This window comes from Yeguia hominis (genome assembly GCF_014384705.1).
GTDB lineage: Bacteria > Bacillota > Clostridia > Oscillospirales > Acutalibacteraceae > Yeguia > Yeguia hominis.
The window spans coordinates 1-108414 of the sequence record NZ_JACRSN010000010.1 but is presented as its reverse complement, the minus strand read 5'-3'; the positions used below and the strand labels follow the sequence as shown (position 1 = coordinate 108414).

Annotated in this window: 93 protein-coding genes, 1 tRNA gene, 1 other RNA gene and 2 pseudogenes; 28 read left to right on the top strand and 69 right to left on the bottom strand. The window is 52.5% G+C overall.

The annotated features are described in order from the left end of the window. Positions 1-615 (top strand): IS3 family transposase (locus IAG03_RS08130; RefSeq protein WP_249319620.1); only part of this gene is annotated, 615 nt, incomplete at its 5' end. A gap of 152 nt (positions 616-767) precedes the next feature. On the opposite strand, the gene ftsH is transcribed toward IAG03_RS08130, so the two are convergent. Both ftsH and IAG03_RS08120 read right to left on the bottom strand, forming a co-directional pair. Next, positions 768-2606, bottom strand: coding sequence for an ATP-dependent zinc metalloprotease FtsH (ftsH, locus tag IAG03_RS08125; protein WP_249319619.1), 1839 nt, complete (start codon positions 2604-2606; stop codon positions 768-770). A gap of 15 nt (positions 2607-2621) precedes the next feature. Next, the gene (locus IAG03_RS08120) at positions 2622-3062 is read right to left on the bottom strand and encodes a MarR family winged helix-turn-helix transcriptional regulator (protein ID WP_249319618.1); all 441 of its coding nucleotides are present in this window, start codon (positions 3060-3062) and stop codon (positions 2622-2624) included. 1429 nt (positions 3063-4491) lie between these two features. Here IAG03_RS08120 and IAG03_RS08115 point away from each other — a divergent pair. The 6 genes from IAG03_RS08115 (at position 4492) to IAG03_RS08090 (ending at position 9253) form a co-directional block, all read left to right on the top strand. Further along, positions 4492-4794 carry a DUF1292 domain-containing protein gene (locus tag IAG03_RS08115; RefSeq protein WP_249319617.1) on the top strand — a complete coding sequence of 101 codons (303 nt, stop codon included), beginning with the start codon at positions 4492-4494 and terminating at the stop codon, positions 4792-4794. 13 nt (positions 4795-4807) lie between these two features. Beyond that, positions 4808-5000, top strand: a non-coding RNA gene (ssrS, locus tag IAG03_RS08110) — 6S RNA. Positions 5001-5215: 215 nt separating this feature from the next. After that, positions 5216-5581 (top strand): sulfite exporter TauE/SafE family protein, encoded by a 366-nt coding sequence (locus IAG03_RS08105; RefSeq protein WP_249319616.1) that lies wholly within the window; start codon positions 5216-5218, stop codon positions 5579-5581. Continuing rightward, positions 5491-5946 (top strand): TSUP family transporter, encoded by a 456-nt coding sequence (locus IAG03_RS08100; RefSeq protein WP_430472447.1) that lies wholly within the window; start codon positions 5491-5493, stop codon positions 5944-5946. Before IAG03_RS08105 ends, IAG03_RS08100 begins: the two co-directional genes overlap by 91 nt. Before the next feature lie 143 nt (positions 5947-6089). Beyond that, entirely contained in the window at positions 6090-6980 is an 891-nt protein-coding gene (locus IAG03_RS08095) for a DegV family protein (protein WP_249319614.1), read from the top strand. Positions 6981-7879: 899 nt separating this feature from the next. Beyond that, positions 7880-9253, top strand: coding sequence for a sodium-dependent transporter (locus IAG03_RS08090; RefSeq protein ID WP_249319613.1), 1374 nt, complete (start codon positions 7880-7882; stop codon positions 9251-9253). Positions 9254-9370: 117 nt separating this feature from the next. Here IAG03_RS08090 and IAG03_RS08085 read toward each other — a convergent pair whose 3' ends face one another. The 5 genes and pseudogenes from IAG03_RS08085 to IAG03_RS08065 all read right to left on the bottom strand — a co-directional run bounded on the left by IAG03_RS08085 (position 9371) and on the right by IAG03_RS08065 (position 13302). Further along, positions 9371-10222, bottom strand: coding sequence for an IS3 family transposase (locus tag IAG03_RS08085; RefSeq protein WP_249319612.1), 852 nt, complete (start codon positions 10220-10222; stop codon positions 9371-9373). Then, the gene (locus IAG03_RS08080; RefSeq protein WP_249319611.1) at positions 10219-10521 is read right to left on the bottom strand and encodes a hypothetical protein; all 303 of its coding nucleotides are present in this window, start codon (positions 10519-10521) and stop codon (positions 10219-10221) included. Before IAG03_RS08080 ends, IAG03_RS08085 begins: the two co-directional genes overlap by 4 nt. A 168-nt stretch (positions 10522-10689) precedes the next feature. Continuing rightward, on the bottom strand, positions 10690-12294 hold the full coding sequence (mutY, locus tag IAG03_RS08075) for an A/G-specific adenine glycosylase (protein WP_249319610.1): 1605 nt from the start codon (positions 12292-12294) through the stop codon (positions 10690-10692). Between the two features lie 250 nt (positions 12295-12544). Further along, positions 12545-13000: pseudogene (tnpA, locus tag IAG03_RS08070) on the bottom strand (IS200/IS605 family transposase). 228 nt (positions 13001-13228) lie between these two features. Then, positions 13229-13302: transfer RNA gene (locus tag IAG03_RS08065), tRNA-Gly, on the bottom strand. Between the two features lie 217 nt (positions 13303-13519). On the opposite strand from IAG03_RS08065, the gene IAG03_RS08060 reads away from it, so the two are divergent. After that, entirely contained in the window at positions 13520-14476 is a 957-nt protein-coding gene (locus IAG03_RS08060; RefSeq protein ID WP_249319609.1) for a DDE-type integrase/transposase/recombinase, read from the top strand. Here IAG03_RS08060 and IAG03_RS08055 read toward each other — a convergent pair. The 36 genes from IAG03_RS08055 to IAG03_RS07880 form a co-directional block, all read right to left on the bottom strand. After that, on the bottom strand, positions 14467-14685 hold the full coding sequence (locus IAG03_RS08055; protein WP_249319608.1) for a hypothetical protein: 219 nt from the start codon (positions 14683-14685) through the stop codon (positions 14467-14469). The two genes, IAG03_RS08060 and IAG03_RS08055, sit on opposite strands and share 10 nt — an antisense overlap. Positions 14686-14749: 64 nt before the next feature. Beyond that, positions 14750-15889: a sporulation protein gene (locus IAG03_RS08050; RefSeq protein WP_249319607.1), complete on the bottom strand. Its 1140-nt coding sequence runs from the start codon at positions 15887-15889 to the stop codon at positions 14750-14752. A 333-nt stretch (positions 15890-16222) separates the two neighbouring features. Beyond that, entirely contained in the window at positions 16223-17020 is a 798-nt protein-coding gene (locus IAG03_RS08045) for a GntR family transcriptional regulator (RefSeq protein WP_249319606.1), read from the bottom strand. A 122-nt stretch (positions 17021-17142) separates the two neighbouring features. Next, positions 17143-17658, bottom strand: coding sequence for a nitroreductase family protein (locus IAG03_RS08040; protein ID WP_249319605.1), 516 nt, complete (start codon positions 17656-17658; stop codon positions 17143-17145). A 326-nt stretch (positions 17659-17984) separates the two neighbouring features. Further along, a complete protein-coding gene (locus IAG03_RS08035; RefSeq protein ID WP_346726122.1) occupies positions 17985-18386 on the bottom strand; it encodes a DUF1294 domain-containing protein in 402 nt (133 codons plus the stop codon). 375 nt (positions 18387-18761) lie between these two features. Then, positions 18762-21950, bottom strand: coding sequence for a glycoside hydrolase family protein (locus IAG03_RS08030; RefSeq protein WP_249319604.1), 3189 nt, complete (start codon positions 21948-21950; stop codon positions 18762-18764). A gap of 248 nt (positions 21951-22198) precedes the next feature. Further along, positions 22199-23146 (bottom strand): nucleoside hydrolase, encoded by a 948-nt coding sequence (locus IAG03_RS08025; RefSeq protein WP_249319603.1) that lies wholly within the window; start codon positions 23144-23146, stop codon positions 22199-22201. Continuing rightward, the gene (locus tag IAG03_RS08020) at positions 23130-24926 is read right to left on the bottom strand and encodes a type 2 periplasmic-binding domain-containing protein (RefSeq protein ID WP_249319602.1); all 1797 of its coding nucleotides are present in this window, start codon (positions 24924-24926) and stop codon (positions 23130-23132) included. The genes IAG03_RS08025 and IAG03_RS08020 overlap by 17 nt, the downstream gene beginning before the upstream one ends. 41 nt (positions 24927-24967) lie before the next feature. Then, positions 24968-25885, bottom strand: coding sequence for a carbohydrate ABC transporter permease (locus IAG03_RS08015; protein WP_249319601.1), 918 nt, complete (start codon positions 25883-25885; stop codon positions 24968-24970). 2 nt (positions 25886-25887) lie between these two features. Further along, complete coding sequence (locus IAG03_RS08010) at positions 25888-26652, bottom strand: ABC transporter permease (RefSeq protein WP_249319600.1); 765 nt, start codon at positions 26650-26652, stop codon at positions 25888-25890. A 167-nt stretch (positions 26653-26819) separates the two neighbouring features. Then, a complete protein-coding gene (locus IAG03_RS08005; protein ID WP_249319599.1) occupies positions 26820-27791 on the bottom strand; it encodes a sugar phosphate isomerase/epimerase family protein in 972 nt (323 codons plus the stop codon). A 90-nt stretch (positions 27792-27881) separates the two neighbouring features. Next, positions 27882-28892: a substrate-binding domain-containing protein gene (locus tag IAG03_RS08000; protein ID WP_249319598.1), complete on the bottom strand. Its 1011-nt coding sequence runs from the start codon at positions 28890-28892 to the stop codon at positions 27882-27884. 1202 nt (positions 28893-30094) lie between these two features. After that, positions 30095-31267, bottom strand: coding sequence for a SpoIIE family protein phosphatase (locus IAG03_RS07995; protein WP_249319597.1), 1173 nt, complete (start codon positions 31265-31267; stop codon positions 30095-30097). 53 nt (positions 31268-31320) lie between these two features. After that, the gene (locus tag IAG03_RS07990) at positions 31321-31566 is read right to left on the bottom strand and encodes a (2Fe-2S) ferredoxin domain-containing protein (protein ID WP_249319596.1); all 246 of its coding nucleotides are present in this window, start codon (positions 31564-31566) and stop codon (positions 31321-31323) included. A gap of 22 nt (positions 31567-31588) precedes the next feature. Beyond that, the gene (locus IAG03_RS07985) at positions 31589-32203 is read right to left on the bottom strand and encodes a redox-sensing transcriptional repressor Rex (RefSeq protein WP_249319595.1); all 615 of its coding nucleotides are present in this window, start codon (positions 32201-32203) and stop codon (positions 31589-31591) included. 43 nt (positions 32204-32246) lie between these two features. Next, the gene (locus IAG03_RS07980) at positions 32247-33509 is read right to left on the bottom strand and encodes an aspartate-alanine antiporter-like transporter (protein ID WP_249319594.1); all 1263 of its coding nucleotides are present in this window, start codon (positions 33507-33509) and stop codon (positions 32247-32249) included. A gap of 16 nt (positions 33510-33525) precedes the next feature. Beyond that, positions 33526-35136: an FAD-dependent oxidoreductase gene (locus tag IAG03_RS07975; RefSeq protein ID WP_249319593.1), complete on the bottom strand. Its 1611-nt coding sequence runs from the start codon at positions 35134-35136 to the stop codon at positions 33526-33528. Between the two features lie 14 nt (positions 35137-35150). Then, the gene (locus tag IAG03_RS07970) at positions 35151-35825 is read right to left on the bottom strand and encodes a 4Fe-4S dicluster domain-containing protein (RefSeq protein WP_249319592.1); all 675 of its coding nucleotides are present in this window, start codon (positions 35823-35825) and stop codon (positions 35151-35153) included. Between the two features lie 16 nt (positions 35826-35841). Then, a complete protein-coding gene (locus tag IAG03_RS07965) occupies positions 35842-36675 on the bottom strand; it encodes an FAD/NAD(P)-binding protein (protein WP_249319591.1) in 834 nt (277 codons plus the stop codon). Then, positions 36668-37693 (bottom strand): 4Fe-4S dicluster domain-containing protein, encoded by a 1026-nt coding sequence (locus IAG03_RS07960; RefSeq protein WP_249319590.1) that lies wholly within the window; start codon positions 37691-37693, stop codon positions 36668-36670. Before IAG03_RS07960 ends, IAG03_RS07965 begins: the two co-directional genes overlap by 8 nt. Next, positions 37686-38678: a 4Fe-4S dicluster domain-containing protein gene (locus tag IAG03_RS07955; protein WP_249319589.1), complete on the bottom strand. Its 993-nt coding sequence runs from the start codon at positions 38676-38678 to the stop codon at positions 37686-37688. Before IAG03_RS07955 ends, IAG03_RS07960 begins: the two co-directional genes overlap by 8 nt. Continuing rightward, entirely contained in the window at positions 38666-39100 is a 435-nt protein-coding gene (locus IAG03_RS07950) for a hydrogenase iron-sulfur subunit (RefSeq protein WP_249319588.1), read from the bottom strand. The genes IAG03_RS07955 and IAG03_RS07950 overlap by 13 nt, the downstream gene beginning before the upstream one ends. After that, positions 39091-41085, bottom strand: coding sequence for a CoB--CoM heterodisulfide reductase iron-sulfur subunit A family protein (locus tag IAG03_RS07945; protein WP_249319587.1), 1995 nt, complete (start codon positions 41083-41085; stop codon positions 39091-39093). Before IAG03_RS07945 ends, IAG03_RS07950 begins: the two co-directional genes overlap by 10 nt. A gap of 17 nt (positions 41086-41102) precedes the next feature. Further along, on the bottom strand, positions 41103-41495 hold the full coding sequence (locus IAG03_RS07940) for a 4Fe-4S dicluster domain-containing protein (RefSeq protein WP_249319586.1): 393 nt from the start codon (positions 41493-41495) through the stop codon (positions 41103-41105). Beyond that, positions 41489-42295, bottom strand: coding sequence for a CoB--CoM heterodisulfide reductase iron-sulfur subunit B family protein (locus IAG03_RS07935; protein ID WP_249319585.1), 807 nt, complete (start codon positions 42293-42295; stop codon positions 41489-41491). The genes IAG03_RS07940 and IAG03_RS07935 overlap by 7 nt, the downstream gene beginning before the upstream one ends. 127 nt (positions 42296-42422) lie before the next feature. Further along, positions 42423-43799 (bottom strand): class II fumarate hydratase, encoded by a 1377-nt coding sequence (gene fumC / locus IAG03_RS07930; RefSeq protein WP_249319584.1) that lies wholly within the window; start codon positions 43797-43799, stop codon positions 42423-42425. 38 nt (positions 43800-43837) lie between these two features. Then, positions 43838-44782, bottom strand: coding sequence for an L-lactate dehydrogenase (locus IAG03_RS07925; protein WP_249319583.1), 945 nt, complete (start codon positions 44780-44782; stop codon positions 43838-43840). A gap of 335 nt (positions 44783-45117) precedes the next feature. Then, the gene (locus IAG03_RS07920; protein WP_249319582.1) at positions 45118-45369 is read right to left on the bottom strand and encodes a (2Fe-2S) ferredoxin domain-containing protein; all 252 of its coding nucleotides are present in this window, start codon (positions 45367-45369) and stop codon (positions 45118-45120) included. Between the two features lie 17 nt (positions 45370-45386). Then, complete coding sequence (locus IAG03_RS07915; protein WP_249319581.1) at positions 45387-47081, bottom strand: [FeFe] hydrogenase, group A; 1695 nt, start codon at positions 47079-47081, stop codon at positions 45387-45389. Positions 47082-47084: 3 nt separating this feature from the next. Beyond that, positions 47085-48956, bottom strand: a complete 1872-nt coding sequence (locus IAG03_RS07910) for an NADH-quinone oxidoreductase subunit NuoF (RefSeq protein WP_249319580.1) — start codon at positions 48954-48956, stop codon at positions 47085-47087. After that, complete coding sequence (locus IAG03_RS07905) at positions 48949-49434, bottom strand: complex I 24 kDa subunit family protein (RefSeq protein ID WP_249319579.1); 486 nt, start codon at positions 49432-49434, stop codon at positions 48949-48951. Before IAG03_RS07905 ends, IAG03_RS07910 begins: the two co-directional genes overlap by 8 nt. Positions 49435-49791: 357 nt before the next feature. Continuing rightward, positions 49792-51201 carry an NADPH-dependent glutamate synthase gene (gltA, locus tag IAG03_RS07900; protein WP_249319578.1) on the bottom strand — a complete coding sequence of 470 codons (1410 nt, stop codon included), beginning with the start codon at positions 51199-51201 and terminating at the stop codon, positions 49792-49794. A 13-nt stretch (positions 51202-51214) separates the two neighbouring features. Beyond that, the gene (locus IAG03_RS07895; protein ID WP_249319577.1) at positions 51215-52063 is read right to left on the bottom strand and encodes a sulfide/dihydroorotate dehydrogenase-like FAD/NAD-binding protein; all 849 of its coding nucleotides are present in this window, start codon (positions 52061-52063) and stop codon (positions 51215-51217) included. A gap of 408 nt (positions 52064-52471) precedes the next feature. Next, positions 52472-53689, bottom strand: coding sequence for an iron-containing alcohol dehydrogenase (locus IAG03_RS07890; RefSeq protein WP_249319576.1), 1218 nt, complete (start codon positions 53687-53689; stop codon positions 52472-52474). Positions 53690-53848: 159 nt separating this feature from the next. Next, on the bottom strand, positions 53849-54523 hold the full coding sequence (locus IAG03_RS07885; protein WP_249319575.1) for a response regulator: 675 nt from the start codon (positions 54521-54523) through the stop codon (positions 53849-53851). Further along, a complete protein-coding gene (locus IAG03_RS07880) occupies positions 54516-56138 on the bottom strand; it encodes an ATP-binding protein (protein ID WP_249319574.1) in 1623 nt (540 codons plus the stop codon). Before IAG03_RS07880 ends, IAG03_RS07885 begins: the two co-directional genes overlap by 8 nt. A 311-nt stretch (positions 56139-56449) precedes the next feature. Here IAG03_RS07880 and IAG03_RS07875 point away from each other — a divergent pair, with 311 nt between their 5' ends. Together IAG03_RS07875 and IAG03_RS07870 are read left to right on the top strand one after the other, a co-directional pair. Next, a complete protein-coding gene (locus tag IAG03_RS07875; RefSeq protein ID WP_249319573.1) occupies positions 56450-56842 on the top strand; it encodes a hypothetical protein in 393 nt (130 codons plus the stop codon). Positions 56843-56912: 70 nt separating this feature from the next. Next, complete coding sequence (locus IAG03_RS07870) at positions 56913-57479, top strand: SGNH/GDSL hydrolase family protein (protein ID WP_249319572.1); 567 nt, start codon at positions 56913-56915, stop codon at positions 57477-57479. 217 nt (positions 57480-57696) lie between these two features. On the opposite strand, the gene IAG03_RS07865 is transcribed toward IAG03_RS07870, so the two are convergent. From IAG03_RS07865 to queA, 6 genes are all read right to left on the bottom strand, one after another. Continuing rightward, positions 57697-58455, bottom strand: a complete 759-nt coding sequence (locus tag IAG03_RS07865) for an aminoglycoside phosphotransferase family protein (protein ID WP_249319571.1) — start codon at positions 58453-58455, stop codon at positions 57697-57699. A gap of 10 nt (positions 58456-58465) precedes the next feature. Beyond that, complete coding sequence (gene yfcE / locus IAG03_RS07860) at positions 58466-59032, bottom strand: phosphodiesterase (protein WP_249319570.1); 567 nt, start codon at positions 59030-59032, stop codon at positions 58466-58468. Further along, positions 59029-59976: a LysR family transcriptional regulator gene (locus IAG03_RS07855; RefSeq protein WP_249319569.1), complete on the bottom strand. Its 948-nt coding sequence runs from the start codon at positions 59974-59976 to the stop codon at positions 59029-59031. Before IAG03_RS07855 ends, yfcE begins: the two co-directional genes overlap by 4 nt. 157 nt (positions 59977-60133) lie before the next feature. Continuing rightward, complete coding sequence (locus tag IAG03_RS07850; RefSeq protein WP_249319568.1) at positions 60134-60331, bottom strand: hypothetical protein; 198 nt, start codon at positions 60329-60331, stop codon at positions 60134-60136. 75 nt (positions 60332-60406) lie between these two features. Further along, positions 60407-61138 (bottom strand): DUF5710 domain-containing protein, encoded by a 732-nt coding sequence (locus IAG03_RS07845; protein ID WP_249319567.1) that lies wholly within the window; start codon positions 61136-61138, stop codon positions 60407-60409. A gap of 327 nt (positions 61139-61465) precedes the next feature. Beyond that, positions 61466-62491 (bottom strand): tRNA preQ1(34) S-adenosylmethionine ribosyltransferase-isomerase QueA, encoded by a 1026-nt coding sequence (queA, locus tag IAG03_RS07840; protein ID WP_249319621.1) that lies wholly within the window; start codon positions 62489-62491, stop codon positions 61466-61468. 461 nt (positions 62492-62952) lie between these two features. On the opposite strand from queA, the gene asd reads away from it, so the two are divergent. The 4 genes from asd to IAG03_RS07820 all read left to right on the top strand — a co-directional run bounded on the left by asd (position 62953) and on the right by IAG03_RS07820 (position 66284). Then, entirely contained in the window at positions 62953-64032 is a 1080-nt protein-coding gene (asd, locus tag IAG03_RS07835) for an aspartate-semialdehyde dehydrogenase (protein ID WP_249319566.1), read from the top strand. A 53-nt stretch (positions 64033-64085) separates the two neighbouring features. Further along, positions 64086-64979: a 4-hydroxy-tetrahydrodipicolinate synthase gene (gene dapA, locus IAG03_RS07830; protein ID WP_249319565.1), complete on the top strand. Its 894-nt coding sequence runs from the start codon at positions 64086-64088 to the stop codon at positions 64977-64979. Between the two features lie 61 nt (positions 64980-65040). After that, a complete protein-coding gene (gene dapB / locus IAG03_RS07825) occupies positions 65041-65811 on the top strand; it encodes a 4-hydroxy-tetrahydrodipicolinate reductase (RefSeq protein WP_249319564.1) in 771 nt (256 codons plus the stop codon). Between the two features lie 14 nt (positions 65812-65825). After that, the gene (locus tag IAG03_RS07820; protein ID WP_249319563.1) at positions 65826-66284 is read left to right on the top strand and encodes an ACT domain-containing protein; all 459 of its coding nucleotides are present in this window, start codon (positions 65826-65828) and stop codon (positions 66282-66284) included. 512 nt (positions 66285-66796) lie between these two features. Here the strand turns inward: IAG03_RS07820 and IAG03_RS14260 are convergent. Next, a complete protein-coding gene (locus IAG03_RS14260; protein ID WP_283243066.1) occupies positions 66797-66919 on the bottom strand; it encodes a hypothetical protein in 123 nt (40 codons plus the stop codon). Positions 66920-67471: 552 nt separating this feature from the next. Here IAG03_RS14260 and IAG03_RS07815 point away from each other — a divergent pair. Further along, a pseudogene (locus IAG03_RS07815) lies at positions 67472-67693 on the top strand (IS3 family transposase); the annotation flags it as partial. 89 nt (positions 67694-67782) lie between these two features. Here IAG03_RS07815 and IAG03_RS07810 read toward each other — a convergent pair. After that, entirely contained in the window at positions 67783-68481 is a 699-nt protein-coding gene (locus IAG03_RS07810; protein WP_249319562.1) for a YjjG family noncanonical pyrimidine nucleotidase, read from the bottom strand. Between the two features lie 479 nt (positions 68482-68960). On the opposite strand from IAG03_RS07810, the gene IAG03_RS07805 reads away from it, so the two are divergent. Beyond that, positions 68961-69947 carry a diaminopimelate dehydrogenase gene (locus tag IAG03_RS07805; RefSeq protein ID WP_249319561.1) on the top strand — a complete coding sequence of 329 codons (987 nt, stop codon included), beginning with the start codon at positions 68961-68963 and terminating at the stop codon, positions 69945-69947. A gap of 468 nt (positions 69948-70415) precedes the next feature. Here IAG03_RS07805 and IAG03_RS07800 read toward each other — a convergent pair whose 3' ends face one another. The 5 genes from IAG03_RS07800 to IAG03_RS07780 form a co-directional block, all read right to left on the bottom strand. Continuing rightward, positions 70416-71768, bottom strand: coding sequence for an MATE family efflux transporter (locus IAG03_RS07800; protein WP_249319560.1), 1353 nt, complete (start codon positions 71766-71768; stop codon positions 70416-70418). After that, positions 71719-72099: a hypothetical protein gene (locus tag IAG03_RS07795; protein WP_249319559.1), complete on the bottom strand. Its 381-nt coding sequence runs from the start codon at positions 72097-72099 to the stop codon at positions 71719-71721. The genes IAG03_RS07800 and IAG03_RS07795 overlap by 50 nt, the downstream gene beginning before the upstream one ends. Positions 72100-72121: 22 nt before the next feature. Beyond that, positions 72122-72805, bottom strand: a complete 684-nt coding sequence (locus tag IAG03_RS07790) for a PHP domain-containing protein (RefSeq protein WP_249319558.1) — start codon at positions 72803-72805, stop codon at positions 72122-72124. Between the two features lie 268 nt (positions 72806-73073). Further along, positions 73074-74423 carry a GH1 family beta-glucosidase gene (locus IAG03_RS07785; protein ID WP_249319557.1) on the bottom strand — a complete coding sequence of 450 codons (1350 nt, stop codon included), beginning with the start codon at positions 74421-74423 and terminating at the stop codon, positions 73074-73076. Positions 74424-74677: 254 nt separating this feature from the next. Then, a complete protein-coding gene (locus IAG03_RS07780) occupies positions 74678-75460 on the bottom strand; it encodes an SDR family oxidoreductase (protein ID WP_249319556.1) in 783 nt (260 codons plus the stop codon). A gap of 142 nt (positions 75461-75602) precedes the next feature. On the opposite strand from IAG03_RS07780, the gene IAG03_RS07775 reads away from it, so the two are divergent. Then, the gene (locus IAG03_RS07775; RefSeq protein ID WP_249319555.1) at positions 75603-75848 is read left to right on the top strand and encodes a helix-turn-helix domain-containing protein; all 246 of its coding nucleotides are present in this window, start codon (positions 75603-75605) and stop codon (positions 75846-75848) included. Between the two features lie 13 nt (positions 75849-75861). Here IAG03_RS07775 and IAG03_RS07770 read toward each other — a convergent pair whose 3' ends face one another. Genes IAG03_RS07770 through IAG03_RS07760 form a run of 3 tightly spaced genes read right to left on the bottom strand, consistent with a single transcriptional unit; the run spans position 75862 to position 77647 of the window. Further along, positions 75862-76242, bottom strand: a complete 381-nt coding sequence (locus IAG03_RS07770) for a VOC family protein (RefSeq protein ID WP_249319554.1) — start codon at positions 76240-76242, stop codon at positions 75862-75864. Positions 76243-76268: 26 nt separating this feature from the next. Beyond that, positions 76269-76922, bottom strand: coding sequence for an HAD family hydrolase (locus tag IAG03_RS07765; RefSeq protein WP_249319553.1), 654 nt, complete (start codon positions 76920-76922; stop codon positions 76269-76271). Continuing rightward, complete coding sequence (locus tag IAG03_RS07760; protein WP_249319552.1) at positions 76919-77647, bottom strand: MBL fold metallo-hydrolase; 729 nt, start codon at positions 77645-77647, stop codon at positions 76919-76921. The genes IAG03_RS07765 and IAG03_RS07760 overlap by 4 nt, the downstream gene beginning before the upstream one ends. 297 nt (positions 77648-77944) lie before the next feature. Between IAG03_RS07760 and IAG03_RS07755 the strand changes: the two genes are divergently transcribed. Further along, positions 77945-78706 (top strand): DUF5131 family protein, encoded by a 762-nt coding sequence (locus tag IAG03_RS07755; protein WP_249319551.1) that lies wholly within the window; start codon positions 77945-77947, stop codon positions 78704-78706. Positions 78707-78805: 99 nt separating this feature from the next. Then, positions 78806-79324 (top strand): cob(I)yrinic acid a,c-diamide adenosyltransferase, encoded by a 519-nt coding sequence (locus IAG03_RS07750; protein ID WP_249319550.1) that lies wholly within the window; start codon positions 78806-78808, stop codon positions 79322-79324. 326 nt (positions 79325-79650) lie between these two features. Here the strand turns inward: IAG03_RS07750 and IAG03_RS07745 are convergent, their stop codons facing one another. From IAG03_RS07745 to IAG03_RS07735, 3 genes are all read right to left on the bottom strand, one after another. Continuing rightward, positions 79651-80877 carry an O-antigen ligase family protein gene (locus tag IAG03_RS07745; protein ID WP_249319549.1) on the bottom strand — a complete coding sequence of 409 codons (1227 nt, stop codon included), beginning with the start codon at positions 80875-80877 and terminating at the stop codon, positions 79651-79653. Between the two features lie 371 nt (positions 80878-81248). Further along, positions 81249-82364: an Ldh family oxidoreductase gene (locus tag IAG03_RS07740; RefSeq protein ID WP_249319548.1), complete on the bottom strand. Its 1116-nt coding sequence runs from the start codon at positions 82362-82364 to the stop codon at positions 81249-81251. Positions 82365-82547: 183 nt separating this feature from the next. Further along, complete coding sequence (locus IAG03_RS07735) at positions 82548-83891, bottom strand: DNA recombination protein RmuC (RefSeq protein ID WP_249319547.1); 1344 nt, start codon at positions 83889-83891, stop codon at positions 82548-82550. Between the two features lie 225 nt (positions 83892-84116). On the opposite strand from IAG03_RS07735, the gene IAG03_RS07730 reads away from it, so the two are divergent. The 3 genes from IAG03_RS07730 (at position 84117) to IAG03_RS07720 (ending at position 91284) form a co-directional block, all read left to right on the top strand. Then, positions 84117-85322, top strand: a complete 1206-nt coding sequence (locus IAG03_RS07730) for a zinc ribbon domain-containing protein (RefSeq protein ID WP_249319546.1) — start codon at positions 84117-84119, stop codon at positions 85320-85322. 413 nt (positions 85323-85735) lie between these two features. Beyond that, entirely contained in the window at positions 85736-86464 is a 729-nt protein-coding gene (locus IAG03_RS07725) for a TetR/AcrR family transcriptional regulator (RefSeq protein WP_249319545.1), read from the top strand. A gap of 137 nt (positions 86465-86601) precedes the next feature. After that, positions 86602-91284 carry an InlB B-repeat-containing protein gene (locus IAG03_RS07720; protein ID WP_249319544.1) on the top strand — a complete coding sequence of 1561 codons (4683 nt, stop codon included), beginning with the start codon at positions 86602-86604 and terminating at the stop codon, positions 91282-91284. A 255-nt stretch (positions 91285-91539) separates the two neighbouring features. On the opposite strand, the gene IAG03_RS07715 is transcribed toward IAG03_RS07720, so the two are convergent. From IAG03_RS07715 to IAG03_RS07695, 5 genes are all read right to left on the bottom strand, one after another. Continuing rightward, positions 91540-91890 (bottom strand): hypothetical protein, encoded by a 351-nt coding sequence (locus tag IAG03_RS07715; protein WP_249319543.1) that lies wholly within the window; start codon positions 91888-91890, stop codon positions 91540-91542. 371 nt (positions 91891-92261) lie between these two features. Then, positions 92262-92852, bottom strand: a complete 591-nt coding sequence (locus IAG03_RS07710) for a zinc ribbon domain-containing protein (protein WP_249319542.1) — start codon at positions 92850-92852, stop codon at positions 92262-92264. A 258-nt stretch (positions 92853-93110) separates the two neighbouring features. After that, complete coding sequence (locus IAG03_RS07705) at positions 93111-94904, bottom strand: hypothetical protein (protein ID WP_249319541.1); 1794 nt, start codon at positions 94902-94904, stop codon at positions 93111-93113. Positions 94905-94920: 16 nt separating this feature from the next. After that, the gene (locus IAG03_RS07700) at positions 94921-96795 is read right to left on the bottom strand and encodes a hypothetical protein (RefSeq protein WP_249319540.1); all 1875 of its coding nucleotides are present in this window, start codon (positions 96793-96795) and stop codon (positions 94921-94923) included. A gap of 109 nt (positions 96796-96904) precedes the next feature. Next, the gene (locus IAG03_RS07695; protein ID WP_249319539.1) at positions 96905-97357 is read right to left on the bottom strand and encodes a hypothetical protein; all 453 of its coding nucleotides are present in this window, start codon (positions 97355-97357) and stop codon (positions 96905-96907) included. Positions 97358-97693: 336 nt separating this feature from the next. Here IAG03_RS07695 and IAG03_RS07690 point away from each other — a divergent pair, with 336 nt between their 5' ends. Next, entirely contained in the window at positions 97694-99496 is a 1803-nt protein-coding gene (locus IAG03_RS07690; protein ID WP_249319538.1) for a hypothetical protein, read from the top strand. Positions 99497-99957: 461 nt separating this feature from the next. Here the strand turns inward: IAG03_RS07690 and IAG03_RS07685 are convergent, their stop codons facing one another. Further along, positions 99958-100644, bottom strand: coding sequence for a TetR/AcrR family transcriptional regulator (locus IAG03_RS07685; protein WP_249319537.1), 687 nt, complete (start codon positions 100642-100644; stop codon positions 99958-99960). A gap of 234 nt (positions 100645-100878) precedes the next feature. Next, entirely contained in the window at positions 100879-102477 is a 1599-nt protein-coding gene (locus IAG03_RS07680) for an ASKHA domain-containing protein (RefSeq protein WP_249319536.1), read from the bottom strand. Positions 102478-103056: 579 nt separating this feature from the next. Here IAG03_RS07680 and IAG03_RS07675 point away from each other — a divergent pair. The 5 genes from IAG03_RS07675 to IAG03_RS07655 all read left to right on the top strand — a co-directional run bounded on the left by IAG03_RS07675 (position 103057) and on the right by IAG03_RS07655 (position 108107). Next, a complete protein-coding gene (locus IAG03_RS07675; protein ID WP_249319535.1) occupies positions 103057-104238 on the top strand; it encodes an ABC transporter substrate-binding protein in 1182 nt (393 codons plus the stop codon). A 286-nt stretch (positions 104239-104524) separates the two neighbouring features. Then, positions 104525-105406, top strand: a complete 882-nt coding sequence (locus IAG03_RS07670) for a branched-chain amino acid ABC transporter permease (RefSeq protein WP_249319534.1) — start codon at positions 104525-104527, stop codon at positions 105404-105406. 10 nt (positions 105407-105416) lie between these two features. Continuing rightward, complete coding sequence (locus IAG03_RS07665; RefSeq protein ID WP_249319533.1) at positions 105417-106613, top strand: branched-chain amino acid ABC transporter permease; 1197 nt, start codon at positions 105417-105419, stop codon at positions 106611-106613. Between the two features lie 5 nt (positions 106614-106618). After that, positions 106619-107377, top strand: coding sequence for an ABC transporter ATP-binding protein (locus IAG03_RS07660; RefSeq protein WP_249319532.1), 759 nt, complete (start codon positions 106619-106621; stop codon positions 107375-107377). 25 nt (positions 107378-107402) lie between these two features. Beyond that, positions 107403-108107, top strand: a complete 705-nt coding sequence (locus IAG03_RS07655) for an ABC transporter ATP-binding protein (protein WP_346726124.1) — start codon at positions 107403-107405, stop codon at positions 108105-108107. Positions 108108-108414: the final 307 nt, after the last annotated feature.

Sequence of the window (108414 nt, the reverse complement as noted above, 5' to 3'; positions counted from 1 at the left end):
CGAATCATGAATCAGCTTGGACTGTTTGGCAAACGTCCCAAGGAGAAGTACCATTCTTACAAAGGCGATGCAGGCAAGGTCGCTGATAACATTATCAACCGAGATTTCAGTACCGAGAAACCGCTGCAAAAGTGGACAACAGATGTATCACAGTTCAACCTGTCTTGGGGCAAGTGCTATATTTCTCCGATTCTTGACATGAATACCAATGAGATTATTTCCTACAGTCTCTCTACCAGTCCGAACATGGAACAAATTAAAGATATGCTGACGAAAGCGTTTGAACGATTTCCGTCAACCCAAGGGCTGATTATGCACGCAGATCAAGGCTGGCAGTACCAGCACGTATTCTACCGCAATGAACTTCAGAAGCACGGAATCATTCAATCCATGTCCAGAAAAGGCAACTGCTATGACAACTGCATTATGGAGACCTTCTTCGGTAGACTAAAAAATGAAATGTTCTATGGATTAGAGAAGGATTATCCTTCCTTTGAATCCTTCTCTAAGGCGATTGCCGAGTATATTGATTATTACAATAACACCAGAATCCAAGCTAAAACAAAATGGATGCCTCCCTCTAAATTCAGGGAAGCATCCATGATGGAAAGTTAATTATTCATTTTTAAGCCGGTGTCCAGAAAACCGGGTACATATCATGATGCACTGCACCATGTGACTCTTTTTTTATTTGAGGAAAATCATCCTTGCATCCGGGCAAACCGATTTGTCCGGATGCAATTTCATATAAAATACGATTTCAGGCGTTACTTGGAAAGAATCTCCATAAACTCCTCGCCGGTAATGGATTCTTTTTCCAAAAGGTACTTTGCAAGCTCGTGGAGCTTCGGTTCATTCTCCTGCAGAATCGCAGTGGCCTTGGCATGTGCCGCCTTGATCATGTCGACAACCATCGTGTCGATTTTTCCGGCCGTTTCTGCCGAACAGGCAAGAGAAGCGTCTCCGCCGAGGTACTGATTCGAGACGGTTTCCAGCGCCACCATATCAAAGTCCGCACACATTCCGTACCGGGTAATCATCGCACGCGCAAGCTTTGTGGCCTGTTCAATATCGTTTGAAGCACCCGTTGTAATCGAATGGAAAATGAGTTCTTCCGCCGCGCGTCCACCCGTCAACGTTGCGATCTTGTTTTCGAGTTCCTCACGGCTCATCAGGAACCGCTCGCCGCTATCAACCTGCATGGTGTAGCCAAGCGCGCCCGAGGTTCGCGGCACAATGGTAATCTTTGCAACCGGTGCAGAGTTGCTCTGCTTTGCCGCCACGAGGGCATGTCCGACTTCGTGATATGCAACAATCTTCTTTTCTTCCGGAGACAACACCGCATTTTTACGCTGATATCCTGCAATTACGGTCTCCACGCTCTCCTGCAGGTCTTCCTGTATCACGGTATCGCGTCCCATGCGTACCGCGCGCAGGGCAGCCTCATTCACAATATTGGCAAGTTCTGCACCGGAAGCGCCGGAGGTTGCGCGCGCAATTGCGTTCCAGTCGATTTTGCTGTCCATGCGGATGTCCTTTGCATGAACCCGCAAAACGGCCTCCCGTCCGGCAAGATCTGGCAGTTCCACGGGAATCCGGCGATCAAAGCGACCCGGCCGCAAAAGGGCTGGATCCAACGTTTCCGGACGGTTCGTCGCAGCAAGAATCACCACGCCTTTTCGTCCGTCAAAGCCGTCCATTTCCGTCAAAAGCTGGTTGAGCGTCTGTTCGCGCTCATCGTTTCCGCCAATTGCGCCTGCGCCGTCGCGCTTTTTCCCGATGGTATCAATTTCATCAATAAAGACAATGCAGGGCGCTTTTTCGTTTGCCTGTTTAAAGAGGTCACGCACTTTTGCGGCGCCCATTCCGACAAACATTTCGACAAATTCTGATCCGGAAATCGAGAAAAACGGAACCTTTGCCTCGCCGGCCACGGCTTTGGCAAGCAACGTCTTACCGGTTCCCGGAGGTCCCACCAGCAGAGCGCCCTTCGGCAGCTTTGCGCCGATTTCCGTATATTTGCCCGGATTGTGCAAAAAGTCCACGATTTCCGTCAGCGCTTCTTTCGCTTCATCCTCACCGGCAACATCCGCAAAGGTAACCCCGGTTTCCTTTTCTGCATAAATCTTTGCATTCGCCTTGCCAAACGTCATGGCATTTCCGGCTCCGCCCATCCGTTTCATCATCATCCGGGAAAGAATCTGTCCGATGATGACAAACAGAACAATCGGGAAAATCCAGGTCAGGATAAAATTGAGCAGCGGTGAATTCTGCTGCGGAATTTCGGCCGTAAATTTGACACCGGCTTTCTCCAGGCGTTGCGTCAATGTGGAATCATCCGGCCAGATTCCCGTTTTATAATAACTCTCTTTTCCGTTTTCATCTTTCGCTGTGAACACAATTTCCGTATCATCGCGCGCAACTTCCTCGACCTTGCCGTCATCGACCATGGATAGAAATTCATTATAGCCGACCTCTGTCACGCTGGTCTGCAGCAGCGCCGGAAATAGAAGCGCGTTGAGAAGCATCAGCACCAGCATCGCAATCAAATAGTAAAAAATGAGTGGTTTTTTCGGAGTTTTGTTTTGAGAATCCATATCAACCATTTTTTCTTCGCCTCCTTATGATAGTTGCTGAAAGTATGCTTCCAGCCGATCCATGCTCTCGCTCATCGCACGCTGTTCTTCCGGGGTCATCCGGGAAAGCACTGCCTCCTGCCGCTCAGACAGCAACCGGTAAATCCGTTTCAGTGCCGCTTTTCCTTTCGGCGCGATCGCGACCCGGACAACACGTTCATCTTCCTGCGCGCGTGTCCGCAATAACAGTCCGCGGCTCTCCATCCGTTTGCACGCCGAGGAACAATTTCCAGTATTCATCCCCAGGCGTACGCCAAGTTCGCCGACTGGAAGCCCCTCTGTCAGATCCAGCTCGGAAAGAATCCGCAGCTGAATGGCCGTAATCCCTTCGTTTGCAAGCGCCGCAGAAATTGCCGACTCCATTTTGACATATAAGGATCGGTAAAACTGGTAAATCCGCTTTTCAAAGTCCGTTTGCGCTTCCATATGGTCCCCCCTTCCGCACCGCTATTAGTTTTAGCTTAAAACTATTTTGATTTAAATTTATTTCAAAAAAATTGGTTTATTATGAACAAATTTTAAAATCTTGCTTTTTCCTCTTATGGAAGCGCAGAAAAGCCTCCGATGAAGATCATCGGAGGCTTGGTTTGTTTTCGGATTTCGGATTTCTGACACCGGATTTCGCACCCGGCAGACAAACGCATAGTCTTTCTTTTGCACGATGCACAGCAATTGCTTCCGCACCGGCACTTTTTCCGCCAGAATCCGGAAATCACCTGATCCCTATTCTACGGACATAACAATCTATATCAATATCATAAGGGTTTGAACAAGCCACTGTGTCCGGAAAACACTGTAGTTCAGCGCAGCCTTTCACCCTGCGCATGATTCTCTCTTGTCAGCGTCGATACAACGCTGCTGTGCACCGCAATAGTTCTCCAAATCACAGCTTCTATTTTTGTGTGTTTCGGATCCGGATATCAAACAGCATGCACTTCTTTCTCGTATACCCGCATTTTTCTTACTCAAATTGCTGTAGAAACATTCATTCCCGCAACAAAACCTGCTTTTCAAAAAAGCCAAAACAGCGGTAGTTGTCAGAAACAGTCGCATTCTTCACTGTCGGATATTCTCCGGAAACATCTCCGGGTCCTTACTCTTCCGCCCGAAAGACATCGCCCGATACAAGTTCTTCCGGCCAAGCGTTTCGATCACACAACATCTTTTATGCATGGAGAGCAGTTGAATTACATTCTTCTGTACTGCACAAACATTTAAAACGCCAGACCAATTTCCGCACTGTCAGGCTCTCCTTCCGGGGTTATCAAAGAGGGAGATTTATGACAATTTCGGGGAGATTGCGCTTGAATCAGCGAGCCAGCCCAACGGACCGGCCGCTGAAAAAAGAAGATTCTTCCTGAACCATTGGACCCACCCCTTTCTCTTTTCGTAAAATCCGTCCCATCCCGCCTGAATTTCCAGATTTCATTCAAAATCTGCGAATTCATCTGGAGAACAGAAACCTGCTTTTTCTGTTTCACTTTCCCCACACAACACTGCAGATGAAAACGAAACAGATCAGCGCATCCGCTTTACCGGCCAGATCTTGTAAATCTGCTTTCATACGAAACTGCACTGCAATAAAGCAGTTTCTTTGCGACTTGCTCAGAGGCACTCCCAATCCAAATCGCACACTTTTGGGACTCTGTTCTGAAATCAATCTCTGAACCTGTCATTATTATATATTATAATTATTTAACTGTCAATATCTTTTTTAATTATTTTTACTATATTTTAAAAATTCACAAATCTTTCTTCAAATTTGCTGCCTGGTATTGACTTCTGACGCGCAGACATGTAAAATAGAGTACGCGGTTCTCGGTAACAGAGAATTTCGGAAAGGAGCTTACCAGCTATGAGCGATGAATACAGCGCAGATCTGATTACGTTAATTGATGATGACGGCGAAGAACATGAGTTTGAAATTTTAGACGAAATTGAAAATGAAGACGGCGTGTTCTATGCCCTTCTTCCGACCTTTGCAACACCGGAAGAATCTCTCGAAGCAGACACCTACTATATCTTCGAGGTTGTCGAAGAAGACGGTGAAGAACAGCTCGCCGAAGTAGAAGATGAAGAGCTGCTCGACCGGTTGGCTGAAATCTTCGAAAGCCGTTTCGAAGAAATGTATGAAGACGGAGACGACGAGGAAGAATAATTCCCGTCTTTCTGATTTCCTGCCCGGTGCGCGAATCGTTGCACAATAACCCTACAACGCATTAAAAGGGAGCCCGGCTCCAGCGGCGGATTGCAGACCTCCCGGCTTTGGCCGGAAGAAGGGAGCGTGAACCCGTTGGGAGGACACCCACCTGCTTAACTGGTAGGCAGGTTATTATCGCACCGTTACGGCCGGGCGGGGCCAAAAAAGAAAAAACAGGAAAGCGCTAAAGCTTTCCTGTTTTTTTATGTCCCGGTTTTTATGCCTGATCCTGCATAAAGAATCTGCAGCGCTTTGCGCATCGTGACAGGTTCGCTGAAATGATTTTCGTAGACGGCCGGAAGCTTTTCATTTTGCGCATTTTTTGCCGGTGCCGTGAAAGACTAACCGTATATCTGATGTGTGCAGGAAGGAGCCGTCTATGAAAACTGCCAAACAAAAAAAGTGGTGGACTGCGCTCGGCGGGCTTTTCGCCGGCTTTTTAAACGGTCTGTTCGGCGCCGGCGGCGGAATGGTTGTCGTCCCGATGCTTGAACGTGCGGGATATGAAGAAGTTAAGAGCCACGCGATGTCTGTCTCGATCATTCTGCCGATCTGCGTGCTGAGCGCCGGAATCTATCTCTGGAACGGGCACGTCGCCCTGCAGGATGCGCTCCCCTACCTGCCCTGGATGCTCGGTGGCTCTCTGCTCGGCGCTTGGCTGCTGCCGCGATGCAAACCGCGGTTTCTGCATATTGTATTTGGCCTTCTGATTCTCTGGGCCGCAGTGCGGATGGTGTTCGGATGAGCGCGGTCTGGCTTGCAGTCGCCGGGATTCTCGCGGGCATGCTCGGCGCAATGGGAATGGGCGGCGGAGGCGTTCTGATTATCTATCTGACGCTGGTACAGGGCATCGCGCAGCACACCGCCCAGGGAATCAATCTCCTGCTTTTTATTCCATGTGCCTGCCTGGCGCTTGTTTCCTATTTTCGAAAAAAATTGATCGATGTAAAAAGTGCACTGCCGGCGATTCTCTGCGGGCTTGCCGGCGCAGCTGCTGGCAGTCTTGTTTCCTCTCTCCTTTCTGTCGACTGGCTGCGGCGCGGATTTGGAGTTTTCCTGTTTTTAATCGGATTACGGGAAATTTTCCAAAAACCGAAATCAAAATCCTAGCTTCTTTTGAAATTTACTGGACACAGCCGCCCTTCATTTGTTATAATGAAAAAAATACTGCGTTTTTTGACCGGTTTTTCCGGCTCTCTCTTTTCCGTTTGCACACCAAACGGAAAGGCGCAATGACAAACGAGGTGGCTATTATGGCAAAAAATAAAATCATTCCTTCCTTTGCCCTGTTTTCGGATTCCACAACCGATATCACAGCCAAAATGGCAGAAGAACTCGAGATTACCATTCTTCCGCTGATGTTTACCATAGAAGGAAAAGACTATCGCAACTATCTGGATGGACGCGATATGGACAATAAAACGTTCTATGCCCGAATCCGGGAAGGCGCAGTTTCTGTCACGACGCAGCTCAACGCTTCGCAGCTGGTCGACACATTGGAACCGACGCTCAAAAAAGGACTTGACGTTTATTATATGGCCTTTTCTTCCGGACTGAGCGGAACCTATCACAGCGCCTGCATGGCCCGCGACGAATTACAAGAAAAGTATCCGGATCGCAAGATTTATGTGACCGATACCCGCTGCGCTTCCATGGGAGAGGGGCTGCTGGTCTATCACGCCGCACAGAAACGCCTTGCCGGACAATCTGTTGACGAGGTTTTTCATTGGGTAGAGGACAACAAGCTGGGGCTCTGCCACTGGTTCACGGTGGATGACCTCAATCACCTCAAGCGCGGCGGCCGGATCTCCGCAGCGGCTGCCATGGTCGGCACCATGCTGGGGATCAAACCGGTTCTGCATGTGGATGACGAAGGCCATCTTGTACCGGTAGAAAAGGTGCGCGGACGCCGGAAATCTCTCGACGCACTGGTTTCCCATATGGAAAATACCGCGATGCTCCCCGCCGATCAAACCATTTTCATCAGCCACGGAGACTGCAGGGAAGATGCCGAATATGTGGCGCAGCGGGTACGCGAAAAGATGAAAGTCAAAACCATTTTTATCAACTACATCGGACCGGTCATCGGTTCCCACTCCGGCCCCGGTACCGTTGCACTGTTCTTCCTTGGAACCAAACGCTGAATTAGCTGCCAATACAAACTCTCTCCCATACTGTGTGTGGACCACGCCCCAACGAACAGACAAGAAAAAAAGCGCCAGTCGTAGAATAACGGCGAATTACACGGCCTTGCTCCGGATTGGATCGTTCCCCGTTTAACAGACAAATAAAAAATCACTCTGTCGCAGAATAGCGACGAATTACACGGCCTTGCTCCGGATTTTAAACGGAGTGAGGCCGTTTTTTTGCGGACGACCCAGCATGCGGGAGGGTTTTTAGCGTCTATACAATAAACTGTATTTCTTTCCATAATTTTTCCATAATAAAGAAAAAAGCGTTTCGCCTGCCGATTTTTCCCAACACAAGGTTCCTATGCGCACCGATGGTTAATAAATCATTACTTTTCGTTCGGCAGCTCATCTTTTTCAGCGGGAACTGCTTCAAGCTCGGCGGCGAGTTGTTTCCAACACCAACCGGTTATATCCGCTTTCGTAAGAAATTTCGATCTACCAGGCTCTGCGGGCGGCGTCCCTTTTTACATACCATAATACCATACGCAGTATCGGCGATTTCCGAATCCGTGTCATCCGGAAATTCGAGATTTCCCTGTCTGTTTAAGATTTCTCTTTCGTTCTGCTGTTTCATCTTGCACAGCCATGTTTTATGTCTTTCGGTCGCATGGTTCAAAGTGAGATTGCTCCGTTTGGCAGAGCAGCCGCGCAAATTTTTTATTCGCCGACAAGCCGCCACAGTTTCCATAATGCCGGGAACAAATTTGTCAAATTTTGCTCCCTCAAATTTTACAAATTCCACAAAGATGTTGTTTCTCAAAAAATTTTTTCATTTTTCGTTACAACACTCTGAAAACATGGTAAAATGGTAAAGTTCATTTTCTTAAAAACAAGATAAGGGGTATGGAGACATGAAAGAACGCGAAAAATTTGGGTCACGCCTGGGATTTATTCTAATCTCAGCCGGTTGCGCAATCGGCCTTGGAAACGTCTATCGTTTTCCGATCACAACCGGCAGCTACGGCGGCGCGGCTTTTGTCCTGATTTACATTGCCTTTCTCATTCTCTTGGGCATTCCGATTATGACGGCAGAGCTTGCAGTCGGCCGCGGCAGCCAGCGCAGCATTGCCTCGTCATTTGATGTCTTGGAAAAGAAAGGGCAAAAATGGCACTGGATGAAGGGGCTCGGGTTTGCCGGCAACTATCTTCTGATGATGTTTTACACCACCATCTCCGGTTGGATGCTGATTTATTTCTTCAAGTATCTGACCGGTGAAATGGAATCGGTTTCCGGCGCAGAAGCGCTGGGCGGTGTTTTCGGCGATATGGTCAGCAATACAGGACTGATGATCGGTTCCACCTTTGCGGTTATTCTCATCTGCTTTGCGGTCTGTTCGTTTGGGCTGCAAAAAGGCGTGGAGCGCATCACAAAAGGCATGATGCTGGCGCTCTTTATTCTGATGATCGGTCTCGCCGTCTATTCGTGCACGCTTCCGAAAGCCGCAGAAGGCCTGCGTTTTTATCTGGTGCCTTCTGTTGAACATATCCGCGAGGCCGGACTTTGGACCGTCATCTCCTCCGCAATGGGACAGGCCTTCTTCACCTTGAGCATCGGCATCGGTTCGATCGCCATTTTCGGCAGCTATATCGGAAAAGACCGCCGTCTGCTCGGAGAATCTCTGACCATCGTCAGCCTGGACACGCTGGTCGCGCTTTGCTCCGGTCTGATTATCTTCCCCGCCTGCTTTACTTACAACGACGGTGTGACTGCCGACGCCGGAACCGTCGGCGCCGGATTCCTGTTCACGACACTCTCCTCGATTTTCAATGCGATGCCGGGCGGACGAATTGTAGGAACCCTGTTCTTCCTCTTCATGATTTTCGCCGCGTTCTCTACAGTCATCGCGGTTTTTGAAAATATCATGTCATTCTGGCTGGAGCTGACGCACCTGAATCGCCGGACAATCGCCATTATCAACATTCTTCTGATGCTCGTGCTGTCGCTGCCCTGCATTTTCAGCCTGAACATCTGGTCGGATATCACGGTTTTCGGCAAAAGCTTTATGGACCTTGAGGACTATATTGTCTCGAACCTCCTGCTTCCGATCGGCAGCCTGATCTATGTTCTCTTCTGCACCACGCGATATGGTTGGGGATGGAAAAATTACTATGAGGAAGTCAACAGCGGTGAAAAGGGCATCAAAGTTCCCCGCTGGATTCGTCCGTACATGACGTTTATTCTTCCGCTGATTATCCTAATTGTTCTGGTCATGTCGCTGACTTGACCGCATAGCGGATGATATCTTTAAAAAGGACTTTCTAAAAGGACCCGGTACAGCAAATGGACTGTTTCCCAGCGAACAGACAAAGAAAAAAGCGCCCAGTCGCAGAATAGCGGCGAATTACACGGCCTCACTCCGGGTTTCAAACGGAGTGAGGCCGTTCTTCAGGTTGATCCGCTCATAGTTGTAGAATCGCACATACTCCGCCACCGCCTGTTCGACTTCGGCCCGGCACGAAAATTTTCTCCGATACAGGCACTCTGTTTTCAGCGTCCCGAAAAAATTTTCCATTGCCGCATTGTCATAAAGGCATCCGGGGCTGGACATCGACGGCTGAATGTGGGATTCTTGGCTTAGGTCAAAGTATGCTTGGGATGTGTATTGTGACCCTTGGCCGCTGTGGAGGATTCGTCCATCAGCGTCCCTCTCTTTTTTACAGGCATCCCGAACGGTATCCGTCACCAGCGAAGCGGTCATATCACCGCCGATCCGGTACGCCAGCACCATTTTTCCGCACAGATCCAGTACGGTACACAGATACACCATTCCCTTAGCTGCGGGAATATAGGTGATATCGGTTGCCCAAAAACGATTGGGGAATGGTTGGGCAAACGCACGCTGCAGCAGATTTGGATATTTGTGAACGGCCTGCTGATAGTTCCGATACGGCTTGCGGCGGCGTACCTGTGAGAGCAGATCGAGCTTGCGCATTATGCGCAAAATGGCTTTGATGCTGACTTTTCTGCCATGCTGTCGTTCCAGCCAGCGGCGAACGCGGCGGCAGCCGCAGGTCTGTTTGCTGCGCTGTTGGCAGTCGATGATCAGATCGGCAAGCCACTGATCTTTTTCGGGCTTGCCTTGCCGTTTTCGCCAGGCATAGCAGCCGCTGCGGGAGACTTCAAACATACGGCACATGGAGCCGATCGGATATTTCCCGCGAAAACGCTCGATCACCCGGTATTTCAGCTTCACCTCCTCCCAGCTTCGAACAGAAAATTTCGCAGCAGCTCCATCTGCATCCGCAGCTCGATCAGTTCGTTATTTCGCTTTCGTTCTTCGCTGATCGAAGCTTTGCACGGCCGGCCTTTCGGCTGCGGAACATAGCCGTTGGCAATCAGTCGCTGTTTGCGATTTTGGCGATTGACAAGTCCTTTGACTTGTGCCTTGCGCAGTCCGAAATGGACACCGATCTCTCGGTTCGTTTCTCCTGCGGCCTTTCGCCGGAACACTTCTTCGCTGAGCGCCTCTACTTTCATATATCCTCTCGACATGACTGCACCTCCTGTTGTAGCTTCTATTCTACAACAGGAGCTGCTTTTTTTCACTGTCCGTTTTCTTGGGTACAGTCCAAAAAACCGTCCGGGTCTTTTCATTATATATATTGTATATCGTTGTATATCGCGTTTTGTTTTTTTAATTCAGACCTGAATCGGAAAATTCTACAGGTCCGAAAGGAACATCCGAAATGCCGTCGGCAGGGCAATTTCTTCCTGCAGCTCTGCTTTTGTTACCCAGCGGAAGCAATCACTCTCTGCTTTGCAGGAAAAGAAATAGGCGACCATCTCCCATTCCATATGGGTGAAGATATGTTTTTTCTGCAAAGCACGGTCAAGGGAAACCGGATAAACACCATCTTCCCCGGCAGCAGCTGCGGCTTCCTGTTCGGAAAGCCAGCCGGTACAGTTTGGAAGTTCCCAGCAGCCTGCAAGCAATCCGCGCGCCTTTCTGCGCCGAACAGCCAATTTTCCTTCACAGAAATAGACAAATACCGTCCGCTGTTCCGTTCTGCGCGGCTTTTTCGGCTGTTTTGCCGGCAAAAGGCCGACGGTGCCATGCTGAAATGCCCTGCAAAAGGATCCTGCTGGGCAAAGCGCACATTTGGGCGCGCCGTTCGGCGTACAGACCGTTGCGCCGAGTTCCATCAGACTCTGCGTAAAATTGCCGCAATTTCCAATCGGGTAAACGGCTTCCAGCGACGCAGCCAGGCGCTTTTTCAGCGCAGGCGATCCGCTCGGATCAAAGCGTTCCAAAATCCGTGAAAGCACACGGATCACGTTCCCGTCCACCGCAGCAATCGGAAGCTCCAGGCAAATCGAAGCAATTGCGCCTGCCGTATAATCGCCGACACCGGGCAGCGCCCGGATTCCGTCATACGAATCCGGAAATCGCCCGCCATAACGCGTCACAATTTCCCGCGCCGCCTTTTGCAAATTCCGGGCGCGGCTATAGTATCCGAGGCCTTCCCAAAGCTTGAGCAGCTTTTCTTCTTCAACATCCGCAAGCGCTTCCACAGTGGGAAGCACCGCTAAAAATCGCGCATAATACCCTTTTACTGCTTCCACACGAGTCTGTTGCAGCATAATTTCCGAAACCCACACATGGTATGGCTCCCGGTCCTGCCGCCAGGGCAGATTCCGCGCATGTTCCTTATACCAGGGAAGCAAGGCGCCCGGTAAGCGTGCATAGAGCGTCGCCCGTTCAGCATTGATGGCCTGCATCCGCGCCCAGATCTTACGATAGACAGGAAGCATCTTCTTTTCCTGACAGTTTTCTTCCAGCATGGATTCTGCGATCCACTCAACCGCACTGTTTTCATCGGATTTTACAGTGAGCGTCTGGTTTTTGGGGGCAATCAGCCCATAAGCCACCGAATAATGTACATGCGCTTTTACAGCACGGCCGTGCTTTTGATGCGCCGGAACCCAAAAGCGGTCGATCGAGAGAATCTGCCCGCTGAGCGGCCAAATTTCCGTCACGCCGGTTTCCTCCTTTGCTTCCCGCAATGCGACAGAAAGCAGGTCCGTTTCCCCGTCTGCATGGCCGCCGGTCCAGGAAAACGACTGATAGATCAAATGATAGACCATCAGTGTCTCGCGCATTTCCGGATCCAAAATAAAGCCGGATGCCGTCAGATGCGCATCCTCCTGCGTGCGTAAAAAGAGGCCCTCGCCATAGCGCGCAAGATCCGCAAGCAGCGCTGCCTTATTTTCGCGCTCGCAAGCATCCTGCGGTACAAAATTCCGAATCGCCTGCTGTATGTCCATAGCATTTTCTCCGTTTCCCAGCCCAGTGTTTTTCCGAAACAAAAAAGGCCCGAAAAAATCCGGACCCCCTGTAAACGATTGTCTTCCCTATTTTTCAGTTCTACGTGAACCAAAACCACCGGTTGAACCGGTGGTTTACTCCACCCCCTATAAGGGGTGATTACTGGCTTGACCCCTAAAAGGGGTTTCGAAAGTTTAGCACCGCATTACATTCTCCGGCAACCGCTCACGTGCGGTTGTCTTTTTTTGCCTACTTTCTCTTGTCACACGTAAACGGGTCCGTAATTTCTTTTATACTAATCTGGCCTGCTGCATAATCTTCTTCTAACTGATTCCTTATGTATTCCGCTATAACTTTTTTATTTCGACCGACTGTATCTACATAATATCCTCTACACCAAAAATTTCTTGAGCCGTATTTGTATTTTAATTTTGCATGCCTGTCGAAAATCATTAAGCTGCTCTTCCCCTTGAGATATCCCATGAATTGTGCTATACTTAATGTGCGGTGGGATACTCACCAGCATATGTATATGGTCGGGACATGCTTCTGCTTCTATTTTTTCTACTCCCTTTTGATTCCATAATTTCCTAAGTATTGCTCCTATATCCTTTTTCATCTTGCCATATATTTCTTTTCTCCTATGCTTTGGAGCAAAAACTATATGTACTGACACCTATATTTGCTGTGGGCTATGCTTTTTATCTCATTCTTTCATTTGAAAAACCTCCTGTTTTTTAGTAATGCGGTCGCCAAACCACTACTTTTTTACAAGAGGTTCTTCTTTTTTCAAGGTCTTTCCGCTCGCACCAAGCTCGCCTTGTTTTTTTGTCGCTCCGCTCTTTTTTCTTCCCTCGGTAGTACCGAGGGTTTATTTCCACGTCTAAAGACAACAATTAAATCGGCAAACCTCTATCGAAGTTTGCCGATTGTTGGAGCAGGTGAAGGGAATCGAACCCTCGTGTTCAGCTTGGGAAGCTGACATTCTGCCATTGAACTACACCTGCACAGATTCCGGACAATAAAAGCCCGGAGTAAAACTGTGAGAAAAATTATACCACAAAACCGATTCTGGCGCAAGTAGTATTTAAAAAATTACAGCTGAAAATTTGTAGGACTACAATACATATTGGACAATTGAATAAAAAGGTATGAGAGATAGGATCTCATGTGCTAAAGTTAAGTTGTTACACACCAACTAGACGAAAGGAGACCATATCCCTCATGAGAAAGAGTATAACACAAGACATGGCATGTCGGCAATTCCTAATGAAGTACGCGGAGAAATACGGCGTCAGCCGCGCCAGCCGGAAGTACAACAAGAGCCGGTCGTACATCTACTTCTGGAAGCAGTGCTGGGACGGAAGTGTGGCGTCCCTGGCCTGCCAGTCTAGGCGGCCGCACAGTCATCCGAATCAGCACACGGAGGCCGAACGGAAGCTCATCCGCGACATGCGCCGCAGGAACCCGACCCTGGGCATGATCGAGCTTTGGCACCGTCTGCGGCAGCGCGGCTATACACGCTGTCCGGAAAGCCTGTTCCGAGTTATGCGCAAAATGGGCCTGTTTCCCGCCGAAAAGACCAAAAAGACATACAAGCCCAAGCCGTATGAGCAGATGACCTATCCCGGCGAGCGTGTTCAGGTCGACGTAAAGGTCGTGCCGCGCAGCTGTATCGCAGATCCGAACCTTCGGCTGTTCCAGTACACCGCCATTGACGAGTTCACGCGCCTGCGTTTCCTCGCCGCCTATCCGGAGCAGTCTACCTATTCCTCGGCGGATTTCCTGCGCAAACTGACAGTGTGGTGTGTGCGCCGCGGCATCAAGGTGGAGTGTGTTCAGAAGGACAACGGCTTTGAGTTTACGAACCGTTTTTCAAACAGCAAACGTGATTTACCGACGCTGTTTGAAAAGACTGCCGCTGAGCTGGGCGTTCGCCACAAGCGCATTCGCCCGTATACCCCGCGCCACAACGGCAAGGTCGAGCGCAGCCGCCGCGAGGATCAGAAACGTTTTTACTCCTGCCACACTTTCTATTCTCTGGATGATTTCGCAAAGCAGCTTGCCGTTCACAATCGCCGCTCTAACAACTTACCCATGAGACCACTCCGCTGGTTCTCTCCTCCGAGTTCGCTGTCCAATTTGTTTGACAAACCTACATATTTAAAAAATTACAGCTGAAAATCTTCCGGCTTAAAATCGAACACTTTCATGTCGTATTCCGGATTCGGCGTCCGTTTGAGTGGATCATAGAAGAATTTCGGACAGCTGCCATCGATATCCAAAAACAAATGCAGCGTGCATTCCGGACGCGTTTCGCCGTCTCCATATGCGCAATAACTGCAATTGGGAGAAATATGGTTTCCAAACCACTGTTTTTTCTTCGCCATGATCTCGATCCCACCTTTTGCACGTCGATCTTTTGCGGACTGTTCATTCCGGATTTCCTGTTTATTATAGCACCCTTTTTCGACAAATGCCACTCCCATTTGCAGAAAAAAGGAAAAATGCCGATAGTGCAAGCAACGCAACCGTACCGGGCAAAGAAGACGCAAACGCAGCCGATGTGGGGACAGTCACCGCCGAAAAGGCCGGAATTTCTATAGGCAGCATCCGCTGTCCCAATCGGACGAAAAATGCGGAACAGATGCCGTGTAAAAATCGGAAGGCAAAAAAGCGCAGCTTGGAAAACGGCAGGTTTCCGATCATTGCAAAAATCTGGAAATGAATGCAGAGCCCTCCCCAACCAAGTACAAAAGCGAAGAACGGCAAACCGACGCTGGATGCTGCACACGCTGTGCAGCCGCCGACAACCTCCAGAAGCGCTGGAAGCAGCACCTGGGAAGCGTCAGGCGAAACGCCGCACCGGCAAAGCGTCCGTGCGAAAAAAGTCAGAAAGCCGGAGGCCCCGAGCAGCGCCTCAAATGTATGAAACAAAATCACAAATGCACACATGATGAAAGTTGCGCGGGAAGCATCGGTCGTAGCGGAAACCAGCGCCGAAACGCCCGTCTGCGGCGCTTTCTCTACAGGAATTTCTGGCGCGTTCCCGAAATCGCCGCCTTTGATCCGTGCAAAAACACCGAGCACCACACCGAACAAAATCGGCGGCAGCATGAGGCAAATCAAAAGCAGCACGCCGGATTTTACGCTCCCGAGCATTCCGCAGCCGACGGCTGTTATCACAAATGCAGGGCCGGAGTTTACACAAAAGCAGAGCATCCGATCGGCCTGTTTTTCGGTAAGTACCCCTTTTTTCCAAAGCGCGGCAATGCTTTTTGCACCCACCGGATAGCCGCCGATCAGGCTCATCAGGATAACCGCGCCGGCAGAGCCGGGCAAATAAAATATTCCATGCACCGCTTTTTGAAAGAACGCGCCGATTTTTTCTGCAGCGCCGGAAAGCACCATCAGAGAAGAAAGCGTCATAAACGGAAAAAGTGACGGCACCAAAATATGGACACTGTACGCAACGCCGTGCCCGGCGCCGTTTGCTGCCTGTGCAGGAAAAAGAAGGATACCGATCATGCAGAAAAGAATCGATATGCCCCAAAAAATGGTGGATTTTCCCGTTTTCCGGTTCTGCTTTTGCATGTTTTTCCGCCTCCGCAACACTTGTTTTGATAGTACCATCCGTTAACAAAAAGAGACAAGGTTTTGACGAGCAGAGCCGTACGGTACGCCTAGAAATACGAACAGAATTCCCTGCGTGTTTTTCTTTGTCTGTGCGCATTGCTGCTCCGATAAAACGGTTTCACACCTGTGATGCTGTATTTTCGAGTGATTTTCGTCTTTTGCGCCGCAGGTGCGCTGGCATCCGCCGAGGTCAAGGGGCAAAAAGCACCGAAAAGCCGCGTCGGCAGGCGTGTTTGCTCTTGTCAACCGATGCTCGTGTCTCAAGAGATACCTATGCGGAAAAAGGCGGAATTATCCGTCTGTTTTCGGCTCAATCCATGGATGTGAAACCCGTACGCCGCCGGGCTGAAATGTCAGAGAAAGCTTATTTTTTCCTGCCGGTGCAACCATTCGGCTGACCTCAAAAACTGCTCCGTGTTGCTCCCTTGAAACCCGCTGAATCTGGAATGCCGCAGAGCCGGCCGGACACTGCAAAAGCGCTGCCTGTTTTTCGCTGAGCAGCGCCGCATCATAGGTTTCGACCGCTTCCATAGGCTGGATTTCGGATCCGGAAAAAAGTAACTGCCAAAGCGTGTCGCTGCACACTTCCGCGCTGCAATCCGGAAAATAACATGCCGGAATACAGGTGGCCTCCAAAAAGACCGGTTCCTGATCCAGCAAAAACAGCCGGTCCATTTTGACAACCGGATGTTCCTGTGCTGTTTCCAGCAGCTTAGCAAGAACCGGAGACGGGTACGATTTTCGGATCGAGAGTACCCGAATTTCCGGAAGACGCCCAGCCTTCCGGAGTTCCTGCGAAAAACGATATAGACTCTGCAGCGTCGTCCGCGGCTGCGGAGTCGCCACAAAACTGCCCTTCCCCTTTTTTCGCACCACAAACCCCTCTTCTTCCAGCAGCTGGAACGCGCGCCGCACCGTTGTCCGGCAAACTGAAAGCGCTTGGCTGAGTTCCAATTCTCCGGGAAGCAATGCGCCCGGCAAAAGCGTTTCTTCCTGAATTTTTCGTTTTAACTGCCGGTAAATCTGCTGATAGGCAGGCACCGCACCCGCAGCCTGTAAAAAATCCGGATGCATCCAAGAGGTGTCCATGTTGATTCTCCTTTTTATATGTATTCAATGTTGTATACATTTATTTTATTTCAAAAAAACGGACGAAAAATTCGCCCGTTTTTGAACTGTTCCGCCAGAATAACCGAAACGTTGGACGTTCTTTAAAACGCCCATTGATCGTCCTGCGCAACCAGCTCTTCGATCGGTTTCCGCGGTCTCTGTTTCGGCTCCGACACCGGATATCCCAGCGGTGTTACTGCCACAACGCGATACTGCTCCGGGATGTGCAGAATTTCACGCACCGCATCCTCATAAAATGACCCCAGCCAACAGGTGCCAAGTCCCAACTCCGCCGCCTGCAGCATCATAAACGACAGCGCAATGGAGCAGTCCACGGTGTCGACCGGCTGACCGCAGCGCATCAGGTCATGGTCATCGGAGCAGATTGCCAAAAACGCCGGTGCTTCCCCAACAAACTTCTGGTCGCAGCACGCAGGTACCAGTTTTTCAATCAGTGCTTTGTCCTGCACAACGACAAATTTCCAATCCTGCCCGTTTCTAGCGGATGGCGCCAAGCGGCCGGCCTCCAGCACGAGCGCTAGCTTCTCATTTTCAACCGGCTTCGATTGATACGCACGGACGCTCCGCCGTAATTCGATTAATTTCAGCAATTCCATCTCGATGCATCCTTTCGAAATCATTTTATATATAGCCAACGTACAGCGCTGGCCGTAGACACGTTTAATCTTTGCGGAGTTTTATTACCAAGACGCCTGTTCCGGAAAAATCAAGGTATTTCTCTGCGCATCCCACCTGGATGTTCTGCCCGATTTTAACGTGCAGAAAAACGGCGGTCTCCGCGCGCTATAACATACTGTGCATCTGCCCTTGTGTCCCCGCAACCGTGCTTCTCCTGGTACATAAACTGATCGTCAATATAGTTTTTATTATACTCGAATCGACCCAAAGAAGCAAGATATTTCCAGCAGAAAAGCACCCCGCATCAGCCAAACCGCAGCCAGAGAACGACCGCCAACGCGATCTGCAAACCGAGGATTACCGGAACACCCACAAAAAATTTCGGATGCCGCGTTTTATGATGAAACAGCCGCATGCCCAAAAGCGCGCCGATAGAGCCTCCAAGCGCCGCAAAACCGAGAAGCGTTGCCTCTGGAATTCGCCACTGCTGCCTGCGCGCCCGTCGCTTGTCGACGCCGAACAGCACAAAAACAATCCCATTGATGAGAACCAGATATCCAGCTCCTATAAATCGCCAGTCGAGCATCATCTCTTGCACAATCCCCCTCCCTATTGTACCACGAAACATATCCCCCTGCGGTTTTGCAACCGCAAATTGCAGCAGAAGTCTGCGCGTGCCAAGCGAACGGTTTGGAAATCTATCCAAACACAACGCTCCATTGGTGAATCCAGGCAAAACGGTCCGCGCACAGGTCTGCCGGTAATATCGGATGCCGTTCCGACGGAAGCTTTGCGGAGTCACCGCGTGATGCACTATTCTGATGCACAATTCTAGCTTGTATCCTGCCGGATCCGAAGTTGATCCTTGCTCTGCTCGATGTTCGGATTACAAATCACTCCCATTTTACCAAATGCGGACGCTTTTTTCTATATCGAACAGACGCAAATTTTGCAGAAAAATGAAAGGATCCGAATTCATTCTCCCTCGCCCTCTGGAAAAGAACAGGCGGCAAATGCTTCTGGGCTCTTCAAAGTCCGGAATCATTCACCGCTACTGTTCCTGATTGCGGTAACGCTTATTTTATGAAACGACCAAAGAATGAATGCGGTACGTCCAGCTTGAGTCCGGAAACGGCCCCATAAATCCGCAGGAAAAAGCGACTTCCACCGTTTCCTGGTGCAGCATCCAACCATATTGATCTGTCACAAGACCGGTATTATGATTCCGCGGAAACCCTGTGTCCGACGGCCCGATTGTTTTTAAAGTCGACCAGGTGTGATTGTTTGGCGTCTGAAAGACGTCTCCCGGCAAGAAGCCTAGTGCCGCATTGTCAAAATCCGATAGATATGTAACTCGAAAATGGGAGGAAATGAACACCGGCTCCGCGACTCTGGGATTCGGATGGCAATCACTGACCGAAACAAATCGATTGTTTACGGGGTCGTAGCCAAAATCTCCATTATTCATAAAATCATTTTCTGTTCCTTCCAGATCGACAAGCCCCTGTGTCGGAAGCTCCGATGAAAATTCCCGCACCGGATTTTCTAAATTCGAAAAATTCCACCGTTCCACTTTGGTTGACGGATCTCCAATATTTCCCGAAGAATAGAACAGGAGTACCGTCCCGCTTTTATCCGCACTCACCAAACTTGGCTGACCATATCCCCACTGGAATTCATTGTCGTACGCCGGATTGCGGCAAAACGGCAGGAATGCATCGCCTCCGCCGATCCGAACCCATGGGCCAAGGGGGCTCTTCGCAGCTGCAAGACCAACCTCATTGTTTTGGCTGTCCGGACTTACCGATCCGGTATAGGCCATCAAGTATGAATACGTCTCGTTTTGATAGGCAAATTCACCTGCGACTACAGCCGGATCGCAGACATGCAGGGCATCAAATCCATCTTCCGACGGTGCAAGCGCAATTTGTTTTTCTCCCCACGTCCAATTTCCATCCGGCGTGCGGTCACCTTTTCGCACCGCAATATAATCCACGATTTCCCCGGAATTCATATTGCTGCAATAATATACATACCGCGTACTGGCATCTGTCTGGATGACAACCGGACAATAATTATAGATTTGGCCCGCATCGCCAAACCATTCCTCCGAAGCCGCAAACGGATAGGATTTCAGATAAATCCGATAGGACCAATTGGACTCCGGAACCGTTCCAAGCAGTCCCCGCGTAAAGACCACCTCGACATCGTCAGGCGACAGCATCCATCCATATGCATCCGTTACCAGGCCGGCATTATGGTTCCGCGGAAATCCGGTATCAGCGGAGCTTATGATCTTCATGGTGGACCAGGCGTTTGCCGTATTTTCCTCAAATACATCTCCCGGTTCAAAACCCGCTGTGCTCGCCGGCAAATCGGAGAGATACACGACCCGCAAGTGCGAAGAAAGAAACGTCGGCTCTGCATCTGTCGGGTTTGGATGACAGTCACTGACCGCAAAAAACCGGTTATGGGTCGGATCATACCCAAAATCCGCATTATTCATAAAATCATTCGGTGTTCCTGCCAAATTCGTAAGTCCCTGGCGCGGAAGTTCTTCAGAAAACGCCCGTGTTGGTGACGACAAGTCCGAAAAATCCCACCGTTCCACTTTTGTGGTTGTTCCGGTCGCCGTTCCCACGCTATAAAACAGCAAAACGGTTCCTTCTTTGTCTACGCTGACCAGACTCGGCTGGCCGCATCCCCACTGAAATGACTCTGCATGGGTATCATCCCGGGTAAACGGCACGATCGGATTGGAACTGAGCCGAATCCATGGGCCAAGCGGATTTTTCGCCACCGCCAACCCCACTGCATTGTTTTGACCGGTATTATCTGCGCAGCCCGTATATGCCATCAGATACGCATAATGGTCATTTTCATATGCGAAGGTTCCCGCAATGACAGAAGGATCCCCCACCTGCAAGGCGTCAAATCCGCTGGCAGCAGATGTCAGTGCGATTTGCTTTTCCTCCCAATTCCATTCTCCGGCTTCGGAACGCGTTCCTTTTCGCACCACAATCTGATTGACACCGCTGTACGCGCTCGCATTGCTGTTATAGTACACAAATCTTGTGTTTGCATCTGTTTGGATCACGGTTGCTCCATAATTATAGATTCCTTTGGCATCCTGAAATTGGATTCCGGAATCCGGAGCGAAAAAGTAAGATTTTGAACCGATCCGATAAGACCAATTCGAGTCGGGAAAGGCGCCCAATAAGCCGCGTGTAAATACAACTTCTACATCAAGATCAGAGAGCATCCATCCATATGCATCCGTGACGATTCCGGCATTGTGATTGCGGGGAAATCCCGTGTCAGACGGCTTTATGGTTTTCATGGTAGACCAGGCGTTTGCCGTATTTGCCTCAAATACGTCTCCCGGTTCAAAACCCGCTGTGCTCACCGGTAAATCGGAGAGATACACGACCCGCAAGTGCGAGGAAAGAAACGTCGGCTCTGCATCTGTCGGATTCGGATGACAGTCACTGACCGCAAAAAACCGGTTATAAATCGGATCATACCCAAAATCTGCATTGTTCATAAAATCACTCGGTGATTTTTCCAGATCCAGAAGCCCTTTTCTGGGAAGCTCTCTCGAGAATTCCCGCGCCGGGCTTGCAAGGTTTGAAAGATCCCAGCGTTCTACAATCGTCGTGGTTCCGCTGGCGCTTCCGACAGAATAAAACAACATCACTTTGCCAGCCTGATTGACGCTGACCAGACTCGGCTGACCATATCCCCACTGCGCCGTCTCCTCCTGGGCTTGAGTAAATGCAATCCAAGGGGTTCCCGCATTCACCCGTACCCACGGTCCCATAGGACTTTTCGATACCGCCATTCCAATCTGATGATTCTGTCCATCTGCACTGTTTGAAGCAGTATACGCCATCACATAGGAATACGCTTCGTTTTGGTAGGAAAATGTACCCGCAACAACAGAAGGATCGCTTACCTGCAAAGAATCAAACCCGCTCTCCGAAGGGGTCAGCATCGTCTGTTGGGCACCCCAAGTCCATTCTCCGGATTCTGAGCAGGTTCCCACTCGCGCTACGATCTGATTGGTACCGCCGTATACGCTTTCGTTGCGATTATAATAGACATATCGCGTAGTTTCATTTGTCTGGATTACGCAGGGACCGTAATTATAAAATCCTGCGTCGTCATCAAACCACATTTCTGAACTTACACTTTCTGAAAAAACGAACTGATATCCCGAAAACAAAACTGCAAAAAGGATCCCCAAGCTTAAGCACCGCATTCTTTTCATGTACCGCAACCTCCATGACGTCCGTCGTTTTTTGTCGGAATCAAGCAAAAAAGGTCAGAGAAATTCTCTGACCTTTTTTACTCCCCTAGCATGGTGTCCCAAACCAATGGATGAAACAGCCTGAGGCAGAAGCCCGTTCAGGAAGCCCCGATAAAAGCATGTTGGGTTCTTCCGCCTCATGCTGCAATCATCCCTTTCATACATTGCATCCACTGCGTCTGGCGTCTGTTTTTGAAGACTGCATATCGCTAATGTCCCGCTAACTTTTGATACAGGTCTTTATAAATCCTGTGTCTGTCTAAAAAGGTGGCCATGAACACCGAGTGGCGCGACGCATCCCATGCAAAGTCTCCCGCATTTGTAAGAATCGGACTGGATATCTGTTTGGTGCGGAACCAATTTTGATCGATCAAATAGGCCACTGCGCCAATGTCCCATATTTCTTTGCTCCAAGCCGGGTCAATTGGCATTTCCACAATTTTCTCATTGGGATCGACAGAAGGTCGATGTATCTGAAAGTCCTTCACGCGTTGAATGAGAAAATCGCAAAGTGCGCCACTTCCGCCCAAATTTGTTTCCAGATCGGCCATCGTTGTCAGCAAGTGCGATGTAACGCCGAATGCCGGAATGATCATGAGTTTCACGCCGCTGTCTAAAAGCGCCCTGCTTGCAGAGACATCAGACCACATATTAAACTCAATTGCCGGCTTTTCCAGCCAATATCCATGTCCCCCAAGCCAAATGACTGTGATTCGATCCCGAATCTCCGGGTACAGCTCTAACGCTGTCGCCACATTGGTCGGTGCGCCAATCGCAATTACAAACAGCTCTCGCGGATCTTCTGCTTTTGCACGGCGAACCAAATCCAGTACAGCCGGATTCGGCGCCGGCTTTAAGCCGGAGGACAAAAAGCTGGTCGCGCCGCGGAACACCATCTCTTCCCGCGGATCGTGCATAAGCCGCATGATATGAAGAATTTCCTGATAACTTTTCTCCATTCCATCTCCGGGACTCTCTGCACGATTGTTATAAAACGGCGCAGCATAAACGGCCTCTACGTCAAAGCGTTCCTGCGATAAAAGCAAGTAGGCCAGCGCAATTTGATCGTCAACTTCGTTATACGTATCCGTATCGAGAATGACACGAAGTTTTCCTTCCGGCACGCAAAAGTCGTTTTTCTTATCCATTTTCAGCATACCGATTATAGAGATCCTGATAAACCTTCAGCATATCCTGCAAATGCAGTTCATTCATTTGCGCTTCATAGCTGTCCCAATCATCAAAGCTCCACGCGCCGGAAATCAAATTCGCAAACAATTCAGACATATACGTATTCAATTCCGTTGAATACTTTGCAATCAGTTCCGTCTCTTCCGGTGTAGCCATCGCGACCGAAATTGCAAAGTCCGCATTCATGCCGTAGCGATCATTGGTTTCCAAATAGCCAAGCGCGGTATTGAGGTTCTCCCAGCCTGTCAAATTGTTTGCCTTTTCCAGATCTTCTTTCATGAATTCCGTAAAGTAAGCACCCGTTTGGAAGGATTTCGGTGAGTCATAGCTCAAGGATTCTCCCTTATATGTCAGGTAGCTTGCATTCATGCGCACGAACGGGAAAATGGTCTGGCTGACCAGGTTTTCGCCTTTGACCTTACCGTGTGTCTCTCTGGCATAGTCCGCTGTATAAGTGTAATTCAGAACCGGCACGCCGGCATCGTTAAAGTCATACGTTACGCCTTCCACACCATATTCGTGCCAATAATGATACCATTCGCTCCACAATACATCCATAACCGCTGCGGCCGCATCCAGATCCGCTGAACTGGAGAATCCCCACGGAGCGGTGATTTCCTGGCTGTATGCACACATGATCGCCGGATTGACGTCCTTCGAGCCTTCGATCTGACCCATGGTGACATATTTTGCCTCATTGTCAATCCCCGTCAAGAAGGTATTGGCATCCTTCGGATAATACGTATAAATTCCAACGGTGTTCTGCGGAATCGTCGAAGCAATATTCGTCCAGTATCCGTCATCCGAAAGATAAATAACGCCTGCTTCTACGCCTTTCTTTACAAATTCCACATAATCGCGGAAGCCGGGCTGGAAGAACGGAAGCACAGCTTCACCCGTATCTTCATCGATCTGGAACATATACGGTGCAAGACCGAACCACTGGGCAATACCATTTTTAAAATAGTCCGTACCGAAATCTACAAACATTCTCTCGTCCGGAATGCCATTTCCATTGACGTCATTTTCCTGGAACGCCTTCAAAACCTCAATAACCTCATCGGTCGTGGTCGGCATCGGCATATTGACCTTGTCGAGCCAGTCCTGCCGAATCAGAGGGACCCAGTTTTCGGATGCATTCCAATTGCGGAAATCGCCTCCAAAAGAGGGCGCGTTGTCCGCCAACCCGCGAATAAAGTAATCTTTGCCGTCGACATAGGTATCCAATTTTCTTAAATAGCTGGCTGCGCCGCCTTCGCCCCATGTCTTTTTGGCTGTTCCGTCTCCGTGATCCACCAACGTGTCCACATCATACAGTTTGCCGTCATCGATCAGATTGATCAGGGTAGAAGCGTCTACTAAGTACAGCAGTGTCAGATCCGCCAAATCGCTTGAGGCGATTCTTGTCTGTATGGTTGACTGCCACTGTTCAGAGCCGATCACTTCAAACTCAAGCTTGACGCCGTACTCCGCCATCTTGTCATTTAAGTAACCGATCATCTCATAGTCTTCCACATGATCGACGTTCCAATCGGTATATCCCGGCAGCTGCATGGATAAAACCGAAAACGGCTTGAGCTGTCCTTCTTCTCCAGAAGACAATTCCGACGAAGCAGCTTCGGACGCAGCAGAAGAAGAGGAAACCTGCGATGAATTTGTCGTGCCTGCATTACAACCGGAAACAACGAGAAGCAGCATACAGATCGCGATTACGAGTGAACACATTCTTTTTGTTTGATTTTTCATGCAATTCATCCTTTCAGCTTTTTACAGGTTACAGGAAACGCTCATTCTTTCAGAGATCCCAACATCACTCCTTTGACAAAAAACTTTTGGAAAAAGGGATATAAGATCATCATAGGAATCATGGAAACAAAGATCACCGTATACTTTAGCTGAGAATTGACCAGAAGCTCCTTTTGCGCGGCAAGTCTTTCGGCCTCTGTCAGCAGGGTATCCGCAAGTTTTACGGAATTTTCGACTAAGATACGCCGTAAATACAATTGCAGCGGCTGCCATTCCACTTTTGTCAGATACAGGAACGCGCTGAACCACCCATTCCATACGCCGACGATGGTATACAGTGCAATGACCGCCAAAATAGGCTTTGACGCGGGTAAATAAATGGACAATAAGATTTTCCAGTGGTTTGCGCCGTCCATCTTTGCCGCTTCCCGCAGAGATTCCGGAATGGTGCTGAAATATGATTTTACTAAGATGATGTACCAAATGCTAAAGGATCCCGTTAAAATCAGGGCAAACGGTGTATTATATAATCCAAGATTCAGGACCAGCAAATATGAAGGGATAATTCCACCGCTAAAGTACATCGGAATCAGTAAATAAGTGGTCAGGATCTTCCGCCCTTTCAAGCCTTTTACCGTAAGCGGATAGGCCGTTAACGTGCAGGTAATCAGCATGAGCACCAGCTGAGAGACGACATACAAAACGGTATTCCGAAACGAAAACCAGAACTGCGTATCTTTGAGCACACGGGCATACCCGTCCAAATAGAAGCCCTTTGGCCACCAATACACACGCATGGTCACTGCATACTCTGGACTGCTGAGCGATAAAATCAGTACGTAATAAACCGGGTAAATGGTTATAAACGCAATGCATGCTGCAAAAAAGTATATCAGGATCGTCGCAAAGAGATTTCCTTCCCGGATCCCTTTCTTTTTATCAATTCGTTTTTTCATCATGATTACCACAACCCATATCCAGCAAATTTATTACTTACCTTGTTTGCGACAAACGTAAGTCCAAAGCCGATGATCGATAAGAATAAACCAACTGCCGTTGAATAGCTGTATTTTCCCTGCTCGATGCCCATCCGGTAGACAAACGTACCGATGACATCACTCGTTTCATAGGTCGCCGACCGGTACAATAACAAGGCAAGTTCCGTATTGGACGTCAGCAGCGCTCCTAATTGCAGAATCAGCGTAATCGCAATGATGTTCCGCAGGCCCGGCAACGTGATGTAGAGCATCTGTTTCCAGCGATTGGCTCCATCGATCTTTGCAGATTCATATAAGGTCGGATCAATCGACGCCATCGTTGAAAAATAGAGCACACTCGAAAAGCCAAAATTTTTCCATACATTCGTAACCGTATAAATGGTTGGATAAGCCTTCGGCTGTACAATCCACTCTGTCGGCTGAACGCCAAACATTGCTAAAATATTATTCACCAATCCGTTTGGCTCCAAAAACGACAGAACCAGCCCGGCAACGACAACTGTGGAAATAAAGTAAGGCAAATAGCTGACGGTCTGCACGAATTTTTTAAAATGCAGATTTTTTACTTCATTCAGCAACAGTGCAAACAGAATCGGAATGGTAAACCCGAACAACAGATTCAGCAGGCTTAAACGGATTGTGTTCCAAATCAGCCTCGAAAAGAAAATACTGTTAATAAATGCAGTAAAATGTTCGAACCCGACCCAATTTGCATTTGCCAAAGACAAAAACTGTCTTCCGGGCACATAATCCTGAAACGCAATAATCAGTCCATACATGGGGATGTAGCAAAAGATAAAAATCAAAATAACCGTTGGCGCAAGCATGGTATATAGTTCTGCATTCTCGCGCCAAGATAAGCCACCCCTTTTTTTTACGCGCTTTCTCACAGCGTTCACGCCCCCAGCAGAATTTCACGGATATATCGTGTAGAAGCAACCGCATCCTGGTCCTTCAAAATTGCATCCATTTTTTCCGGATCGATTCGAGATGCTGTACGCTCCAGCATCGTCATCCAGTCCAGACTCTGCTGTGCTGCCTGCAGCGAATCCTCGCGATACGGATACTGGTCGATCGATAAGTACCCTTGATACCCTATTTTTTGCAGCCAGTAGAACAGCTCTAAGTATTCAATCGTATGGACAGAACCCGTGATCAAATCATCATCCCACATGCGGAAATTATCATTGATATGGATATGTGCCAGCCGATGGTGTTTCTGTGCCACACAGATTGCATCGGAAACATTCTCTCCTGCCAGAAGCGAATGCCCAAAATCGACCGTTACCCCAACATTCGGCAAGCCCGTCTTTTCTGCAAGATACAGCGCGCTGTATACGTTTGGAATTGAGCAATGATTGCGCGGCTCTTTCGGTTTATATTCCAGCGCAAACATGAGATCGGGTTCCCGGGAAGCAAGTGCATACAACCCTTGAATTAAGTACTCGTTTAGAGCGGCATAATCCGCCTGCAAAGGGTAATCAAATCCATCCTGCCCGTTCCAAATGCTGATTACCGGACAGGAAAGCGCATGTGCGGTCTCGCAGATCCGCAATGTACTGTCAATCGCTTCCTGCCTTACAGCAGCATCCGGTGCGGTAAAGGCGCCTTTTCCCCAATACTTTGTTCCAAAATGATCCGGAATAATTGATACCACCGGAAGACCGACCTCTTCGAGCATGCTTTTGATTTCCTGCGTATTGTTCGGGCGAATATGCCAGGTACCAACCAGTTCGACGCCGTCCACGCCTTTTAGTTTTTTTAGTTGCTGGAATAATTCTTTCAGCGAAACGGGAGCGTCATACCCTTCGGTCACATATCGGTCCGAACAAGATCCCAAATTGCTTAAAATGATCGAACGTTTCATTTCACCAAACTCCTTTATTTATGTAAATTTTAAAACGTTTTAAATTATTACAAAAAATTTTTGGATTCCCGATATTTTGCATTTCCACCTTTATTTTCCTTCCGTGGAAGCGCGTTTCACAATGTGTGTTGGAATCAAAATTTCTGTATTTGCGCTTGTCTGATTGGAGATGCGATCCATAAGCAGATCCACACTGCCCTCTGCAATTTTTTTGACGTCCTGTACAACGGTCGTCAGCGTGACAACCGAAATCTGCGCAAATAAGGAATCATCAAATCCGGTCACTGCAACATCTTCCGGAACCTTGATTCCCTGGCGCATTAAGGTGTTGATGACGCCAATTGCCATCGTGTCGTTGACACACATGATGACATCGATCTTTTTTTTCTGCTGCAAATACTGGTGAATCGTTTCCGAGGCTGTATCATAGTCCACAGCCTGCACACGAACAATTTCATTCGATACATCCTTTTCGTTTTTCAGCGCACGCAAAAATCCGTTTTCACGCAAACGCAGAGTCAAAACGTTTTCCGGACCAGTCAGCAATAAGAAGGAACGGTACCCCTTCTCTGCCAGCAAATAGCGCGTAAGACTATACATTCCCGTCTCTAAATCGCACATCACATAAGGCGCCGATACATCTTCATATCTGCTCGAAGAAAACACAAACGGAATCGAATTTGTTTTAAAATACCGCAAATAGTCCGGATTGAAATTGGAGACGTTAACCGGTGCGATCACGACACCTTCTGCACAGTTCTCAATCATCGCCAGGACATTTTCTTTTTCTTTATGGACATTATTGTTCGAGATGGATACAAATAGCCGGTATCCAACCTTTTGACAATACCGATTGATATGTTTGACCAGCTCCGAATAATACACATTCTCAATATCCGGAATAATCAGCCCGAGCATCCCGCTCTTTTTTCGCACCAAGCTTCTTGCAAGCGAATTGGGAATATACCCCATCTCATCCGCCATTTTCTGTACGCGGATGCGCGTTTCCGCTTTTACAATTTTATTTCCATTTAACGCCAGAGATACCGTCGCTTCCGATAAACCTAACCGTTCAGCGATATCTTTCAGACCAACACTCACATGAAACCCGCCTATTTAAAACGATTTAAATTTTTCTTTACCCATATTGTAATTTCAAAGCCTGCATTTGTCAATAGTTTTATTTAATGTTTTTTATCATTATATATAAAATTTATAAATTTTGCAGAACATTTTTGGTTTTCAGACTTTTTGCGATCGGAACAAACACGCCTTCCCATTTTTTCTTCCGCTGCGCTTTTCGGCATTTCGATCCGTCCCGTACTGGAAGCCTACTTTTTTCAAACCGCCTCATCGATAGCAGACCGCAAAAACGGGCAAAAAAATCGCGGAAAATCCAAAGACTTCCGCGATGATGCATACTGCAGAAAACCAGTTCATATGTCCAGAACGCAAAACTGCTGCGCCCAAAAGACAACGCTGCAAGGGCGCATTGTGCATCAAAACATGCACAACAATATTCCGGCGTAAAAACAACGCAAAGACAAGGCAATCGATTTTCTATTCCTGAGAACTTGCCAGAATGGATTATGAAAAAGCAAAGCAACGCATAAAAACACCGCCCTGCCGATTGGCGGGCGGTTATTCAGAATCTGGATATTGGTTTAGAATTTCCTGAAAATCTCTCGCAAGCAGCTATTCTTCCGGAACTTTGCCGTCGAAAAGCTCGCATTCTTCGTCGTAAGAATGATCAATTGGATGTTTTTTTAAACTTCCTCATCCTTTTGCGATCTTGTGGTGTAATAGTTGAGTCCACAATCGCCAATCTCCATTAAAAGATCTTGTATACAATCCACATATCGCTCTGGCTCACTTAAAAAGTATGGGTGTTTTAACTTTACCTTTTCCCAAAGTCGGTAAAACTCTATAACAGAAAAACTTTTTGTTTTTTCCACCGCATACACCGCGCCGCTATTTCCAAGCACTGTTAGCATAATTATGTTGGGCGATTTTGCAAACACCAGCAAATCCGCGCGCGTAAACGTTCCACCTGTCGGATGGGTATGCGCCGCAATATACCAGAACGGCTATTTGGAAATTTTGACGCTTGCCGATGCGGCTTTTCCTGCCGCGATATCCAATCTGTCCGCAAAAAAATCTGTGCAACAGCTGCGCACGGGCACGGGTTGGAAGTCACAGGGCATGCTGTCGGCCGTTTTTGCGCCGAAATGACAAAAACAGACCTGTAAAAAAGTAGACCGGCCGAAACGCTGTTCTGCGTTCGCCGCGTCTGTGGTTTCGTCTTAAAAATAACTGACCTTCAGGTTTTTGCCCATCTGTTTTAAGCAGGAGGAAAGTTCTTCAACAAGATTCATCTTAATATTAAAGTGGATTGGCAGATCCGGGTTTTGATGCGCCGGATTGATCGCTCTGCCGACATAGAAATTGATATCCGTTGCTTCTTCAAACAGCAGCCGGCAAATTTGCGACGCACCGTCTTTTCCGGTGCTCCATTCCTGGAATTTCTCGTTTGTGTCCAGAAAATCCTTGGCGTATTCGATCACTCTGCTGATGGTGATAACGCCCTCCGTCACAAGATCCACGCCCTCAATCGCCGCAGTCGGCGGAACATCGCTCCGCTCATAGACAAGGCTCGCCTGTATCGGTTTGTTCAAATACGATGCAACGATCGAAGAGGTTGTGCCGCCGCAGACAATGTGCTTGCCTTCTTTTGAGAAAAACAGCGACATCATTCGTCCGCAGTCGTCACGGTTTCTCGGCGGGCCAAACAGGATATTGACCGGATTGCGTTCACGGATCCGCACCACACATGCCGTCGCGTCGTCTCCGGGCCGGTGGCCGTATAGGCGGTCACATTCATTGACAAGAAGCGTCGCCAGCGTCTTGGCGTGGTGCCCTGCCGGCACGAACTGCTTCATGAATTCTGCGATGTCCTCGTGCTTCCAGCCGAAATTATAGGCCATTCCGATTCCTGCATGCGGACATCCGTCGCTCATTGCAACAAAGACGTCCCCCTCCTGCAGCTTAATTGACGACATAAAAATACTCTTGCCGCCAATCGTCCGCTCCGTTTTCGGATAATCGTAGATTTCGCCTTCACGGATCATAATCACCTGCGGATTGTCATACTGGATGAGCTCCGCGGTCGAATTCTCTACCAGATGGATAATGGTAAACGTCGAGTATGCAACACCGCGCACCGAACAGATCGGCAGCGTCGCGGCAATTGTCGAGACGCACGCCTCAACCGGCATGCCTTCCGCCATCATCGTCGAGATAATCTTGGAAGTCAGCGTCGAGAGGATGCTTGCTTTCACACCGCTGCCGAGACCGTCCGCCAGAACAATCACAGTGGAATCTTCATTCTGGGAGACGATATCCACATGGTCCCCGCAAAGCTGTTCGCCCTCATGATTGATGCTTTTCCATCCAATGTCCGCACACAAATGATTCATGCCGATTGACTCCTTTGCCTAAATCCGTACCGTTCTGCGATTTGAAGCTGCGATTACGCGCTGAGTTTCGGCAGGATTTCCGTTTTGAAAAAGCTGTCGACAGAATCCGGCGACACAGAGTGGAACACACCGTCTACCGTTACGCAGACGCCCTGCTGACATTTTCCCACACAAAAGCTTCCTGCAAGTTCCACCTGATCTGTCAGATTGTGTGCTGCAAGCAGCTGCTGGAGTCGTTCGACCACCTGGCGGGAACCTTTAATGTGACAGGAAGAGCCGATACAGATTGTAATTTTCATGGTGTGTTCCTTTCCAAACAATTTAAATCTTTTTCTTTAAATATGCAAGCGAGAGCCCCATATTCTCATACTGAACCGGAATTTCTTCCGGAACAGAAAGCGTACAGGGCGCAAAACACCAGATGGCACGAATTCCATTTGCAACCATTCGGTCGCAAACTTCCTGCGCATTGGGGGCCGGAACGGTAATGACCCCAATGCGCACGGCATGCGACTGACAGAAGGCAGCAAAGGAATCCATGGCATAAATCGGTTTGCCGGTCTTGCTGTACGCCGTTTCGGACACCGCAATGTCAAAGGCCGCGACAATCTGAAGGCCATATTCCGCAAATCCGCTATAGTCAAGCAACGCCCTGCCGAGCTTTCCGGCGCCGACGATCACAACACTGCTGTTCTCGTCGTTCGTCAGAAATTTCTCCAGCGCCGCAATCAGCTCCTGAATCTGATACCCGGTTTTGGGTCTGCCGGCGCCGCTTACCGCGCCAAGATCCTTACGGACCTGTACTTCGCCAAGCCCAAGTGCTCTGGCAAGCGCAGTCGCAGAAATATTTTCGGCATGATGATTCGTTTCCTTCAAATATTTCAGATAGATCGGAATGCGGCCCATTGTCGCACGTGAAACTTCCATTTGCTTCATGAATTCCACCTCCTGTTCAGAATAAAATCTAGTTTTTAACAGACTAACCGAAGATCACAATCAGGAACTGCGAAACCAAAACGACCGCAAGCAGCGCGATCGGATACGTTGCAGCATAGGCGGCCGCCACATCTTCGGTGCCGGCAACGTTAATGAGCGTGCCGAGCGCAGGCGTAGAGGTCATGCCGCCCGTAATGGAGCCCAGATTGTTGAGCAGGCTGAGTTTTAAGATGTACTTTGCAATCAGGTAACCGACAATCATCGGAACCAGCGTCATAATCGCGCCATAGAGGAAGTAAACCGGCTTAAAGTACTTGACAAAGTTTGCACCGCCCGCAACACCTGCGCCGATCAGGAAGAGCATGAGGCCGAGTTCGCGCAGATTTTCGAGTGTTTTCTTCGGCGGCATAATGTTGACGCGTCCGATTCTCGAAAAATGTCCGAATACGAGCGCCGTAACCAGCGCGCCGCCGGTCGTGGTCAGAGAGAAGCAAGTCCCGGAAAGCCCCTGCGAAGAAAGCGGAATGCGGATATTGCCGATTACAAGGCCGATCAGCGCCGCCAGGCCGAATGCACCAAGTCCCATCGGATCGATGTCGATCAGCTTGCCGGAATAGGTCTTTGCTGTGCCCATATCCACGCTCGCAAGTTTCTTGCGCTCCTCTTCCATATTGGCTTTGGTGAATTTTGGAATCAGCTGGACAAACAGCACGACGCCGACCACACCGAACAGATACGCGATGCCATGTCCGACGGTGACAGCCGCTTCGCACGCTGCCGACATTTCCGGATCATTGACATACAGGTTCTTTACCGTTTCTTTTGCGGCAGAGAAGCCCGGTGTTGTCGTCAGAGAGCCGGAAAGCAGACCGTCGAGCATCGCAATAAACTCGCTGGAATTACTCTCGCTGCCTCTGCCGATATAATAGCAGGCTACACAGGTCAGGCCGCCTGCAAGAATAATCGATACGCCGAGCAAAATGTAGGATTTAAAATTCTTCTTGAGGTTTTTGAAGAATTTCGGTCCGGCAATAAACCCGACGGAAGTCACGAAAAACACGAGGCCCGTGTTTTCGACAATTTTTAAGCCGTTCGACGTCACTTCTGCGGATTTGAGTGCCGTCGAAAGGTCTTCATAAAAAAGCGCGCCAAAAAGCAGTGCAACGATAAACACACCTGCTGTACCGAGCGACACGCCCTTTATGGTGATGCGCCCGAGCAAATATCCGAGCGCGACAATCACCATAATAGAAAACATTAAAAAGGAAATCCCCGAGACGTTAATTACGCCGCCAAATAGACTCATTACCCCCGTACCCCTTTCACTTAATACCGTTTTTCTTATTGCGATAATCCGGTAACAGCTTCGGAGATACTGTGTCGGTTTCGATGCCGGCCGCTTCGCGCTCTGCGTCGAATTTCGCGATATGCGCAAGGGTCAGCTTGCCAACTTTCACATCTTTTGCCTTTGCGGAGGCGTTCTGTCCGGCGTTGCGTCCGAATACAATCACGTCGAGCAGCGAGTTGCCCATCAGACGGTTGCGTCCGTGGATTCCGCCGACAGCCTCGCCGGCTACAAAGAGATTTTCGACATTTGTCGTCATACCGTTTACGTTGATATCGAGTCCGCCGTTCTGATAGTGAAGCGTCGGATAGACAAGGATCGGTTCCTTGCGGATATCGATGCCATAGGTTGCGAACATCCGCATCATGGCCGGAATGCGCTTTTCAATCGTGCCTTCGCCGCCGATTGCTTCGATCATCGGCGTATCGAGCCAAACAGCTTCTCCGCTTCCGGTATCAACGCCTTCTGCACGGTCGGAGCACTCGCGGATGATGGAAGCTGCCGCAACGTCACGCGTCTCCAAAGGATGCATAAAGACTTTGCCGTCCCGGTTGACGAGCTTTGCGCCGAGGGAACGAACTTTTTCCGTAACCAGTGCACCGAAAATCTGCTGCGGATAAGCGGCGCCTGTCGGATGATACTGCAACGTATCCGCATAGAGCAGCTTTGCGCCGACACGATAGCCAAGCACCAGACCGTCCGCCGTTGCACCGTAGTGGTTCGACGTCGGGAAGCCCTGATAATGCATCCGTCCTGCACCGCCGGTTGCGATGATTACGGTCTTTGCACGCGCAACCATAAGCTCATGTGTTTCCATATTCATCAGCACTGCACCTGCCGCTTTGCCGTCCTCGTCGAGGATCAGTTCAATGGCAGCGGTGAAATCGACGATTTCAATGCCGCGGTTGATCACTTCATCACGCAGTGTCCGCATGATTTCTGCACCGGAATAGTCCTTCGCCGCGTGCATACGCTTACGGGATGTTCCGCCGCCGTGGGTGGTAATCATTGTGCCGTCCGGCGCCTTGTCGAACTCGACGCCGAGATCGTTGAGCCACTGAATCGCTTCCGGCGCATCGCAGACGAGTTTCGCAAGCAGATCGCGCTTTGCCGCATAGTGACCGCCGCCGAAGGCATCAACAAAGTGAATTGCCGGAGAATCGTTCGGCTTATCCGCAGCCTGGATACCGCCCTCCGCCATCATGGTATTGGCGTCGCCGATCCGAAGCTTCGTGACGATCATCGTCTTCGCGCCGGCCTCGTCCGCCTCGATTGCCGCGGAAGCACCTGCGCCGCCGCCGCCGATGATCAGGACGTCGACATCATATTTGATATCGTCGAGATCAATGTCCGCTGCGCTGATCCGGCTGTGGGCCTGCAGCATCTCGCACAGCTCGTGCGGAACCTTCTCCCCTTTATTCGGGCCGATCTGCAGCGTAGAAAACTCACTCTTTTTATAGTCCGGATGGTATGCTGCGAGAAGATCATCCTTCTCCTGCGCCGTCATTCGGACCGGTTCGTAGGCAATGTTTGCTGCTCTTGCAGCCTCCACCGCTGCCAGGGACTCCTGAAATTCTTTCGAATACATGGATCTTCTCCTCCTTACTTCTCAATCTCCCGGTTGTTGTAAAGCTCCTTGATCTCGTCAACCGGCTTCTGCATCAACGCCTCGATCAGCTCCGTGAAGGTGCCGTCGTGAATTTCCTTGACGCGGTTCGCAAGATGTTCGGTCTTCGGAGCAAGATATTTCCCGTTCAGGCGGCGCGCCAGCATGGCGACCTGCGGATGGGAAATTCCGGCCGGGCAGCGGGAGGAACATACGCCGCACATGACGCAGTCAAAGGATTCCTCGGCGCATTTGTCGAATTCACCGCGCTGCGCATAAGCGATGTACTGCATGACATTGAGGTCCTGCGTGCAGCTCTTCGTGCAGGCATTGCAGCCGACGCAAGCATAAATTTCCGGATAAAGCTGCATCATGATCTGCTCGGTGGGTTTGATTTTCTCGATATCGTAGACCTGTTTGACCAGCGGGAAAAACGGAAGCGTTGCGACATACATGTCGTTTTCAACCTTTGTCTGGCACGCAAGGCAGGTTTTCAGTTCGCGATCGCCTTTGATGCGGTAGATTGTCGCACACGCACCGCAGAACCCATTCCGGCAGCCGCATCCGCGGACAAGCTGGTAGCCTGCGTATTCCATTGCGCGCATGATTGTCAGATTGTCGGGTACGCTGTACTGCTTACCGAACAGGTAAATGTTCGCCATCTTTTCCATGTTCCAATTCTCCTTATCAATATTCATCCGGAAGTTCGTCGATTTCATCGCAGCGGAACACCGGGCCGTCCTTGCAGACATATTTTGAGCCGATATTGCAGCGGCCGCATTTTCCAATGCCGCATTTCATGCGAAGTTCCATCGTGGTATACACCTGCGTTTTGTCAAAGCCGATTTCCTGCAGGCCGGCAAGGGTAAATTTGATCATGATCGGCGGTCCGCAGAGCACAGCGATTTTATCGGTGGAAAACCCGAGTTCTTTGACATAATTCGGTACGAACCCGACATGTCCGTCCCATTCCGGCTGTTCGCGGTCAATCGTCAGGTGGACGTTCACGCCGCTGTCCTTCGACCATTCGTCGATGATTTCGCGGTAATCGACGAGATCCTGCATGCTGCGGGATCCGTATACGATGTCAATCTTGCCGTAACGGTCGCGGTAGTGGCGGCAGTAGTTGATGACGGAGCGCAGCGGCGCCAGGCCGATACCGCCGGCGATAAAGAGCATGTCATGTCCGGCAAAAGCAGTATCGACCGGAAATGCATTGCCGTACGGTCCGCGGATTGTAATCTGCTGGCCGACCTCCATCGAGTGCAGCCACTGGGTCACGCATCCGCATTTTTTAATGGAAAACTCCATAAATTCGGTGTTTGTCGGCGAAGAAGTGATCGAAAACATCGCCTCGCCGACGCCCGGAACCGACAGCATCGCGCACTGGCCGGGCTTGTGTTCGAACGCCTTTTTTCCGTCAGGCGTCACAACACGGAAGGTCTTGACGTCCGGGGTATCGATGCGGATATCGGTGACGACGCCTACCACGGGGATCAACGGCTCTTTCCGATTAAGCATGTTCACAACCTCCTAACGCTTTCATGACCTTGACAATATTCATCTGGATCGGACATTTTGCAAGACACCGGCCACAGCCGACGCAGGAAAACAGTCCGTCGTTGTTGGTGGGATAATACACGAGTTTGTGCATGAACCGCTGGCGGAAACGCTCAAGCTGCGTCAGACGGGGCTGTCCGGCCGACATTTTGGTAAAGTCGGAGTACATGCAGGAATCCCAGCAGCGGAAACGCTTGACACCGTGTCCGGTATCGAAATCCTTGATGTCGTAGCACTGGCAGGTCGGGCAGACAAACGTGCAGGTTCCGCATCCGAGGCAGGACTGCGAGAGCGCCTTCCATTCCGGTGCGTCAAAGAATTCCGCGGTCTTTCCGGCGCCGAAAGCCTGTGCAGAAAGCGATGCAAGCGGCAGCTTTTTCATGCGCTCGCCGATCAGCTCCTTCTGTGCGGCAACGGCATCGCCGTCTGCTTCTTCCGTCACATCGGAAAGCTTCTCAAGAATCGCTTTGCCCTTCTCCGTCTTGGCGTCGAGGTAAATCGCGTCATCAGTCTTATAGCAGACAACATCGCCCTCCGGGTTTGCCGCATCAATGCCAAAGGTACCGCAGAAGCAGGTTTCCACCGGCTTTGTGCAGGCCATGGAGAAGATCGCGCCGTGTTCCCGGCGGTTCTGGTAATAGGTATCGACAGGATCCGCAAGGAATACCCGGTCGAGAATTTCAAAGCTCTTTACATCGCAGGCACGCACGCCGAAGAGGACAAAATCCTCGCACTCTTTGCGCGTATCGATGATTTCGATGGTTTTGCCTTCCACTTTAAAGTCCATGAGGTTTTCCGTCTGCGGAAAGAAGAAATCTTTCGCGCTTCTGACGGTGTTGAGCGCATTCGAAAGCGTTTTTCCGCTCTCCCACGGCTCAAATTTTGCACCGGCTTCGGTGTCGACCGGCAGATAAAGCTTCTGTCCGGCTGCGATTGCGGAAAAGAAGGCATCTAATTTTTCAAGTGCTACTTTACGCATTCTCGTCACCTCTTTCTACCGCTTCGCTCGGCTCCAGATCGTCGGTCGTGTAATTCACGATCGGCGCACGGCTGCCAACCTCGGCGCCCGCCTGGTATTCCCCATAGAACGCATCGATGTCTTTTATGAATTTCCGGTTGAGCAGATGCAGCGGAATGTGCTGCGGACATACTCTCGAACATTCCCCACAGTCGGTGCAGCGTCCGGCCACATGGAATGCGCGGATGATATGGAACATCTGCTCCTCAAAAGAGGTTGCAGGCGCTTTGTTTTCCACGCCGGAATTCGGGTTGTCAAATACGCATCTCTCGCAGGTGCAGGCCGGACAAATATCACGGCAGGCATTGCAGCGGATGCAGCGGGAAAGCTCGTTCTGCCAGAATGCAAAGCGCTCATCCGGCGTCATTTTTTCGATTTTATCGACTTCGTCAAACCGCTTGCTGTCGAGGATCTCGCCGTCTTCGCCGAGCAGCTCATCATAAGCCACATGCTGTTTCGATTTGCAGTTTGTGCAGCGATCCGGCAGCATCGCGCTGCGGTCGAGTGCCAACGTGCCGTCGTAGAGCGTATCGACCAGAACCTGTTCCCCATCGACCCGAATCGCAGCGATGCCTTCTGCCTGCTCCTTGATTCGGCCGGCATCCAGCATTCCGCTGCAGGGTACGCCGACGACGTACACTTTTTCGCGGTTAAAGCGGTGTTCTGTCAGGAGCTGGTTGAAGCTGTAGGTATCACAGGGCTTTAAAAACACCAGAATCTTCTGTTCGCTCTTTCCGGTCTCTTTTACAAGATACTTCGAAAAGTTTGCGCCGCAAAAATCATTCCAGACAAAGCTTTCGGCGAGTTCTTCCGCCGTATGGAAAACTGCGGGCGTTACATCGTAGTCGAATTCTCCGGCCTTCCATCCGAGGACACGGTCAACCGTACCGTTTTCCAGCATCTCGGAAGCCTTGGATACGAGAATTTCGCGTGTTATTTCTTGCATCGCAAATCCTCCAATCTTTTGTTTTCGCCGAGAGCTGCAACCTTCTCTACGAAATCATTCATCGTTGCGGCAAATTTCGCGCCTTCCGCCGCGCTGACCCATTCAACGCGGGTCCGTTCGCGTTCAATGCCCAGATAGTCGAGCATCGAGAATAAGAGCGCCATCCGGCGGCGTGTGTAGTAGTTGCCGGACGTGTAGTGGCAGTCTCCGGGATGGCATCCGCAAAGGATGACCCCGTCAGCACCGCGTTGGAACGCACGCAGAATGAACATGGGATTCACCCGGCAAGAGCAGGGCACGCGGATGATCTTGACGTCCGCAGGGTAATTGAGACGGTTGTTTCCTGCCAGATCGGCGCCGGCATAGGAGCACCAATTACAGCAGAATGCCACAATAAGCGGCTTATATCCATTTACTTGCATATTGCGTCTACCTCCGCCATAATTTGTTTATTCATGAACCCGCGCAGATCCATCGCGCCGGACATACAGGCAACCGTGCAGGCGCCGCAGCCCTGGCACACAGCCTCGTTGACAACGGCGATCCGGCGGACCTTCGTCGTACGGTCAGGCATACGGAATTCTTTCTCCTGATAGGTAATGGCGCCGTACGGGCAAACCTTTTCACAGGTGGAGCAGCCGTTGCACATCCACTCGTCCGAGTGCGCAACGCAGGGGTTGCCGGTCAGCTTATCCTTGCAGAGCAGGCCGATGACCTTCGAAGCGGCGGCGCCTGCCTGGGAAACGGTCTCCGGAATGTCCTTCGGGCCCTGGCAGGTTCCGGAAAGGAACACACCGGCTGTCGGGCTTTCGACCGGGCGAAGCTTCGGATGCGCTTCGGTGAAGAAGTCGTTGGTATCCATGCTGGCGGTGAGCATCGTTGCGAGCGGTCTTGCGGATTTATCCGGCTCAATCGCCGCAGCAAGCACGACGAGGTCAGCGTCGATATGCAGCTGTTTGCCGTCGAGCAGATCGGATGCCTGCACCTTGAGGACTTTGCCCTCCGGAGAAACCTTTCCGACCATACCCTTGATGTAGTGCACGCCGTATTCCTCGACCGCGCGGCGGTAGAATTCGTCGAAGTTTTTGCCCGGGGTACGCACGTCAATGTAGAAGACATAGACATCGGTATCCGGATATTTATCGCGGATGAGCATCGCGTGTTTTGCGGTGTACATGCAGCAGATCTTCGAGCAGTATTCCTTGCCCTTTTCCGCGCAGGCCTCGCAGCGCGAACCGACGCACTGGACAAAGACGATCGTATGCGGATGTTCTCCATCAGACGGGCGCAGGAGCGTGCCGCCTGTCGGGCCTGCCGCATTCATCAGACGTTCGAGTTCCAGAGAGGTGATGACGTCTTTCGACTGGGAATACGCGAATTCGTCAAATTTCTCCATAGAGATCGGATTAAAGCCGGTCGCAACGACAATCGCGCCGTACTTTTCTTCGATCATCTCATCTTTTGCGGTATAATCAATGGCGCCTGCGGTGCAAACCTTGGAACATACGCCGCATTTGCCGGTTTTGAGTTTCGTGCAGTAGTTCGGGTCGATGGTGGCAACCTTCGGGACAGCCTGCGCAAACGGGATATAGATTGCACGGCGGTTGTCCATACCGAGGTTGAATTCATTCGGCACCTTTTTCTGCGGACATTTTTCGGTGCAAAGGCCGCAGCCGGTACAGATTTCTTCCTTGACGTATCTTGCCTTGCGCTTGATCGTCACATCGAAATTGCCGACAAAGCCTTTAACATCGGTCACTTCCGAATACGAGAAAATGCGGATTTTCTCATTCTGCGCAACGTCCACCATCTTCGGGGTCAGAATACAGGCAGCACAGTCAAGCGTCGGGAACGTCTTATCGAGCTGCGCCATCTTTCCGCCGATCGTCGGTTTGGTTTCCACGATATCGACCGGGAAGCCTGCGTCGGCGATGTCAAGTGCGGTCTGGATGCCGGCGATTCCGCCGCCGATGACCAGCGCGCGCTTGGTGACCGGGCTTTCGCCAGGCGTCAGCGGCGTGTTGAGATTGACTTTTGCAACGGCTGCTTTGCCGAGGATGATTGCCTTTTCGGTGCCGATTGGCATTTCCTTATGTACCCAGGAGCACTGCTCACGGATATTGGCGATCTCCACCATATAGGGGTTCAGTCCTGCGGCAGCCGCCGTTTTGCGGAAGGTCGCCTCGTGCATCCGGGGTGAGCAGGAACAGACAACGATGCCGGTCAGATGATGTTCCGCGACTGCATCCTTAATCAGGTTTTGTCCCGCCTGTGAGCACATGTACTGATAATCGGTGGAGAAAACGACACCCGGCTCGTTTTCCAAAGCCTTTGCAACGGCTTTGACGTCTACCGTACCGGCAATGTTGGTGCCGCAGTGGCAGACAAATACTCCAATTCTCTGCATGGTCCGTTTCTCCTTTCTTATTTCGAATATTTCCGCAGGGCGCTCATAATCGCCTGCTGCGGCATCTCGTCGTCGAGAAGGCCGGGGATATCATCCGGTTTGAGGTGGTTTGCGCCTTTTTCCCGGATCACGGTAAGCCGAATGGCTTCGACAAGCTTTGCAGGCTCGACGCCTCTCGGGCAGCGGTCAACACACGCAAAGCAGGAAAGACATTTATAGAGGGAATCGGACTGCATCAGCGCTTCCAGATCGCCGTTTTCCACCATGTAAACAAACTGGTGCGGATGGTATTCCATCTCGTCGTAAGAAGGACATGTTCCGGAGCATTTTCCGCAGCGCATGCATTTTTTCGGGTTGACGCCGCTCATGCGGAGAATCTGTTCCTTTTGACGTTCCGTTTTATTCAGCATGAGGGTTCCTCCTCCTTTACGCCAAGCGCTTCGGCAAGAAGCTCCGTAAAGTACACGACCGGAAGCGTGCTGCCGTTCTTGACAAGATTGTATTTACATAGCGGACATGCCGTCACAATCCGCTCTGCGTCGTGGCTCTTCGCGCTGCTGACAACGGCATTCGACTTCTTTTTGGCCGACGCCGCATCTTCCAGCGCGACATATCCGCCGCAGCACTCGTTGCGCATCGGATACACAACCGGCTCTGCGCCGACCGCACGGATGAAATCTTCCATCAGCTGGGGATTTTCGACATCGTCAAACTGCATGACTTTGCCCGGACGGAGCAGCATGCAGCCGTAATAGGCGGCAATTTTCTGACCGGTCAGCGGATTTTTGACCGCCTCGCGAATTTTGTCGAACCCGACGACGTCGCGGAGGAGCTCAAGATAATGATAGACCTTCGTCTCGCCCTGATACGGCTCGGAAGGCGTCTTATCCTGCGACATATAAGTATTGACCTTGTTTGCAAAGTCTTCGTCTGTCTGCATCGCGTGGTTCGTTTGTTTGATTACATTATGGCAGGCTGAACATACCGTAACGAGTGGTTCATCGGCGTCTCTGGCACTGACAAGTGCGCGAACGCTGGGGAGCTTGCTCGCAATTTCATCCTTGGCACTGACGAACACGCCGCCGCAGCATTGCCAATCCTGAATTTCGCAAAGCTCGACGCCGAGGATCTCTGCACATTTGCGTGCATACCGATCCAGCTCTTTCGCCTTGGTGCGGAGGGTACAGCCCGGAAAATAACTGACTTTCATTGTTTACCTCCAATTGCATTCGGCATGATATGAGAACCCGGACCACAAAAAGGCCCGGCGCAAGGGGCGCATGCAGCTTTGCACGGGCAGCCACGCCGCCCGTGCAAAGCAGATCGTTTCGTTCCGTTTAGACCATCTGTTCCGGATGGAAAACTTCGTCGAACCGTTCCGCCGTTAGGAAGCCCAGTTCCACGCAGGCTTCTTTCAGCGAAATATTATCTTTAAATGCTTTTTTCGCCGTTTTGGCAGCATTTTCGTAGCCGATGTACGGATTGAGCGCCGTGACGAGCATCAGGGAATTGTGCAGATTGTGATCCATCTTTTCGCGGTTTGCGGTGATGCCGACCGCGCAGTTGTTGTTGAAGGAAACAATTGCTTCCGCCAGAAGGCGCGCGGACTGCAGGAAATTGTAGATGGCAACCGGCATAAAGACGTTGAGCTCGAAGTTGCCCTGGGAGGCGGCCATTCCAACCGCCACATCGTTGCCCATGACCTGAACCGCAACCATCGTCACGGCTTCGCACTGCGTCGGATTGACCTTACCGGGCATAATGGAAGAACCCGGCTCATTTTCCGGAATGTGAATTTCACCGAGACCGTCGCGCGGACCGCTTGCCAGCCAGCGGACGTCGTTCGCAATCTTCATCATATCGCAGGCAGCCGCCTTGATTGCGCCGTGTGCGAAAACCAGTTCATCCTTAGAAGTCAGCGCATGGAATTTATTGCCCGCTGTCACGAAGGGTTTTCCCGTCAGCATGGCAACCTTTGCTGCAACCAGCTCGGAGAATCCGGCCGGTGCGTTGAGGCCTGTTCCGACGGCTGTACCGCCGAGCGCCAGTTCGTGAAGCGGCTTTACCGCCAATTTCAGAAGCTCGACGTCTCTTTCAAGGCTGCTTCTCCAGCCGGAAATTTCCTGGCTGAATTTGATCGGCGTTGCATCCTGCAGGTGCGTCCGGCCGGATTTGACAATGCCCTCATTTTCTGCTTCAAGACGCTTGAAAGTTGCAATCAGCAGTTCCATTGCCGGAAGCAGTTTGTCTTCAATCGCAATCACTGCGGAAATATGCATCGCCGTCGGGAACGTATCGTTCGAGGACTGGCTCATATTGATATCGTCATTCGGATGGCAAAGCTTCTGGCCCGCAATCTGGTTTGCACGGTTCGCAATGACCTCGTTTGCGTTCATGTTCGACTGTGTGCCGGAACCGGTCTGCCAGACAACCAGCGGAAAATGACCGTTGAGCTGTCCGGAAATCACCTCGTCACAGGCTGCGCTGATCGCCGAAAGCTTTTCTGCGGTCATTTTTTCCGGTTTGAGCTCCGCGTTGGCAAGCGCCGCCGCTTTTTTCAGGATTCCAAACGCATGTGTGATTTCGCGCGGCATCGTTTCGATACCCACACCGATCTTAAAGTTCTCGTGGCTTCTCTGCGTCTGTGCAGCCCAAAGCCGATCCGCAGGAACTTTCATCTCGCCCATAGAATCATGTTCAATCCGATACTCCAATTTTCTTCACCTTTCCCCATTTAAATTCTATCTAAATTTTAGATATCCAAGTTTTTGAGCACAGCCTTTAAGGTGTCTGCGCTGTGGCGGAGCTTTGCAGTTTCCTCGTCCGTCAGCGAAATGTTGACCTTGTTGCGCACGCCGCCGTGTCCAACCGCATTAAGGGTGCTCAGGCAGACGTCGTCGATTCCGTATTCGCCATGCATCATGGTCGAAACCGTCATCGTAGTGTCGATTCCGCTCAAAACGCATTTGCAGATATGGCAAACCGACATCGAAACCGCATAGAAGGTCGCGCCTTTGCGTGCAATCACGCGCGCGCCGGATTTGCGGACATAATCCTCGATTTCTTTCAAATCGAGTTCCGGATTCGCAATCTTGTTGTTGGCAAATACCTTGGGACATTCCGCAATCGGGACATTCGAGATATTCGCCACAGACCACGGAATAAAGGAAGAATCACCGTGCTCACCAAAGACATAAGCGTGAATGTTGTTCTGGCTGATGTTGTAGTATTCCGAAAGTCTGGAACGCAGACGCGCCGTATCCAGAATCGTGCCGGAACCGATAATCCGGTTTTCCGGCAGACCGGAAAACTTGTGGAACGTATAGGTCAGGATATCGACCGGATTCGAAACGATGACATACGTTGCATCCGGGGCATATTTTGTGATTTCCGGAATGATCATCTTTGTGATATTGACGTTTGACTGCGCAAGCTCAAGACGAGACTGGCCGGGCTTTCTGGGAAGTCCGGACGTCAGAACAACGATATTGGAGCCTGCTGCATCCGGATAATCGCCCGCATAGATCGAACATGGCGTGCAAAACGGCGTGCCCTGGCGAATATCCAAAGCCTCGCCGAGTGCCTTTTCCCGGTTGATATCGATCATCACAATTTCAGCCGCGAACCCCATTATGGCGATAGAATATGCGATTGTGGAGCCAACGCTCCCGGTTCCGATTACGGAGATCTTGTTCATGTTACACCATCCTGATTTTAATTGACAAAAATTTAACTAGCATTAGTATAGCAGAAGATTCAGCAAAGCGGTATTGCTATTTCTACATATCAGCATTGCCTATATCGATATAGGACTAATCCATCAAAAGTGCAAATACTGTTCGGGAATTTCTGTCGGGAACGTCAAAAACCGTTCTGACGTTCCTGACAGATGCCTTATTTTTTCCGCTAGAAAAGAGGAGATCCTATTTTCTACGCATTTTTTGTGTTTGCCAGCTTATTTTCCAACGGATTTTTTAAAAATTCAAACCCATTTTGAAAAACAATTTGCGTACACGTTCCGATCAAAGACACTCAGATCTCTGCAAGCGGTAAGATCTGCTCTTTAAAAAACGATCTTGCGTTTTCCGCTTCAATCCGATACTGTTCGCCGTTGAGCGAAACCGAGACGCCGGTTTTGGAGCACTTTCCCATACAGAATGCCGCTTCAAATTTAATTTGATCGTGAAGATTATATTCCTCAATCAAATGCTGAAACGTTGCAATTACATTGTGCGCACCATGCAGATGGCACGCGCTGCCGATACAGACGCGAAGTTCAATCATGCCAAATTCTCCTTATGTTATGCCTTATGCTGGGTATAATCCACATGCAGAAGCTCGTGGACTTTGCCTTTGATGATGTCCTGATACACGGTCGTGACCAACGGATTTTCTTCGGAACGACGGATGCTCAAGAGCCGGTCCGCTTTATAAATGCCCTTCGAGCGCGCCTGTTGGTCGCTCACTGTGGCATAAGGCTGACCGCCGCCGCAGACGCAGCCGCCCGGGCAGGCCATCACTTCGATAAAGTCAAAATGCTCCCCTGCCGCAACGCGTGCAAGCACCTCTTCCGCATGCCGCAAACCGCTGACCACTGCGATACGCAGCGCCCGGTCGCCGTACGGTACTTCAAATTCCTTAAGACCGTCTGTGCCGCGCTGTCCGGCGTTTGCAATCGAGAGAAGTTCCGAACGGGATTTATTCGAAACAACCCGGCGCAACACAGCCTCGGTCACGCCGCCCGTCACGCCGAAGATCACACCGGCGCCGGAAACCATTCCGAACGGCATGTCAATCGCTTCCGGCTCCAGTTCGCTGAACATGATGCCGGACTCTTTGAGCATCCGGATGAGCTCCTGCGTGGTGAGCACGGCGTCCACATTCGGGATGCCGTCCTGCGCGAACTCTTCGCGCGCTGCTTCAAACTTTTTGCCGGTGCAGGGCATAATCGCGACATGGAACATTTTTCTCGAGGACTTTGCGCTCTGATCTTTCAAAATCGAAGCCATCATCTGCATCGGAGAACGGCAGGTGGAAACGTTCTTTAAAAATTCCGGATGCTTTTTCTCGCAATACTGCACCCAACCCGGGCAGCAGGAGGTCAAAAGCGGCAAGTCACGGTTTTCTTCGAGACGTGCAAGGAACTCTTCCGTCTCTTCAATGACCGTAAGGTCTGCGCCGAGCGCAGTATCATAGATCTCGTCAAATCCCATGCGGCGCAATGCGGCAACAATTTTGCCCATCACATTCTCTCCGTCCTTGACGCCGAGCTCCCGTCCGAGCGCAACCCGGACAGCAGGCGCAATCTGCACGGTGGTTTTGACTTCGGGATCTTCAATGGCTTTCCAAACCGGTTTGATGTTGTTCTTTACCACAATTGCGCCGGTCGGACACACGACGGAACACTGTCCGCAGCCAACACAAGGAGATTCGGCAAGCGGCTTGCCAAACGCGGTGCTGATGACCATTTTCGACCCGCGGAATGCAAAGTCGATCGCGCCGACATTCTGGATTTCGTTGCACATCCGCACGCAGTCGCCGCAGAGAATACACTTGCCGGCATCGCGCGTAATGCAGAGCGAGGAAGGATCTTCATCCTTTGTGGAGTGCGCGTTATTCGGGAAGCGCACGCCCTCAATGTTAAAGCGCATCGCCAGATCCTGCAGTTTGCAGTTGCTGTTGTTTTCACAGGTCGTGCAGTCCCGGCAATGGTTTGCAAGAATCAGCTCAAGAATATTCTTGCGGTACCGGCGCAGGCGTTCGGTATTGGTTTTGATCTTCATACCGGCCTTCGGCGGTGTTGAACAGGCAGCGTCCAGACCGCCCCACTCGTTTTCCACCATGCACATCCGGCAGGCACCGTAAATGGAAAGATCGGAATGATAGCAGAAAGTAGGCAGCTTGATGCCGACTTTGTGCAGCACTTCGAGGATGTTCTTCTCCCCTTCTATTTCAACGGGAATTCCGTCAACTGTCATATACTGTTTTTCCGTCATTGGTTAACCCTCCTTAATCGCGTGGAACGGGCAGGCGCCGACACAGCTACCGCAGCGAATACATTTGGAAAGATCGATCACGAACGGCTGTTTCACCTTTCCGCTGATCGCATTGACAGGACACTGACGGGCACATTTGGAGCAGCCTTTGCACAGTTCCGGATCAATGGTGATCTGTTTGAGCTTCTGGCAGGCTCCGGCCGGACAGCGCTTGTCATAGATATGCGCTTCGTATTCTTCCCGGAAGTTTTTGATCGTGCTGACAACCGGCGACGGCGCCGATTTGCCGAGTCCGCACAATGCGGTCGAGGAGATGGTGTCGGCAAGCTCGAGGAGCAGCTCGATGTCGCCGTCTCTGCCCTCTCCGGCAACAATGCGTTCGAGGATTTCCAGCATCCGTTTGGTGCCTTCGCGGCACGGGACACATTTTCCGCAGGACTCGTTCTGCGTAAAGTTCATGAAGAAGCGCGCGACTTCGACCATACAGGTGTTGGAATCCATGACAACCAGTCCGCCCGAACCGATCATCGCGCCGACCTTTTTGAGTGTGTCGAAATCAAGCGGCAGATCCAGATGTTCTTTGGTCAGACACGCGCCGGAAGGTCCGCCGATCTGAACCGCTTTGAATTCGCCGCCGCGCATACCGCCGCCGATATCGAAGATGATCTTGCGCAGCGTGGTGCCCATCGGAACTTCGATAAGGCCGGTGTTGTTGATGTTGCCGGTCAGCGCAAAGGCCTTTGTTCCGGGGCTTTTCTCTGTGCCGTAGCTGAGGTACCAGTCCGCACCGTTGTTGATGATCGACGCGACGTTTGCGTAGGTTTCCACGTTATTGAGAACCGTCGGCTTGTCAAACAGGCCGTGTTCTACGGTTCTCGGCGGTTTGACGCGCGGGAATCCGCGTTTGCCTTCAATAGAAGCAGTCAGCGCGCTGCCTTCGCCGCAAACGAACGCACCGGCGCCGCGGTTGATATGCATATGGAAAGAAAAGTCTGTGCCAAGGATATGGTCCCCGAGAAGGCCGAGCGCCTCCGCCTGTTCGATGGCGCCGCGCAGACGCTGCACCGCCAGCGGATATTCGGCACGCACATAGATGTATCCGGCGTTTGCGCCGCAGGCGATAGCTGCAATCATCATTCCTTCGAGCATCCGGTGCGGATCGCCTTCCATGATGCTGCGGTCCATAAACGCGCCGGGGTCGCCCTCATCGCCGTTGCAGACGACGTATTTCTGCGCTTCCTTCTGGCGTTTTACCTGCGCCCATTTCCGGCCGGCCGGGAATCCGCCGCCGCCGCGTCCGCGGAGCGCAGATTTTGTGATCTCGTCGACGATCTCGTCTCCGGTCATCTCAAAGAGCGCCTTTTCCAGGGCGCGATATCCGCCGATGGCAATATATTCCCGGATGGAATCCGCGTCGATCCGGCCGCAGTGTTCCAAAACGATTCGGGTTTGCTGTTTGTAGAACGGAATTTCTTCCTGCTGCTTGTAGATGCAGCCCTCGCGGCAATAAGCAAGGCGGTCAATGTACTCGCCGTTTTTGACGGTCTTTTCTATAATCTCTTCGCAGTCCTCTACATGGACCTTCGTATAGAGCCAGCCCTGCGGATCCACACGGAGCAGCGGTCCCATTTCGCAGAAGCCGTGACATCCGCTCTTTTTCAGGCCGATCCCGTTCTCGTGCGGTTCTTCTTCGAGCGTCACCTCAACCGGAAGATGTTCGGCTTTCATGAGTTCTTTCAGGCGGTCGTAAACCTTGAGGGAGCCGCCTGCGACGCAGCCTGTACCGGCGCAGATGATGAGCTTTTGCGTCTGTGCCGCATAAGACGCTTGGGCAGCTTCACGGTATGCAGCGAGATCCTGTCTGTTTTTAAGCATGGGTTTCCGCCTCCTTCAGTTCCTTGAGAAGCGCCGACGCCTTGTCCGGCGTCATGGCAGGATGGACTTCGTCATTGACCGTCAGTACCGGAGCAAGTCCGCAAGCGCCCAGGCAGGAAACGGTCTCGACAGTAAACAGAAGGTCATCTGTCGTTTTTTTCTGGTCGGAAAGGCCGAGCTCTCCGCGCAGACGCTCCAAAATCGGGATGGACTTCCGGACATGACATGCCGTTCCGTCACAGATTTTGAGCACATATTTCCCCTTCGGTTCCAGAGAAAAGTTCTCATAAAAAGTCGCGACACTGTAGATTCGCGCTTCGCTCATATGTAAATTCTCCGCCAGATACGGGAATACTTCTCGCGGCAGGTAGTGATAGTGCTCCTGAATTTCCTGCAAAATCGCAATAATTGCCCGTTCCTGGCAATCATGTGCGGCGAGGATCTGGTCGACTACGGTAAAATCAAACGATCCGTTCATTTTCTTGCTCCTCTCTGTTTCTCCGTGTTTCTAAAAAAACAGCACAATGCGCTGTGCAAGGGTTTCTGAATTTATATGGAAAGCTGGCCAGGTTTTCAGCACCCAGCCGGCTTATTTGTCAGATTGATCGCCCGGAAAGGCTTTTTGGTTAAGCCGCTGCAACTTGCAGACAGAAAAACAAAAGTTTCAAATTCGATTGACATCCAATTTTTTCCATCGATACCGAAAAAGGCGCGGAATCCACCGATGCATCGCGGGGGCTCTTTCCCGGTGCAAAAACTTGTCCGTTCGGGAATCCGGCGGGTTTGCCGGGTTCCCGAACAGCAAGCGGCTTCTTCCGTGCGTTTCTTACGAGGATTATTTTTTACTTAAATACTCGTCGATTGCCTTTGCAGCTGTTTTGCCCGCGCCCATTGCGAGAATGACCGTTGCAGCGCCGGTAACAGCGTCGCCGCCGGCATAAATGCCTTCGCGCGAAGTCAGGCCGGTATCCTCTTCGACGATGATGCCGCCCCATTTCTGGGTTTCGAGGCCTTCTGTCGTATTCTTGATCAGCGGGTTCGGCGAGGTACCCAGCGCCATGATGACGCAGTCAACATCCATGATAAACTCGCTGCCAGGCACCGGCACCGGACGGCGGCGGCCCTTTTCATCCGGCTCGCCGAGTTCCATACGGATGCACTCGATTGCCTTGACACAGCCGTTCTTCGGATCACGCGGATCATCCGGATTCTGATAGCCGAGAATCCGCACCGGGTTATTGAGCAGCTTAAAGTCGATGCCCTCTTCCATTGCATGCTCTACTTCTTCACGACGTGCAGGCAGCTCTTCCATCGAACGACGGTAAACAATGCTGACTTCCGCACCGAGACGCAACGCCGTACGCGCAGCATCCATTGCCACGTTGCCGCCGCCGACAACGACGACACGGCCGCCCTTCATGATCGGCGTGGCGGAATCTTCGCGGTAAGCTTTCATCAGGTTGCTTCTTGTTAAGAATTCATTTGCAGAATAGACGCCCTTGAGGCCTTCGCCCTCGATGCCCATAAACTTCGGCAGGCCGGCGCCGGAGCCAATAAAGACCGCCTCATAGCCGTCTTCAAAGAGCTCGTCGATCGTAAGCGTTTTGCCGATTACGACGTTCGTTTCCATATCAACGCCGAGCGCCTTGAGGGACTCGACTTCTTTTGCAACAATTGCTTTCGGGAGACGGAACTCCGGGATTCCGTAAACCAGCACGCCGCCCGCCGTATGGAGCGCTTCAAACACGGTGACCTGATAGCCCTTTTTGGCAAGATCACCGGCGCAGGTCAGGCCGGAAGGACCGGATCCGACAACCGCGACCTTATGTCCGTTGGATTCCGGCTTCTGCGGCAGCTCTTCTGCATGGTCGTTGTGCCAGTCAGCCACAAACCGTTCCAGACGGCCAATGCCGACCGGTTCAAATTTGATGCCGAGGGTACATTTGCTTTCGCACTGGGATTCCTGCGGGCAAACCCGTCCGCAAACAGCAGGCAGAGAGGAATCCTTCGCGATGACCTGATAGGCGCCCTCAAAGTCGCCCTGTTTAATATGCGTAATGAAATCCGGGATTTCAATATTCACCGGACATCCCTTGATGCAGGGCTTATTCTTGCAGTTGAGGCAGCGTTTGGCTTCTTCCACCGCAATTTCGGCCGTATATCCAAGCGCAACTTCGCTGAAATTATGCGCTCTTACCTTCGCGTCCTGCGCAGGCATTTCATGTTTTTTCGGATTGATCGCCATTGCTCATTCCTCCTTACGCATTCTGAAAGAGATTGCAGACCTTTTCGTGTGCACGACGTTCAAAGTCGAAGTACATCCGGCCTCTGGACATGGCCTCGTCGAAATCGACCTCGTAGCCGTTAAAGTCCGGACCATCCACACAGGCAAACTTCGTGACGCGTTTGCCGTCCTGGTGGAGCGTCAGGCGGCAGCCGCCGCACATTCCGGTGCCATCGATCATGATCGGGTTCATCGAAACCGTAACCGGCACGCCATAGGGCTTCGCCGTTGCAACGACAAATTTCATCATAATCAGCGGACCGATTGCAATGATCATATCAAAGGTTTCGCCGGCCTCCAAGAATTCCTTGAGCGGCACGGTGACATTGCCGTGGCGGCCGTAGGAGCCGTCATCGGTCATGAGCACCATCCGGTCGGAATACGCTTTAAATTCGTCTTCCAAAATCACGATATCCTTGCTGCGGAATCCGATGATGCTCGTCACCTCTGCGCCGAGTTTGTGGAATTCCTCTGCGATCGGCATTGCGATGGCACATCCGACGCCGCCGCCGATGATGCAGACCTTTTTCAGGCCCTCGGTGTGCGTCTCCGTGCCGAGCGGTCCGACGAAATCCTCAATGAATTCGCCCTCCGCTTTATGGTTGAGTTCCTCGGTCGTCGCGCCGACGATCTGGAAAATAATCTTTACGGTTCCCTCTTCCGGATTACAGCCTGCAACTGTCAGAGGAATTCGCTCACCCTCACTGTCCACGCGCAGAATAATAAATTGACCGGGCTTTGCTTTTTTTGCAACCAGCGGCGCTTCAATTTCCATCTGGGTAACAGTCGGGTTCAGGTTCCGTTTCCGAACAATCTTATACATACCACACACTCCTTTTGAGATTTATTCTGTCAGGAAAAATGCATACGATACAGCAGGCAGACCGTTTCGTGCTAAAATCAATATGCAATATATCGATTTCCTTCTACAGGATCCTGTTTATTGTAACACGCGGCGACTTTCTTGGCAATTCCCAAAACTTCATATGGGTTATATCCTTATCGATATATCGTGGTTTGATCCCGCAATTCTACAGGATTTTGTCCCATAATACCGGATCTTCTTGCTGCAGGTCATACAATTCTTATAACACAATTTTAATATTTTTGACGCATTTTGAAATTTTTTAAATTTCAAAAAACGGCCGCCGGAAAGATCCGGCAGCCGTTTTGTTGCAGTTCCCGCAGTCCTGGCTCTTTGAAAAGCCGACTGCCGATCCGGGGGATTGATTTAGAAATCAACTTCCGTATCGTAGTAGCAGCATTTGAGCAGTTTTTCCATTTCTTCCACGCTGGGCTGACGCGGGTTAGAACCTGTGCAGGCATCGCCCAGAGCATTCACTGCGATGTCATGCAGACGGGCAAGGAACACGTCCTCCGGAACAAAGCCGTTCTCGGTCGGATAGCTGTCTGCACCGTAGTGTTTGATGCAGTGCGGGATATTCAGTTCGTCGTTCATCTTGCGCAGCGCTTCGATGAGGAGTTTAACCTTCTCTTCGACGGTCTCGCCGCCAAGTCCCATATAGTCTGCGATGGTCGCATAGCGTTTTGCAGCGGTTTCGTCCTTTGCGTTGAACGCGATGACCTTCGGCAGATACATGGCGTTTGCAGCGCCGTGAATGATGTGCGCGCCGTAATCTGCGAACGCAGCGCCGGTCTTATGCGCCATGGAGTGTACGATACCGAGCAGTGCGTTCGAGAACGCCATACCGGCCAGGCACTGTGCATTGTGCATCGTGTCGCGCTTTGCCATATCGCCGTTATAGGACGGAATCAGATCGTTCTGGATCATCTTAATCGCATAGAGCGCCAGCGGATCGGTGTAATCGCAGTTTGCTGTGGAGACATAAGCTTCGATTGCATGCGTCATAGCGTCCATACCGGTGTGTGCAACCAGTTTCTTCGGCATGGTCTCTGCCAGATCCGGGTCAACGATTGCGACATCCGGCGTGATCTCAAAGTCCGCGATCGGATATTTGATGCCTTTTGCATAGTCGGTGATGATGGAGAATGCGGTAACCTCGGTTGCGGTACCGGATGTAGAGGAAATTGCGCAGAAGTGTGCTTTTTTGCGGAGCTTCGGCAGACCGAAGACCTTGCACATATCTTCAAAGGTGGTCTCAGGATATTCATATTTGATCCACATGGCTTTTGCAGCGTCGATCGGGGAACCGCCGCCCATTGCGATGATCCAATCCGGCTGGAACTTCAGCATAGCGTCTGCGCCGCGCATGACGGTCTCAACAGAAGGATCCGACTCGATGCCTTCGAAAAGCTCGACTTCCATGCCCGCTTCTTTCAAATAAGCAACTGCTTTATCCAGGAAGCCGAAGCGCTTCATGGAGCCGCCGCCTACGCAAATCATTGCTCTTTTGCCTTCAAAAGTTTTCAGTGCTTCCAAAGAACCTTTTCCATGATATAAATCACGCGGTAATGTGAAACGTGCCATAAATGATTCCTCCTTGTTTTTTTCTGACAACAGAATATCACGTTTTTCGCACCTTGGGAATTGCCAGTTTTTCATATGTGGTATGTACGTATCGATATAAGGCAGAGAGATACCCTGCTTTTTTATTTTTAATTTAAAAAGCACAGACCCGCTTCCCTGTCAGCGGTTCCACCGGTACAGCATACACGGACGGCCGCCGGTTTCGTAATTCATCTGGCTCGATATCGCATTTTCTTCGGAAAGATAATTTAAGTACCGGCGCACTGTCACGCGCGACAAGCCGACCTGATCGGCGATTGCCTCTCCGGGAAAGGCCTGCGCCGGATGCTCCTGCAAAAACCGGCAGATCGTCGAAAGCGTCTGATCCTGGATGCCCTTCGGCAGCTCAGAGGCGCTTTTTTCGGGCATCGGCGCAATGAGCGAGTCGATCTGCTGCTGGTCAAGCGCCGACAAATCGTGAAAGGCATCCTGCCGCCTGAGAAAGGTTCCCAGCGCCTGCTGAAAACGCGAACCGTTAAAGGGTTTGACGAGGTAATCCACCACGCCAAGCCGGAGCGCCTCTTCGACGGAAAGCGCATCGTTCGCCGCCGTTACCATAATCGCGGACACCGGAATCTGCCGCTCACGGATCTGCCGCAGAAGCGTAAGGCCGTCGGTCCGCGGCATATACAAATCGAGGATCAGAAGATGCACCGGCGTCTTTTCGAGAAAGGCAAGCGCAGAAGCGCCGTCCCGGCAAACGCCCGCAACGTGAAAATGCGGATTTTCTGTGACATACTGTTTGTTAATCATGGCGACCATCGGGTCGTCCTCCACAATCAGGACCTCATACATGGGCGCTGCCTCCTTCATCTGTCAGCGTAATGGTAAACGAGGTTCCAAATCCCGGTTCCGATTCCAGAGAGATGGAGCCGTTATAGTTTTCTACAAGCCGTTTGACCACAAAAAGCCCTGTCCCCCGACCAGTGCCCTTCGAAGAAACGCCGTCTTCAAACACCGCTGTCTGCCGGTCTTCGGGAATTCCAAGCCCGGTATCGTCCACGCTGATGAGCATCGCGTGCGGCTGGGTGAAGATTCCGACAGAGAGCTCTTTGGGCAAATCTGCTTTTTCGTTCATGGAATCCATCGCATTGTCGAGCAGGTTTCCAATGATCGTCACAAGGTCGCCCGACGGGATAAAAATGTCGTCGCGCGACAGCCGGCTGCCGCTCTTCATCTTAAACTGAATATTCAGCTCTGCTGCACGGGCATATTTTCCGATGAGCAGCGCAGCAACCGACGGATCTTCGATATTCTTGACGACATTCTGGATCACGCTCTGCTGGATGGTGGCAATCCGGGAAATGTACTCGCTTGCCTCTGCGGTATTCCCCATCTGAATCAAGCCGAGAATGACATGCAGCTTGTTCGTAAAATCGTGATTGTTGGCGCGCATGGATTCCACCATATACCGCACGCCGGAGAGATCCTCCATGATTTTGGTGTATTCGGTGCGGTCGCGCAGGATACAGATGAGCCCCGCCGTCTTTCCCTGTTCCAGAACCGGAATCTGATCGACCAGAATATCGGCGCCGTTTTTCAGATGCACCGAAACGCCCAGCTGCTTTTTGCCGGAGGAAAGCGTATGCGCAATCGAGATGGAAGAGAGAAACGCTTCCGTCTGGTTCTCCGGCGAATCCGGCGTGGAGAGCATCGATTTCGCCGCCGCATTCTGATAGAGAAGGGTTTTGCTGCTGTCGAGCGCCAGGACGCCTTCCTCAAGCGACTCAAGAATCGTATTGCGGATGCTGAACATGGCGCTGAAGGTATCCGGCTCATATCCGTGTAAAAGGCGCTTGATCCGGCCGGAAAGCTTGCGCGAAAGCAGCACGGAAAGCAAGATCACAAGGCCCGCGCACAAAAGATGGATCCATACGGTTTCGAGCACCATCCGGTCGATGTTCCGATCCAGCATGCTCACCAACACAAAACCGATGTACGCACCGGAATCGTCCCGAATTTCCGTATAGGCCCGGCGCTGAGAGCCGGACGGACCGATATCGCTCGTGACATAGGAGCCTTCCGGATGATCGGAAAACGCGGGCAGCGTGCCGTCGTAGGTTGTTCCGATCAGCTCCGGATTGGTGTGATAGACCCGGACCTGATCCGCACGGACGACCGAAATGACGTCGATATTGGAAAGGGTTTCCTTTAAGGAATCGAGATACAGATGCGCAACCGATCCGGAATCAGCCTCTGTCTGCGTCATTTCTTTCCGGATAATTTCAGACTGCGCAACAGCGCGGCCGACGTTCTGCAGGTTCTGGTCAATGCTCCGACGTTCGGAATGGACATTGACAAAAAAACTGATGACTGAAATCAGCCCTGTCATGATAATGACAAGCACCAGCATCGTCTGAAGGATTTCCTTCTGGATTTTTTTGACCGGCCGGATTTTTCTGCGGCGCATCAGAATCGCTCCATTCTATCATAAGTTTTATTTTAAGAAAGCGCATTTAAAGCGCATTTTCGAAAGCAAGCCGTTTCATTCCGATTTGCGCCGGCGTCCGCTTCGGAACAGCGCATTTTTCCGTATCAAACGGCGATTTTTTCGATTTTCTTTATTATAAATCCAAACTCTTTCGAACAGGGCTTTTGTAAGTAATGAACACGCATTTTCCGAATCTGCGTTCAATACTTACGGATGGATTGCGCCTTGTCGAATTCCGGAATATAATGCAGGTGTTCCAAAAAACAGTGGACAAAAAGGAGTCGAGTCACATGGACACATTTGCAAGCATTATGGAAACCCTGATGGTGGTTTGTTTCGGAATTTCCTGGCCGCTCAACATCGTAAAAGCCTGGAAATCGCACAGTGCAAAAGGCATCAGCCTTCCGTTTTATTCGATGATCTGGATCGGATACGTCTTCGCGCTGGTCGGAAAATTCGTAATGATTGCGAATAACGCGCCGCTGCCCTGGTATGAAACCGTGCACTGGTATGTGATGTTCTTCTATATCGTCAATATCCTGATGGTTACCGCCGGTATTCTCATCTACTTCCGCAACAAGCACCTCGACAAGCTGCCGAAGGAAGAAGAAGTGATTACAGTCGAAACCGTCGAAAGAACCGTCAACATTTCCGAAGCAGGACTTGCCCGCGTCGCCAGATAACCGGTTCTCTGTTTTCCAAAGTAAATTTAACACAACATATAACAATAAAATTAAAAGGAGCGAATCCGTCATGACCGTATATGAAAGAGAAGTAAAGAATTTCCGCGAACTCAATCAAGTTGCAAAACAGCATGGAGTTGTTCTCTTTGGTTCTACATTCGCAAAAGGAATTCCGGTCTGCGAATTGCGTCAGGCGTTTGACCTCGACTGCGACATTTACAACCGCAGCATTTCGGATCTTTCGGTTTTTGACGCGAAGAATGTGCTCGCAGATTGCGTCAACGCGCTGCATCCGTCCAAGATTCTGCTGCAGCTCGGCGAAACCGATCTCGAACGCGGATATCGGACGATTCCGGAAATTGTCAGCGCTTATGAAGAGGTCATCCGTGAACTGCAAAAGCAAAACAAAAACACGGACATCGTGCTCGTCTCCGTCTGTGAAAATAAAAACGGCATCTATCCGGCAGAACTGAACAAACAGCTGGAAGCGCTCGCCAAAAAAGAACACTGCCGCTACGCAGACATCGGCGACGCCCTGTCGGATGCCTCTCCGGAAGTCAAGACCTTCCACCTGCTTGAGCGGTTCATCCGCAACAAGTTTACCTTTAACGACGTTGCAAACCTGCTTTATGCTTAAATTAAACTACACTTAAAAGGAAATCCTCAAATAGATTTGTTTCCCCACGAAAAAACAGGCCGTTCTGCGGATGGCCTGTTTTTTTGCATTTGTTTGAGAGCATTCATTTCCGACGGCCTTTTTCTCGGTCTTTTTCTGAGCCGGTCTTTCAGCGGCTTTTTTTCTAACGCTTTCTAACGCGGATAGCTGTGTATTCTTAAAACAGCGATTCGGCGTCTTAATCCGCCTGTGCGTCCATCTCTGAAAGGATCCGCGCACGAAGCTGTCCGCGCTGCTCCAGATTTTTGGTTCTTACATATAACAGCGCTGCTGCCAGCGTGGAAAGCTGCAGAACGGATGCGCGCATGGCATCGTCTGTTCCGCACAGCAGCGTCAAATACTGCGCCGCAAGGCCGGGAGTTTTCCATAAAAAATTCTGATACGTGATGGCGGCGTCAAACGCCGGAATTCCCGCCATGGCGCACGGACAGTCGAGGATATAGCTCTTCCCCTCCGGCGTAACAATCACATTGGTTGGATTAAAGTCGCCGTGGCAGATGCGGTCTCCGTCCGGCAGACGTTCCGCTTCGGCGTAAAGGCGCGCCCGGTATGGCTCGGGCAGATCGTGTTCGGAAAGGCCCTCGAGCAAAACAGATTTCAGCCGAAAAAAGGCCGGCGCAGATTTTGCATGAATCTCACGCTGCAGGCGCACAAACAGGGTTAAGAGCGCACCGCTCTGCTCCGGCGTTTCGCGCATCAGCCGCTCCAGCGTTTTCCCGCGGATATATTCGGAGACAATCGCCGGTTTGCCCTCGATTTCCGTCACCTCAAAAATTTTGGGCACACGGAGCCCCGCTTCCAAAAAGATGGACCGGTTCATCGCTTCCCGATAAATCGCGGACTGCGGATACGGGCCGATAAACACCTTGACGCACCGATCGCCGTCCCGGTAGACGGTCTTATTGTTTCTGACCGCAATAATTCTGTCCAGATTCATGCCGTTCTCCCTATTTGTCTTTCGTTCGTGGCGATAAAAGCCGATACTCCCGGTAAATCTCTCCCGCAAGTGTTTTCCAGAGGAACACCCCGTTTTCCAGCGTCATATAACTGTGCGGGCTGTTTTCTTTCGGGATCGACACCGAACCGGGATTCATACAGACATACGTTTCGTGTTCCGTGCATTTCGGAATATGAGTGTGTCCGTGTAAAAGAATATCCCCCGTCTTGAGCGGCGGCAAATTCGCTTCGTTGTAGCGGTGTCCATGCGTGGCGTATAGAAGGCTTTCGCCAAGATCCAACACCGCATAGTCGGCAAGAATCGGGAACAAAAGGACCATCTGGTCGACTTCGGTATCGCAGTTTCCCCGCACACAGAGGATTTCGTCACGGTGCGCATTGAGCGCCGCCAGCACCTTTTTGGGCGCATAGCCTTTTGGCAGATCATTGCGCGGTCCATGGTAAAGCAGATCGCCAAGCAGCAAAAGCCGGTCCGCTTTTTCGCACGCATATTGTCTGAGCAGTTCTTCGCAATAATCCGCACTGCCGTGCAGATCAGAGGCGATCATCCATTTCATCCTTCTTGCCCCACTTCCGTCTTGAGTGTTTCCCGCTTCGCGCGGATCAGCTGTTCCAGAAACAGGTTGTCCAGCTTTTTAAGCGTATAGTCCTTTCGGTGGATCAGAACATCCTTATAGACGCGCCGATTTCCGCCGCATTCGCGCTGCACCAGCCCGTACCGGCGGAGCATCTCCTCGGAAATCGGGGAAACCCACATAAAGGTCCTCGGGTTGAGCGACAATAAATCAAACTGGCTGCTGCGTTCGAACACAAAAATTTTCCGGTGAATGTTATCCGGAAGCTCCGATTTTTTGACTTCGGAAAGCGGAAGCGACGGTCCGTAGGGATCGGCGTGTGAAATTTCGATATAGTCTGTCAAATCGTCAAACGTAATGGTCTCTTTTTTTGCCAGCGGACATTCCGCATGCATCACCAATACATACCTGAACTCGGCGATCATCTCATAGTCAAGCCGTTTCTCGTCCAATATCGCCTTGTAATACCGGTCGTGGTTCTCGGCATACCGGATAATGCCCAACCGGTAGTCTTCCTGTAAAATATGGTTGATTACACTCGAAGCGTTCGTTTCCCGATAAAACAGTTCCACGTCCGGTTCTTCTTCCAGAAACGTCGAAAACCGGGCGAACGCCTCCGAAATATAGCTGGCGCGCGGCACGGAAATCGAAAACCGCTTGCGCACGGAAATGCCCTTTTTAAAGGTTTCTTCGACGGCATCAACCTGTTTTAAAATGCTTTTGGCATACTGCAGAAAGGTCTCGCCTTCCGGCGTCAGGGTCATGCCTTTGGCGCTGCGTTCAAAAATTTTAATATCGAGTGAAGCTTCCAGCTCTTTGACGGCACGACTGAGGTTCGGCTGGCCGATGAGGAGTTTTTCCGCGGCCTTGTTGATCGAGCCCGCTTCTGCAACCTCGACGACGTATTTCATGTGCAATAAATTCATTCTGTTCCCCCTTTTGGAACGGCTCTGCTGTCAGAACAGCCACGATGTATCCGCAGAACCAGAAAATCCAGGGTGTTCTTTCGCAGTATGCCCCGGATTCATTTCATTTAAAAAGTACCGCTTCTTCCCCAATATTCGGCACAGAAAAAATGTAATTCTATTGTATCATAGAAACCCTTTGAACGCAACGTTCCAAAACGGCGGGATTGGTAAATTCTTCCGCATACCGCACGCGACCGTACCAATCGAAACGCTGCGCCTGTACGGCATGATTTCCTAAAAAATACAAACCGTGCAGGAAGAGCACCTGCACCGCAGAATTTTGGAAATCGGGTTCATCAAACGCCGTGATCATAAAGACGCAGGCTTCTTTTCTCGCCGGCGCGCAGAGCCGTACGGTTTTCCAGCCGGATTTTCCAATTTTTTGAATTTAAAGATCATAAAGGTCCGCATAAGAATGATATTCATCTGTACTCGGCGGCAAAAGCAGAGGTTCGACCGGACAGTACCGAAGATAATGCTCGTCCTGATCGCCCATGCCGAAGCTCCAGTCTAAAACAAGGCTGTCCTCGATTCCGATGCTGTAAATTTTAAGCTTTGCAAGCTTCGCTCTCAGCGCCGGGCCGTCCGGCATCAAGGCGGTAAGCGGACTGTCTTCCTCAAAGAACAGTCCCCAGTTGCCCTGCAGCGCGCCGCAATGCTCGCAGTGATTGGCAAAGCATCGCCCCGCCGTTTTGGAAACATCCATCCGCACCGGATAGTGCCGTTTGAGATACCGCAAAAGCGCCGGCGGAATTTGCGTCTCCTCATCTACCCACGAAAGGAACAGCGGCTCATAGCCCTCCTCGTCTTCTACGGTTTCCTCTATAAAACCGCCGCCGTCGTTTCGGTATAACCGGGTGTGTTCTCCGATTCCAAGACCAATCACGCGCGTCGGCTTTCCGCAGCGGCAACAGGCGGTTTTGCCCTCCACGAGATACAGGAACTCATGCGCAAGGATGGTTTCCTCGCGGTTGCCCGCAATCCAGCGCGCAAACTGCACATAGTTGCTTACCGGACCTTCATAATACCACTTTTTCAGCGCAGGATCCCACCGTGCGCCCAGGCGCTTGGCGTGTTCTTTTTCTGCATAGGGGACTTCCAAATAGACCTTTCCGTACACAAGGGTTCCCTGCCTTTCTCTTGTTTGCGATTTCCGGACTGGATTTTGACGGCTGGATTTTGACGCCGGCGCTGCAGAATTTCGCCGTCACCGGCCATTAAAAAATTTCGGTTTCGATGCGCGCCCTGCATAGAAAGCATCCCGCCAACCCATTCTGTTTGTATCCGGATCATTTTTTCGTTTCTGCAAACGGAGGCCGCTTCGCCGTTTTTTTGCAATAAAGCAGCTTTGGCGCCGAAAAACAACCGCCGGGAAATCCTGCGTTTTTGGGAAACGGAAGCCGCATTCTAAAACATGCTTCTGCGCCATTTACGCAGGCTGCTGCTGTTACAGAATCAGCATCGCGTCGCCGAAGCTGAAGAACCGGTACCGAAGATCGACGGCAGTCCGGTAGGCGTTTAAAATCGATTCTCTTCCCGCAAATGCGGAAACCAGCATCACGAGCGTGCTTTCGGGCAGGTGGAAATTTGTGATCAGGCCGTCGAGCACCCGGAAGGAAAACCCGGGATAGATGAAAATATCCGTCCAGCCGCTGCTTTCACAGACTTCTCCCTCTTTGGCCGCTACCGATTCGAGCGTCCGGCAGCTGGTTGTTCCGACCGCGATTACCCGGCCGCCGTTTTGTTTGACGCGCCGGATGGTTTCCGCCGTCTCTGCCGGCAGATAATAATGCTCCGAATGCATTTTATGCTCTGAAATTTTGTCTACGCTGACCGGGCGGAAGGTTCCAAGCCCGACATGCAGCGTCACAAATGCGATTTCCACACCCTTTTGCCGAACCTTTTCCAGCAGTTCCGGCGTGAAGTGCAGCCCGGCAGTCGGCGCAGCCGCGCTGCCGCGTTCGCGCGCATAAACGGTCTGATACTGGCTTTTGTCGTCGAGATGCTCCGTAATGTAATGCGGAAGCGGCATCTCGCCGATCTGATCGAGAATCGTGTAAAAATCTCCGGTATATGTAAATTTGGCCAGACGGTTGCCGCCTTCGATAATCTCCAGCACCTCCGCCTTCAAGAGGCCGTCGCCAAAGGTAAACACGCTGCCGGGTTTGGCGCGCTTGCCCGGTCCGGTCAAAACCTCCCAGACATCGTTTCCTCTCGCGGTGAGCAGAAGGAACTCCACATGTGCGCCGGTGCCCTCCTTGACGCCGTAAAGCCGCGCGGGCAAAACTTTGGAATCATTCAGCACAAGACAATCTCCGGGATTTAAATACTCCAGAACATCATAAAAATGCCGATGCTGCATTGCGCCGGTCTTCCGGTCAAGCACCAAAAGCCGGGCGGAATCCCGCGGAGAAGCCGGCGTTTGGGCAATCAGCTCCTGCGGAAGGTCATACGAAAAGTCGGTCCGGTTCATGTCATTTTCCACAATTACCATCCTCCAATGTCTGAAACAATTCTAAAGCCGCCGTTTCTGTGAAATATTGACAACATGCGGCGTCACATGATATCATAAGAATACTAATATATAATAAGCGGTACCATGTGGATCTCTGTTCCCTGCGGGCGAATCCATTCCTATATTATAGGGGATTGCCGGCCGGTTTTCAACCGGCTTTTTACACCGGATCGGACTTCGGTCTGTCCGAAAACCGGTTTGACCGTTCTTTTTTTGCAGCTTTGCCGGAAAACTTTGCAGCACACGTCCTGCGTTTCAGACGCCTTCTGGATTGCCTTGTTTTCCGGCTTTCGTACGGGTTCGCTTTGCAGCAGGTAAACGCTGCGCCGGATCCGGCGGTTCTGTAAGATAAGGAACCGCACAGCAAAAGCGGCAGGATCCCGGTTTCTATGGTTTATCACAAAGGAGGCAATTTGAACATGAAGAAGTATAAAGTCGGCGTAATCGGCGCAACCGGCATGGTTGGCCAGCGCTTTCTGACGCTGCTTGAAAACCATCCCTGGTTTGAACTCACCGCGCTGGCGGCAAGCGCGCGTTCCGCCGGGCGTCCCTATTCCGAAGCAATTGAAGGCCGCTGGATGATGTCTACACCGATTCCCGCAGCCGCTCTGCAGATGCCGGTTTACGACGCCTCCGCCGACGTGGAAAAAATCGCGTCGATGGTCGATTTTGTATTCTGTGCGGTCAACATGAAGAAGGATGAAATCCGCGCGCTCGAAGAAGCCTATGCCAAAGCAGAGTGCCCGGTCATGTCCAACAACAGCGCACACCGCGCAACAGCAGACGTTCCGATGATCATTCCGGAAATCAACGCCTGCCACGACGCGGTCATCCCCTTCCAGCGCAAGCGCCTTGGCACCAAACGCGGATTTATTTCCGTCAAGTCGAACTGCTCGCTGCAGAGTTATGTGCCCGCCATTCATCCGCTGATGGATCTCGGCGTCACGAAGGTGCTCGCCTGTACCTATCAGGCAATTTCCGGCGCAGGAAAAACGTTCCAGACATTCCCTGAAATTCTCGACAACGTCATTCCCTACATCGGCGGCGAGGAAGAAAAGTCCGAACAGGAGCCGATGAAAATCTGGGGCCACGTGGAAAACGGCGAGATCGTCCGCGCACAGACTCCCTCCATCACCGCACAGTGCCTGCGCGTACCGGTTTCGGACGGCCACACTGCCGCTGTCTTTGCGTCCTTTGAAAAGAAAATTGAACTTGAAGAAATCATCTCCCGTTGGGAGTCCTACCGCGGCGTTCCGCAGGAACTCGGCCTGCCCAGCGCACCGAAGCAGTTTTTGCACTATTTCCGCGAAGATAACCGTCCGCAGGCTACGCTCGACCGCAACCTGGAGCACGGAATGGCTGTTTCGATCGGCCGGCTGCGCCCTGACACGCAGTACGACATCAAATTTGTCTGCCTTTCTCACAACACGCTGCGCGGTGCAGCAGGCGGCGCTGTCCTGATGGCAGAGCTGCTCTGCGCCAGAGGCTGGCTTGACTGACCGCTTGTTTTCGATGATCCAGTTTAGTTCATTTTGATGGGAGGCTTTTTGCAATGCAAAAGAAACTCGTTTTTAAAGGCTCCGGCGTCGCAATCGTCACGCCGATGCATCCGGATGGAAGCGTCAACTATGCAGAATTTGCCAAACTGATTGACTTCCAGATCGATCAGGGCACCGATGCCATCATCGTCTGCGGCACCACCGGCGAATCCGCTACGCTCTCTTATGAAGAACACGAAGACGTCGTCCGCTACTGCGTAGAGCATACGGCGGGCAGGGTTCCGGTCGTTGCCGGAGCCGGCAGCAACGACACTGCTGCTGCAATTCATCTGGCGAAACACGCCAAAGCAGTCGGCGCGGATTCCATCCTCGTCGTTACCCCCTACTACAACAAAACCTCCCAAAAAGGTCTGATCGAACACTACAACGCAGTGGCAGACGCAACGGATCTGCCCCTCGTTCTCTACAATGTTCCTTCCCGCACCTCGTGCAATATTCTCCCGGAAACCTACGCGGAACTCGCAAAACACCCGAATATTGTCGCGGTCAAGGAAGCTAACGGTAATTTTTCCGCCATGATGAAAATGCGCGCACTCTGCGGAGACAGTCTTGCGCTCTATTCCGGCAATGATGAACAGACCGTGCCGATCATCTCCATGGGCGGTGTGGGCGTCATCTCGGTTGCGGCGAATGTCTGTCCGGCCGACATGCATAAGCTCTCGATGCTGGCGCTTGAAGGCAACTATCAAAAGGCAATGGAGATGAACCTTTCCTACATGGATCTGATGGACGCCATGTTTGTGGACGTCAATCCGATTCCGGTCAAGGAAGCGCTCAATCTGATGGGCTTTTCCTGCGGCCGGTGCCGTCTCCCCCTCTCGACACTCAGCGAGGCAAACCGCGCGCTGCTTGCCGATGTCATGAAAAAGCACGGGCTGATCGCATAACCAGTTCGCGGACGATTTTTATCAAGGACGTTTTACATTCCGATCATCGGAGGATGTTTCTATGGAACCAATTCAAATTGTACTTTGCGGCTGCTCCGGCCATATGGGGCACGTTGTTGCGGATTGCGTCCGCACGCGGAATGACGCGCAGATCTGCGCGGGAATCGATCTGACCGATACGGTCGGCGGCGCGTTTCCGGTCTTTCAGAAACCTGAAGACGTCACCTGTCATGCGGATGTGCTGATTGATTTTTCGCATCCCTCTGTTTTAACGTCTTTGCTTGCGTATGCAGTCAAGCACCGGGTGCCCGCCGTTCTCTGCTCCACCGGATATTCCGAAGCGCAGCTTGCACAAATCCGGCAGGCATCGCAGGAAATTCCCATTTTTAAATCCGGGAACATGTCTCTCGGCGTCAATCTGCTCATTGAGCTTGCCAAGCGCGCCGCCAGCGTGCTCGGCGAACCGTTTGACATTGAAATCATTGAAAAACATCATAACCGCAAGCTTGACGCGCCAAGCGGCACCGCGCTGATGATCGCGGACGGCGTTTCGGAAGTACTGCCGGACCCGATGACCTACACCTATGACCGGCACTCCAGAAGAATGCCGCGCAGCAAATCGGAAATCGGGATTCACTCTGTACGCGGCGGAACAATTGTCGGGGAACATGAAATTTTGTTTGCCGGCCCGCAGGAGACCATTTCCATCACGCATACAGCGCAGTCCCGGGAAATTTTTGCGCTCGGCGCAGTCAATGCGGCTGCTTTCATGGCCGGAAAACAGGAACCCGGACTCTATGATATGACCGATCTTTTGAAATCGACGCAATAACAGGAGGGAATCCGATGGACACAACGTATACCTTATCAACTGTCAGCGAGATTACCCTCGTCACCTTGCAGGGTTGTTCGTCCGATGTCACCTATCTCTCCAAAATTTTACAGATGATCGCAGAAAAAGGCGTGAATGTCGATATGATCTCGCTCTCGCCCTCACAGGGTACGAGCGCCGCAATTTCCATCACCATTGCGGATGCCGATCTCGGCGCGCTGCTTCCCCTCATTCCCGTGATCAATAAACAGCCCGGCATTAACACGATCATCAGCAGCGGCAACTGTAAAATTTCCGTCTATGATCCCCGGATGAAAGACACCCCCGGCGTCGCAGCAAAGATCTTTCAGGCTGCTGCGTCGGTCAACACGGATATTCGGATCGTCAACACCTCAGAGGTGGAAGTTTCGATTCTGGTCACCCAGGCGGACGCCATCGATGCCGCACAAAGTATCGAAGCTGCGCTTGCCTGAACCGACAGCTCTTGCGGCTTACCCCTATTATCTTCAGGAAATCTGTTCAGAATCTGTTCAGAACCATGATTCAGAAAACCCGGATTTGCTTCCGGGTTTTTCTTTTTTTGCAGAAATTTGTTTGCAGAAATTTGCGGTTCTTTTGCGGCTCGTCTCCGGAACACTGATTCTGACGTGCAGATTCTGGTATGCGGATTCGCGGCGCGCGGGGTTTCCATGTGCAGGTTTGGGGTACTGGGTCCGGTGCGCAGAGTTCCGCATGTGATTTTAGTGCGAGGTGCGGCGCGCAGCAGTTCGCCTGCGATTCGGCGCGCGGGTCGTGGGGTGCTCGGGTTGTGGCGTATGCGTTTCAGTACATGAATTCCGGTTCGCGGACGCGGTATGTGATTCTCGGTGTGCGGGGTTTCCATGTGCAGGTTTTGGGCGCGGGGTTTGGTTTGTGCCTTTCCATGTGCGGGCTGCGGCATACAGATTTCGCGGTATATCCGCCCGGCACAAAAACAACAATGGTGTCAGAGATCATAGACCGAAGGCAGCGCCGCAATGGAAATGCTCTGTTTCAGGCGAAGCCGGATTTCAAAAACGCCCCGAATTTCCAGACACGGCAGCCATACAGCCGAAACCGTGCGGAACATTCGGGGTGCTTTCGAATTCTCATTTTTATGGATATTTGTCTGCGGAAGCCGAAAAGGTTCGCTTGCAGCGCAAAACAGGGCAAGTTTTTTTCGAACCGGCAGATCGCTCACTGTTTGAAAAGTTCGGAAGTTTTAGGTGCATTTAAGATCTATTCCCGGATGAATCGCCCATCCGCCTTTATACACAAGCGCTTTTCTGCGGTGCGGTTTTTCTGTTCTTTTCATCCCTTGCACAATACGCTCTTCAAAAAAAGCAGCAGAAGGGCGGTCTTTTGGGGAAAGATTTCCATTCGGTTGCAGTCAAAAAACAGAATGCATCGAAACTGAAATGGTGTTTTCACAAGCGCTTCGTGTAAAGCAAATTTACTTGTTATAATTTTCTTTGGCTTTCTTGTGCAAAACTGGCGACTGCTTTCTTCCTATACAACACCTCACGTGAGTTATTTGTAAATAGATTCACTTTACAAGTACGGAACCTTTCTGAATTTTGTAATCCGTCGGTTCTTGCGATTCTTCCGCAAAAACCGTCTTTCACAGGCCAACCGGTCTTGCATCCGGCAAAGCATGCGCCGCAAAGGAAACTACAACGCTGTGATAGAAAACTCCTTTGGGCTTCTCAAAAGTGAGCTGCTATATTTGCAGGAGTTCCACTCCACGGAACATTTCAAGGAGGAAGTGATCGAATATCTGGATTCCTACAACAATCGCAGGATCAAGGCAAAGCTGAAGGGCTTGCCCCCTGCATCACAGGCAGCAAGTTCTTTCGTAACTTGAACAACTTTTTGCTTCGCTTTTTGTCTAACTTTTGGGGCCATTTCATTCCCGCGAAATTCTGAAAGCTCCGGTTTCCTGAAACTTAAAACTTATTTAGCAAGCAACGGCAGTAATTCGCGCAGCGATCGGATTTCGACATCAATCTGAACCGGTTCCGTACAAGGCAGTCCTTTCGGGTTATACCAGCAGGTTTTGATTCCTGCATTGTTGCCGCCGCGGATATCGGAGGTCAAGGAATCGCCGATGATCATTACCCGCTGACGGTCGGGGTTTCCGATTTGGGCAAGACAGGCGTCAAAAAATGCCCGCTGCGGCTTCTGACAGCCGATTTCCTCGGAAATAAAGATCCCGTCCATGTACCGGTCAATTTCAGAATCATGCAGCCGCTGATGCTGCGATTTTGCAACGCCGTTGGTCACAATATACATCCTGCAGCGCCCATAAAGCGCGGCAAGCGTCTCCAGCGTACCGGGAATCAGGCAGTGTTCCTTTGCCAGCGCGTCGACATAATCCTCTTCAAAAGAAACGACATCGATGCCGGACAGCTGATACTGCCGAAACAGATCCTCAAACCGGGAATAGAGCACTGTTTCGCGGCTGATCTCCCCCTTTTCGTACTGTTTCCAAAGCGCCAAATTCCGGGCATGGTACCAGGGGTGCATCTCTTCGCGGAACGGAAGCTCATTTTTCTCGAGCGTACCGCGCAGCGCATTGCGTTCACAGACCGGAAAATCCAAAAGCGTCTCGTCGACGTCCCAAAAAAGTGTATCGATCCGTGTATCTGTCATGGAAATTCTCCTATTCTATCACATGTATTTCTGTTGTACAGGATACCATATTTCCTTAAAAAGAACAAGCAGGCGGCCAACGTACGCAAATCAGGGTGCTGCGCCGGCGCCAAGAGCCAGCTATCGGGGATCCAAGCTTTTGCGGCAATGTTTTGCCAGATTGCCGGCAAGATTTCGGATAAACCCGGTTTTTGGAATGTTGTCCGCTAATTGTTGCAACTGTGAGGGATTTTTCTACGGCGTTCTGCGCATTTTTCTGCGCAAGGGGTATCTCCTTTCACAGAATTGTGCTATAATAGCGCATAGGAAACGCTGTGTTTCTGCAGGACGTGAGATATATCCCTGCACAAAAGGTGAAAAATTCCGGACAAGTTTTGTGTTTTTGCAGGTTTCAGTGCAGAGCGCTCCGTTTTTGGGGTTCAGCGGGGATATTCTCCATTAGATAGTCCCTTAAAAGGAAGTTTTGAGAGGTGGAAAAAATGAGCATCAGAATTGGTATTTTCGGATACGGAAATCTTGGACGCGGCGTAGAAGCAACCATCCGGCAGAACCCGGATCTTTCGCTCGCCGCAGTTTTTACGCGCCGGGATCCGGCTTCGGTGCAGATTCTCACAGAACAAATACCGGTTGTCGCTGCAAAGGACGTTTTGCTCTGGAAAGACAAAATTGACGTCATGATTCTCTGCGGCGGCAGCGCAACCGATCTGCCCGAGCAGACGCCGGCGCTTGCGGCGCATTTCAACGTCATTGACAGTTTTGACACACACGCCAGAATTCCAGAACATTTTGCAGATGTGGATGCCGCCGCCAAACAGGCCGGTACCATCGGCATCATTTCCGTTGGCTGGGATCCCGGTCTGTTTTCTCTCAACCGGATGTATGCGGGCGCCATTCTGCCAAACGGAAAAGACTATACATTTTGGGGCAAAGGGGTCAGCCAGGGGCATTCCGATGCAATCCGCCGGATTCCCGGCGTAAAAGACGCCAGACAATATACGGTTCCGGTTCCGGAAGCCATGGATGCTGCACGCAGCGGCAAAAATCCCGCGCTGTCTACCCGTGAAAAACACACGCGCGAATGCTATGTCGCCGCAGAGCCGGGCGCCGATCAAAACGCGATCGAACAAGCAATCGTGACCATGCCGAATTACTTTGCCGACTACGACACAACTGTCCACTTTATTTCCGAAGAAGAACTTCGCGAAAAGCACAGCGGCATTCCGCACGGCGGTTTTGTAATCCGCACCGGCAAAAGCGGCTGGGACAATGGATGCAATCATGTGATCGAGTACAGCCTCAAGCTGGAATCCAACCCGGAATTTACGGCCTGTGTTCTCGCCGCTTATGCGCGCGCAGCATATCGTCTCCATCAGGAAGGCCGCTGCGGCTGCCTCACGGTGCTCGACGTTGCACCCGCCTATCTCTCTGCGCAATCGCCGGAAGAACTGCGCAGCCAGCTTTTGTAAGGCGGTTTGATCCCCTTAAGAGGAACCAGAATCCCTCCTGTGTATTGCAGGAGGGATTTTTGCAGATCAATTAAATTATATGAGAAGCTGTATCGACCCCTGCCGCCGCGCCTGAAACGCCGTTTTTTTGCGCATTGCGCCGAAAGGGACGCTTCGGCATATCGGAACCCAAACGTTCCGGCGACTCGTCGCAAGGTGCGCTTTGCGGCCGTACGGCAGCGATGCGCCCCAGCACTAAAACGCGGCGAACGCCGCTATAGGTTCGCCGCCGCAGGCACAACGAACGAAACGTGTCTTTTGCTGCGATTTTTTTGGGTTGATTTCTGCAAGACAAAGAACCGGACATGTAAAGGTAAACCCTTTGCATGTCCGGTTCTTTTCTTTTTCAAAGAAAGCATATTGCTTTGTCAGGCATATATGAATACAGCTGACAAGTTATACACTTTACGCCGTGAATCAATTTCAACTCTACCGAATAACCCGGATGGTCTCCCATTTCCCCCGCTTATACCGGATCAGGAAAAAGATCCCGCGTACAAACCAATCGATAATCATCGCGGCCCAAATTCCGACCAGACCCAAATTAAGCCACAAACCGAGCACATAGGAGAAGCCAACACGCCAAATCCACATGGAAAGCAGCGAAATGATCATCGTATATTTGACATCACCCGCTGCACGCAGGGTATTGGGAAGCGTGAAGGAGATCGGCCAGATAACGACGCTGCAGATTCCGTGCAGCAAGATCACCTGCCGGGCAAGCGCGCCTGTTTCCGGCGAGAGCTGATACAGCTTTAAAAATAGCGGAAGCAAAAAATAGAACAGCACATTGCTGGCCAAGACCAGTCCGTAAGCATAAAGCATCAGCTTGCGGTTATAATACCGCGCCTGTTCATAATCGCCAGCGCCGACACAGCGCGCAATCACCGTAAGAATTGCAAGGCCGATCGCCATTCCGGGCAAGACCTGAAATGCAGCAAGCGAGTTTGCCACCGCATTGGCCGCAATAGAGGTGGTTCCGAACACGGCAACAAGATTGAGTACGAGAATTTTTCCGAGCTGGAACACGCTGTTTTCAAGGCCGTTGGGAATGCCAAGACGCAGAATCTGCTGAATGAGTTTTAAGTCCGGTTTCGGCCGGAAGGGTTTTGTCAGATGGACGGTCAGGTGCTGGTTATACAGCAGGAAGGTGATCAGCACCGCAGCGACGATTCGCGAAAACAGCGTTGGAATGGCCGCGCCCACGACACCCATCTTGAATTCATAAATCAAAATTGCGTTTCCGACAATATTGACGGCGTTCATGATGAGCGAAGTCAGCATGGAGACTTTGGAATTCCCCATCGAGCGAAACACCGCCGCACCGGAATTATAGATTGCGATAAATGGAATCGACGCAGCGGTAATCAGCAAATAGATGTCCGCCTGCGACCGGACGTCCTCTTCAATTTTTCCGAATACATGATACAAAATGAACGGCTTGCACAGGTACAGGGCAGCCATAATTACAATCGAAAATGCCGTTACAAAAATATAGAGCTGATCGGTTGCGCGGCAAGCCTGCCAGCGGTCCTCCCGCCCCAGATACTGCCCGATGATCACCGCGCCGCCTGTTGCCAGCGCGGCAAATACGTTGATCAGCAAAATTCCGATATTATCCACCAGCGAAACCGCCGAAACGGCGGATTCCCCGGCGCTTGACACCATCACGGTATCTGCCATTCCGACTAAAATCGCCAAAATCTGCTCGATTACCAGCGGGATAATCAGTTTAATCAGATCCCGATTGGAAAATAGACTCTTGGATTGCTGCTCTTGCATGATGGCACGCCTTTCTCTTTTTTTCCATTCCGAACTGTTCTTTCTCTCTTTGACGGGCATCGCCAAACCATCCTGTTTTTCCAGGAGCGTTTCGGGAACCCGAACTGGCGGTATCCGACAGTACAGCTTGCACCCAGCCCGTCTTTTCCGGACAGTTTTCCGTCCTGTTTTCGCTTTCCATAAATGCTTTTGCATGCCTGATGGATGCAAAAAATGCAAATGATCCCCAAAGGCCGCTGTGCGGATCGAAGGTACTCTTATTTAACAGACCCACTTTTGAATGTAAGCAAAATTCTGCACATTGCAGACAGAACGCCAAATTGTGTTCCATCACAAAAGCGCTTCGCGCCCGGTTACACCGCGTCTGTTTCGGTGAAAATCGCCGCGGTTCCGGCCTGCAGCGCTTCCATCAGCATGCCGGACGAACGAAGCTTCTTTTCCGTACAAAGTCCTGCCCGCTGCGTAAGCGGCCGATGGATATCGCTTCCCGCTGTTTTAAGCAGCGCATAGCGCGACGCATACCAGTCGGCATTCTCATTTTCAAAGGCTGTTCGACAGGCGTTGACGACCTCGACGGCATCAACATCCCGCGGAGACAGACGGATCGTCTCGATATACCAGTCCTCACGGAACGGATGCGCCTGCACGAGAAAGCCGCCGCTCTCGTGCACAAGTGCGCTGTATTCCGGAACCCGCAGGGTGTGGCAGTCCGGATGGCGTAAAAGCCACGCCTTATCGAGCCCATATGTCAAGAAATCGGTCCCGGCATGGGAAAATTCCCAGCCGAAAAAGACCGAAAGCCCCAGCTTGGCGCCCGCCTCCGCCGCACGCTCATAGCCCGCGCAAAACTGGTCGATCCGGCTTTCCCAGGAGCCGCAGGACGGCACGGTGGTGTTGCCGTTGAGAAAATGGTCGGTAATACAAAGGCCGGTATATCCGCGCGCTGCATAGTAGCGGACGAGCGCCTCCGCCGGCATTTGGGAACACCGGCTTCCTTCGCTGGTATGGGCATGGGTTTCATATCGATACGGCTGCAAAATGGAATTCCTCCCCGCAAAAAAACGCCCAGGCATGCAGCCCAGCGTTTTTGTTTCTATGTTTATTGTAGCACGCCGGCCATTTTTCCGCAAGAAGAACCGGCGCTTTTCTCTGCAGAGGAAAGCGCCGGTTGATGGGTTTGGGTTTATGGAGCCGTTTCTGTGCATGAGAATCCGCCGTACGGACACGCAGCTGAATTCACAGCCGCAAACGGCGCCCAAGCCCGTTTCCTGCTGTTTATCGGGTCAAGCATTTTTCGGGGAAGTTTTAGAACCCGTTATTCTCGATAGTTTTCGCGTACCAGTAAGCGCTCTCTTTCGGAATGCGCTGCTGGGTCTTGTAATCGACATATACGATCCCGAAGCGGATGCTCAAGCCGCGCGCCCACTCAAAGTTATCGCAGAAGCACCAGATGTAATAGCCCATTACCGGGACGCCGTCCTGGATCGCATGATGCACTTCCGCGAGATACCGGCGCAGATAGTCGATACGGTTGACGTCCTCGACCTTGCCGTCCACATTGACCCAGTCACGGGATGCGGTGCCGTTCTCGGTGATGATGATCTTTTTCGGCGCATAGCGGTCGTTGATCCATTTGAGGATATCATACATGCCCTGCGGATGTACTTCCCAGCCGCAATCCGTCAGCGGTTTTCCTGTCTTGACCGGTACCCCGGCAAGCGGCCAGACGCTGTCGTCCGCCTTGATGTAATCCGGGTAGTAGGTGTTCAAGCCGAAGAAATCAAGCGGCTGGCAGCAAAGTTCCATGTCGCCCTCGTGGATTTCCGGCAGAACAACGCCGCGGGACTCGAGATAATCGAAGAATTCCTGCGGATAGGTGCCCTTCATGACCGGATCGCCGAAGATGCAGTTGCCCTGCATGGTAGCCATTTTCGCAGCGAAGACGTCGTCTGCGTTGTCCGGACGGTATGGGTAGAACATCTGCATATTGAGCGTGATGCCGATTTCGGCTTTCAAATCCGTCTCACGATAGGCTTTGACCGCCGCGCCGTGCGACATCATCAGATGATGCACCGCCTGCAGCGCCATGCCGTAGTCATGATAGCCCGGTGCATGTTCGCCGATCCAGTAGCCGAGCATCGACGTGCAGAACGGCTCGTTGAGCGTGATCCAGTAGTCAACCAGATCGCCGAGCTCTTTGTAGAGCACCTTGGCATATTCGGTGAACCAGCCGACGATCTCACGGTTCGCCCAGCCGCCGCGATCCTGCAGTTTCTGCGGGAGATCCCAGTGGTACATGGTGACAGCGGTTTTCATGCCGTTGTCGCGCATGAGCTTGAGGACCGTACGATAGAACGCGATGCCCTCCGGATTGACTTCGCCGACGCCGTTTGGAATCACGCGCGGCCAGGAAATCGAAAGACGATACACCTGGATACCGAGCTTTTTCAGAATGGCAATATCCTCTTCATAGCGATGATAGAAATCGCAGGCTACATCACCGGTCGTGTTGTCATCGATGTGGCCCGGCGTATGGGTAAAGCGATCCCAGATGCACTCGCCCTTTCCGCCTTCGTTCCATCCGCCTTCGATCTGATAGGATGCGCTTGCCGTTCCCCACTCAAATCCTTTGGGAAACACAAATTTTTGTTCCATTGCAATACCTCCAATTTTTGTTCATCAGCACACGCGTGTCGCCTTTCGGCACAAAAAAAGCGCAGATTACTTTCTCATATCCGTTTAAATACATAAGAAACTTCTGCGCTCACCCTTAATATATCGGGTTTTATTCAATTTGTCAATGCAAAATTCCGCGCTTTTTTGCTTTTGTGGTTATGGACAAAATCTGTCTGCAATTCTTAAACACAACACCGAAAAGCACCGCCTCAAAATCACGATTTTTCTCAAAATCAGACGTCCGATTCTTCCGGCTGATACTGCCAGCCGCCGTCGCCGTGATAGATCATATTCCGGGTCATGCCGCCGTCGACAATAAAGTTCTGTCCGGTGATAAACGAAGCCTCCGGCCCGCAGAGGAACGCTGCCATTGCGGCGATATCCTCCGGCGCGCCGACCCTGCCCGCAGGATGCTGTTTTAAATCCCCAACCGAAAAAGTTGCGACATAGCCGTCCTCGTGGAAGCGGCCGGTATCGATCCAGCCCGGACTGATGGCGTTGACCCGCACTTTGCCCGCGAGGCTTGCCGCCAATGCGTGCGTCAGCGCAAGGACGCCGCCTTTGGCCGCGGAATAACTCTCGGTGTCCGGCTGGGACATCAGCGCGCGCGTCGAAGAAAGGTTGACAATAGAGGCGCCCGGCGCAAACAGATCCCGCAAAAGCATGGTCAGCCGATACGGCGCCACAACGCCCAAGCGCAGCACATAGTCAAAATCCTCATAGCTGCAGCCGGAGAGAATGCCTTTTCGGCTGACGCAGGCGTTGTTGATCAGGACATCCACACACCCGTAGCGCGCCTTGACGATCCGGGCAATATTAAAGAGCACCGGTTCCTCGGAAACGTCGCCGTGTACAAAGACCGATCCCGGAAGCCGGGCCGCCAGCTTTGCGCCGTGATCGGCGTCCGTATCGGCAAAAATCACCGAAGCGCCCGCTGCGTAAAAGGTCTCTGCGATACAGCGGCCAATGCCGTTTGCGCCGCCGGTGATCACACAGACTTTTCCATTCATTTCCATAAAACGAATTCCTTTCGACACGCTGAAACAGCGTAAATTTCACCCGATTTTGGCTGGGAAAAACTGGGAATACCACTGTTTGGTTGTATATTGAGAATTTCCGTTTGAAAACATAGTAGCATGAATGATTGAGGTGAGATTTATGTATTTTCCGCGGATCGAAGAACTCCGTATCGACCACGATTTAACCCAGAAACAGCTTTCCGAATATCTGCACTGTAACCGCGAGGTTTACCGGCGATATGAAAAAGGAAGGCGGGAAATTCCGGTCTGGGCTGTCATCATGCTTGCAAAGCTCTACAACACCACAACAGACTACATTTTGGGCATGCCGGGCACCCACTGCGAACCGCCAAACAAGAACGATCCGGAATCCGCCGCGCCATAAGCAGGCGGATTTTTTATTTGGATTCGCGCTGCGGGATCATCTCGATCCAGTATCCGTCCGGATCCTGAATGAAATAGATGCCCATCTTTTCATTGACATAACAGACACAGCCCATTTGTTCGTGCTTTTCGCGCGCTGCGGCCAAGTCGTCTGTACGCACTGCCAGATGGAACTCGCAGTCGCCAAGATCGTAGGACGGCTTTTCCCAGTCGCGCAGCCACGTCAGCTCCAGCTCAAAGTCCGTCGCGCCGTCCGTCAGAAAGACGATAATAAAGCTGCCGTCCTCCGCCGTTTTCCTTCGTTTTTCCGTAAACCCAAGCGCCTCGCGGTAAAAGGCAAGCGAACGCTCGAGGTCGACAACATTAAAATTGAAATGTGCAAACTGATTGTTCATCGAATTTCTCTCCTTTTTTCATGTTTTCACGCATTTACATCGTTTCCGCGCAAGACATCGAGGATCTCCTCCGGTGTGCGGAACCGGTAGGTCGCCCTCGTGACCGTTTCCGGATCCATGCTGCCCCACAGGGCGAGTCCAAAATCGGCGCCGCCGGAGAGCCCGCAGGACATGTCGTAAACCGTATCGCCGATAAAGAGCACTTCCCCTTCTCCGGCGCCGGTCCGCTTGCGGTAAGCCTCCATCGGGTCCGGATCGGGCTTTCCGCGCACGGTATCGTCGATGGTGACGACCTGCGGAAGCAGGCGCGCTGCCTCCGGGTACGGCTGCGCAAAAGAAGCCTCGTATTCGGCGCGCGTTTTCGAGGTAATGACGCCAAGCGACACGCCGGTCTCAGACAAGGCTTTGAGCGTGGGCAACACGCCGTCAAAGAGCGTGACCTCGCCAAAATACCGGTTCGTCAGATAGTCATTCCAAAGATAGAGCCCTTTTTCAATTTCTGTTACGCCGAACATCCGGAGCCCTTCGGCGCCGGGCCGCCCGAACGACGGCCGGAGCGCATCCGCCGCGTACCGGGTTCCCGTCAGATCGAACACCGTATCGGATAGCGCCTTCATCACCGGGCCATAGGTATCCGTCAGCGTTCCGTCGATATCAAACACCACATGCTGGTACTTCATTCATAAAAGACCTGTCCTTCCCGTTCAATTTTTCTTACAGCAGCCCATTTTTCCGGATCTTTCTCCCGCAGACACCGGCTGCGCGGCCAATAAGAGGCATCTTCCCGAAAATGCATGGGAAACACCGCATCTGCCTGCACATTTTCCAAAAAAAGCCGCATGCCTTCTCCAAAGCCGAAGCCATCCTCCTGCCGCGGATCAAGCGGAACAAATGCCAGATGAACGTGCTCCCCCGAAAGGCGCTGCATGGCCTGCGCGTAGGCTTTCCGCATAGCGTTGTTATAGGCGTCATCTTCTTCCTTCCAGAGCCAGAGGTTCAGGTCGCCCGCGTGATAGATCCGCGTTCCGCCGGCATCGACAAGAAACGCGACGCCGACGTCCGTCGAAGGAATGGACTCTACAGTCAGCGGTCCGACCGTCTGCCGCGACGCGCGCGGAAAAAAAGTGATCTGTTCCTTGACCGCGGGCGAAATGCCGCGGCGCTCCAAAAAGCGGTCCGAAAGGCGGATATCCTTTGAGAGCAGATACGCAACCTGTTCCCGGTCTTCGAACAACCGAAAAATTTCCGGCGTAAAATGGTCGTGATGCCGGTGGCTTGCAAACACATACAGCGGCTTTTCCCGGTCAAACGCCGGAAGCGCGCCGCGCTCGTAATCAAACAGCAGCACCATCTGCGGAAGCTCTACCAAAAATCCGCTGTTAAAAAGATAGGTTACCTGATTCATACCGAACCTCCTGTTCCTTCTCCTCTATCTTACTTCTTTTACGCTGATTTTGCAAGAAAATCCCGGCAGCAGCCGGTTGATTTAACCGGATTTTTCTCAAGGTACAAGCCCGTACCAGGGGTTTTCCTGCAAATGTGTGAGATTCTGCGCATGCGGCGCAATCCAGCGAATCTATCGCTGCTGCATTGTTAGAAGCAATAAAGGAAACACTTTTGCCGCGGCAAGGAAATTCACGCGCATTGACAAGGCGCAGACAGGGCGATATACTAATAGAAACGCGCAGAAGGAGCAAAACGGATGGCTGGATGGAATCCCTGGCACGGCTGCAAAAAAGTCAGCCCGGGCTGTCAGAACTGCTATGTATACCGAATCGACGCAGAACACGGACGCGATGCCGCAGAGGTTTTTAAAACGGCCGACTTCGCCCTGCCGCTGCGCCGCGCACGCACAGGCGGATACAAGCTGCCGCCCGGAGAGCTCATATTTACCTGTTTTTCCTCGGACTTTTTTCTCGATCAGGCCGATCCCTGGCGCGAGGAGGCCTGGAAGATGATCGACTGCCGGCGCGATCTCCGGTTTTATATCGTCACCAAACGGCCGGAGCGCATCCAGGCGTGTCTGCCGCAAAACTGGGGAGACGGCTGGGAGCACGTCACCATCTGCTGCACAGTTGAAAATCAGGCTATGGCCGACCGGCGGCTGCCGGTCTTCCGCACGCTTCCCCTTCTTCACCGGGAAATCATCTGTGAGCCGCTGCTGGAGGAAATTCATCTCCGGGAACATCTCCGCGGAAACTGGATTGACAGGGTCACAGCCGGCGGAGAATCCGGGCCGGGCGCGCGCCTTTGCGATTACAGCTGGATTCTTGCGCTCCGGGCGGATTGCGCATCCTGCGGGACAGCCTTTCATTTCAAACAGACGGGTGCACAGTTTCGGAAAGACGGCCGAGTCTATCGGATTGCCCGGCGGTTTCAGCAGCAACAGGCTACGCGGGCTGGGATCGATCTCCCCGCGCGGATGGCCGCCGATCCGGCGGCCGCAGCGTGTGAAAATCCGTGATTTTCACACGCCCTCCGTCCCCGCGCAGCGGGAGACGGAGATCCGCGCGGGGTCCCGGGAGCTACCCATTCCGCTACAGAAAAGGAGTGCATTTATGATATGGAACGCCACTGCATCCACCTCTATTACGGAGACGGAAAAGGAAAAACTACTGCAGCAATTGGTCTTGCGATCCGCGCTTGTGGAAACGGGATGCGCGTCGGAATCCTGTCCTTTCTCAAAGACGGAAATTCCTCCGAAAACCGCATCCTGGACACAATTCCCGGAATCGAACGGTTTCCGTGCCTTCCTGCGGTCAAATTCTCCTTTCAGATGACCAGCGACGAACAAACAAAAGCCGCGGCCTACTATCATGCGCTCTTAAAGCGTGCGGAAGCCCGGCACGATCTCGATTTTTTTCTTCTCGATGAAGTGCTTGACGTCTGTCAGGCAGGACTGCTTTCGGAAGAAGCCCTCCTGCACTTTCTCCATCAGCAGAAAAACCGGGCAGAAATTGTTCTGACCGGACACATTCCGTCGGAACGTCTGCTTGCTGCTGCTGATTACATCACCGAAATGCATTCTCATCGGCATCCCTACCGGGAAGGTCTTACAGCCCGCCGGGGAATTGAATGGTAACGCACAGCCCTCCATTGTCCGGAAACAAATAACCACGCCGCGCTTCGTCTCATTTGCGTCCTTCGGGCTTTCTACGAACGGCGCCGGAAAAGCGGAGACATATGCAACCTACAGTGTCAAACGATGGATGAAACGCATTCTGCAGCCGGTACAGCTTGTTTTTCTTCGAAAGGGAAATTCTCCTGAAGCATCTAAAAAAGCCTCTGCACGGCAAAAAAAGAACAGGAAACGCAGGTTGTTTTGCGTTTCCTGTTTTGTATTGTTTTGATTGCAGAATTTCCTGGTTTTTTGATCCGGCTGAAAACGGTTGCGCGCTGCTTTGGTATTTATTGTTCCGGAAAATCCTGAAACAGCATCGCGGATTCCGGCAGATCCAAATGCAGAGAAGGCATCCGCGAAGATGGCGATGCCGCCCATTTTTTCGACTCGCAAATTCCGGGGCACGCAAAAATAGCGGCGGCCAAAAGCCCGGTCTGCGGCCAGAAAAGCGTTGCATCGACTGCGCCGTGCGCCAGAACGCCGATGAGAATTGCCAGACAAAGCGCGCAGGCAGAACGGTTGCGCCGCGCCATATAGTGGCGGATCACCTGTCTGGTTGTGGAGCCGACATATGCGATGGCTGCGCCGGTGCCGAGCAATCCGTAATTGAGCAAGAGTTCCAGGAGTAAATTGTGGGCATGGGTTGTGCGCGCACCGCCATAGAGTGTATAGATCCGGCTGTACGTATAGCAGCCGCCGCCAAGCAGAGGGTGCTCAAAAAAGCCCTCGATTGCCGCCATCCAGATGGACCAGCGGGTATCGAAATCGTCGCCCAGCGCTTCCGCACGCGGAAACAGGCCGGGATCATAGAACAGAAGGCCTGCGCCGCAGATACCGAGCGCAATGTATAGCAAAAGCAGTTTCTTTCTGCCCAAAAACAGCAGCAGGCACGGCACAGAGCACGCAATGACCAAAAAGGCGGTTCTGCACTGACAGATTGCAAGGCCTGAAAAATTAAAGGCAATTACAAAGGTATAAAACAGGCGTCCGGATTTCTGCGTGAGCATTTTATAGAGCGCAAAGAGCACGACCATTTCAATGATCGCCGCATAATAATTGGGGTTGACAAATACCGCTTCAAACCGGTTGTCGAACTGATTTTCCCGGATCAGAAGCTTTTGCAGGAGCGCAACCAGAAACGCGCCGATGCTCATCAGGCAGGCGGCGTCGATCAGATCCTGAAAGAGGCGCTGCGTCATGACCCTGCGCATAAACAGCGCCAGAATGAGCAAAAGCAGAACGCCGATTGCGACCAATAATTCGAACTCATGGCCGTAAGCCGCGGTCGTCAGAAGCATCACCGCGCAAAAGAGCACAAGATATCCCGCGCCTTTTCCGCCGAAAAGCGTTCCCCGAAGCTTGCCGGTCACAAGAATATAGACGATGGTTGCAACGGCACAGGCCGCTGTTAAATAGATAGACAAAAATAGTGAAAGGACCAGCAGGAAAACCGCCCGCTCATCTGCGGAATAGGTATTCCGGAACCGGTTGAAAACTGCCTGAAGATTTGCCATGATATCCCCCTTTTCTGCACCTGCAGAGCGGCTCTCCATCCGGGTTTCCAAGTTGTCTGAACCCGATGCGCGCCCAATGCGCGTTGCGCCGTACGTTGCCCTGCCATGCTGGCTGTTTGCACAGAACAGTTGCTTTGCAAAAGCCAAAATCCCGAATTTCAATCGAAAACGCCGGTATATAAAATAGAATCCATGCAAAAATTTAATGTAATATGAACAAATATTTTACATGGATCAAACATTTTGTGAATTTTGCATCTTCCCCAAAACGCACGGACAGCCCGGACGCGTACCACAAATGTACCGTACCGGGCTGTTCGGCTATTCAAGCTGCCATTCTTTGAACCGAAGATCGGAAAAAGAACGTTCGCTTATGCTTCAAACGGGAATTTATACTGGGTAAGGCCGAGCTCGTCGCGCACTGCGATGAGTTCTTTCTGAACTGCTTCGTTGACCGGAAGGCCACGGTCTTTGCGATAGAGCCACACGTCGTGCTCTTTTTCGCCGGCGGTGAAGATGCGATCCTGTCCCGGCGCCTTCTGCGAATTGCGCAGTTCACGCAGGATGTTGCCAGCCGTCTTCTTGAAGGAATCGGCGCCCATGAACGCTTCGGTGTCGATTGCGATGAAGAAGTGGCCGAGGTGATACGGAACTTTTTCGCCGTTCTCGCCGATGCCGGTGAGCATTTTCAGATAGTTGCCAGCCTGGAGCGCTGCGGAAAGGATCTCGACGACCGTTGCATAGCCGTAGCCCTTGTAGCCTGCGAGTTCCTCGCCGATGCCGCCGAGCGGTGCAAGAGCCGCTTCGCCGGAAACGAGCGCTTTGAGGATATAGGAAGTATCGGTCAGGGCGCTACCGTCGCGGCCGATAACCATGCCAGCCGGCGTCTCTTTGCCGATACGCTCATAATATTCGAGCTTGCCGCGCTGTGTGATCGAAGTCGCGCAGTCGATTACGAACGGGAAGTCCTCGTCAGTCGGCATACCAAACGTCAGCGGGTTGGTACCGAGCATATTCTCAACGCCGAAAGTCGGTGCGATAGACGGACGCGCATTGGTGCCGGTGATGCCGATGCAGTTTTCCTTGCAGGCCATCAGCGGATAGTAACCCGCGATGCCGTAGTGCGTGGAGTTGCGGGCAGCAACCATACCCATGCCGTACTTTTTCGCTTTTTCAATTGCCATTTTCATGGACTTGTAACCGACGACCTGTCCCATACCGTCATGACCGTCGACAACCGCCGTGGTCGGCGTTTCGCGGATGATTTCAAAGTTGGTAACCGGATTCTGAATTCCTGCCTTGATACGATCCAGATAAATCGGTTTGAAGCGGTTGACACCGTGCGACTCAATGCCTCTGCGGTCGGATTCGATCAGGATATCCGCACAGATCTTCGCATCCTCTTCCGGGATTCCGTATCCCTTGAAGGCGTCGATCACGAAGGATGTGATGAGGTCCCAGTCGACAAATGTGTAATTCAGTGCCATTTTCCATTACCCCTTTTTCTTTTTACTTCTTACTTCATGATGAACCAGGCAAATGCCCTTCCCTTTTGCAACCCGATTATAGCACAAATCCACAGATTTAGCAATATCAGCAAAATCGCTTTGTAGGAATTTAGGACATCTTACAAAAATAATCCTGTTTTTTAAAAAAATGTAAAGCATTTGTTACGGTTCCTCTTCACTTTTCAGACTTTCACGTTCAAGTACTCCCTGCGCTTCTGCGGAATCCAGTTTCTCAACCGAACGCAGGCTGCGCTGAATGGCTCGTGTGCGTACGCCGACCAGCTTGTCGAGATCGTCGTGCGCCTGTTCCAGGCGCTTCTGCGTCGAAGCGAGAATCGTCCCGAATCGGTCAAATTCCGTCTTGACCGCACCGAGGACCTTCCAGACCTCGCTCGTGCGCTTCTGGATCGCGACTGTCCGGAAGCCCATCTGCAGGCTGTTGAGCAGCGCCGCCATCGTGCTCGGCCCGGCGATGCTCACGCGGTAATCCCGCTGCAGCACTTCCACCAGTCCGCGGTTGACCACCTCGGCGTAAAGCCCCTCGAACGGCAGGAACATCACGGCAAAATCCGTCGTATACGGCGGTGCGATGTATTTGTCGCGGATATCCTTCGCAAAGGCGCGGATCCGCTGGGAAAGCACCGAAAATGCCGCCGTTACCGCTTCCGCAGAGCCGGACTCATAGGCATTCTGCAGCTCCGCGTAGGCGTCGCCCGGGAATTTAGAATCGATCGGCAGATAGACGTGCCCGTCGTCGTCCGCCGGAAGCTTCACAGCATATTCCACAACGTTCCGGCTCTTCGGCACGGTCGCCACATCGCGCTCATACTGCTCCGGCGCAAGGATCTCTTCCAGGATTGCGCCGAGCTGCACCTCGCCGAGAATACCGCGTGTTTTGACGTTCGAGAGCACCTTTTTCAGGTCCCCCACGCCGACCGCCAGGGTCTGCATCTCGCCGAGGCCTTTATAAACCTGCTCCAGGCGCTCATTGACCAGCTGGAACGACTGCGTCATTTTCTCTTCCAGCGTTTTCTGCAGTTTTTCATCCACCGTCTGCCGCATGGCATCCAGCTTTTTATTGTTGTCCTCCTGAATATAGGAAAGGCGTTTTTCCATAGTCTCGCGGATGTTTTCCAGCTTCTGCTCGTTTGCCGTCTCGAAGGTCTTGAGGCGTTCCTCCATCTGGGAAAGCTGCGCGGCCACAATGCGCCGAAGCGCGTCCTGCTTGTCGGACAGACTGCGGTCCATATCGCCGAATTTGCGCGACTGCAGCTCGTCCGTCGCGCGCTGGTTATTGGTCAGGATTTCGCCGAGCGTCCGGATGGAACCCTGCATGCTTTCCGTCAGTTCCCGGCGCAGACGCTCCTGCTGCGCGGTCTGATCGGCTTTCAGCTGCGAAAGCGCCTCGCCGGTTTTGCGGCTGTCTCCCCCGCGCAGAACACAAATCAGCAAAATTCCCAAAACAACCAACACGACGATCAGCAGTCCGATGATCCATAATTCCATAAAGAAGCGTTCTCCTTCCGGCGACCCGCACCATTCCGCCGCCCGCAAATTTTTCCTGTTTTGATTGTACCCTCTCGATGGAAAAAATGCAAGCGCCGGCGCGTGCTGCCGTTGCATTTCGGCGAATAACCTGCTATACTGATAAAAAACAGCAGTTCTTGCGGTTTAAACGAAAACGCGATCGCGGTTCAAAACACCGGAGACTGTCATCGGAGGAAATAAGCCATGGAAAAAAGATGTCCTTCCTGCGGCCGCTTGATGGAAGAAAACGAAAAATTCTGTCAGGAATGCGGCGCGCAGTATGTTGCGCCACAGCCCGCGGCAGCTGAAGCCCCGCAAATTCCCGCGATGCCGGTAATGCCGGAGCTTCCCAAAGCACCGCAGCTGACGCCGGATGCCCCGGCTGTGCCCGAAGCAGCGCAGACTCCGGCAGCGCCAGCCGCACCGGTTTCTGCGGAATCCCCTGCGCCTGCTGCTGAGACGCCCGCCGCACCCGCTCCAGCCCAGCAGTTCTGCCAGAATTGCGGAAACGCCCTAAAGCCGGGCGAACGGTTCTGCAGCCGCTGCGGAACACCGCTTGCAGCTGCGGCGCCCGCTGCACAGCCTATCCAGCAGTCCCAGGTACCCCAGCAGCCTCAAGCGCCCCAGCAGCCTCAAGCGCCCCAACAGCCCCAAGAACCTCAGCCGCAGCCGGGCACGCCCATGAAAAAGGGCAGCAAGGCGCTGATTATCATCCCGATTGCCGCGGTTGTTCTGGTCGCTGCGCTGATTGTTTGCGGCGTATTTGCCGTCAAAAAGGTTCTTGCAGACCGGAAAGGCGATCTTTCCAACACGCTCTCTGCACTGGAGTCCGCGTTGGAATACGAATGGCCGGACAATCTCCCCTCTCTGCCGGATTTGGATGACAACGACGAGGATCCGGACGATACGATTGTGGATCCTGACTCCTGGGACGTCTACACCGATTCGGATTATAATTTCTCGATACCGGTTCCGGACGGCTGGACCGTCGAGGCGGAGCCTATGGACGGAGACGGCATGAAGCTGGTCAATCTCTTTGACGAGAGCATGGACGTCGGCGTTTTGATGCAGTATGTTCCCGGCGGTTCAAGTTCCAATATCATCGGAAATGAAGATACCTTTGCCGCATCGGTGGCGGAAAACCTGCAGTTTTCTTACTACTCGGTCAACGACGGCAGTGACTGGAGCTTCCTCGGCAACTATGACGCCTACAATTTCTTCTATGTTGTTGCGGAAGATGACACTTCGCTGGTTTCTTTCTGTTATGACTGCTATGTCATCGACACTGACGGCGGCGCTTATATCATTCAGGTCTACCGCTCTACCGGTACCGAAGCTTCTGAAACCGAGGCTTACAGCGACGCGATGCTCTATGCCTATCAGGCGACAAACTACATGAAATTGTCCTAAAAGGTACCATAACGGCACAGACGGAACGCGATCCAGCACAAAATCGGCGCGCCCGCAGGCCCTCTGAAAGGAAAAGCTGCAAAGGCCCGGCTTCTGTTTTGGAAAGCGGGTGCTCCCTGCAGCAAAGCGTTTCTGCGGAAACACAGACAGCCGTATCAGGCGGCCGTAAAATTGAAAAATTGTATCTGCAAAGGCGGCGCGGCTTCGGTCACGCCGCCTTTTTTGCGTTTTTTGTAGTTTTTCTGACTAAGAAGACAAGCGCCGAAAAAGCAGCTTTTTTGTCCCGGCGAAACTGTCTTGTGCAATATTTTTGAGATATTTGGAAAAGTCACACACAAACCATGAGATTTCTATTGTGTTTTTTGTTTTTCCATGTTACAATTTTGGTGTACACACCAAACCGGGGAAAAGAAGTGATCGCCATATCCCTTACAAATGTGAGTTTGCCCGCAAAAAAGCGGATTCTGACCGTCTGTGTGAAGCTCTTTCTGGAAAAGGGCTATCAAAAATCCACGCTGGCCGAAATTATCGAAAAAGCCAATGTTTCGTACAGTACCTTTCAGAACATTTTCCGCGCCAAAGACGGCGTCCTGACGGAGCTCGTGGAATTCATGTTCTCCAATCAGTTTGCCATGGCCCGCAGTGCGGCAAGTGCGGCGCTGCCGCCGGTTTATGTTTACGCGGTTGAAACGGCCATTCAGATGACGCTCACCGAACTGAACGAAAATCTGCGGGAAATCTATATTGAAGCCTACACCCAGAAAGAAGCGTCGGAATATATCTTTCAGGAAACGGCAAAAGAATTGTACCAAATCTTCGGCTCCTACCTGCCCGAACTGACGCCGCGCGATTTTTATGACATGGAGATCGGCTCTGCCAGCATCATGCGCGGTTACATGGCGCATCCGTGCGACGCGGAACTGACGCTGAAAAAAAAGCTGCGGCTGTTTCTCACGATGAGCCTTCGTGCCTACAACGTTCCGAAGGAGGAAGTGGAGCAGACCATCCACTTTGTCGAGAGCCTCAATATCCGCGCAATCTCTGAACAGGTGATGCAGAAATTATTCCAGGTGCTGGCAATGCACTTCTCTTTTTCGCTAACGGATATCGCGCCGCCAATCGCGCCGCCAACAGAAAGCTAGAATCCATCAAAACTGGAACCCATCGGTATTGCAAGGGGCGGACTCCCTTGCGTGGGAACACTCCCCATGCAAGCCCCTTCCAACACGTTTTTCCCGCGGGAGGACGGGAAAGGCGGAAAAGAAAGCGAGGAATGGCCATGAAGAAACGACTGTTCAGTATCCTGCTGATCTGCTGTATGGTGCTGACGCTGCTGCCGACCACGGTCTTTGCCGAGGACGGCACAGAAGGAACACCCGTATGCACCTGCGAGACGGCCTGCACGGCGGAAAGCAGGAACGCAGAGTGCCCTGTCTGCGGCGCAGAGGGCGCTTTGGCAGAAAACTGCGGGAAATATGCCGCAGAAGAAAGCGGACAGACAGGTACGTCCAACGGCGCTTCGGCCATTACCGCGGCAGATGTGCAGGCACTGATCGACGCGCTGCCGGAAGCGGAAACAATCAGCGCGGATAACGCAGCGGACGTAGAAGCGCAGTTAGAAGCCATTGACGAGGCGAAGGTACAGCTTTCTGATGAAGATTTCGCGGTACTCGATTTTACCCGCTATGATGCTGCAGCTGCCGCACTTATGGCGCTAAGCGGCGAACCGGATACTGCCTTCGCGCCCCAGACTGCGAATGACCACACCCATTGCTACTGCGGCGGCAGCGTCACAGCGGGCGACCATACCAGCCATTCCGACGTGACCTATACGGCATGGGACGGCACGAGCAGCATCACATATACCAACAATATCGCCTATGTCTATCTGACAGGCAATGCCACCATCAACAGCAATCTGGTGGTGGATGGCACGACGCTTTACCTGTGCCTGAACGGCAAGACCTACTCCAGCAATGGTACAAATAAGATTGAGGTCAAAAACGGCGGCCGGCTTGTCCTCTGTGACTGTCAGGGCGGCGGCACCATCAAGGGCGCTACCTCCGGTTGGGGCGGCATGTGCATTTACCTTTATACCAGCAGACTGGATATGTTCGGCGGCAAACTCACCGGCGGCAAAGTCACCGGCAAAGGCGGCGGCGGAGCCATCGCTCTGGATGACCAGCAGTGCATATTCAACATGTACGGCGGCGAAATCTCCGGCAACAACGGCAGGAACTACGGCGGCGCCATTTTCCGGAAATTCAATGCAAACATGCCGAACACCACCGGCGGCGCTTTCAATATGTACGGCGGCACCATCAAGGATAACACTGCCAAGAACGGCGGCGCGTTCTTCTCCACCACCGGCGGGACCATCAATATGACCGGCGGCACCATCTCCGGCAATAAAGCGACCCAAAGCAGCAGCGATGCCGGCGGCGGCGCGATCTATATGCGCGGCAACGGGAAGATCAACATTTCCGGCAGCGCGCAGATCACCGGCAATTCCTCCAGCCTGGACGGCGGCGCGATTCTGATGGGCTGGGGCACCATCAACATTTCCGATAGCGCAAAGATCAGCAACAATACCGCCAGCCGCTGGGGCGGCGCCATCTGCCTGCGCCAAGATTCTAATCAGTCGACAACGCTCAACATGCGGGGCGGCGAGATCAGCGGCAACAGGGCCACGAAGGAAGGCGGCGCGGTTCATGTGCTTGACAAGGACTGCCAGTTCTTCCTCTATGACGGCAAGATCACCGGAAACACCAGCGGCGACGGCGGCGCCATCTATCTGAATCAGGAGCCGTCATGGCTGATTATGCAAGGCGGCGAGATCTCCGGCAATACGGCCACCGGCAATGGCGGCGGCGTATATATTTACCGCACCGGCTCGGTCTGCCAACTCTATAGCGGTAAGATCGAGAATAACAAAGCCAGCGGCAATGGCGGCGGCATTTATATCAACCCCAGCAACAGCGGCCAGCTGAGGGTCGGAAACAAGCCCCTCGTGCAGAACAACACGGTTTCCGACAAGGCCAACAATGTGTATCTGCCCTCCGGCAAGACGCTGACCATCGAGATCGGCATGTCCAAAGGCGCGTCCGTCGGCGTCACCACCGCGAATACCAGCTACCCCGTGGCATTTTCTAATAATTACAAAAAAGACTACGCGAATTACTTTTTCGCGGATGACGCCAATGCCCACGTGGAGTATAAGGATGACCAGAAGCTGTACCTTGTTTCCGGCGCGGTTGCGCGGCCCCTCACTGTGACATTTGACCCCAACGGCGGTATGCTGGCCGAAGCGGACAAAACCAAATCGTTGACGACCGGCGAACCCTACGGCACACTGCCGGTTCCCAACTATGAGGGCTACGATTTCGCCGGTTGGTACACGGAACAGAACGGCGGCACGAAGATCGAGAGCGACACCACCGTGACGGTGTTCGGTACGCAGACCCTCTACGCCCATTGGACGGAGCACGAATACACCGTCACGGTAGTTAAGATCGGCATGCCGGAGTGGGGTTCGGTAACGCCCATGAGCACAAAGGCCAAGGCAGGTGAAACGGTCACACTGACGGCAACACCGACAACGGGCAATCAGTTTCTGGAGTGGGTTTTCCTCAACAAGCCGGAGGGCGGCGGCTGGGTCAATCCGGTGCTGACCTTCACAATGCCCGCCGAGGATCTGACCATTCAGGCAAAGTTTACTGTGAAAAACTATTCCATCGGGTACACCACGGTGGGGGTTGCCGGCGGAAGTGCCTGGTATGTCCGGTGGGGAGACAGGGTATTCGATTACCTGCCCAAAAATCCTACGTATCAAGACTGGGTATTCACCGGATGGAAATGCGGTGATGTCACCGTTACTGAGGATATGACCTATGGCGATCTGGCAGGAAGTGACACGGTGAGTGGTATCCACATTGATGCGCAATGGCACCAGCACAAATTCAACATGTGGATGAATAATACGCCCGGAACCCTGAAATCACCCGCAGACTGTACGCATAACGCGCTGCACTACTGGATGTGCTCCTGCGATCTGATCGAATATAACGACGACCATCTGTATGAGGAGCCGGGCACGGCGCTGGGCCATCTGTGGAGTTGGACGTCCAATGGCAACGGTACGCACACGCGGACATGCCAGCGTGAGAACTGCAACACCACCGAAACCGATACTTGTTCCGGCGGCACGGCCACCTGTACCGCCAAGGCAAAGTGTAGTACCTGCAATGCCGAGTACGGTGAAAAGCTGCCCCACGACTTCACGGCAGAAACGGCAGAGGAGCAGTACCTGAAATCCAGTTCCAACTGCACGGAGAAAGCGGTCTACTACAAGTCCTGCACGGTTTGCGGCCTGAGCTCCAAGGGTACGGCCAGCGAGGCTACCTTTGAATCCGGCAGCGTTCTGGGCCATGAATGGGGCGCCTGGACCTCGAACGGCGACAGCACGCACACCCGCATCTGCTCCAGAGACGCAAGCCACACAGAAACCAAAGACTGCCACGGCGGCACGGCAGACTGCACGCACAAGGCTGTTTGCACGGTCTGCGGCGGCGCATACGGCGAAATGGCAGCACATGCTTTCACGGCAGAAACCGTAGAAGAAAATTATTTGAAATCCGACGCAACCTGCACCGAGAAGGCCGTCTACTACAAATCCTGCGCGGTCTGCGGTCTGAGCTCCGAGGGCACGGCGGATGAGGCGACCTTCTTCTCCGGCAATGTGCTGGGTCACGACTGGGATGACCCCAGCTATACGTGGGCACCGGTTCCGGATGGCTTTATGTGCGCGGCAACGAAAGTATGCAAAAGATGCCATACAGATTTCTCTGAGATTGCAACTGTGACCTATGCTGTGACAACGGAGCCGACCTGCCTGCATGAAGGCACCGGTACGTATACCGCAACATTCTCCGCTGCCTTTGGCTTCCCTATGCAGACTAAAGACGTTACCCTTCCCGCCACCGGCCATGACTGGGGCAAAACGGAATACACATGGACGTCAACCGAAGACGGCTACGACTGCACCGCGAAGCGCGTCTGCAGAAATGACGCTGCACACGTGGAAAGCGAGACCGTCGTGACCGACTATCGTGTCGTTACCGCACCGACCTGCCTGGAACCCGGTCTCGGCAATTTCATAGCGACCTTTGCGGCCACTTGGGCAACAGAAGGCGTTTCCAAAGAGATCTCCCTTGCCGCGCTCGACCATGATTTCGGTGCGTGGACGTCCAACGGCGACGGCACGCACACGCGCATCTGCTCCAGAGATGCAAGCCACACGGAAACCAAAGAGTGCCACGGCGGCACGGCGACCTGTACGGAAAAAGCCGTCTGTGCGGACTGCAAGACTGCCTACGGCGCAACAGATTCTGACAATCATGCCGCCGGATGCACGCCGGAATGGACGATTACCGAAACCGAACATGCGCAGAACTATGCGCTCTGCGGCAAGGTGATCGTTGCGAAGGAAGCGCATACCTTTGGCGACTGGACGATCACGCAAAATCCGACCGCAAACCAAAATGGTGAAAAAGAGCATAGTTGTCAAGTTTGCCAGTATACGGAGACGAAAGCCATTCCCGCCACTGGCGACGGCAGCAAAGACACCTGCTACACCATCAAAGCGACCGCCGGCAAAGGCGGAACAGTCTCCCCCGCCGGCGATGTCAACGTCCGGAAAGGCAAAGACCAGACCTTCACCATCACGCCGGACAAAGGCTATGCGATCTCCGATGTCAAGATTGACGGCAAGAGCATCGGCGCGGTGAACGCCTACATGTTCCGGCAGGTCAGCGGCAACCATACTTTGGAAGTTACCTTTGTAAAGGAAACACAAAATCCGCAGACCGGTGATTTCAGCAATCCGATGCTATGGGTTGGCCTGCTGCTCGTCAGCGCGTTCGCATTTACCGGCACCGTCCTTTATAGAAGACGGAAAGCGTAATGATGCATCCGTCATAACGCATCGGAATGCACGTAGAACCGCGCGGCTGATCTGCGCTGGAAGGCGCAAGCGATTCCGAAATTTCCCGAAATGCAATTGACGCCAAAAGGCGGCGGCTCCTAGGAGCCGCCGCCTTTGTTTTCCGGGCAAGCAGAGCCGGTCTTTATTGCAGCTGTTTCCCGTCAAGGAAAAGCCGGGGGTTGACGGGCAGAACACAGCTTCGCGTCCGCCGCTCATGCATTTTCAATTTTTAAGTTAATTTTTGTCTTTTGGGCTGCTGGGTACCACCCGCCAAGGTGAAAAAGGCAAAAAGCGCTGAAGAGCCACGCTGGCAGGCGCGGCTTCTGTTTGGCGTTCCGTATACAGGGAACGGAACGTTTTCAAAGGTTTTCTCAAGCTGGTTTTGCTGCATTTTTTGCCGTATTGGGAGATACACATCGGGGTTCTGATCCTGCTGCAAAGACTTTCACGTTTTGCTGTACAGCGCCAATCACGATCGCAGATTTCGGCAGACGATTTTTCCGCCGGGTTCCCTGTTGTCTGTTTTGTCAGCGGCGTATTTTGAAAGCGGCGCATTTTGAAGGCGGCCCACTTTGCCGGCAGCACGCTTTGTTTCCGGTACGCTTTATGGTGTTTCTCTAAAAACACTCCGCCCGATCAGATTGCGAGCCGAAAACGGTATAGACGGCGCAGGCGGCAGGGCGTTCTTTGTCGGCGGTATTCTTCGCCAGCGGCGTGATGGGTCCGCAATTCGTTTTGTCAATGGCGCGCTTTGTCAGAGTACGTTTTGTTAGCGGCCCACTTCGTCAGCGCGCTTCGCACACCTGAGCACGCATAGAAGCGTTCATAAGCAAGTCCCCGCAAAAAGCGTCTTGCTTTTTGCGGGGACTGTTTGGATAATCTGTGCACCTATTCTGCTGTACATCAGCTGCAAAGCGATCCTGTGCACCGGATGCGGCTGATCGGCTCTGCCGGTCTTATCCGAGCGGTTTCCCGCACTGCGTGCAGAAACGGCTGCCCGGAACGACGGGTGCACCGCAGTTGGGACAATTATTCTGCAGCTTTGCGCCGCAGACGCAGCAGAAGTTTGCGCCGGCCGGATTTTGGGCTTTACACTGCGGGCAAACAACCTGACCCGGTGCGACAACGCTTCCGGCGCCGTTGACCACGACGGAACGTCCGCCGCTCATGAGAAAGCTCTCAATCACGCGAAACAGCTCCTGCGGCAGCTTTTTCTGGTTGTACGCGCCGATGCCGGCGGTTACCGCCAGCGGCCACGCCACGAACCAGCCCAGCGCACCCGCGCCGATCTTATCGGACCACTGTCCCTCTCCGATGGTCACGTTAAGGTGTTCCCCAACCTTAGCAAGCTGGGCAGTGATCGCCAGACGCGTGCCGGAAATGGTCTTCCAGCCGTCCTTAGACTGGCTCGCCTGGATAACGTAGCCTTCCGTGGTCTGGGCGCTCTGCACCTCCATCCCCTTTTCCGTACGCAGGAATGATTCCACCCGGGAAGCCACCTGCTCTACAGTAATGCCGCCAAGTGTAAACAGTTTCGACTCTGCCATGTTTTTTCCTCCTTGTTTTACATTGTAATCGTTCGATTGGCCTAAGGCCAAAGCGTTCCGAACGGGTTTTCCGGGAAAAGCTCTGCCGCGCATCGCGGTCTGCATAATCACCGAAAAGCACTCCGCCAGGCAAAAAGTGGATGGGAACCGGGCGCGAACGTTTCGGATCGGTTCCGGACGTCCGCGCGCCGGCTTTGCCTGCCGGAAATTCGGGCTTTAAACGGCCAATCGATTTTTTATAAGCACTGTATGCACAGACTATCGCACAACATAGACGGTCACGGTATCGTTGATATAATCGAGAAAATCCCGGGTAAACGCATCCATCATCGCCATATTCTGACGGGAATACTCCATCGCGTTCTGGCCGATCATGTTCGTATAGTTGATTCCCTCCTGAATATATGCCTCTGTAAAACGGAAGCTGCCGAGCGACTGCACCAGGCTCTCCGATACAGCCGCGAATTTTCCTTCCGGCGCAATCACACCGAACACATTCATCGCACACCGGCTCGGCGTGATGTCCACGCCATCGATCTCATACGATCCCGCGTCGGCGATTGTGCCCTGGAACACACCGATGCACGGCGCGCCGGTTGTGGACGTCAGGTTGGCAATCAGCATGGTCTCCGAGGTCGCGATATTTGAAAGAAACGTGGTAATCGGCTTCTCGGTGACATTGGAAAGGTCGTGAATCGGCGCAAACTGAAACGGCGTCGCGCTCAGGGAATTATAAATTTGCTGATACGAATCCATGCCCAAAAGGCAGCCCTCAATCGTCCCCGGATCGAGCACAGGAAGCTGGCTGTTTGCATCGGAACTGAGCTGGCAGTAGGCTGCTTTTCCCGCTTCGCTCTTAAAGTACGGACCGAGTTCGCCGTAATAGAAGATCTGGACATCCGGATCCGCCGGGTCATACGCCCGGAAGCTGAATCCCGCATACGCCCCGCCGGTTTCGATCTGGAAGCCTTGCGGAAGCTGCATGGTAAATACTCCTCCGTCGTACGCTTCGAGCACATACCCCTGCGTCTGCGGCTGCGGCGTTGCGTCGGGCTGCGGCGTCGGGGCTGCGTCACCTCTGCCGCCGGTATAATAATTCGCGTCCGGCTGGAAGGTCTCGACCGCCGTCTTCATGGCGGCCATCACGCTGTCGGAATTGTCCTGCGGATAGGTCGCACGGTAGACCGCAATCCCGCCGCCCGGCAGATTCTCCGCAAAACAGCTGACTTCCAGCGTCAGGCCGCTTGCCTTGTCCGGATAGGCAACCAGCACACCGAACACACTTCTGCCGGAAATGCCGAGATCGGTCGGCGCGCCGCTGTCTTTTACAAGTGAATCGCCGTATTCCATCTGTGCCTGGAAGCGTTCCTGCTCGAGGTAGTCCTCTGCTGTGGGTCCTTCGGTGACATGCAGCACCTCATAATACGGCGGCTGTTTTTCCGCGTTCAGATACACCACCGCACCGCCGCCGCTGGTTTTTTCCGCCAAAAGTGCAGCGTCATACAAAAACGAAAAATTCATCTCCGGGCTGCTGAACACCGCCTGTTCGGCGGAGGTGTCGTCCGGCGCCGCACTGGGCTCCGGCGTGCTTGCGGGCTCGGCGGCATCCGGCTCTGCTTTGTCCGGAGAAAGGTAGGCCGCATCGAGAACCGCCGAAACGCCTTCGGCTTCGTAGGCCGCTTTTTCAATCAGGACACAGCCGTCTTCCCGCAGGGTAAAGCTCTCTTTTTCACCGGACTTTTCTGTAAATGTAAAGATATAGCATGTTTTGGTCTCGTCCGGCTCTGTCTTTTTCGAAACCGTTACCGCTTTGAGCGCGTCAAACACGGCGCAAATGGTCGCCGGGTCGCGCAGCAGCACCGGTTCCTCGGCATAGCTGTCCGTTTCGATATAGACCGTCAGCTCCGGCGGACTGCTGCGGTCAAAATCCTCTGCCCATTTCTGGGTATCGCCGCCCATTGCCCGGAACAGCGTTTTTCCCCCGCCGGCACATCCGGCGCAGGAAAGCAAGAGCAAAAGCGCAAGCAGGCAAACCGTTAATTTTCGCAGCATATTTGATTCCTCCGCATTAGTAGTTCAGTCCCTGGATGCCGAGCGTGGTGAGCAGATCGCAGTCGACGATGTAGACCATCCCGCCGGATTCCTGCGCGCGCTGTTCATTCTGGGCGAGATAATCCGCCCAGCCCTGGCTGTCCAGCTGGGTAATCAGCGTATTGAGTTTTTCTTTGGTCGCCTCGAAGGGCAAAAGCGTCGTTTCAATGAGGAAGTACTGCCCGGAATTCTGCCAGGTTTCCACCGCTACCTGCGCGTGTCCCGGCGTAAACACGATCATGGCGTGCATATCGGCCGACTGCAGCGCACTTGCCATCAAAACGGCCGTCTCGATGCAGATGCCCGATTTGGACGCAAGGACCGCATCCGGCATCAGAACCCGCTGGGTCGCATTGAGCGAATAGGCGCCCATATTGTAGCGCACGCCCATATTGCTGATCGCGGACTGCAGCGCCGCAACCTCGTAGTAGGTGACGGCGGATTCCTCTCCCTCTCCGAAGCCGTAGGCGTACTGATAGCCCGGCAGGATGCCGTACTCCCGGCCCTGCGTCTGCTCCAGCCACTCCACGGCATTCCGGCGAACCGCCAAAACACCGTCCGATTCCGGCGTCAGCCAAGCGAGAACGTTGTCGTTTTGAATCACGCCGAACTCATCGCTGTAGGTTTTATAATCGTAGACGCTGTAGAGCTTGACCGTCTGACTCTCCTGCTCGAGGACTTCTCCGGTCGCGGCGTCGGTGATGGTGAGCGTCAGCTGGGTGTCCTTTGTCGTGGAGAGATCCGGCATTTCCGAGAGTACCGGCGGCTTGATCATCAGATAGGTCATCTCCGGCGTGAGCGTCAGCTTCTGCTCATATTTCTGCGTAAAGCCCGCCACTTCCGCCGTCACAAAGACCTGCCGCATGCCCTTGTCGGTATAGAGCAGGAGGTTCACGATCGAATCCATCGACGGGTAGAGGTTCGGATAAATCTCCGAAGCCATCGTGTAATCGCGGAACATCACTTCCGGCTGCGCAAGGTATCCTTCCTGCGGGAGGGCGCCGCCTTCGCAGGCAGAACGGATTTCCTGCCCAAACACCAGAAGGTTCTCGCTGATGAGATCCGCGCCGTGCGTATAGGCGCGCTCCATGAGGCTGAAGGTTTTCTCGTCGTATTGCAGCGAAACGATGCTCATCCGCTGGATCAGCTGGCTGGCCGAATAGAGCCGGAGCACATCGTTCTGCCCGATGCCCGCATATTCTGATTCCATATATTTCAGGAACACGCTGAAGCACGAGTCGTTATAGCGCGGCCAGAGCGTCGTCAGATAAGAGGGAAGCTCCAGCGCGGCGTAGCTTTCGCTGACCGTCAGCGCCGCGTCGTACACCGCGGAAAGGTAGCTTTGACGGTCCGACGCTTCTGTCGTCATCGCGTCGAAAAGCGGCATGGAAGCGTCATATTGCGCCACATAAAACGCGAGCGTCTCCCCGATGCCGTCCAGCACAGAGAACACCTCTTCAAAATAGGCGGTCTGTGCTTCCGAAACGGCCTGTGCGCGCTCGGTTTTCGGAACCTCACAGCGCGCAAGTTCCTGGGAAATCTTACGGATTGCACCGGTCCTTTCTTCAAGGCTCTCCCCGTTCGACCGGCAAAGCTCGGCGTATTCCTCGATGACCTCCAGGCCCTCTGCGTTCGCATTGTCCGACAGGACGACCGACGTTTTGCCGATCATGCTGTCCGCCATCGAAAGAATTTCCTGTAAATAGGCCTCCGTATCGGTAATGGCTGTGCTGACCTGCGCACAATAAGCGGCCTCCTGCTTTTTCTCCGCGCTGGTGCATCCGGCAGCCGTCAGGCACAGGAGCACTGCCGCAAGGCAGGCGCAAAGAACTCGCGTCGCTGTCTGTTTCATTTCTGATGTCCCCCTCGTGTATGATCGAAAATTCCAAACGGCCGCTGCGGGGCCCCAAAAGGAAGCACCCGCGCAGACCGCATTTTGCAGAAGAAACCGGCCGTTTTCGCTACCGGTTTTCGCGCTTCAGACTTGCGGCCAGTTTTCGGAGCGTCTCGTCGCCCGAAACACGGTACCGCTCGCCGTCGAGAAGCAAATTGTCCCCCTCGAAAGAAACCGAATAGGATTCTCCGGTTTTCATCTGAAAGAGAAACGTCGTATCGCTGTCCGTCATATAAAGTTCGGCTTCTCCTTCCACCGTAATCTGCGAGAGCGCATCGAACACAGCCTGTATGGTCTCCGGGTCGGTGATGTTCCTCTCCAGCGGCGTCTCATCGGTATATCGGTAAACAAGGCACGCGGCGTTTGCCGCGTCGAACGTTTCGGCAAATTCCGTGCCGCTGCAAAAAGAAAACAGCGCTGCACGCTGCCCGTTTTGGGACGTGCAGGCGATCGGACACAAAACACACAGACATATGGTACATCCCAGGAGCAGCAGACGGTTCCAAAGACGGCTGCGCAAAGCGGATTCCCCCTTCGTTTGAGCATTTGCAGCGCCTGAGCAAGCCGGATTGCACACGGCGGCGGTTGATGCACCTCTCCGCCGCAGCCGGTTTTTCCGGTTTTTTCTTCCCGGGCGTGCTTATATTTTTCATTATAAATGCGGATTTCACGAAAAAAAAGCCGATTGCCCGAATAGTCATTGACAATTCGGGCAATTCCTTTTATCTTTTATATGTGTATATTGAAAACACATTGTTTTCCGATACTGCTCCGCAACACAACCGGCATCAAACCAGACCCGCCGCAAGGCCCTGCACAGAAACGCGGCCGTTCTGCGGCAAAAGGAAGGGATTTTATGACATTCAGCGAACAGCTTAACCAATATATTGCGCTGCTTTCCTGCTCGGCAAAGGAACTCTCCGCCGCTTGCGGGCTTTCCGACACCGTCATCAGCCGGTATCGTTCCGGCGAGCGTGTTCCCGGAGCGCACAGCGCACAGCTTGAGAAGCTCTGCACCGGCATCGCCGCGCTTGCAAACCGGCAGGGAATCGCCGGATATCCGGCAGAAACGGTGCAGGCCTGCTTCAGCGAAATTCTTGCGAAGGAAGAAAACAGCCGGGCGTGGCTCTCGGCAAACCTCAACACGCTCATTTCCGTCCTCGAACTGAACACCACGGAACTTGCGCGGTTTATGAATTTTGACGCTTCCTATCTCTCGCGCATCCGTTCCGGACAGCGCAGACCTGCGGATCCAGAGAATTTTGCCATACAGGTTGCCGGATTTGTCGAAAAGCGCTATGGTTCCCCCGAAAAGCGCGCCGCCGTTGCGGAGCTTCTCGGCGTAGAGTCGGGACGCCTCGCAAGCGATTCCGCCTGCCGCGCGCTGCTGGCCGAATGGCTCTGTTCCGAGCCGGACAGCACGCAGGAATCCATGGAAGAATTTCTCGAAAAGCTCGACGATTTTGATCTCGACGAGTACATCCGCGCCATCCGCTTTGACCAGCTGAAGGTGCCGACCCTGCTCTTTCAGCTGCCCGCTTCCAAACAATATTACGGGCTTGAGGAAATGAAGCAGGGCGAGCTTGACTTTTTCAAGGCAACGGTGCTCTCCAAATCCGCGGACCCCGTTTTCATGTGCAGTGACATGCCGATGGCCGACATGGCGGAGGACGTCGCCTTCGGAAAAAAGTGGATGTTCGCCATCGCCATGATGCTCAAAAAAGGGCTGCATCTGAACATTATCCACAACATCGACCGGCCGTTCCGGGAGATGATGCTCGGACTGGAGAGCTGGATTCCGATCTATATGACCGGCCAGGTGTCCCCCTATTTTCTCAAAGGCATCCAGAACAGCGTCTACTGCCACTTAAATTATGTCTCCGGCCACGCTGCGCTCTGCGGAGAATGCCTCGAAGGCTGTCACGCAAGCGGAAAATACTATCTGACCAACAACCGCGACGAGGTCGCCTATTATCAGCGCAAGGCGGCCGATCTGCTTCAAAAAGCACAGCCGCTCATGGAGATTTACCGCAGCAGCGAGGAAAACGCCTATCATGCGTTTCTGCACTCCGACGCGCTGACCGCCGGAAAACGCCACGGCGTGCTCTCTTCTCTGCCGATCTACACCATTTCGGAACCGCTGCTAAGGAAGATTCTCACGGAAAACGGCGTGCCGGAAGCCGATCGTGCAAGGCTGCTCGCCTATGCCGGAGAGCAGCGCAAACAAGTTGAGACGCTCTTGGAGAACAGCGAACTGCTCGACGAAGTCGCGGAGGTCCCGCTCGAGGAATTTTCGCAGTACCCCATGGTGCTTTCCCTCTCGGGCGCGTTTTACGAAAAGGAAATCTTCTACTCCTACGCGGACTATTTTGAACACCTGCGCCAGACCGATGCCTTTGCAGAGCAGCATCCCCGCTACTGCGTGCAGAAGAACCGGCATCACGCCTTCCGAAATATTCAGATTGTCATTCACGAGGGCAAGTGGGTCATGATCTCGAAAAATAAGGCCCCGGCAATTCATTTTATCATCCGCCATTCGAAAATGGTCAGCGCGCTGCAAAACTTCATGGCGCCGGTTACAGACTTTGCGCCGCTGGATTTTGACCTGGAGGACGAGGAAGGTTTGGCGGACGGTTCGGACGCGGAACAGCTTGTCTGAGGACAGAAAAGCTGCCGGGCCGCGCACAAAAAGCGCGTTGAAATGTGCGTCGAAGCTGCACGCCGCACCAAAACACTCTGCAATCAAAACGCCGGCGCAGCCCAAGCTAAAGCCGGACGGCGCCGGATTTCGGAATCTCCTTTGGAGCCCCCGCAAAACCGTCTCCAAAAAACGCCTTGTAAATGAATCCCTAAATAGGAAACAGCCAGACCATCGGACGCCTTTCGGGCAATCCGGCCATCTGGCTGTTTGTTTTTTCTTGGAATTGATTTCTGAAAAATTCCCCGGCCGTAAATTGCAGCGACGCCTGGAAATCGCGCCGGACGCACTTCTCTGCGCGGAGACGGCGCGCAGAATTTGCGGAATCGTTTAAGGCCCTCTGTTAAGGGTTCCTGCGAAACCGTCTTCTGCCGGACAGACATTTCGGGGTTCGTGTCCGACTGTCCGGCATATTTCCCGCGTTATTCCGACAGCGTAAAGGAAAATTTCTCCTCCAGCGCCGCAAACATTCTCTGTGTCACGTCACCGGCAATTTTCCGGATATCAAGACCCGCAAGATACTCGAGCGCTTTCTGCTGAACTTTTTCCGGCACAGAAAACACATCGAACGTCATGCGCAAAAAGCGGGAAAGCTTCTTGTCCAGCGTAAAGTACATGTCGCACTGCCGCGCCATGAATCCGCGCATGATGCCCGACGTGCCGATTTCCAGCTCGTAAAAGTCGCTTTCACTGCAATCGGGCAGATATGCGCTGAAAATCTGCTTTAATTCTACCGCTGTCCGCTCATGAATCAGCGTCAGAACCTCCGGCTGGCTGTACGCCTCCACATAGATCTCGCGCAGATTTTCATTGAGCTCCACAAGCGTCAGCTGAATTGCCGTTTCGACCGTATAGAGCAGGATCGGGTCGGCTTCTTCGCCCAAAATACGGCGCGCATTTTCAAACTGGCGGTCAAAGATAAAATCCGTCAGGTCCACGAGGACACCGCTCTTCGCTTTAAAAATATAATAAAACGTTCCCGACGCAACATCCGCAGCGCTCAAAATCTGCTTCGGCGTCGTGTTGTGATATCCCTGTTCAATAAACAGCTGGACACAGGCCGAAAGAATCCGCTGCCGGGAATCCTCTTTGTCGTATCTTCTCGCCATCTGTGTTTCCTCCAATTTCATTTAGAGCCCGCTCTGAATGCCGGCATTTCTTACGTGAAGAATTACATAATTATACACGTCATTTTAAAAACATGCAAGCTTTTTTCAAAAAACAGATTTTTGGGAATTTCAAGCATCAAAATGCATGGAAAACACGGTATGATATGGTATACAAAACCGATGGTAGGCGTTTTCTGGCAAGCTGGACGCCCTGCAGAAACCGGCGGCAGCCCGCTACCAGTCTTTCCCATCCGAAAAAAGCATTCCGGAGACATAAGCGTCCATAAAGCGCGGATCGGCCGAGAGCTCGATTGTCCGAGCCAGCCGGCTTTGCGCTTCGGATTCCTGCAGCAGCGGCAGGCTGAGCAGCATCTGCGCGGCACCGGCACCCGCCGCATTGCCGACGGACGCCGTCTTTGCGGCGAACCCCGGCGGAATCAGGCCGATCCGTTCTGCGCACTCCGGCCGAAGCGCGTTTCCGAATCCGCCCGCCAGCAGCAGCCGGCCGACCGATTCCGGCGCAATGCCCGCTTCCTGAAGCAGCGTCTCGATTCCCGCACAGACGGCCGCTTTGGCCAGCTGCACCGCGCGGATATCCCCCTGCGTGATCCCGACCGGCGTGCCGGGCAGCGTAAAGCACAGACCGCCGTCCGCATCGCGGGAAACATTCTCTGCAAACGGGTGGCCGGTTTCTTCCAGTCTGCCGCTGCCGTCCAGCACACCGGCGTCCAGCATTGCGGCGACCGCATCGAGCAGCCCGGAGCCGCAGATTCCCGCGGCTTTTTCCGGCGCGCCGCCGCCCGTTACAGCCGAAACCATCGCGCCCTCCGGTGTGTAGTCCACCCGGCAAACCGCTCCGGCGGACGCGGTCATGCCCTGCCGGATGCCGGCGCCTTCAAACGCCGGGCCTGCCGCTGTCGAGCAGCACAGGAGCCGGTTCTCCGCAGCAAGCACAATTTCTCCGTTGGTTCCGATATCGGCAAGCAGCACCGGGGCTTCTTTTGAAGCGTCCAAAAGCCGGGTTGCCAGCAGCGCGGCAGTGATATCGCCGCCGACATAGGCGGAAATACTGCGCGCAAGATAGACCTTTGCGTCTGCACAGAGCGGAAGGGAAAGCAAATCCGGTGTGACAAATTCGCCGAAATAGCGGCTCGGCACAAACGGCGCCGATGCGATGGAAGCGGGTTCTTCCCCGCAGAGCAGATACTGCATCGCCGTATTCCCGGCCAGTACCGCGCCGCCGATTTCCGCAGGCGCCGCGCCGGCGTCCGCGCAGAGCGTTTCGATGAGCGACGCAATTCCCCCGCGCACCGAACGCGCAAGCGCTTCCTGTTCTCCGGCCATAGCTTTTTCGATCCGAGAAATGACATCCGCGCCGAACGCCCTCTGCGGATTGCGCGACGCCGCACAGGAGAGCAGCGCGCCGTCCGAGAGCCGGTAAAGGTAGCCTGCCAGCGTTGTCGTGCCGATATCGACCGCAACGCCGAGCCCTGCGGCCCACGGTGCGATTTCTCCCTGGGGCAGCACGCTGTCTGTCAGGATTTCTTCCGGGCGCGCCGCTTCGAGAAAGACATCCGCGTCGCCCAGCGCCTGCGTCATGCAGGCAAACCGAACCCCGGCCGATTTCTCTTTATCCGTCAGCAGGTCTGCTTCCCGCTGCTCCATCGGCGAGAGTGCACCGAACGCACGCACCTTGCACTTGAGGCAGGTTCCGCGTCCGCCGCAGGGCATCGACACCGGCGCGCCGCTGCGCGCTAAAAGATCGGAAAGTCTTTTCGGCGGCGTATAGAAAATTTCCGTCTCGGATTTCTCTGTAAGTAACCGAATTCGCATCGGGCGCACCTCCGTTTTGTTTTCAATAGAATATGGTCATATTATTTAGGATCATTTATTTATGGAAAAGCATGCGCGCCGTCGTCTCCGCGCAACTATACTGCCAAAATCCTCGGCAAAAGCAAACCATTTCAGCCGCAGCAGCCGGGCTTCCTCGGCAGACCGGGTTCGCGGGCCGTCTGAACCGTTCGAGCTGCAGCCCGGCGTTAGGCAGACTTCGGGCAGATTTAGTATAGCATATTCCGCTGCCGGTGCAAAGCCGCTTTCCCGGTTTTATTCCGCAAACGAATTTTTGACATTTGCCGTCTCTTCGGGAGTTTCATGCAAAACCGGAGAAAAACGACGGTTCAATTTCGGCTTTTACGATGGGAAATGCAGGAAGAAGTGTGATCCGCTGCAAAAATCGTCCCAAAAAACCGATTTCTGTTCTAAAAAGGCCAAAAACACCATTCGAAGATTCCAAATCTATGTGGAATATCGCAATTGACAAGCGTTTTCTGGAAGCGTAAAATTATAGACAAATTTTAAATCATTGTTTTATACGATAATTACAAACAATGATGAAGGAGGACATTCATTATGAAACGGTTTCTGAAGCTCATGGCACTTTGCCTGGCCCTCCTGATGGTCTGCGCTTCGTTCGCGGCGTGTAGCAATTCGGGAAGCAACGGCTCCGATTCAGACGTAAGCGCGGCCGAGGGCGCGATTAAAATTGGTGGTATCGGCCCGATTACCGGACCTGCTGCGGCATATGGACAAGGTGTAAAGAACGCGGCGGAGCTTGCCGTGGAAGAAATCAACGCAAAAGGCGGCACACAGCTGGCGTTCAACTTCCAGGACGATGAGCACGACGCAGAAAAGGCGGTCAACGCTTACAACAACCTCAAAGACTGGGGCATGCAGATTCTGATGGGCACCGTAACGAGCACGCCGTGCATTGCAGTTGCGGAAAATGCAAAAGACGACAACATGTTCCTTTTGACACCGTCCGGCACGTCGGTAGACTGCGTCAAATACGACAACGCATTCCGGATGTGCTTCTCCGACCCGAACCAGGGTGTTGAGTCCGCAAAATATATTGCAAACAACAATCTTGCAAAGAAAGTCGCTGTCATTTATGATAGCTCCGATCCGTATTCCTCCGGCATTTACGATGCATTTAAAGTGGAAGCGGAAAACCAGGGCCTTGAGCTGGTCGCTGCGGAGGCCTTTACCTCGGACAGCAAAACCGACTTCTCCGTACAGATTCAGAAAATCCAGAAGGCCGGCGCAGAGCTCGTCTTCCTGCCGATTTACTACACCGAGGCGTCGCTCATTCTGACGCAGTGCAACAAGGTCGGCTTCTCCCCGATTTTCTTCGGTGCGGACGGCCTTGACGGACTGCTCGACAAGGTAGAAAACTTCGATGTCTCTCTTGCAGAAGGCGCGATGTTCCTCACGCCGTTCTCCGCAACCTCGACCGATGAAAAGACCAAGGCGTTTGTCGACGCTTATAAGGCCAAATTTAACGATACCCCGAACCAGTTCGCTGCAGACGCATATGATGCGATTTATGTCATTTACGACTGCATCGAGAAGCAGGGCATCACGGCGGATATGTCGACCTCTGACATCTGCGAAGCACTGAAAACCGCTATGACAAGCATTACTTTCGAAGGCATTACCGCAACCTCGACCGGTATTACCTGGTCTGCAGACGGCGAGCCGAACAAGGATCCGCTGGTTGTGAAAATCGTAAACGGCGCTTACGAAATTCAGTAATCCGTCTCAAGCACATTGCAAGGCTGTCCGGAATGCATTCCCGGACGGCCTTTTTCTTTAAAATCTGCTTAAATTCCGCATATTTTCCGCAAAATCGGCCGTTTGACAGAATATGCAAAGAATTTCACTGCATGCATTTTGTGCCGCACAATGCAGATTTTTATTGTATCGGACGATATTTTGTGTTAAAATAATTTTACGTGTTTATCAAGCCGGTTTTATCGCTGGAAAGCGATGAAGCCCGCGGGCAGATGCGGCATAATCCATTGAAGAGGGGCATTGTTAGATGGAATTCGTATCATTCTTAGTCAACGGCATCAGCCTTGGCAGCATCTATGCCATCATTGCACTCGGCTATACCATGGTGTATGGAATTGCAAAGATGCTGAACTTCGCACACGGCGATGTCATTATGATCGGCGGCTATGTCGTCTTTGTGATGACGACCGGTCTCGGTCTGCCTGCGATCCCGTCCATTCTGATTTCCATGGCCGCCTGCACGCTGCTGGGTGTTGTCATTGAACGGATCGCTTACAAACCGCTGCGCGGCGCGTCTCCGCTTGCAGTTCTGATTACCGCCATCGGCGTCAGCTATTTCCTGCAGAATATCGCGCTGCTCATTTTCGGCGCGGACTCCAAATCGTTTACCTCCGTTGTCAAAATTCAGCCGATCCAGCTTGCGGACGGAAGGCTGACCATTACCGGAGAGGCAATCGTCACGATTCTCGCCTGTATCGTCATTATGATCGGACTGATGCTGTTTATCCGGTTTACGAAACCCGGCCGCGCAATGCTTGCGGTCTCGGAGGATCAGGGCGCGGCAAAGCTGATGGGCGTCAACGTCAACGCAACGATTGCGCTGACCTTTGCCATCGGTTCGGCGCTTGCTGCCATTGCAGGCGTACTGCTCTGCTCTTCTTATCCGAACCTCATGCCCACTACCGGCGCAATGCCCGGAATCAAGGCGTTCGTTGCGGCTGTTTTCGGCGGAATCGGTTCGATTCCCGGCGCGCTGATCGGCGGCATCCTTCTGGGCATCATCGAGAGCCTCGGAAAGGCCTATGTCTCCTCGCAGCTTGCCGACGCCATCGTATTTGCTGTTCTGATTCTCGTTCTGCTGATCAAGCCGACCGGAATCCTCGGCAAAACCATTCACGAGAAAGTTTGAGGTGGGCTGTATGAAAAAAGTGAATCGTTTGGGTCTCAAAAAGTCCATCCGCAGCACGCTCGTGACCTTTGCAATTGTCATTGCGGCCTATCTCATTGTACAGATTCTTTCCGCAGGCGGTCTGCTCTCCAACTCCATGCAGGGGCTGCTGATTCCGATCTGCACCTATATCATCCTGGCGGTATCCTTAAACCTCGTCGTCGGCATTCTCGGAGAGCTCAGCCTCGGCCACGCCGGATTCATGAGCATCGGCGCGTTCTCGAGCACCATCTTCTCCGTCTGCACGCAGGATTCCATCCAGTCGGCCTGGGTGCGGTTTCCGCTTGCGCTGCTCATCGGCGCGGTGATGGCCGGTATTTTCGGATTCCTCATCGGCATTCCGGTACTCCGTCTGCGCGGCGACTATCTCGCCATCGTGACCCTGGCGTTCGGGGAAATTATCAAAAACGTCTTTAACGTTTTGTTCGTCGGCTATGATGAAACCGGATTTCATGTTTCCCTCAAGGACACGGCGGATCTCGGACTTTCCGAATCCGGCACCGTCGTCATCAAGGGCGCGCAGGGCATCACCGGAATTCCCCAGGATTCCACCTTTACGCTCGGCTTCGTGCTGATTCTCCTGACGCTGCTGATCGTCATCAACCTCATTCATTCCCGTTCCGGACGCGCGATCATGTCGATCCGCGACAACCGGATTGCTGCGGAATCGGTCGGTATCAACGTCACGAAGTACAAACTCATGGCGTTTGTTATCTCCGCTGCGATTGCGGGCGTCGCCGGCGTTCTTTATGCGCACAACTTCTCCACGCTGGTTGCGAAGAAGTTTGACTATAACACGTCCATTCTGATTCTCGTCTTTGTCGTGCTCGGCGGCCTCGGAAATATCCGCGGTTCCGTCATCGCGGCGGTGATCCTCACTCTGCTGCCGGAACTTCTGCGCGGTATGGAGGACTACCGGATGCTCATCTACGCCATCCTGCTGATTGCGCTGATGATCTTCAATCAGAGCCCGCAGATGATCGCGCTGCGCGAAAAGCTGCTGCCGCACGGTATCGCCGGACTGTTCCGCCGCAAACCGGCGCCGCAGCCCGCCATTGCCGAAGGGCCGGAGCCGATTCCGGCTGAGGACCCGCAGGAAGAAGTCGCGGAACCGATTATCAGCACAGACATGACCCCGGACGGGGACGACACAGAAGAAAGGGGCTGACCGAAATGGCATTACTGGAAGTCAAACATGTCGGAATCTCTTTCGGCGGCCTGCGCGCGGTCGATGATTTCAGCGTCTCGATCGAAAAAGGCGGCCTTTACGGCCTGATCGGCCCAAACGGTGCCGGAAAAACCACGGTCTTTAACATGCTCACGGGCGTTTATCAGCCCACTGTCGGCAGTATTTTCCTGGACGGAACCGATATCACCGGAAAGCGTCCGGCTGAAATTTCCAAGGCAGGCATCGCGCGGACATTCCAGAATATCCGCCTGTTTAACGGGCTTTCCGTTCTTGACAACGTCAAAGTCGGCCTGCACAACCAGATGAAATATTCCACACTCGGCGGCATTCTGCGGCTTCCCTCCTATTTCCGGAAGGAAAAGGAAATGAACGCGCGCGCAATGGAGCTACTCAAGGTGTTTGATCTGGACAAAGACGCCAAATGGGGCGCCGCCAATTTGCCGTACGGCAAACAGCGCGAACTGGAAATTGCCCGTGCGCTGGCTACGAATCCGAAGCTGCTGCTGCTTGACGAGCCTGCGGCCGGTATGAACCCCAACGAAACAGAGGATCTGATGCAGACGATCAAGCTGATCCGCGACCGGTTCGACATGACGATTCTCCTCATTGAACACGACATGCGTCTTGTTTCCGGAATTTGCGAGCAGCTGACGGTGCTCAATTTCGGTCAGGTGCTTGCACAAGGCGAAACCGCAAAGGTTCTGCGCGACCCAGAGGTCATTGCCGCGTATCTCGGAGAATAAGGAGGGCTGCAGAGTTATGGGAACCATGTTAAAAGTTGAAAATTTGCATGTTTACTACGGAATGATTCACGCACTCAAGGGGATCTCTTTTGAGGTCAACGAGGGCGAGGTCATCACGCTGATCGGCGCAAACGGCGCCGGAAAAACAACGACGCTGCACACCATCTCCGGACTGATTACCCCGAAAGAGGGCAGCATCACCTTTGAGGGCCGCGATATCACCAAAACGCCGGCGCACAAGATTGTCTCGCTCGGAATGGCGCATGTGCCGGAAGGCCGCCGGGTGTTCAGCCAGCTTACGGTTTATCAGAACTTGAAGCTCGGCGCGTATACACGGCGCGATAAAAAAGAGATTGAGGACTCCCTCGCAAAGGTGTACCGTCGTTTCCCCCGTCTGGAGGAACGCAAAAACCAGATTGCCGGAACGCTTTCCGGCGGCGAGCAGCAGATGCTTGCGATGGGACGCGCGCTGATGTCGCACCCGAAGCTGATTATCATGGATGAGCCTTCGATGGGTCTTTCCCCGATTCTCGTCAATGAGATTTTCGACATCATCAAGGCGATTTCCGAAAGCGGCACGACTGTCCTGCTTGTGGAGCAAAACGCCAAAAAGGCGCTCGCCATTGCTGACCGCGCCTATGTGCTGGAGACCGGCCGCATTGTGCTGGACGGGCCGTCCGATGTGCTGATGCACGACGACTCCGTACGCAAGGCGTATCTCGGCGAATAACGCCGGCTGCGGCTTTTGCCGTGTTGAAAGCCGCCGGATTCGGAAGCGGTTTTCCAAAATAAAATTCTGCAAGAAAAAATATCCCCCGGCTGTGCCGGGGGTATTTCTTATGCGGGCGAAGCCCTATGTTACCAGCCGCGCCTCATGGGCGTTGGTACGGTCTGACATCTGCATGGGGCTTGTTGCCAGCTGCCCGTAAACGGGCTTAGAAGTTTCCCATTGTCAGCTGTTCGCCCATCCTATCTTCCTCTAACTGATTTCGGATGTACTCCTCTATTTTCTTCGCATTCTTTCCTACGGTGTCTAC

Coding starts and splice junctions, on each gene's coding strand:
- IAG03_RS07705 (WP_249319541.1), bottom strand. CDS start 94,904: ATGCTGCGAAAATTAACGGTTTGCCTGCTTGCGCTTTTGCTCTTGCTT.
- IAG03_RS07750 (WP_249319550.1), top strand. CDS start 78,806: ATGGAACGCCACTGCATCCACCTCTATTACGGAGACGGAAAAGGAAAA.
- IAG03_RS07920 (WP_249319582.1), bottom strand. CDS start 45,369: ATGATTGAACTTCGCGTCTGTATCGGCAGCGCGTGCCATCTGCATGGT.
- asd (WP_249319566.1), top strand. CDS start 62,953: ATGAAGAAGTATAAAGTCGGCGTAATCGGCGCAACCGGCATGGTTGGC.
- IAG03_RS07950 (WP_249319588.1), bottom strand. CDS start 39,100: ATGCAAGTAAATGGATATAAGCCGCTTATTGTGGCATTCTGCTGTAAT.
- IAG03_RS07990 (WP_249319596.1), bottom strand. CDS start 31,566: ATGAAAATTACAATCTGTATCGGCTCTTCCTGTCACATTAAAGGTTCC.
- IAG03_RS07975 (WP_249319593.1), bottom strand. CDS start 35,136: ATGTATTCGAAAGAATTTCAGGAGTCCCTGGCAGCGGTGGAGGCTGCA.
- IAG03_RS07905 (WP_249319579.1), bottom strand. CDS start 49,434: ATGAACGGATCGTTTGATTTTACCGTAGTCGACCAGATCCTCGCCGCA.
- IAG03_RS07885 (WP_249319575.1), bottom strand. CDS start 54,523: ATGTATGAGGTCCTGATTGTGGAGGACGACCCGATGGTCGCCATGATT.
- IAG03_RS08105 (WP_249319616.1), top strand. CDS start 5,216: ATGAAAACTGCCAAACAAAAAAAGTGGTGGACTGCGCTCGGCGGGCTT.
- IAG03_RS07685 (WP_249319537.1), bottom strand. CDS start 100,644: ATGGCGAGAAGATACGACAAAGAGGATTCCCGGCAGCGGATTCTTTCG.
- IAG03_RS07985 (WP_249319595.1), bottom strand. CDS start 32,203: ATGAAGCAAATGGAAGTTTCACGTGCGACAATGGGCCGCATTCCGATC.
- IAG03_RS07890 (WP_249319576.1), bottom strand. CDS start 53,689: ATGGCACGTTTCACATTACCGCGTGATTTATATCATGGAAAAGGTTCT.
- IAG03_RS08050 (WP_249319607.1), bottom strand. CDS start 15,889: ATGCAAAAGCAGAACCGGAAAACGGGAAAATCCACCATTTTTTGGGGC.
- IAG03_RS07755 (WP_249319551.1), top strand. CDS start 77,945: ATGGCTGGATGGAATCCCTGGCACGGCTGCAAAAAAGTCAGCCCGGGC.
- gltA (WP_249319578.1), bottom strand. CDS start 51,201: ATGGCGATCAATCCGAAAAAACATGAAATGCCTGCGCAGGACGCGAAG.
- IAG03_RS07805 (WP_249319561.1), top strand. CDS start 68,961: ATGAGCATCAGAATTGGTATTTTCGGATACGGAAATCTTGGACGCGGC.
- IAG03_RS07700 (WP_249319540.1), bottom strand. CDS start 96,795: ATGAAACAGACAGCGACGCGAGTTCTTTGCGCCTGCCTTGCGGCAGTG.
- IAG03_RS08060 (WP_249319609.1), top strand. CDS start 13,520: ATGAGAAAGAGTATAACACAAGACATGGCATGTCGGCAATTCCTAATG.
- IAG03_RS07980 (WP_249319594.1), bottom strand. CDS start 33,509: ATGAGTCTATTTGGCGGCGTAATTAACGTCTCGGGGATTTCCTTTTTA.
- IAG03_RS07785 (WP_249319557.1), bottom strand. CDS start 74,423: ATGGAACAAAAATTTGTGTTTCCCAAAGGATTTGAGTGGGGAACGGCA.
- IAG03_RS08080 (WP_249319611.1), bottom strand. CDS start 10,521: ATGTCGAGAGGATATATGAAAGTAGAGGCGCTCAGCGAAGAAGTGTTC.
- IAG03_RS08005 (WP_249319599.1), bottom strand. CDS start 27,791: ATGAAACGTTCGATCATTTTAAGCAATTTGGGATCTTGTTCGGACCGA.
- IAG03_RS07720 (WP_249319544.1), top strand. CDS start 86,602: ATGAAGAAACGACTGTTCAGTATCCTGCTGATCTGCTGTATGGTGCTG.
- IAG03_RS07945 (WP_249319587.1), bottom strand. CDS start 41,085: ATGCAGAGAATTGGAGTATTTGTCTGCCACTGCGGCACCAACATTGCC.
- IAG03_RS07995 (WP_249319597.1), bottom strand. CDS start 31,267: ATGAATCATTTGTGTGCGGACATTGGATGGAAAAGCATCAATCATGAG.
- IAG03_RS07955 (WP_249319589.1), bottom strand. CDS start 38,678: ATGCAAGAAATAACACGCGAAATTCTCGTATCCAAGGCTTCCGAGATG.
- IAG03_RS08045 (WP_249319606.1), bottom strand. CDS start 17,020: ATGGACACCTCTTGGATGCATCCGGATTTTTTACAGGCTGCGGGTGCG.
- IAG03_RS07795 (WP_249319559.1), bottom strand. CDS start 72,099: ATGGAACACAATTTGGCGTTCTGTCTGCAATGTGCAGAATTTTGCTTA.
- IAG03_RS07925 (WP_249319583.1), bottom strand. CDS start 44,782: ATGAACAAGATCTCCGTAATCGGAACCGGGAGCGTTGGCTCCACAATC.
- IAG03_RS08030 (WP_249319604.1), bottom strand. CDS start 21,950: ATGAAAAGAATGCGGTGCTTAAGCTTGGGGATCCTTTTTGCAGTTTTG.
- mutY (WP_249319610.1), bottom strand. CDS start 12,294: ATGGACATACAGCAGGCGATTCGGAATTTTGTACCGCAGGATGCTTGC.
- IAG03_RS07915 (WP_249319581.1), bottom strand. CDS start 47,081: ATGACGGAAAAACAGTATATGACAGTTGACGGAATTCCCGTTGAAATA.
- IAG03_RS07940 (WP_249319586.1), bottom strand. CDS start 41,495: ATGCTGAATAAAACGGAACGTCAAAAGGAACAGATTCTCCGCATGAGC.
- IAG03_RS07880 (WP_249319574.1), bottom strand. CDS start 56,138: ATGCGCCGCAGAAAAATCCGGCCGGTCAAAAAAATCCAGAAGGAAATC.
- IAG03_RS08040 (WP_249319605.1), bottom strand. CDS start 17,658: ATGGAATTGCTGAAATTAATCGAATTACGGCGGAGCGTCCGTGCGTAT.
- IAG03_RS07665 (WP_249319533.1), top strand. CDS start 105,417: ATGAAAAAAGTGAATCGTTTGGGTCTCAAAAAGTCCATCCGCAGCACG.
- queA (WP_249319621.1), bottom strand. CDS start 62,491: ATGAACCGGACCGACTTTTCGTATGACCTTCCGCAGGAGCTGATTGCC.
- IAG03_RS08025 (WP_249319603.1), bottom strand. CDS start 23,146: ATGCTGAAAATGGATAAGAAAAACGACTTTTGCGTGCCGGAAGGAAAA.
- IAG03_RS07960 (WP_249319590.1), bottom strand. CDS start 37,693: ATGCGTAAAGTAGCACTTGAAAAATTAGATGCCTTCTTTTCCGCAATC.
- IAG03_RS08020 (WP_249319602.1), bottom strand. CDS start 24,926: ATGAAAAATCAAACAAAAAGAATGTGTTCACTCGTAATCGCGATCTGT.
- IAG03_RS08055 (WP_249319608.1), bottom strand. CDS start 14,685: ATGGCGAAGAAAAAACAGTGGTTTGGAAACCATATTTCTCCCAATTGC.
- IAG03_RS07670 (WP_249319534.1), top strand. CDS start 104,525: ATGGAATTCGTATCATTCTTAGTCAACGGCATCAGCCTTGGCAGCATC.
- IAG03_RS08120 (WP_249319618.1), bottom strand. CDS start 3,062: ATGGAAGCGCAAACGGACTTTGAAAAGCGGATTTACCAGTTTTACCGA.
- IAG03_RS07735 (WP_249319547.1), bottom strand. CDS start 83,891: ATGGAATTATGGATCATCGGACTGCTGATCGTCGTGTTGGTTGTTTTG.
- IAG03_RS07970 (WP_249319592.1), bottom strand. CDS start 35,825: ATGGAAAAGATGGCGAACATTTACCTGTTCGGTAAGCAGTACAGCGTA.
- dapA (WP_249319565.1), top strand. CDS start 64,086: ATGCAAAAGAAACTCGTTTTTAAAGGCTCCGGCGTCGCAATCGTCACG.
- IAG03_RS07770 (WP_249319554.1), bottom strand. CDS start 76,242: ATGAACAATCAGTTTGCACATTTCAATTTTAATGTTGTCGACCTCGAG.
- dapB (WP_249319564.1), top strand. CDS start 65,041: ATGGAACCAATTCAAATTGTACTTTGCGGCTGCTCCGGCCATATGGGG.
- IAG03_RS07745 (WP_249319549.1), bottom strand. CDS start 80,877: ATGGCAAATCTTCAGGCAGTTTTCAACCGGTTCCGGAATACCTATTCC.
- IAG03_RS07655 (WP_346726124.1), top strand. CDS start 107,403: ATGTTAAAAGTTGAAAATTTGCATGTTTACTACGGAATGATTCACGCA.
- IAG03_RS07855 (WP_249319569.1), bottom strand. CDS start 59,976: ATGAATTTATTGCACATGAAATACGTCGTCGAGGTTGCAGAAGCGGGC.
- IAG03_RS07680 (WP_249319536.1), bottom strand. CDS start 102,477: ATGCGAATTCGGTTACTTACAGAGAAATCCGAGACGGAAATTTTCTAT.
- IAG03_RS07910 (WP_249319580.1), bottom strand. CDS start 48,956: ATGCTTAAAAACAGACAGGATCTCGCTGCATACCGTGAAGCTGCCCAA.
- IAG03_RS07780 (WP_249319556.1), bottom strand. CDS start 75,460: ATGGAAATGAATGGAAAAGTCTGTGTGATCACCGGCGGCGCAAACGGC.
- IAG03_RS07775 (WP_249319555.1), top strand. CDS start 75,603: ATGTATTTTCCGCGGATCGAAGAACTCCGTATCGACCACGATTTAACC.
- IAG03_RS07660 (WP_249319532.1), top strand. CDS start 106,619: ATGGCATTACTGGAAGTCAAACATGTCGGAATCTCTTTCGGCGGCCTG.
- IAG03_RS08095 (WP_249319614.1), top strand. CDS start 6,090: ATGGCAAAAAATAAAATCATTCCTTCCTTTGCCCTGTTTTCGGATTCC.
- IAG03_RS08015 (WP_249319601.1), bottom strand. CDS start 25,885: ATGATGAAAAAACGAATTGATAAAAAGAAAGGGATCCGGGAAGGAAAT.
- ftsH (WP_249319619.1), bottom strand. CDS start 2,606: ATGGTTGATATGGATTCTCAAAACAAAACTCCGAAAAAACCACTCATT.
- IAG03_RS07710 (WP_249319542.1), bottom strand. CDS start 92,852: ATGGCAGAGTCGAAACTGTTTACACTTGGCGGCATTACTGTAGAGCAG.
- IAG03_RS07690 (WP_249319538.1), top strand. CDS start 97,694: ATGACATTCAGCGAACAGCTTAACCAATATATTGCGCTGCTTTCCTGC.
- IAG03_RS07740 (WP_249319548.1), bottom strand. CDS start 82,364: ATGGCACTGAATTACACATTTGTCGACTGGGACCTCATCACATCCTTC.
- IAG03_RS07870 (WP_249319572.1), top strand. CDS start 56,913: ATGACCGTATATGAAAGAGAAGTAAAGAATTTCCGCGAACTCAATCAA.
- IAG03_RS07895 (WP_249319577.1), bottom strand. CDS start 52,063: ATGTATAAGATTGTTCGGAAACGGAACCTGAACCCGACTGTTACCCAG.
- IAG03_RS07850 (WP_249319568.1), bottom strand. CDS start 60,331: ATGATCACGGCGTTTGATGAACCCGATTTCCAAAATTCTGCGGTGCAG.
- IAG03_RS07820 (WP_249319563.1), top strand. CDS start 65,826: ATGGACACAACGTATACCTTATCAACTGTCAGCGAGATTACCCTCGTC.
- IAG03_RS07760 (WP_249319552.1), bottom strand. CDS start 77,647: ATGAATCAGGTAACCTATCTTTTTAACAGCGGATTTTTGGTAGAGCTT.
- IAG03_RS07675 (WP_249319535.1), top strand. CDS start 103,057: ATGAAACGGTTTCTGAAGCTCATGGCACTTTGCCTGGCCCTCCTGATG.
- IAG03_RS07935 (WP_249319585.1), bottom strand. CDS start 42,295: ATGAAAGTCAGTTATTTTCCGGGCTGTACCCTCCGCACCAAGGCGAAA.
- IAG03_RS07965 (WP_249319591.1), bottom strand. CDS start 36,675: ATGCTTAATCGGAAAGAGCCGTTGATCCCCGTGGTAGGCGTCGTCACC.
- yfcE (WP_249319570.1), bottom strand. CDS start 59,032: ATGAAATGGATGATCGCCTCTGATCTGCACGGCAGTGCGGATTATTGC.
- IAG03_RS08115 (WP_249319617.1), top strand. CDS start 4,492: ATGAGCGATGAATACAGCGCAGATCTGATTACGTTAATTGATGATGAC.
- IAG03_RS07810 (WP_249319562.1), bottom strand. CDS start 68,481: ATGACAGATACACGGATCGATACACTTTTTTGGGACGTCGACGAGACG.
- IAG03_RS07875 (WP_249319573.1), top strand. CDS start 56,450: ATGGACACATTTGCAAGCATTATGGAAACCCTGATGGTGGTTTGTTTC.
- IAG03_RS08090 (WP_249319613.1), top strand. CDS start 7,880: ATGAAAGAACGCGAAAAATTTGGGTCACGCCTGGGATTTATTCTAATC.
- IAG03_RS07865 (WP_249319571.1), bottom strand. CDS start 58,455: ATGAATCTGGACAGAATTATTGCGGTCAGAAACAATAAGACCGTCTAC.
- IAG03_RS07730 (WP_249319546.1), top strand. CDS start 84,117: ATGGAAAAAAGATGTCCTTCCTGCGGCCGCTTGATGGAAGAAAACGAA.
- IAG03_RS07765 (WP_249319553.1), bottom strand. CDS start 76,922: ATGAAGTACCAGCATGTGGTGTTTGATATCGACGGAACGCTGACGGAT.
- IAG03_RS14260 (WP_283243066.1), bottom strand. CDS start 66,919: ATGTTCCGCACGGTTTCGGCTGTATGGCTGCCGTGTCTGGAAATTCGG.
- IAG03_RS07800 (WP_249319560.1), bottom strand. CDS start 71,768: ATGCAAGAGCAGCAATCCAAGAGTCTATTTTCCAATCGGGATCTGATT.